The 109,745-nt window shown below is 64.3% G+C and carries 112 protein-coding genes, 3 tRNA genes and 1 other RNA gene; 78 read left to right on the forward strand and 38 right to left on the reverse strand.

Features of this window, described 5'->3' with window-relative positions:
* Positions 1–252: 252 nt before the first annotated feature.
* Both I2488_RS16045 and I2488_RS16050 read left to right on the forward strand, forming a co-directional pair.
* A complete protein-coding gene (locus I2488_RS16045) occupies positions 253–1,020 on the forward strand; it encodes a hypothetical protein (RefSeq protein WP_196276831.1) in 768 nt (255 codons plus the stop codon).
* Positions 1,021–1,584: 564 nt separating this feature from the next.
* The gene (locus I2488_RS16050; protein WP_196276832.1) at positions 1,585–2,472 is read left to right on the forward strand and encodes a hypothetical protein; all 888 of its coding nucleotides are present in this window, start codon (positions 1,585–1,587) and stop codon (positions 2,470–2,472) included.
* On the opposite strand, the gene I2488_RS16055 is transcribed toward I2488_RS16050, so the two are convergent.
* From I2488_RS16055 to I2488_RS16070, 4 genes are all read right to left on the reverse strand, one after another.
* The gene (locus I2488_RS16055) at positions 2,366–4,252 is read right to left on the reverse strand and encodes an ABC-F family ATP-binding cassette domain-containing protein (RefSeq protein WP_196276833.1); all 1,887 of its coding nucleotides are present in this window, start codon (positions 4,250–4,252) and stop codon (positions 2,366–2,368) included. The two genes, I2488_RS16050 and I2488_RS16055, sit on opposite strands and share 107 nt — an antisense overlap.
* A 256-nt stretch (positions 4,253–4,508) precedes the next feature.
* Positions 4,509–4,585, reverse strand: a tRNA-Ile gene (locus I2488_RS16060).
* A 49-nt stretch (positions 4,586–4,634) separates the two neighbouring features.
* Positions 4,635–5,648, reverse strand: coding sequence for a polysaccharide deacetylase family protein (locus I2488_RS16065; protein WP_196276834.1), 1,014 nt, complete (start codon positions 5,646–5,648; stop codon positions 4,635–4,637).
* Positions 5,645–7,423, reverse strand: coding sequence for a sensor histidine kinase (locus tag I2488_RS16070; protein WP_196276835.1), 1,779 nt, complete (start codon positions 7,421–7,423; stop codon positions 5,645–5,647). Before I2488_RS16070 ends, I2488_RS16065 begins: the two co-directional genes overlap by 4 nt.
* Positions 7,424–7,683: 260 nt before the next feature.
* Here I2488_RS16070 and I2488_RS16075 point away from each other — a divergent pair, with 260 nt between their 5' ends.
* Positions 7,684–8,151: an Lrp/AsnC family transcriptional regulator gene (locus tag I2488_RS16075; RefSeq protein WP_144906518.1), complete on the forward strand. Its 468-nt coding sequence runs from the start codon at positions 7,684–7,686 to the stop codon at positions 8,149–8,151.
* Between the two features lie 152 nt (positions 8,152–8,303).
* Here I2488_RS16075 and I2488_RS16080 read toward each other — a convergent pair whose 3' ends face one another.
* Complete coding sequence (locus I2488_RS16080; RefSeq protein WP_196276836.1) at positions 8,304–8,594, reverse strand: chorismate mutase; 291 nt, start codon at positions 8,592–8,594, stop codon at positions 8,304–8,306.
* 101 nt (positions 8,595–8,695) lie between these two features.
* On the opposite strand from I2488_RS16080, the gene I2488_RS16085 reads away from it, so the two are divergent.
* The 3 genes from I2488_RS16085 (at position 8,696) to I2488_RS16095 (ending at position 11,365) form a co-directional block, all read left to right on the forward strand.
* The gene (locus I2488_RS16085; protein WP_196276837.1) at positions 8,696–9,709 is read left to right on the forward strand and encodes a polyprenyl synthetase family protein; all 1,014 of its coding nucleotides are present in this window, start codon (positions 8,696–8,698) and stop codon (positions 9,707–9,709) included.
* Between the two features lie 31 nt (positions 9,710–9,740).
* Positions 9,741–10,757, forward strand: a complete 1,017-nt coding sequence (locus tag I2488_RS16090) for an aldo/keto reductase (protein ID WP_196276838.1) — start codon at positions 9,741–9,743, stop codon at positions 10,755–10,757.
* 65 nt (positions 10,758–10,822) lie between these two features.
* Entirely contained in the window at positions 10,823–11,365 is a 543-nt protein-coding gene (locus tag I2488_RS16095; protein ID WP_196276839.1) for a hypothetical protein, read from the forward strand.
* On the opposite strand, the gene I2488_RS16100 is transcribed toward I2488_RS16095, so the two are convergent.
* Positions 11,366–11,512 carry a hypothetical protein gene (locus I2488_RS16100; RefSeq protein WP_196276840.1) on the reverse strand — a complete coding sequence of 49 codons (147 nt, stop codon included), beginning with the start codon at positions 11,510–11,512 and terminating at the stop codon, positions 11,366–11,368.
* 99 nt (positions 11,513–11,611) lie between these two features.
* Here I2488_RS16100 and hrpB point away from each other — a divergent pair, with 99 nt between their 5' ends.
* The 3 genes from hrpB to ffs all read left to right on the forward strand — a co-directional run bounded on the left by hrpB (position 11,612) and on the right by ffs (position 14,520).
* Entirely contained in the window at positions 11,612–14,062 is a 2,451-nt protein-coding gene (hrpB, locus tag I2488_RS16105) for an ATP-dependent helicase HrpB (RefSeq protein ID WP_196276841.1), read from the forward strand.
* Positions 14,063–14,095: 33 nt separating this feature from the next.
* Positions 14,096–14,374, forward strand: a complete 279-nt coding sequence (locus I2488_RS16110) for an ETC complex I subunit (RefSeq protein ID WP_118074704.1) — start codon at positions 14,096–14,098, stop codon at positions 14,372–14,374.
* A 51-nt stretch (positions 14,375–14,425) separates the two neighbouring features.
* Positions 14,426–14,520, forward strand: an RNA gene (gene ffs, locus I2488_RS16115) — signal recognition particle sRNA small type.
* On the opposite strand, the gene I2488_RS16120 is transcribed toward ffs, so the two are convergent.
* Positions 14,519–15,007: a DUF4188 domain-containing protein gene (locus tag I2488_RS16120; protein WP_196276842.1), complete on the reverse strand. Its 489-nt coding sequence runs from the start codon at positions 15,005–15,007 to the stop codon at positions 14,519–14,521. The genes ffs and I2488_RS16120 overlap by 2 nt on opposite strands.
* Before the next feature lie 97 nt (positions 15,008–15,104).
* On the opposite strand from I2488_RS16120, the gene I2488_RS16125 reads away from it, so the two are divergent.
* The 3 genes from I2488_RS16125 (at position 15,105) to I2488_RS16135 (ending at position 18,391) form a co-directional block, all read left to right on the forward strand.
* Positions 15,105–16,922, forward strand: a complete 1,818-nt coding sequence (locus tag I2488_RS16125; RefSeq protein ID WP_196276843.1) for a DNA polymerase III subunit gamma/tau — start codon at positions 15,105–15,107, stop codon at positions 16,920–16,922.
* Positions 16,919–17,254 (forward strand): YbaB/EbfC family nucleoid-associated protein, encoded by a 336-nt coding sequence (locus tag I2488_RS16130; RefSeq protein WP_039337431.1) that lies wholly within the window; start codon positions 16,919–16,921, stop codon positions 17,252–17,254. The genes I2488_RS16125 and I2488_RS16130 overlap by 4 nt, the downstream gene beginning before the upstream one ends.
* A gap of 117 nt (positions 17,255–17,371) precedes the next feature.
* Positions 17,372–18,391, forward strand: coding sequence for an MlaA family lipoprotein (locus tag I2488_RS16135; RefSeq protein WP_343071100.1), 1,020 nt, complete (start codon positions 17,372–17,374; stop codon positions 18,389–18,391).
* A 33-nt stretch (positions 18,392–18,424) separates the two neighbouring features.
* On the opposite strand, the gene I2488_RS16140 is transcribed toward I2488_RS16135, so the two are convergent.
* Positions 18,425–19,459, reverse strand: a complete 1,035-nt coding sequence (locus tag I2488_RS16140) for an SIR2 family protein (RefSeq protein WP_196276844.1) — start codon at positions 19,457–19,459, stop codon at positions 18,425–18,427.
* A 212-nt stretch (positions 19,460–19,671) separates the two neighbouring features.
* On the opposite strand from I2488_RS16140, the gene lon reads away from it, so the two are divergent.
* Together lon and I2488_RS16150 are read left to right on the forward strand one after the other, a co-directional pair.
* Positions 19,672–22,077 (forward strand): endopeptidase La, encoded by a 2,406-nt coding sequence (gene lon, locus I2488_RS16145; protein WP_196276845.1) that lies wholly within the window; start codon positions 19,672–19,674, stop codon positions 22,075–22,077.
* 211 nt (positions 22,078–22,288) lie between these two features.
* Complete coding sequence (locus I2488_RS16150; protein ID WP_039337436.1) at positions 22,289–22,561, forward strand: HU family DNA-binding protein; 273 nt, start codon at positions 22,289–22,291, stop codon at positions 22,559–22,561.
* Between the two features lie 62 nt (positions 22,562–22,623).
* Here the strand turns inward: I2488_RS16150 and I2488_RS16155 are convergent, their stop codons facing one another.
* Positions 22,624–23,484 (reverse strand): hypothetical protein, encoded by an 861-nt coding sequence (locus I2488_RS16155; protein WP_196276846.1) that lies wholly within the window; start codon positions 23,482–23,484, stop codon positions 22,624–22,626.
* An 18-nt stretch (positions 23,485–23,502) separates the two neighbouring features.
* Positions 23,503–24,318, reverse strand: coding sequence for a 23S rRNA (guanosine(2251)-2'-O)-methyltransferase RlmB (gene rlmB, locus I2488_RS16160; protein WP_196276847.1), 816 nt, complete (start codon positions 24,316–24,318; stop codon positions 23,503–23,505).
* Between the two features lie 176 nt (positions 24,319–24,494).
* On the opposite strand from rlmB, the gene I2488_RS16165 reads away from it, so the two are divergent.
* The 4 genes from I2488_RS16165 (at position 24,495) to I2488_RS16180 (ending at position 27,770) form a co-directional block, all read left to right on the forward strand.
* Positions 24,495–24,580: transfer RNA gene (locus I2488_RS16165), tRNA-Tyr, on the forward strand.
* Positions 24,581–25,278: 698 nt separating this feature from the next.
* Complete coding sequence (locus I2488_RS16170) at positions 25,279–26,142, forward strand: alpha/beta fold hydrolase (protein ID WP_196276848.1); 864 nt, start codon at positions 25,279–25,281, stop codon at positions 26,140–26,142.
* 39 nt (positions 26,143–26,181) lie between these two features.
* On the forward strand, positions 26,182–26,931 hold the full coding sequence (locus I2488_RS16175) for a phosphatidylserine decarboxylase (RefSeq protein WP_196276849.1): 750 nt from the start codon (positions 26,182–26,184) through the stop codon (positions 26,929–26,931).
* A complete protein-coding gene (locus I2488_RS16180; RefSeq protein ID WP_196276850.1) occupies positions 26,928–27,770 on the forward strand; it encodes a CDP-alcohol phosphatidyltransferase family protein in 843 nt (280 codons plus the stop codon). Before I2488_RS16175 ends, I2488_RS16180 begins: the two co-directional genes overlap by 4 nt.
* On the opposite strand, the gene I2488_RS16185 is transcribed toward I2488_RS16180, so the two are convergent.
* Positions 27,718–27,996, reverse strand: a complete 279-nt coding sequence (locus I2488_RS16185) for a hypothetical protein (protein WP_196276851.1) — start codon at positions 27,994–27,996, stop codon at positions 27,718–27,720. The two genes, I2488_RS16180 and I2488_RS16185, sit on opposite strands and share 53 nt — an antisense overlap.
* Before the next feature lie 466 nt (positions 27,997–28,462).
* Here I2488_RS16185 and rpsB point away from each other — a divergent pair, with 466 nt between their 5' ends.
* The 13 genes from rpsB to I2488_RS16250 all read left to right on the forward strand — a co-directional run bounded on the left by rpsB (position 28,463) and on the right by I2488_RS16250 (position 40,360).
* A complete protein-coding gene (rpsB, locus tag I2488_RS16190; RefSeq protein WP_196276852.1) occupies positions 28,463–29,221 on the forward strand; it encodes a 30S ribosomal protein S2 in 759 nt (252 codons plus the stop codon).
* 123 nt (positions 29,222–29,344) lie between these two features.
* Positions 29,345–30,271, forward strand: a complete 927-nt coding sequence (tsf, locus tag I2488_RS16195) for a translation elongation factor Ts (RefSeq protein ID WP_196276853.1) — start codon at positions 29,345–29,347, stop codon at positions 30,269–30,271.
* Between the two features lie 141 nt (positions 30,272–30,412).
* Complete coding sequence (gene pyrH / locus I2488_RS16200) at positions 30,413–31,135, forward strand: UMP kinase (protein ID WP_196276854.1); 723 nt, start codon at positions 30,413–30,415, stop codon at positions 31,133–31,135.
* A 3-nt stretch (positions 31,136–31,138) separates the two neighbouring features.
* Complete coding sequence (frr, locus tag I2488_RS16205; RefSeq protein ID WP_039337446.1) at positions 31,139–31,696, forward strand: ribosome recycling factor; 558 nt, start codon at positions 31,139–31,141, stop codon at positions 31,694–31,696.
* Between the two features lie 62 nt (positions 31,697–31,758).
* Positions 31,759–32,403, forward strand: coding sequence for a polyprenyl diphosphate synthase (gene uppS, locus I2488_RS16210; protein WP_214652426.1), 645 nt, complete (start codon positions 31,759–31,761; stop codon positions 32,401–32,403).
* Positions 32,393–33,139, forward strand: a complete 747-nt coding sequence (locus I2488_RS16215; RefSeq protein WP_343071095.1) for a phosphatidate cytidylyltransferase — start codon at positions 32,393–32,395, stop codon at positions 33,137–33,139. The genes uppS and I2488_RS16215 overlap by 11 nt, the downstream gene beginning before the upstream one ends.
* A 6-nt stretch (positions 33,140–33,145) precedes the next feature.
* Positions 33,146–34,303: a 1-deoxy-D-xylulose-5-phosphate reductoisomerase gene (locus I2488_RS16220; protein WP_196276857.1), complete on the forward strand. Its 1,158-nt coding sequence runs from the start codon at positions 33,146–33,148 to the stop codon at positions 34,301–34,303.
* Positions 34,303–35,424: an RIP metalloprotease RseP gene (rseP, locus tag I2488_RS16225; RefSeq protein ID WP_196276858.1), complete on the forward strand. Its 1,122-nt coding sequence runs from the start codon at positions 34,303–34,305 to the stop codon at positions 35,422–35,424. Before I2488_RS16220 ends, rseP begins: the two co-directional genes overlap by 1 nt.
* Positions 35,425–35,634: 210 nt before the next feature.
* Positions 35,635–38,274, forward strand: coding sequence for an outer membrane protein assembly factor BamA (bamA, locus tag I2488_RS16230; protein WP_196276859.1), 2,640 nt, complete (start codon positions 35,635–35,637; stop codon positions 38,272–38,274).
* The gene (locus I2488_RS16235) at positions 38,274–38,981 is read left to right on the forward strand and encodes an OmpH family outer membrane protein (RefSeq protein WP_196276860.1); all 708 of its coding nucleotides are present in this window, start codon (positions 38,274–38,276) and stop codon (positions 38,979–38,981) included. Before bamA ends, I2488_RS16235 begins: the two co-directional genes overlap by 1 nt.
* Before the next feature lie 26 nt (positions 38,982–39,007).
* Complete coding sequence (fabZ, locus tag I2488_RS16240) at positions 39,008–39,481, forward strand: 3-hydroxyacyl-ACP dehydratase FabZ (protein WP_196276861.1); 474 nt, start codon at positions 39,008–39,010, stop codon at positions 39,479–39,481.
* Positions 39,482–39,580: 99 nt separating this feature from the next.
* Positions 39,581–39,805: a 50S ribosomal protein L31 gene (gene rpmE, locus I2488_RS16245; protein WP_039337458.1), complete on the forward strand. Its 225-nt coding sequence runs from the start codon at positions 39,581–39,583 to the stop codon at positions 39,803–39,805.
* 114 nt (positions 39,806–39,919) lie between these two features.
* Positions 39,920–40,360 (forward strand): MarR family winged helix-turn-helix transcriptional regulator, encoded by a 441-nt coding sequence (locus tag I2488_RS16250; RefSeq protein ID WP_196276862.1) that lies wholly within the window; start codon positions 39,920–39,922, stop codon positions 40,358–40,360.
* A 6-nt stretch (positions 40,361–40,366) separates the two neighbouring features.
* On the opposite strand, the gene I2488_RS16255 is transcribed toward I2488_RS16250, so the two are convergent.
* On the reverse strand, positions 40,367–40,996 hold the full coding sequence (locus I2488_RS16255) for a prolyl hydroxylase family protein (protein WP_196276863.1): 630 nt from the start codon (positions 40,994–40,996) through the stop codon (positions 40,367–40,369).
* A gap of 100 nt (positions 40,997–41,096) precedes the next feature.
* On the opposite strand from I2488_RS16255, the gene I2488_RS16260 reads away from it, so the two are divergent.
* The 15 genes from I2488_RS16260 (at position 41,097) to I2488_RS16330 (ending at position 52,292) form a co-directional block, all read left to right on the forward strand.
* Positions 41,097–41,555: a GspH/FimT family pseudopilin gene (locus I2488_RS16260; RefSeq protein WP_343071096.1), complete on the forward strand. Its 459-nt coding sequence runs from the start codon at positions 41,097–41,099 to the stop codon at positions 41,553–41,555.
* The gene (gspI, locus tag I2488_RS16265; RefSeq protein WP_196276865.1) at positions 41,545–41,919 is read left to right on the forward strand and encodes a type II secretion system minor pseudopilin GspI; all 375 of its coding nucleotides are present in this window, start codon (positions 41,545–41,547) and stop codon (positions 41,917–41,919) included. Before I2488_RS16260 ends, gspI begins: the two co-directional genes overlap by 11 nt.
* Complete coding sequence (gspJ, locus tag I2488_RS16270; RefSeq protein WP_196276866.1) at positions 41,916–42,512, forward strand: type II secretion system minor pseudopilin GspJ; 597 nt, start codon at positions 41,916–41,918, stop codon at positions 42,510–42,512. The genes gspI and gspJ overlap by 4 nt, the downstream gene beginning before the upstream one ends.
* The gene (gene gspK / locus I2488_RS16275) at positions 42,509–43,495 is read left to right on the forward strand and encodes a type II secretion system minor pseudopilin GspK (protein ID WP_196276867.1); all 987 of its coding nucleotides are present in this window, start codon (positions 42,509–42,511) and stop codon (positions 43,493–43,495) included. Before gspJ ends, gspK begins: the two co-directional genes overlap by 4 nt.
* A gap of 89 nt (positions 43,496–43,584) precedes the next feature.
* Positions 43,585–43,661 (forward strand) — tRNA-His (locus I2488_RS16280).
* Between the two features lie 154 nt (positions 43,662–43,815).
* Complete coding sequence (gene ccmC, locus I2488_RS16285; protein ID WP_196276868.1) at positions 43,816–44,544, forward strand: heme ABC transporter permease CcmC; 729 nt, start codon at positions 43,816–43,818, stop codon at positions 44,542–44,544.
* 7 nt (positions 44,545–44,551) lie between these two features.
* Positions 44,552–44,692 carry a hypothetical protein gene (locus I2488_RS16290; RefSeq protein ID WP_196276869.1) on the forward strand — a complete coding sequence of 47 codons (141 nt, stop codon included), beginning with the start codon at positions 44,552–44,554 and terminating at the stop codon, positions 44,690–44,692.
* Positions 44,689–45,156 (forward strand): cytochrome c maturation protein CcmE, encoded by a 468-nt coding sequence (gene ccmE / locus I2488_RS16295; protein WP_343071097.1) that lies wholly within the window; start codon positions 44,689–44,691, stop codon positions 45,154–45,156. Before I2488_RS16290 ends, ccmE begins: the two co-directional genes overlap by 4 nt.
* The gene (locus I2488_RS16300; RefSeq protein ID WP_196276870.1) at positions 45,153–47,108 is read left to right on the forward strand and encodes a heme lyase CcmF/NrfE family subunit; all 1,956 of its coding nucleotides are present in this window, start codon (positions 45,153–45,155) and stop codon (positions 47,106–47,108) included. Before ccmE ends, I2488_RS16300 begins: the two co-directional genes overlap by 4 nt.
* Complete coding sequence (locus I2488_RS16305; protein WP_196276871.1) at positions 47,105–47,656, forward strand: DsbE family thiol:disulfide interchange protein; 552 nt, start codon at positions 47,105–47,107, stop codon at positions 47,654–47,656. The genes I2488_RS16300 and I2488_RS16305 overlap by 4 nt, the downstream gene beginning before the upstream one ends.
* Before the next feature lie 14 nt (positions 47,657–47,670).
* Entirely contained in the window at positions 47,671–48,087 is a 417-nt protein-coding gene (locus I2488_RS16310) for a cytochrome c-type biogenesis protein (RefSeq protein ID WP_196276930.1), read from the forward strand.
* Positions 48,084–48,782: a tetratricopeptide repeat protein gene (locus I2488_RS16315; RefSeq protein WP_196276872.1), complete on the forward strand. Its 699-nt coding sequence runs from the start codon at positions 48,084–48,086 to the stop codon at positions 48,780–48,782. The genes I2488_RS16310 and I2488_RS16315 overlap by 4 nt, the downstream gene beginning before the upstream one ends.
* A 166-nt stretch (positions 48,783–48,948) precedes the next feature.
* Positions 48,949–50,877 (forward strand): potassium transporter Kup, encoded by a 1,929-nt coding sequence (locus I2488_RS16320; protein ID WP_196276873.1) that lies wholly within the window; start codon positions 48,949–48,951, stop codon positions 50,875–50,877.
* A 96-nt stretch (positions 50,878–50,973) separates the two neighbouring features.
* Positions 50,974–51,945 (forward strand): sensor histidine kinase, encoded by a 972-nt coding sequence (locus tag I2488_RS16325; RefSeq protein ID WP_196276874.1) that lies wholly within the window; start codon positions 50,974–50,976, stop codon positions 51,943–51,945.
* Positions 51,942–52,292, forward strand: coding sequence for a response regulator (locus tag I2488_RS16330; RefSeq protein ID WP_196276875.1), 351 nt, complete (start codon positions 51,942–51,944; stop codon positions 52,290–52,292). Before I2488_RS16325 ends, I2488_RS16330 begins: the two co-directional genes overlap by 4 nt.
* 38 nt (positions 52,293–52,330) lie before the next feature.
* On the opposite strand, the gene I2488_RS16335 is transcribed toward I2488_RS16330, so the two are convergent.
* The 7 genes from I2488_RS16335 to I2488_RS16365 all read right to left on the reverse strand — a co-directional run bounded on the left by I2488_RS16335 (position 52,331) and on the right by I2488_RS16365 (position 58,800).
* Positions 52,331–52,636, reverse strand: coding sequence for a hypothetical protein (locus I2488_RS16335; RefSeq protein ID WP_196276876.1), 306 nt, complete (start codon positions 52,634–52,636; stop codon positions 52,331–52,333).
* A 149-nt stretch (positions 52,637–52,785) separates the two neighbouring features.
* Positions 52,786–53,373, reverse strand: a complete 588-nt coding sequence (locus tag I2488_RS16340; RefSeq protein WP_196276877.1) for a urate hydroxylase PuuD — start codon at positions 53,371–53,373, stop codon at positions 52,786–52,788.
* 139 nt (positions 53,374–53,512) lie between these two features.
* Complete coding sequence (locus I2488_RS16345) at positions 53,513–54,157, reverse strand: septation protein IspZ (protein ID WP_196276878.1); 645 nt, start codon at positions 54,155–54,157, stop codon at positions 53,513–53,515.
* Positions 54,154–55,092 (reverse strand): signal recognition particle-docking protein FtsY, encoded by a 939-nt coding sequence (ftsY, locus tag I2488_RS16350; protein ID WP_196276879.1) that lies wholly within the window; start codon positions 55,090–55,092, stop codon positions 54,154–54,156. The genes I2488_RS16345 and ftsY overlap by 4 nt, the downstream gene beginning before the upstream one ends.
* On the reverse strand, positions 55,089–56,261 hold the full coding sequence (locus I2488_RS16355) for a MiaB/RimO family radical SAM methylthiotransferase (RefSeq protein WP_196276880.1): 1,173 nt from the start codon (positions 56,259–56,261) through the stop codon (positions 55,089–55,091). Before I2488_RS16355 ends, ftsY begins: the two co-directional genes overlap by 4 nt.
* Positions 56,258–57,067: a diaminopimelate epimerase gene (gene dapF / locus I2488_RS16360; protein WP_196276881.1), complete on the reverse strand. Its 810-nt coding sequence runs from the start codon at positions 57,065–57,067 to the stop codon at positions 56,258–56,260. Before dapF ends, I2488_RS16355 begins: the two co-directional genes overlap by 4 nt.
* 68 nt (positions 57,068–57,135) lie before the next feature.
* Positions 57,136–58,800, reverse strand: coding sequence for a putative bifunctional diguanylate cyclase/phosphodiesterase (locus I2488_RS16365; protein WP_196276882.1), 1,665 nt, complete (start codon positions 58,798–58,800; stop codon positions 57,136–57,138).
* Between the two features lie 333 nt (positions 58,801–59,133).
* Here I2488_RS16365 and ffh point away from each other — a divergent pair, with 333 nt between their 5' ends.
* The 12 genes from ffh to I2488_RS16425 all read left to right on the forward strand — a co-directional run bounded on the left by ffh (position 59,134) and on the right by I2488_RS16425 (position 68,674).
* Complete coding sequence (ffh, locus tag I2488_RS16370) at positions 59,134–60,621, forward strand: signal recognition particle protein (protein ID WP_196276883.1); 1,488 nt, start codon at positions 59,134–59,136, stop codon at positions 60,619–60,621.
* 45 nt (positions 60,622–60,666) lie between these two features.
* Positions 60,667–61,095, forward strand: a complete 429-nt coding sequence (gene rpsP / locus I2488_RS16375) for a 30S ribosomal protein S16 (protein WP_196276884.1) — start codon at positions 60,667–60,669, stop codon at positions 61,093–61,095.
* 2 nt (positions 61,096–61,097) lie between these two features.
* Positions 61,098–61,583 carry a ribosome maturation factor RimM gene (gene rimM / locus I2488_RS16380; protein ID WP_196276885.1) on the forward strand — a complete coding sequence of 162 codons (486 nt, stop codon included), beginning with the start codon at positions 61,098–61,100 and terminating at the stop codon, positions 61,581–61,583.
* A gap of 30 nt (positions 61,584–61,613) precedes the next feature.
* The gene (locus I2488_RS16385; RefSeq protein WP_196276886.1) at positions 61,614–61,907 is read left to right on the forward strand and encodes an AbrB/MazE/SpoVT family DNA-binding domain-containing protein; all 294 of its coding nucleotides are present in this window, start codon (positions 61,614–61,616) and stop codon (positions 61,905–61,907) included.
* On the forward strand, positions 61,904–62,278 hold the full coding sequence (locus I2488_RS16390) for a type II toxin-antitoxin system VapC family toxin (RefSeq protein ID WP_196276887.1): 375 nt from the start codon (positions 61,904–61,906) through the stop codon (positions 62,276–62,278). The genes I2488_RS16385 and I2488_RS16390 overlap by 4 nt, the downstream gene beginning before the upstream one ends.
* Complete coding sequence (locus I2488_RS16395; protein WP_196276888.1) at positions 62,278–62,556, forward strand: hypothetical protein; 279 nt, start codon at positions 62,278–62,280, stop codon at positions 62,554–62,556. Before I2488_RS16390 ends, I2488_RS16395 begins: the two co-directional genes overlap by 1 nt.
* Complete coding sequence (trmD, locus tag I2488_RS16400; RefSeq protein WP_196276889.1) at positions 62,553–63,407, forward strand: tRNA (guanosine(37)-N1)-methyltransferase TrmD; 855 nt, start codon at positions 62,553–62,555, stop codon at positions 63,405–63,407. The genes I2488_RS16395 and trmD overlap by 4 nt, the downstream gene beginning before the upstream one ends.
* A 2-nt stretch (positions 63,408–63,409) precedes the next feature.
* Positions 63,410–63,778 carry a 50S ribosomal protein L19 gene (gene rplS / locus I2488_RS16405; RefSeq protein WP_011445066.1) on the forward strand — a complete coding sequence of 123 codons (369 nt, stop codon included), beginning with the start codon at positions 63,410–63,412 and terminating at the stop codon, positions 63,776–63,778.
* A 152-nt stretch (positions 63,779–63,930) separates the two neighbouring features.
* The gene (locus tag I2488_RS16410; protein WP_196276890.1) at positions 63,931–66,189 is read left to right on the forward strand and encodes a S9 family peptidase; all 2,259 of its coding nucleotides are present in this window, start codon (positions 63,931–63,933) and stop codon (positions 66,187–66,189) included.
* A gap of 105 nt (positions 66,190–66,294) precedes the next feature.
* A complete protein-coding gene (locus I2488_RS16415) occupies positions 66,295–67,320 on the forward strand; it encodes an aspartate-semialdehyde dehydrogenase (protein WP_196276891.1) in 1,026 nt (341 codons plus the stop codon).
* A 7-nt stretch (positions 67,321–67,327) separates the two neighbouring features.
* Positions 67,328–68,080, forward strand: a complete 753-nt coding sequence (locus I2488_RS16420; RefSeq protein WP_196276892.1) for an alpha/beta fold hydrolase — start codon at positions 67,328–67,330, stop codon at positions 68,078–68,080.
* A gap of 147 nt (positions 68,081–68,227) precedes the next feature.
* The gene (locus tag I2488_RS16425) at positions 68,228–68,674 is read left to right on the forward strand and encodes a YbjN domain-containing protein (RefSeq protein ID WP_343071098.1); all 447 of its coding nucleotides are present in this window, start codon (positions 68,228–68,230) and stop codon (positions 68,672–68,674) included.
* A gap of 252 nt (positions 68,675–68,926) precedes the next feature.
* On the opposite strand, the gene I2488_RS16430 is transcribed toward I2488_RS16425, so the two are convergent.
* The gene (locus I2488_RS16430; protein WP_343071099.1) at positions 68,927–70,585 is read right to left on the reverse strand and encodes an AMP nucleosidase; all 1,659 of its coding nucleotides are present in this window, start codon (positions 70,583–70,585) and stop codon (positions 68,927–68,929) included.
* On the opposite strand from I2488_RS16430, the gene I2488_RS16435 reads away from it, so the two are divergent.
* Positions 70,491–71,474: an amidohydrolase family protein gene (locus I2488_RS16435; protein ID WP_214652425.1), complete on the forward strand. Its 984-nt coding sequence runs from the start codon at positions 70,491–70,493 to the stop codon at positions 71,472–71,474. The genes I2488_RS16430 and I2488_RS16435 overlap by 95 nt on opposite strands.
* A gap of 61 nt (positions 71,475–71,535) precedes the next feature.
* Here the strand turns inward: I2488_RS16435 and rplI are convergent, their stop codons facing one another.
* From rplI to rpsF, 3 genes are read right to left on the reverse strand one after another with little or no spacing between them, the layout of a single operon-like run.
* Positions 71,536–72,135: a 50S ribosomal protein L9 gene (rplI, locus tag I2488_RS16440; RefSeq protein ID WP_196276896.1), complete on the reverse strand. Its 600-nt coding sequence runs from the start codon at positions 72,133–72,135 to the stop codon at positions 71,536–71,538.
* A 12-nt stretch (positions 72,136–72,147) separates the two neighbouring features.
* Entirely contained in the window at positions 72,148–72,372 is a 225-nt protein-coding gene (rpsR, locus tag I2488_RS16445; RefSeq protein WP_011445073.1) for a 30S ribosomal protein S18, read from the reverse strand.
* A 3-nt stretch (positions 72,373–72,375) separates the two neighbouring features.
* A complete protein-coding gene (gene rpsF, locus I2488_RS16450) occupies positions 72,376–72,738 on the reverse strand; it encodes a 30S ribosomal protein S6 (protein WP_084278008.1) in 363 nt (120 codons plus the stop codon).
* Positions 72,739–72,944: 206 nt separating this feature from the next.
* On the opposite strand from rpsF, the gene I2488_RS16455 reads away from it, so the two are divergent.
* On the forward strand, positions 72,945–73,721 hold the full coding sequence (locus tag I2488_RS16455) for an enoyl-CoA hydratase (RefSeq protein ID WP_196276897.1): 777 nt from the start codon (positions 72,945–72,947) through the stop codon (positions 73,719–73,721).
* A gap of 14 nt (positions 73,722–73,735) precedes the next feature.
* On the opposite strand, the gene I2488_RS16460 is transcribed toward I2488_RS16455, so the two are convergent.
* Positions 73,736–74,896 carry an acyltransferase family protein gene (locus I2488_RS16460; protein WP_196276898.1) on the reverse strand — a complete coding sequence of 387 codons (1,161 nt, stop codon included), beginning with the start codon at positions 74,894–74,896 and terminating at the stop codon, positions 73,736–73,738.
* Positions 74,897–75,082: 186 nt separating this feature from the next.
* Here I2488_RS16460 and I2488_RS16465 point away from each other — a divergent pair, with 186 nt between their 5' ends.
* Together I2488_RS16465 and I2488_RS16470 are read left to right on the forward strand one after the other, a co-directional pair.
* Positions 75,083–77,227: an EAL domain-containing protein gene (locus I2488_RS16465; protein ID WP_246465725.1), complete on the forward strand. Its 2,145-nt coding sequence runs from the start codon at positions 75,083–75,085 to the stop codon at positions 77,225–77,227.
* A 100-nt stretch (positions 77,228–77,327) separates the two neighbouring features.
* Positions 77,328–78,269 carry a DUF808 domain-containing protein gene (locus I2488_RS16470; RefSeq protein WP_196276900.1) on the forward strand — a complete coding sequence of 314 codons (942 nt, stop codon included), beginning with the start codon at positions 77,328–77,330 and terminating at the stop codon, positions 78,267–78,269.
* A gap of 4 nt (positions 78,270–78,273) precedes the next feature.
* On the opposite strand, the gene I2488_RS16475 is transcribed toward I2488_RS16470, so the two are convergent.
* Complete coding sequence (locus I2488_RS16475) at positions 78,274–78,636, reverse strand: PilZ domain-containing protein (protein ID WP_246465726.1); 363 nt, start codon at positions 78,634–78,636, stop codon at positions 78,274–78,276.
* A gap of 223 nt (positions 78,637–78,859) precedes the next feature.
* Between I2488_RS16475 and I2488_RS16480 the strand changes: the two genes are divergently transcribed.
* The gene (locus tag I2488_RS16480; RefSeq protein ID WP_196276901.1) at positions 78,860–79,393 is read left to right on the forward strand and encodes a GNAT family N-acetyltransferase; all 534 of its coding nucleotides are present in this window, start codon (positions 78,860–78,862) and stop codon (positions 79,391–79,393) included.
* 68 nt (positions 79,394–79,461) lie between these two features.
* Here the strand turns inward: I2488_RS16480 and I2488_RS16485 are convergent, their stop codons facing one another.
* Positions 79,462–80,892 (reverse strand): glutamate ligase domain-containing protein, encoded by a 1,431-nt coding sequence (locus I2488_RS16485; protein WP_196276902.1) that lies wholly within the window; start codon positions 80,890–80,892, stop codon positions 79,462–79,464.
* A gap of 80 nt (positions 80,893–80,972) precedes the next feature.
* Here I2488_RS16485 and I2488_RS16490 point away from each other — a divergent pair, with 80 nt between their 5' ends.
* From I2488_RS16490 to I2488_RS16510, 5 genes are all read left to right on the forward strand, one after another.
* Positions 80,973–81,800 (forward strand): LD-carboxypeptidase, encoded by an 828-nt coding sequence (locus I2488_RS16490; RefSeq protein ID WP_196276903.1) that lies wholly within the window; start codon positions 80,973–80,975, stop codon positions 81,798–81,800.
* 74 nt (positions 81,801–81,874) lie between these two features.
* Positions 81,875–82,810 (forward strand): ACP S-malonyltransferase, encoded by a 936-nt coding sequence (gene fabD, locus I2488_RS16495; RefSeq protein WP_196276904.1) that lies wholly within the window; start codon positions 81,875–81,877, stop codon positions 82,808–82,810.
* Between the two features lie 4 nt (positions 82,811–82,814).
* Positions 82,815–83,579, forward strand: a complete 765-nt coding sequence (gene fabG, locus I2488_RS16500) for a 3-oxoacyl-[acyl-carrier-protein] reductase (RefSeq protein ID WP_196276905.1) — start codon at positions 82,815–82,817, stop codon at positions 83,577–83,579.
* Between the two features lie 204 nt (positions 83,580–83,783).
* Positions 83,784–84,911, forward strand: coding sequence for a DNA polymerase III subunit beta (gene dnaN, locus I2488_RS16505; protein WP_196276906.1), 1,128 nt, complete (start codon positions 83,784–83,786; stop codon positions 84,909–84,911).
* A gap of 166 nt (positions 84,912–85,077) precedes the next feature.
* Positions 85,078–86,520, forward strand: coding sequence for a globin-coupled sensor protein (locus I2488_RS16510; RefSeq protein WP_196276907.1), 1,443 nt, complete (start codon positions 85,078–85,080; stop codon positions 86,518–86,520).
* A gap of 54 nt (positions 86,521–86,574) precedes the next feature.
* Here the strand turns inward: I2488_RS16510 and I2488_RS16515 are convergent, their stop codons facing one another.
* The 3 genes from I2488_RS16515 to I2488_RS16525 all read right to left on the reverse strand — a co-directional run bounded on the left by I2488_RS16515 (position 86,575) and on the right by I2488_RS16525 (position 90,648).
* The gene (locus tag I2488_RS16515) at positions 86,575–88,323 is read right to left on the reverse strand and encodes an N-acyl-D-amino-acid deacylase family protein (RefSeq protein ID WP_196276908.1); all 1,749 of its coding nucleotides are present in this window, start codon (positions 88,321–88,323) and stop codon (positions 86,575–86,577) included.
* Between the two features lie 101 nt (positions 88,324–88,424).
* Complete coding sequence (locus tag I2488_RS16520) at positions 88,425–89,735, reverse strand: FAD-dependent oxidoreductase (RefSeq protein WP_196276909.1); 1,311 nt, start codon at positions 89,733–89,735, stop codon at positions 88,425–88,427.
* Between the two features lie 82 nt (positions 89,736–89,817).
* Positions 89,818–90,648, reverse strand: a complete 831-nt coding sequence (locus tag I2488_RS16525; protein ID WP_246465727.1) for an alpha/beta fold hydrolase — start codon at positions 90,646–90,648, stop codon at positions 89,818–89,820.
* A gap of 95 nt (positions 90,649–90,743) precedes the next feature.
* Here I2488_RS16525 and I2488_RS16530 point away from each other — a divergent pair, with 95 nt between their 5' ends.
* Positions 90,744–93,422 carry an EAL domain-containing protein gene (locus I2488_RS16530; RefSeq protein ID WP_196276910.1) on the forward strand — a complete coding sequence of 893 codons (2,679 nt, stop codon included), beginning with the start codon at positions 90,744–90,746 and terminating at the stop codon, positions 93,420–93,422.
* 4 nt (positions 93,423–93,426) lie between these two features.
* On the opposite strand, the gene rlmN is transcribed toward I2488_RS16530, so the two are convergent.
* On the reverse strand, positions 93,427–94,719 hold the full coding sequence (gene rlmN, locus I2488_RS16535) for a dual-specificity RNA methyltransferase RlmN (RefSeq protein ID WP_425492417.1): 1,293 nt from the start codon (positions 94,717–94,719) through the stop codon (positions 93,427–93,429).
* A 244-nt stretch (positions 94,720–94,963) separates the two neighbouring features.
* Between rlmN and I2488_RS16540 the strand changes: the two genes are divergently transcribed.
* Positions 94,964–95,635: an outer membrane protein gene (locus tag I2488_RS16540; RefSeq protein WP_196276912.1), complete on the forward strand. Its 672-nt coding sequence runs from the start codon at positions 94,964–94,966 to the stop codon at positions 95,633–95,635.
* Positions 95,636–95,744: 109 nt separating this feature from the next.
* Here the strand turns inward: I2488_RS16540 and I2488_RS16545 are convergent, their stop codons facing one another.
* Genes I2488_RS16545 through greB form a run of 4 tightly spaced genes read right to left on the reverse strand, consistent with a single transcriptional unit; the run spans position 95,745 to position 97,534 of the window.
* Positions 95,745–96,227, reverse strand: a complete 483-nt coding sequence (locus I2488_RS16545; protein WP_196276913.1) for a hypothetical protein — start codon at positions 96,225–96,227, stop codon at positions 95,745–95,747.
* A complete protein-coding gene (locus I2488_RS16550; RefSeq protein ID WP_196276914.1) occupies positions 96,224–96,403 on the reverse strand; it encodes a DUF4169 family protein in 180 nt (59 codons plus the stop codon). The genes I2488_RS16545 and I2488_RS16550 overlap by 4 nt, the downstream gene beginning before the upstream one ends.
* Positions 96,403–97,032 (reverse strand): phosphoglycerate mutase family protein, encoded by a 630-nt coding sequence (locus tag I2488_RS16555; protein ID WP_196276915.1) that lies wholly within the window; start codon positions 97,030–97,032, stop codon positions 96,403–96,405. The genes I2488_RS16550 and I2488_RS16555 overlap by 1 nt, the downstream gene beginning before the upstream one ends.
* Before the next feature lie 16 nt (positions 97,033–97,048).
* Positions 97,049–97,534, reverse strand: a complete 486-nt coding sequence (gene greB, locus I2488_RS16560) for a transcription elongation factor GreB (RefSeq protein ID WP_196276916.1) — start codon at positions 97,532–97,534, stop codon at positions 97,049–97,051.
* Positions 97,535–97,662: 128 nt separating this feature from the next.
* On the opposite strand from greB, the gene I2488_RS16565 reads away from it, so the two are divergent.
* On the forward strand, positions 97,663–98,148 hold the full coding sequence (locus I2488_RS16565; RefSeq protein WP_196276917.1) for a hypothetical protein: 486 nt from the start codon (positions 97,663–97,665) through the stop codon (positions 98,146–98,148).
* A 34-nt stretch (positions 98,149–98,182) separates the two neighbouring features.
* Here the strand turns inward: I2488_RS16565 and I2488_RS16570 are convergent, their stop codons facing one another.
* On the reverse strand, positions 98,183–100,201 hold the full coding sequence (locus I2488_RS16570; RefSeq protein WP_196276918.1) for a lytic transglycosylase domain-containing protein: 2,019 nt from the start codon (positions 100,199–100,201) through the stop codon (positions 98,183–98,185).
* Between the two features lie 100 nt (positions 100,202–100,301).
* Here I2488_RS16570 and dapA point away from each other — a divergent pair, with 100 nt between their 5' ends.
* From dapA to I2488_RS16600, 6 genes are all read left to right on the forward strand, one after another.
* On the forward strand, positions 100,302–101,183 hold the full coding sequence (gene dapA / locus I2488_RS16575) for a 4-hydroxy-tetrahydrodipicolinate synthase (RefSeq protein ID WP_196276919.1): 882 nt from the start codon (positions 100,302–100,304) through the stop codon (positions 101,181–101,183).
* Entirely contained in the window at positions 101,183–101,425 is a 243-nt protein-coding gene (locus I2488_RS16580) for a type II toxin-antitoxin system HicA family toxin (RefSeq protein ID WP_196276920.1), read from the forward strand. The genes dapA and I2488_RS16580 overlap by 1 nt, the downstream gene beginning before the upstream one ends.
* Positions 101,425–101,655, forward strand: coding sequence for a type II toxin-antitoxin system HicB family antitoxin (locus I2488_RS16585; RefSeq protein WP_246465728.1), 231 nt, complete (start codon positions 101,425–101,427; stop codon positions 101,653–101,655). Before I2488_RS16580 ends, I2488_RS16585 begins: the two co-directional genes overlap by 1 nt.
* Positions 101,656–101,703: 48 nt before the next feature.
* On the forward strand, positions 101,704–102,186 hold the full coding sequence (smpB, locus tag I2488_RS16590) for an SsrA-binding protein SmpB (protein WP_196276922.1): 483 nt from the start codon (positions 101,704–101,706) through the stop codon (positions 102,184–102,186).
* Between the two features lie 107 nt (positions 102,187–102,293).
* Positions 102,294–102,854, forward strand: a complete 561-nt coding sequence (locus tag I2488_RS16595; protein WP_196276923.1) for a DUF2062 domain-containing protein — start codon at positions 102,294–102,296, stop codon at positions 102,852–102,854.
* On the forward strand, positions 102,854–105,295 hold the full coding sequence (locus tag I2488_RS16600; RefSeq protein WP_246465729.1) for a hybrid sensor histidine kinase/response regulator: 2,442 nt from the start codon (positions 102,854–102,856) through the stop codon (positions 105,293–105,295). The genes I2488_RS16595 and I2488_RS16600 overlap by 1 nt, the downstream gene beginning before the upstream one ends.
* A 280-nt stretch (positions 105,296–105,575) precedes the next feature.
* Here the strand turns inward: I2488_RS16600 and I2488_RS16605 are convergent, their stop codons facing one another.
* Genes I2488_RS16605 through manD form a run of 3 tightly spaced genes read right to left on the reverse strand, consistent with a single transcriptional unit; the run spans position 105,576 to position 109,230 of the window.
* Positions 105,576–106,475, reverse strand: a complete 900-nt coding sequence (locus I2488_RS16605; protein ID WP_196276924.1) for a sugar kinase — start codon at positions 106,473–106,475, stop codon at positions 105,576–105,578.
* Positions 106,476–107,993 carry a hypothetical protein gene (locus I2488_RS16610; protein WP_196276925.1) on the reverse strand — a complete coding sequence of 506 codons (1,518 nt, stop codon included), beginning with the start codon at positions 107,991–107,993 and terminating at the stop codon, positions 106,476–106,478.
* Between the two features lie 28 nt (positions 107,994–108,021).
* Positions 108,022–109,230 (reverse strand): D-mannonate dehydratase ManD, encoded by a 1,209-nt coding sequence (gene manD, locus I2488_RS16615; RefSeq protein ID WP_196276926.1) that lies wholly within the window; start codon positions 109,228–109,230, stop codon positions 108,022–108,024.
* A gap of 214 nt (positions 109,231–109,444) precedes the next feature.
* Here manD and I2488_RS16620 point away from each other — a divergent pair.
* Positions 109,445–109,745, forward strand: a 301-nt coding sequence (locus tag I2488_RS16620; protein ID WP_196276927.1) for a glucuronate isomerase, incomplete at its 3' end; no start/stop codon positions are given.

The raw sequence follows: 109,745 nt of genomic DNA on the forward strand, positions 1-109,745 counted from the left end.
GCGCAAGCAGAAGCTCGTTCTTCTCAGCTTCGCTCAGCACATGAAGCGGGGGTGGGGCCATCCCAAGGGTGAATCAAACTCCGAGTCACCGCGCAACCATTTTCTGCCAACCTCGTGAGCAGTTACGCGGAGAGGTTATAATTGGGCGGCAACGAAGGGGGAACTGCTAAACTGGCGTCATGGTTATGCCAAGCGGCCTAGCATTGGCCCTGTTTCTTCAGGCCCGTTCCATGAACATGTGGAGAGTTGGTTTTGAAGCAGTCATTCTCGATAGGCTTTAATCAGTACGAGAGGACGGCGCAGGCATATCCTGCGTTGTTATGCACCCTACCGATTTTTGCATTGATTTCAGTGTGGCTGCCAAATGCAATGAACATTGCGACTGCCCTAAGCTCCTTAGGATTTTCCGCAGCGATTACTATGCTGATGATGCAATGGGGACGCAGGCTGGGTCGAAAAATTGAGGCTGAAGGGGAGCTCGGAAGCTCTGTCACAGTTGCAATCTTAAGGCACGATGGCGAAAAACTTTCACCTTTGGTCCGCGCCCGCTACCATGAGTGCTTCCGAGCCCATGGCATAGTTCTGCCGACTAAGGCAGAGCAAGACCATGACCCTCAAGGGTCTGATGCAGCATTCGATGCTGCTATCTCTTGGTTGCGAGAGAAGACGCGTGACGAGAAAAAGTTCTTCCTAATACACTCCGAAAATAGATCTTATGGATTTAGAAGAAATCTACTAGGACTTAAGAAAATTGGAATTGCCGTTCTGATAATTTCAATAATCATAAATGTAACGCTTATGATATACGAAGGTGATGCTAATGGCCTTAATGAGGCTGCTGCGGCATTGTTGCTTTTTCAAATTTTCGGGTGCGCCCTTTGGATATGGTTAGTCAATCCGGCGTTCGTACGAGATGCCAGCCAATGTTACGGGGTACGGCTTCTGGCGGCCTGCGAAGTTTTGGCAACAAAGGAAGGGCGCGTGAGTAAAAGCGCTGCCAAAAGCAATCCTCGCCATTGAAATCTGGCTAGCCGCTACAACCGGCTTCCCTTCTTCCCCGCGTCTCTGCACAAATCTAAAAACCATTTTCCTACACCCCCCATCTTCGCCTAGAAGTTCCCGTTTCGTTCCAAACGGGAGCCGCCCATGTCGCACGCCGCCGATCCGCATCAGCCTTCCTCCTTCGGCAGGGGATGGATTCCCGCGAGCCGGGACATCGGGCTGCCCGATGATGCTCTGCCTGCGTTTGGCGCGAGGGGGCAGGGGCGCGCGGCGTCAGTCCCCCTCCCGCAGGCGGGAGGGGTTAGGGGTGGGCATTCGCCGTCAGGCGAACTGGGGGGCGGTGGGCATTCGCCGTCAGGCGAACTGGGGGGCGGTGGGCATTCGCCGTCAGGCGAACTTGGGTTTTTCACAGAAGATGAAGGAAAGGCCCACCCCCAGCCCCTCCCGCCTGCGGGAGGGGAGGAGAAGGGGAGCGCCCTCCCGCTTGCGTCGGCGGAAGCCGCACTCCTCCACCCCAACCAGTTCACGCCGACGCGCATCGCGAAGTTTCTCGATCACCTCAGCCGCCATGGGCAGGTGCGCATGGCGGCGCGGGTGGCGGGGGTGTCGCAGCAGACGGCCTATGTCCGCCGTCGCCGCGATCCGGCCTTTGCCGCTGGCTGGGACGCGGCGCTGATCCATGCGCGCGAGGCGGCCGAGCAGGTCCTCGCCGCCCGCGCGCTCCATGGCACCACCGAGACGATCTGGTTCCGGGGCGAGGCGGTGGGCGAGCGCCGGCGCTTCGACGCGCGGCTGCTGCTCGCCCATCTGGCCCGGCTCGACGCCCGCGCCGCCGCCGCGCCCAAGGCCGTCCACCACCTCGCCGAGGACTTCGACCACATGCTCCTCGCGCTCGCCGGGGGAGAGGACACCGCCACCGCCACCGGCTTTGCCAACCCGGCCCGCGAACGCTTCCTCGCCGCTTGCGAGCGCCAAGCCGAACAGGACTTCAAGCGCGCCTGCCCCTATCCCACCGACGACGAACCCGACGAGGCCTGGGACGACTGGCAGGACGCCCACAAGCTCTACACCGCCGAGGCCGCACAAGCCGCCCGCCAGACCTGGGCCACCCGCGCCGCCGAAACCGAAACCCGCCTCGCCGCGCTGTTCGGGTACGAGGACGAGGAGGAGCGAGAGGCGCAGGCGGAGGAGGCGGAGAACCAATCCCCCCGTCACCCCGGGCGAGACCCGGGGTCCCGCTTGACTGCGCCCACGCCCGAGCAAACAGCGGAAGCGCCAAGCCCCCCTGAACCGTGTAAACCCCGTAAACCCCTCGGCGTGCTGAAGTGCGGAACTTCGGCCCCGGCGTTACTCTCGGCGAGCTTCAACTGGCCGATTCAAGCGCCTCGCCAGCTTCCAGCCACGCAGCTTCCGCTTCCTCCAGCGCCTGCGCAACCTTGGCTCGCCGCTGCGACAGGTCGCCCATGGTGAGCTTGGCGAATTCCGGCGCGGCGCTTGTCGGTTCGAACATCGCGCGGTCGATCTGCGCCAGCTCGGCCTGCAGCTTGGCGACGCGCTTCTCGGCCTCGTTCTGGGCTTTCTGCAGCGCCTTGTACGTCTCGCGCGCGGTGGCCCGCGCCTTGCGGTCCTGCTGCGCGCCGCCGCTCTTGGCCTGCGTGTCGCTGCTGCCGCTGTCGGTCTTGGGCTGGTTGCGGCCGAGGATGAAGTCGATGTAGTCCTCGATGCTGCCGTCGAACGGCTTGGCGGTGCCGCCGTCGACGAGGACCAGGCGGTCGGCCACCAGTTCGGCCATGTGCCGGTCGTGGCTGATCAGGATCACCGCGCCCTTGTAGGCATTGAGCGCCTGCACCAGCGCCTCGCGCGCGTCGATGTCGAGGTGGTTGGTCGGCTCGTCGAGCACCAGCATGTGCGGCGCGTCGCGAGTGACGAGGGCGAGGGCAAGGCGGGCGCGCTCACCGCCTGACAGCGTGCCGACCGCGCTCGTGGCGCGGTTGCCGGAGAAGCCGAAGCGCCCCAGCTGCGCGCGGACGGCGGCGGGGCTCTTGCCCTCCATCGCCCGCGTCATCAGTTCGAGCGGGGTGCCGCCATCGGCGATCTCCTCGACCTGGTACTGCGTGAAGTACCCGACCTGCATCTTCCCCGTCGCCGTCATCGCCCCGTCCATCGGCGCAAGCTGCGCGGCGAGCAGGCGGGCGAGCGTGGTCTTGCCGTTGCCGTTGCGGCCGAGTAGCGCGATGCGGTCATCCGGATCGATGCGCAGGTTGAGCCGCTGCAGCACCGGCTTGCCGGGAGTGTAGCCGACCGAAGCGAGGTCGAGCGTGATCAGCGGGGGGCGCAGTTCCTCGGGATCGGGGAAGTCGAAGCTGAGCGAGGGATCCTCGACCACTGCCGCGATCGGCTGCATCCTGGCCAGCATCTTGGCGCGCGACTGCGCCTGCTTGGCCGTCGATGCGCGGGCGGAGTTGCGGGCGATGTAGTCGCGGAGCCGGTCGGCCTGCGCTTCCTGCGCCGCACGCGCCGCCGCCTGCTGCGCCAGCCGCTCGTTGCGCTGCCGCTCGAAGCTGTCGTAGCCGCCGGGGTAGAGCGTGAGCTTGCCGGCGTGGAGGTGGACGATGTGGTCGGCCACGTTGTTGAGCAGGTCACGTTCGTGGCTGATCAGCAGCAGCGTGCCGGGATAGGCCTTGAGGAAGTTCTCCAGCCACAGCGTCGCTTCAAGGTCGAGGTGGTTCGAAGGCTCGTCGAGCAGCAGCACGTCGGGCGCGGAGAACAGCAGCGAGGCGAGCGCCACGCGCATGCGCCAGCCGCCGGAGAAGCTGTCGAGCGGGGCAGCCTGCATTTCCTCGTCGAAGCCGAGGCCGATGAGGATGCGCGCGGCGCGTGCGTCGGCGCTGTAGGCATCGATGGCGAGCAGGCGGTCATGGACATCGCCGAGGCGGTTCGGGTCGGTGCAGGTCTCGGCTTCTGCGAGCAGTTGGGTGCGTTCGACATCGGCCGCAAGCACGGTCTCGAACGGCGTGGCGCTGCCGGCTGGCGCTTCTTGCGCGAGGTAGCCGAGGCGGGTGCGGCGCGGCATCTCGATGGCGCCTTCGTCGGGTTCGATCTCGCCGATGATCGCCTTGACCAGCGTGGACTTGCCTGCGCCGTTGCGTCCGACCAGACCGACGCGGGCGCGTGGCGGCACCGCTACCGAGGCGCGGGAAATGATGTCGCGTCCGCCGAGGCGCACGGTGATGCCGTTGATGGTAAGCATGGGAAAAGACTGGCGTCCGCTTCGGGAAAATCAGGGGGAAATCAGGTTGGATCGGGCGCGCGGGGTCCTGTCATGTTTGGCCCATGTAGGCAAGCGGAGTTGAAACCCATCACGGTGCCTGCGCGCGTCACCCCCATCCAACCTTCGCTAGCGGGCAAGCCCGCAAGCTGCGGTATCCTTCCCCCATCAAGGGGGAAGATGAAGGTGAGATGCCGCCACTTTGGCTGCACAACACGGCCAGACTGGGTTGGGGTGATGGTGGGCCCGGCAGGACTTGAACCCGCGACCTAGCCGTTATGAGCGGCCAGCTCTAACCAACTGAGCTACAGGCCCATCGCGACTTCCGCTAGCGGGACGTGGCGCGCTTGGCAAGGTGGCGGGATCAGACTTGCGCTGCGGCGATGATCTCGTGGACGCTGGCCGGGGCGACGCCGCGATGGGCGAGGTAGGCGAAGACGCCGCGCCACCAGTCGTAGAACAGGTCAAGGTCTTCCTCGCTGCGGACGTAGGGCGTGAGGCCGGGGCGCAGCGAGGGGCTGTGGAACGAGAACACCAGCAGCGGCAGGCGATCATCAAGCGCCATGTCGATGCCGGTCAGGGCTTCGTCGAGCGTGACGCCTTCGGGAGTCAGCGGAATGCGATCGAGCAGGCCGAGGTGTGCGAGCGCGCCGCGCAGGCGGGGAACGCGCCACAGCGCCGGATAGAGCGCGGGGCCATGCTGGCGCAGGAGGCCGGCAAACACGGTGGTCAGCGGCATCTCGATCAGGCCACCGCGCCGGTCGATCCACCATGGGCGCAAGGGATGATCGCGGAAGTTGGGTCCGCCGGTCGAGCTGTAATCGAAGCGCGAGCGCACCGAGGTGTCGATCGCGATCGCGCAGTCCGACAGGATCGCGGCGGTGTTGGGGCCGACGCCATAGCGCCCGGCGCGGTAGATCATCGGGCCGACGCCGAACGCCTGTTCGATGGTATCGCGCAGCTTGCGGAACTTCGCGCGCTCGAGTTCGGCGGGGAGATTGCCGGCGAAGCTGTTGTGGACATTGACGTGCTCGTCATGCGGCGGGCTCACCCAAGGGTGGAGTTGCACGCCGATCTCGGCACGGCCCGCCCTGACCGCGTCGCCGAGCACTTCTGCTGCGCGCGGATCGCTCGCCACCGGGAAATCGACGAGGTAGATCGGCTTGACGCCTGCACCTTCGCAGAACTGCTGGAACTTGGCGAGGCGGGGAATGTGGTCAAGGCCGTGGCTGGTGCGATCGAGCGGCTTGGACCAGTCAAACTCTTCCTCGGTATCGACCGTAAGCACGAAGCGCGTGCCGAAGCCGGGCGCGAAGGTGACGAAGTCATCGGGCGCCGGAAACCGCAGGATCTGTGGTGACAGAGGGGCCGTGGTCATGCCGCGTTCTTGCCCGCAGCGCGATCGGCAGGAACTGCTTCGGTGAGCGGCAGCTCGACAACGATGCGGGAGCCTTCGCGATTTAGCGAGCCACCGCCGGCTTCGAACTCCGCCCGGGCGAGGCGCAGGGCGAAGCCATTGCCGAGCATTGCCGATGCGGCCAGCGCGCCGCCACCGACAGGCGCTTCCGGGGCGAACAGCGCTTCGTCATCGAGCCGGTCAAGCGAGGCGGGGAGAGTGATCGACAGCGCAGCACGGCCGGGGTGTTCGTCGAGCGAGATCGTCATGCGCTCGGCGGGAGCGACGCTGGTGGCGACGACCGAGAGCAGGCGCCAGACGCTGCGCTCGATCTCGTCGGCGGCAAAGGCGACAGCGAGCGGCCTTGGCGGCATGGCCACGGCGAGGCGGACATTGCGGGCGGCCAGGATCGGCGAGACCTGTTCGATCAGGCGGGCGACAATGGCGGTGGCATCGGCCTGTCCGCTGTCGATGCCGATGGCGCCGGATTCGAGTTTGACGAGCCGTTCGATCTCTTCGAAGCCGGCCAGCATCTGCGCGGCGTCGGCGGCGATGCTGGCGGCCATGGCGCGGTACTGGTGCGGGGTGGCGCCGAAGACCTGGCTCTGGATCATTTCGGCGAAGCCCTGGATCGCGTTGATCGGGGTGCGCAGTTCGTGGAGCAACTGGCGCAAGCGATCGGCCTCGGCGGCAAGCGAGAGATGCGGCGACGGTGCCGGATCTTCGTGCGCGGCAACGGGGCGGCGCAGGCGCAGCAGGTAGCCGGTGAAGCGCCCGCCATCGGGAGCGAAGAGCGGCGTGCCGTCGGCCTGCCAGCTGCCGGCGACGAATTCTGCGCCCTCGATTTCCAAGGCGCCGGCGGTGATCGGCTGGCGCAGGCGGAAGGCCATGGCCATGCCGGCATTGCAATGCACCGGTGCAGCAGGATCGGCGGTGAACACGCGGCTGCCGACGAGCATCCCCGGCGGGTCAACAGATGCGTGGACGACGCTGCCGAGGGCATCGGTGCGCAAGTCTATGGAGGCAATAGGCTTGCGCGGGACGTGCTGTTCCTCGCCGAACGGCAGCAGCGGGGCAAGACCGTCACCGCGGGAGGCGAGCGCAGGGGTTGCGGCGCGTTCCTCGCGCGTGCGGCGGAAGGCCTCGATCCGGCGCACGATCGCGCCGATGCCGTCCTGCGCCCGCACTTCGGCTGAAACCGGTTCGGGTTCGGGTTCGGGCTGGTGTTGTTCGACCGGCGCGGGATCGGGCTCCGCTTCCTCCAGCGGGATGATCAGATCGAGCGGTTCGGATGGTGCGGCAGGTGCGGCTTCGGCCGCTTCGGGTTGCGGCAGCAGGAAGTCGTTGATGCCCAGGCGCGACAGGAGGTCGCGGACGTCCTGCGACAGATCGGAGCGGTGCCGGACGAAGCCGCGCGTCTGCGTCGGCAGGCGCGGGATCAGGGCGAGCCAGTCCTCGCTGGCGAGACGGGCAGCGGCGACAGCCGCGGCGGCGGTGCGTGGGCCGCACTGGGCGAAGTGGTAGACCAGGATCGGCGAGCGGTGCGGAGCCGACCGCAGCACGGCGGCGCATTCCTCGTCGTCGAGCAGGGCGACCAGCGAATCGATCCGCTGCAGCGCGCCGGCATGCTGGCGATTCCACCCGGCAAGCGGCACCGGGCCGAGCAGGTCGACCAGCTGGCGCAGTTGCGTTCTGGCTGCCGTCTTGCCGGCCACGTTGGTACGCAGCACGGTCTCAAGGCGGTCATCGACGATCATCAAGGCTCCGCGCTCGGGTTCAGCGGGACCGTAGCACGATGCCGCGGTCAATGGGGATAGCCGCAAGGGATTAGCCCCCATAAACCTAACAAATCGTGCCTCTTGCGCAAAGGTGGCTATCCACGGCGTTGCAATGTGGGACGATTGCAATATGAAACAATAAAATTATCTTGGACTGCGGATTTTGTGCGGAAAGTTGCGACTCATGCTTCTTTCCGAATTCCCCGGCCGGGGTTCAGCGAAACGGACGTACAAAAAGAATGGCAACCCTTGATGGTATCGACCGGCGCTTGCTTGCCGAACTGCAGGCAGAGGGCCGCGTCACCAACGTCGAACTGGCACAGCGCGTAGGGCTTACTGCACCGCCGTGCCTGCGGCGTGTCCGGGCGCTGGAGGATGCCGGAGTGATCCGCGGCTATCACGCCGATCTCGATGCCTCGAAGCTGGGCTTTGCCATCACTGTGTTCGCGCTCGTCAGCCTCAAGAGCCAGGCCGAGGAATCGCTCCGCCAGTTCGAGGACCACATGCGCACCCTGCCCGAAGTGCGCGAGTGCCACATGCTCAACGGCGAGATCGACTTCATCCTCAAGATCGTCAGCCGCGACCTGCAGAGCTTCCAGGAATTCCTGACCAGCAAGCTGACGCCTGCACCCAACGTGGCGAGCGTGAAGACTTCGCTGACGATCCGTACGGCCAAGCAGGTGCCCGGGGTGCCGCTGGAGGATTGATATGGTGGCGCTGCATGAAGGCCCACCCCGCTGCGACTAAACTCGCCTTCGGCTCGCTAAGTCTCGCGGCCCTCCCGCCTGCGGGAGGGCTCAAGAGGGACGCTTGTACTCCCCTCCCGCAGGCGGGAGGGGTTGGGGGTGGGCATCGGACGTCAGTCCGACGACCCCGCCGCCTTCTCGTGGTGGCGGATCACTTCCTGAATGATGAAGCGCAGGAACTTCTCGGAGAATTCGGGATCGAGCTTGGCGTCTTCGGCCAGCTTGCGCAGGCGGGCGATCTGGCGTTCCTCGCGGCCCGGATCGGAGGCGGGAAGCTTGTGCGCGGCCTTGTGGGCGCCGACGGCCTGGGTGATGCGGAAGCGTTCGGCGAGGATGTGGATCATCGCCGCATCGATGTTGTCGATGGACTGGCGATAGCCTGCCAGAACCGGATCTTCGCTCATCAATCTACCCCGTCCAAATCTTGCCCAAAGGTCCTGAGCCGCCGCTACAGTGCAAGTTGCGTCTTGCCAAGCGCCGCCCTTGCCGCCAAGCGGTCTATCCGATGACTGCGACCGTCCACACTCTGCCGCGCAAGGCCGAACCTTCGCTGGCGCCGATGATGGCCCTCGTTGCCGAGGGCATGAACAGCGTCAACGCCGTGATCCTCGACCGGATGCAATCGCGCATCCCGCTGATCCCGACGCTGGCCGGGCACCTGATTGCCGGCGGCGGCAAGCGGATGCGGCCGATGCTGACCCTGGCGAGCGCATCGCTGCTCGGCTACGGCGGATCGCGGCACTACAAGCTGGCGGCGGCGGTGGAGTTCATCCACACCGCGACGCTGCTTCACGACGACGTGGTCGACGGTTCGGACATGCGGCGCGGCAAGAAGACCGCGAACATCGTCTATGGCAATCCGGCGACAGTGCTGGTGGGCGACTTCCTGTTCAGCCGCAGCTTCGAACTGATGGTCGAGGACGGCAGCCTCAAGGTGCTGCGCATCCTGTCGAACGCATCGGCGGTGATCTCGGAAGGCGAGGTCGACCAGCTGGTGGCGCAGCGGCAGATCGAGACGACCGAGGAAATGTACCTCGACATCATCGCGGCCAAGACGGCGGCGCTGTTCTCGGCGGCATGCCGGATCGCGGCAGTGGTGGCCGAGCGCGACGAGGCCGACGAACTGGCGCTCGATTCCTATGGTCGCAACCTTGGCATCGCGTTCCAGCTGGCCGACGATGCGATCGATTATGATTCCGAAGTTGCCGAGATGGGCAAGGACCAGGGCGACGACTTCCGCGAGGGCAAGATGACCCTGCCGGTGATCCTCGCCTATGCGCGCGGCGATGCCGAGGAGCGCAAGTTCTGGCAGGAGGCGATTGCCGGCGACCGCTCGTCTGACGCCGACCTTGCCCATGCCATCGAACTGATCCGGCGGCATGACGCGGTCAACGCCACGCGCGAGCGGGCGCGGATGTATGCGCAGCGGGCGATCGACGCGATTGCCGGCTTCCCGGCAAGCGCGGCCAAGGTCGCCATGACGGAAGCCGCGCTCTTCGCCGTCGCGCGGAGATTCTGATCCAGTTTCAAAAGTATAACGGGAGAACCTGATGCAGCATCGTCGCCTCGGCCGGTCGGCCATAGTCGTTTCCGATATCTGCATGGGGACGATGACTTTCGGCAGCCAGGTGGACGAGGCAACGTCGTTGCGCATTCTCGACCGCTGCTATGACGCGGGGATCAACTTCTACGACACCGCCGAAGGCTATCCGGTGCCGCCCGACATCAAGTGGGTAGGACGCACCGAGGAAATCGTCGGCAAGTGGCTCAAGACCAAGCCGCGCGATGCCATCGTGCTGGCCACCAAGGTTTCCGGGCCGAGCCACGTGTGGTTCAAATCGCCCTGCCGCAGCGGCATGACCGCGCTCGACCGGCGCAACATCGAGACCGCGATCGAAGGCAGCCTGCGCAAGTTAGGCACCGACTACATCGATCTCTACCAGACCCACTGGCCCGATCACGACACCGACTATGACGAGACGATGGAAGTGCTGCACGAGCTGGTGCAGGCGGGCAAGGTGCGGATCACCGGCTGTTCGAACGAGACGAGCTGGGGGCTGATGAAGTCGATCGCCAGTGCCGAGAAGCTCGGCACGGTGCGCTACCAGACGATCCAGAACAACTTCAGCCTGAACAATCGCCGTTTCGAGGACGAACTGGCGCAGGTCTGCCGCAAGGAAGGTGTCAGCCTCATCCCCTATTCGCCGATCGCGGGCGGCGTGCTTTCGGGCAAGTACAGTGGCGGAGCGCGGCCCGAGGGTGCGCGCTTCTCGCGGTATCTGGCGATGGAAGGGCGGCAGGCGGCGATGGGCAAGCGCTTCGTCAACGAACGCAGCATTGCCGCGACCGAGCGCTTCATCGGCATTGCTGCCGAAGCGGGGTTGGATCCGGTGACGATGGCCGTGGCATGGTCGAAGCAGCACGATTTTGTCGCCTCGACCATCGTCGGGGTCAGCAAGGACGAGCACGTCGATCCGATCCTGGCGGCGGCGGACCTCGTCCTGCCTGCCGAGGTGATGAAAGCGATCGACCGTGTGAGCCGCGAGATTCCTTATCCAATGGGGTGATGGACGGCTTGACGACTTTCGGGCAGGAGAAGCATTCTTTGCGGGTCTTGCCGGAGTTGACCAAGATGTTGAGCCGTAACGCCAATTCTGCCGTTCTTGACCTTGGCTGGCTGCGTCCGGTGGGCTGGGGGGCGGCAGCATTCCTGCTGTTGCTGCCGATGGTCGGCATGCTGTTCGAAGATCGCCTGCACTGGGGCGTGAACTGGACTGCGGGCGATTTCCTGGCGGCAGCAGTGCTGCTGGGCGGGACGGGCGCAGCACTGGAAGTGGCGGTACGGTTGAGCGGAAACCTCGCCTATCGTGCAGGCGCCTTCCTGGGGATCGGTGCCGCGCTGGTTCTGGTCTGGGCAAATCTGGCCGTCGGTCTGGTCGGCTCGGAGGGTGATGCCGCAAACCTCTGGTTCATGGCCGTGCCGGTCGTCGGCCTGGTGATGGCGGCGGTCGGGCGGTTCTCGCCGCAAGGGCTGGTGCGGGCGATGCTGGCGATGGTTGTCGCGCAGATCGTCGCAGGCGTGGCGGCTGGCGGCACTGTCGAGGCGGTGGCGATCACGCTGGTGTGGAGCGCGGTTTGGCTGGCCTGTGCGTGGCTGTTCCGTCGGGCCTGCTGATTACTTGCGGCGTCCGAAACGCCGCCAAAGCCAATAGCAACTGCCGCCGCAGACTGCGCCGATGCCGAGCACGGTCGCGCCGATCACCGCGCCGCTGAACAGCAGGCCGGTGGTCAGCGCCACGACGAATTCCAGCGTGCTCTTCATCTCTCCCGGCCCTATCGCACCAACAGGCTGATGCAAGCTTGAACGGCCCCGGGCGCAAATCGTTGCGTTCGATGCGCGATGCGCCGTAAAGCGCGCCGGGTGAGCGACCTGCCGATCCATGCCGTCCTGCCCGACCTGCTTGCCGCCCTGCGAGATCGGCAGAGCGCGGTGCTGATCGCGCCGCCGGGGGCGGGCAAGACGACGGCGGTGGCACCGGCTTTGCTGGCCGAGCCGTGGTGCACGGGCCAAGTGATCGTGCTTTCGCCGCGCCGCGTGGCTGCGCGCGCTGCCGCCGAGCGGATGGCCGAGCTGCTGGGCGAGGAGGCCGGGCAGACCATCGGCTATGTCACGCGGCTTGATGCCAAGCGTTCGGCAAAGACGCGGGTGCTGGTGGTGACCGAGGCGATCTTCGTTTCGACTATCCTCAACGATCCGGAGTTGCAGGGCATCTCTGCGGTCCTGTTCGACGAAGCGCACGAGCGGCATCTCGACAGCGATCTTGGGCTGGCGCTGGCGGCGGAAGCGCAAGGTGTGCTGCGCGAGGACCTGCGTATCGTGGTGATGTCGGCCACCATTGATGGTTCGCGCTTTGCCTCGCTGCTGGACGGCGCGCCGGTGGTGGAGAGCGAGGGGAAGGCGCATCCCCTGACGGTGAAGTGGCTCGGCGCGCGGCCTGATGTGAAGATCGAGGCAGCGATGGCCTCGGCGATCCGGACGGCGTGGCGGGAGGAGACGGGGGATATTCTCGCTTTTCTGCCGGGCGTGGCGCAGATCGAGCGGACGGCGGACTTGCTGGCGGAGCGCCTGCAGCAGGCGCTGGTGTTGCCGCTGCATGGGCAGGTGGAACCGGCAGGGCAGCGCGCGGCGATCCGACGCGATCCGCAAGGGCGGCGGCGCGTGGTGCTGGCGACGAGCATTGCCGAGACTTCGCTGACGCTGGACGGCGTTTCGGTGGTGGTCGATGCGGGGCTTTCCCGGCGGGCGGAGTTCGACAAGGCGGCGGGCGTGACCCGGCTGGTGACGACGCGGGCGAGTCAGGCTTCGGCAGCGCAGCGGGCGGGGCGTGCGGCGCGGCAGGGGCCGGGGGTGGCCTATCGCCTGTGGGAAGAGGCGGCGCATGCGGGGCGGCCTGCCTTCGATCCGCCCGAGGTGGTTACGAGCGATCTGGCGCCGTTGGCATTGACCTTGGCGCAGTGGGGAGCGGGCGATCCGACAGCCATGGCTTGGCTCGATCCGCCGCCGGTTGCAGCGATGGCAGCGGCACGAGGAGCCTTGCAGGCCTTGGGTGCGCTGGACGCCGAAGCACGCATCACCGCGCATGGTCGCGCGATGGCGCGGTTGCCGATGGAGCCGGCGCTGGCGCACATGCTGTTGTTTGCTGCAGAGCGCGGGCAGGCCGATGAGGCAGCGCAACTGGCCCTGCTGCTGCAGGAGCGTGGCCTGGGCGGGCGCGGCGAGGACTTGGCGCGACGGCTGGACCGCTGGGCGGGCGAGCGCGGGAGCAGGGCCGAAGGATCGCGCAAGCTGGCGGTGCGGTGGGCGCAAATGGCGCAGAAGCTGGCTACAAGAGGCAAAAGTGCCGAGGTTCCGCTGGGCGTATTGCTGGCCGAAGCGTTTCCGGACCGGATCGCTCGGGCGCGAGGCGCTTCGGGTGAGGAATGGCTGGCGTCCGGCGGGCGCGGTTATCGGCTTGATCCGGCATCGCCGCTGGCGACGGCGAAACGGCTGGTGATCGGGGATGCGCAAGGCGAGGCCAAGGGCGCGCGCATTACCGCTGCGGTGTCGCTGGAGGATGAAGAGGTTACGCGCTTCCTTTCGCACCGGATGGAGGAGCGGCATTCGCTGACCTGGAATGCTGCAGAGGGGCGTGTGGAGGCGCGGCTCGAGCGCAGGCTCGGCGCGATCGTGCTGGCGCGGGTGCCTGATCCCAAGCCGGACGCTGACGCCGTGGTGGCCAAGCTGGTCGAGGTTGTTCGCGAGGGTGGCCTTGCGCTTCTGCCGCTGGGAGAGGCGGCGAAGGCGCTGATCGTGCGGGCGGGGTATGCCGGACTGGAGGCACTGTCGGAGCAGGTCTTGCTTGATGGGCTGGAGGAGTGGCTGGGGCCATTGCTGGCGGGGCGGCGCGATCTGCAGATCGGCGCGGGCAAGCTGCACGAGGCGTTGCTCAATCGGCTCGACTGGAACGAGCGGCAGGCGCTCGACAAGCTGGCACCGGCGGAGTTCCGTTCGCCTGCCGGGACCAGCCATGCCATCGATTATGGGCACGAGGGCGGGCCTTGCGTGGAATTGCGGGTGCAGGCGCTGTTCGGGCTGGAGCGGCATCCCTGCGTGGGGCAACCGCCAAAGCCTTTGCTGCTGAGCCTGACCAGTCCGGGTGACAAGCCGATCCAGACCACGGCCGACCTGCCCGGCTTCTGGCGCGGATCGTGGCGCGACGTGGTCAAGGACATGAAGGGCCGCTACCCAAAGCACCGCTGGCCGGACGAGCCTTGGGCCGAGGACCCGAGCCTCAAGACGAAGAACGCATTTAACGCGCAAAAGCGGACTTGATTTGCGGGTTGATTCGTGTGCAAGCGCGAAGCCATGTCAGCACGCATCTATCAGCGCCCGAAGAACGCCATGCAGTCCGGCAAGGCCCGGACCAGCGACTGGCTGCTCGAATTCGAACCTGCCGAAGCGCGCCGTCCCGACCCGCTGATGGGCTGGGCCGGTTCGGGCGACACGCAGAGCCAGGTGACGCTTGCGTTCAACTCGCAGGAAGAAGCGCAGGCCTATGCAGACCGCTATGGCATCGAAGTACGCGTGATCCCGACTCCGCCGCGCAAGCTGAAGCTGCAGAGCTACGCGGATAATTTTAGGTAAGCTGGATCGGGTGGGGCTGGACAAGCCCCCGCTTCCTCTCCATATGCCGCGCCGGGAGTCGGTCGGACGCTTGCGTCCGCCAACCTGGTCAGGTCCGGAAGGAAGCAGCCACAACGGGTTGCGGCGGGTCGGCCGGCTCCTATTTCACCCCTCGGTTGCCGCTTTCATGCGCGAGCGTGCGTCGTTGCGCTTGCCCGTGGCCGGGACAAGTCCGGCAACCTTGCCGAGGCCGAAGGGCGGCATGTTGCCGTAGATCGTCTCGTAGGCACCGGCTGAGACCGCATATGTTTCGTGGAAGATGCCGACGGTGCCGTCGCCGCCAATCGCCTTGTTGAAGGCGGTCCAGGCTGGCCAGTGCTTCTGGTCCCGGTCGCGGGCGTAGGCTTCGAGGCTGTCGAAATCGCGCCAGTACTGCAGGAGCACGACTGTGCGGAGATCGCGGATCATGGTCTCGGTGCCGAGGAAGCCGCTTTGCGGGTTTCGCGCGAGTTCGGCGATCATCGGCCCCATCGCGCGCGCGACGGGGAGCCACTTGCCCACCTTGCGGAAGTGGTTGATGCGCATGCCGATGACGAAGACCACCAGCGAGCGGTCAAAATCTGCGGTGAGGCGGCCTGGAAGGACTGAGGTCATGAAACGAAGGTTGCATTATGCAACTTATGAGTCAATCCACCGATTCAGGCCTTCGGGGCATTCGACAATCGGGCCGCTAGTGCTTACCTAGGCAGCGATGGCCGATTCCACCGACATGTTTGGCGATCCTCCGCAAGAGGAGGAGAACAAGCCTTCTGCCGCCGAGCTTGAAGCGGCGGGGCAGAGTTCGATGTTCGGTGATCCGGTGCCGGCTGCACCGGTTGAGGTCGTGCGCGAGACGCCCGCTCCCGCGCCGGTCGCGCCGCCCGCTGCACCGACGGCGCAGCCCTATCGCGTGCTGGCGCGCAAGTACCGTTCGCAGACCTTTGCCGAGCTGATCGGGCAGGACGCGATGGTGCAGACGCTGGCCAATGCGATCAAGCGCGACCGGCTGGCCCATGCCTTCCTGATGACCGGCGTGCGCGGGGTGGGCAAGACCTCGACCGCGCGCCTGATTGCCAAGGCGCTCAACTGCATCGGTCCCGACGGGCAGGGCGGGCCGACGATCGATCCTTGCGGGGTGTGCGAGCCATGCCGGGCGATTGCCGAGGGCCGCCACATCGACGTGATCGAGATGGACGCAGCGTCCAATACCGGCGTTGATGACGTGCGCGAGATCATCGAGGCGGTGCGCTATGCGGCGGTCTCGGCGCGCTACAAGATCTACATCGTCGACGAAGTCCACATGCTGTCGCGCAATGCTTTCAACGCCTTGCTGAAGACACTTGAGGAACCGCCGGCGCATGTGAAGTTCCTCTTCGCGACGACCGAGGTGGACAAGCTGCCGGTGACGGTGCTCTCGCGCTGCCAGCGGTTCGACTTGAAGCGCATTCCCGCCCCGCTGCTGGCCAGCCACTTCGGCATGATCTGCGGCAAGGAAGGCGTCGAGGCCGAGGACGAAGCGCTTGCGATGGTCGCCGCCGCCGCCGAAGGTTCCGTGCGCGATGGTCTGTCGATCCTCGACCAGGCAATCAGCCATGCCGATCTGGTTGGCAGCGAGGACGGCAAGACGCGGGTGACGGCGGAGCAGGTCCGGCAGATGCTGGGCCTTGCCGACAAGACCATGCAGCGCCGCCTGCTCGATGCCGTGCTATCCGGCAAGGGTGACGTAGTGCTGGCCGAAGTGGCGCAGCAGTATGCGCTGGGGATCGAGCCGATCGCGATGATGCGCGCGCAGATGGACGTGGTTCACCGCGTCACCGTGACGCAGATCGGCGGCGTCGGCCCGGACGTGCGCTCTACCGAGGAGCGCGAGGCGCTGGAGGGCTGGGCCAAGGCGCTTTCGGCGGGGCAGTTGCACCGGCTGTGGCAGCTCTTGCTGAAGGGCTATGAAGAAGTGAAGGTTGCGCCCGACCCGCTGGTGGCGGCGCAGATGGCGCTTCTGCGGGTAATGCATGCGGCAGACCTGCCCGATCCGGGCGGGCTGGTGAAGAAGCTGGAAGAGATCGCTTCACGGCCCGTGGTCGTGGCGCAGACCGCAGAGGTGGGCGCGGCATCCGCTCCCGTCGCGCAAGCGCCTGTTGCGCCTGCGATGGATTGGGAAGGGCTGGTCGAGCAGGTCGAGCATGTCTCGCCACTGGTCGGATCGACGATGCGGCTGGGCGTGCGGGTGGTTGAGCTGAAGCCCGGATTGCTGCGCTATCAGCTGGCGCCGGGATTGCCGAACGATCCGGCGGCGGATATCCGGCGCGCGTTGAATCACGTGACCGGCGAAGCGTGGATCGTCGAGCGCGGGGAGGGCGATGCCCTGCCGAGCCTCGAGGAAGCCAAGGCCGCGAAGGTGGCGGCGGCGGACGCGGCGATGAAGGAAGATCCCTTGGTCAAGGCGGCGCTGGAAGCCTTTCCGGGCGCGGTGATCATTGATGAGGAAAGCTCGCGAGAGCACGAGAAGAGACCCTGGAGCAAACGCGCATGAAGTCGATGGAAGAGATGATCCAGGCCGCTCAGAAGGCGGCGCAGACCATCCAGAAGCAGATGGAGGACGCGCAGGCGACCTTGGACAACATCGAGGTCGAAGGCGCGGCCGGTGGCGGGCTGGTGAAGATCAAGGCCTCGGCCAAGGGGCGCGTGATCGGCGTGAACATCGACGAAAGCCTGCTGGCACCGTCCGAGAAGGGCATTCTCGAGGATCTCGTTGCGGCAGCGTTCAACGACGCGCGCGGCAAGGCCGATGCTGCAGCAGCGGAAGAGATGCAGAAGGTGCAGATGGCCGCGGGCATTCCGCCGGGCTTCAAGCTGCCGTTCTGACCGGTCGGCCCGGTGCGGGCTGGCGATGAATTGCGTCAACAAGACTTGCGGCGTGGCTGGGGGCAGGCCAAGGCTGTGCGGTAGAATGATGAACCGGACAGGAATTCCTGATTGAGCGTGACCTTGCTTGCCAGTGCTGCCCTGCTTGCCGTCCCCGCCGTGGACGCGCCGGCAGCACCCGAAGTTGCGCTGGTACAGGACGCGCAAGGTTCTGCTGCGGGCGCAGCAACGCCGCTTCCGCAAGACGCTCCGTCCGACCCGCAGCCTTCGACGCCCGTTGCCTTGCCGCAAGCGCCCGCGCCTTCGCTCGACCAGATCGGGCAGGACGATCAGGCCATCGTCGTCTCCGGCGAGAAGGCGCCGAAGCAAGACCCGATGCAGTCGGTCAATCAGGCGAGCTACGACGCGGTGCAGGCGGTGGACGATGCCGTTATCGCGCCGGTGGCCAACGTCTATGAAAAGGGCGTGCCGCGCCCGATCCGCATGGGCCTGCGGAACTTCCTGCGCAACCTGACCGAGCCGATTGTTGCGCTGAATTTCCTGCTGCAGCTGAAGCCGGGCAAGGCTGCCGAGACTGTGGGCCGGTTTGCGATCAATTCGACCATCGGCGTCGGTGGCGTGATCGATGTTGCGAAGAACAAGCCGTTCAACCTGCCGTATCGGCGCAACGGCTTTGCCTACACCTTCGGCTATTACGGCATCGGGCCGGGACCGTACATGTTCCTGCCGCTGGTCGGCCCGACCACCCTGCGCGACGTGATCGGTCTGGGCATCGACCGCTTCCTGATGCCATTCGCGATCGGCGGGCCACTGCGCAATCCCGGCTATGTCTATGGCAGCTTCGTGATTCGCTCGCTTGATGAGCGCGTGGCCAACGATGAGCTGTTCAAGCGCATTCGCGAGGAATCAAATCCCTACGCATCGTATCGCGAGCTTTACCTAAAGTCGCGGCAGGCCGAGATCGATGCGTTGAAGGGCAAGGCCGACTTTCAGAAGGAAGGCTCGGTCAAGCTGCCCGCGCTGACGCCGACCCCGCCGCCGACCTTGCCGCCTGCTCCGCCAGTCAGTGAGCCGGTTCCTGCAGCGCCGCTTGCGCCGGTGTTCGTTTCCGAGCCGGTGGTGCAGCCGCTGCCTTGATGGGAAAAGCTGAGTCACCGCCAGCACGGGGACTCAGCTTTCCAGCAGCAGTGAATAATCTCGCAGGACTTCCCACGCCTTGTTGGGCGAGATCATCAGCTGTTCGGGACTTTCCAGCCCCGCCAGACGCCTGATCATCTGGGCGACGGTCGCGGCGTTGCCGCTGCTCATGCCATAGGTGGAGATCAGCACTTCGGGATTGTGCGACAGCGTGTTCTCGAACAGCAGGTCGACGTTCTGCGGCTGGAAGCCGAAGCCGAGGAAAACGAGGCGTTTTGCGCTGGCAACGGAAAGGCGGATGTCGCGCAGGGCATTGCGGTCTGAACTGCGCTCGTTGAGCGATTTGAGCTGCGCTGCGATGGCGTGGATGTTCCAGGGCTGCTCCACGCCCCATTCGGCCTGCGGCGCTTCACCCTTCTGCCAGGGCAGGCGGCCGATCGAGCCATGCGGGTGCACGATGTCGAGCTTTTCGGCGATGACCTGCTGCGCTTCCTTGAGCTCGATGCCGTAAGCCATGACCAGGGCGTAGGGGAGGAAGTGCTCGAGCGATCGGTCGTAGTTGAAATTGATGATGGTGAGCTGTTCCAGCGTCTGCCCGATCTTGCTGCGCGGCACGCCCGAAGTGATCAGCTGGCCGAGCTGGTAGATCCAGTACTCGGCGATCTTGCCCTGAAGCGGCAGTTCGCCCTCGACACGTGGCACGTCCTTGAGGTTGCTGCGGGATTCGGCCTGCCCCATGAAGAAGGTGATGGCGAGCTTGCCGCAAGCCAGCACGAGCGGATCGTGATCGTACTGTTCGAGCACGGTATCGATCGAGCGACCAAGTCGGCAGGCGTTGCGCAGGCGCTCGGCCGCAGCAGCGACATCGCCGACCTTCTTGTTGAGCCTTTCCGCCAGTTTGTAGATGTTGCGCAGGAGCAACTGGCCATCGCGGGTCGAGGTGTCCGAGGCAGTGCGCTTGAAATCATAGCCTTGGATGATGCGGGCGAGCAGTTCCGCGTTCGACGGAAACTGGAGCTCGGCGCTCGCCCCGGCGCCGATGATCAGCGTTGTCCTCGTTCGCAGCATGCGGGGTGGCGATCCTTCCAGTCCGGCAACCCCAATGCGCAATTATACCTAACATCCGGTTTACGTATTGCGCGCCGGCGAGGTCCACAGTGCGGCAAGGATGCCGTGATCCACAGCGGATATGGCAAAAGCCATTGCGGCAGGGGCACGCGCTCCCCATATCCCGGGAAAGCGTCGGGCGGCGTGCCCGGCAGGACGGAAACGAAGTGCCCATGAATCTCTATCCCCTGCTTCCCCTTCGCGACATTGTCGTGTTCCCCGGTATGGTCGTGCCGCTGTTCGTCGGTCGCGAGAAGTCGGTAGCGGCGCTGGAAGCGGCCATGGCGGGCAACAAGGATATCTTCCTGCTCGCCCAGCTGGATCCTGGCTGCGACGACCCGGATCGCGACGATCTTTACGATACCGGCGTGATCGCCAGCGTCCTCCAGTTGCTCAAGCTCCCCGATGGCACCGTTCGTGTGCTGGTCGAAGGGCGTGAGCGTGCAGTGCTTGAAGGGCTGCGGGAAGAGACCACGGCGCAGGGCGCGATGCTGGTGGCGCAAGTCGAACCGCAGGAAGCCGTGATTGCGGAAAGCACCGAAATCTCGGCGATGATGCGCTCGGTCGTCGACCAGTTCGCCGAATACGCCAAGCTTTCGAAGAAGCTGCCGCAGGATGCGGGCGGTCAGCTGGGCGATATCGAGGACGCTGGCAAGCTGGCGGACTCGGTCGCGGCGAACCTTGCCGCCAAGGTGGCCGACAAGCAGGCGGTGCTGTCCGAATCCGACCCGATGAAGCGGCTGGAAATGGTGCTCTCCTTCATGGAGGGCGAACTGGGCGTGCTGCAGGTGGAGCGCAAGATCCGTGGCCGCGTGAAGCGCCAGATGGAAAAGACCCAGCGCGAATATTACCTGAACGAGCAGCTGAAGGCGATCCAGTCGGAACTGGGTGGCGGTGATGGCGAAGAGGCCAACGAGATTGCCGAGCTTCAGGAAAAGATCGACAAGCTCAAGCTTTCAAAGGAAGCCAAGGCCAAGGCGACGGCGGAGCTGAAGAAGCTCAAGACCATGCAGCCGATGAGCGCCGAGGCGACTGTCATCCGCAATTACCTCGACGTGCTGCTGGGCCTGCCATGGGGCAAGCGCAGCAAGCTCAAGAAGGACATTCCGGCGGCGCAGGCGATCCTCGATGCCGATCACTACGCGCTCGACAAGGTCAAGGACCGCATCGTCGAGTATTTGGCGGTGCAGGCGCGTACCAACAAGCTGAAGGGGCCGATCCTGTGCCTCGTCGGCCCTCCGGGCGTGGGCAAGACCTCGCTCGGCAAGTCGATCGCCAAGGCGACCGGGCGCCAGTTCGTGCGCCAGTCGTTGGGCGGCGTGCGCGATGAGGCCGAGATTCGTGGCCATCGCCGCACCTACATCGGCTCCCTGCCGGGCAAGATCGTGACCAACCTCAAGAAGGCTGGCACGGCCAACCCGCTGTTCCTGCTCGACGAGATCGACAAGCTCGGTCAGGACTTCCGTGGCGATCCGGCCTCGGCGCTGCTGGAAGTGCTCGATCCCGAACAGAACGCGAAGTTCCAGGACCACTACCTGGAACTGGACTTCGACCTTTCGGACGTGATGTTCGTCTGCACGGCGAACAGCCTGAACCTGCCGCAGCCGCTGCTTGACCGCATGGAGATCATCCGGCTCGAGGGCTACACCGAGGACGAGAAGGTCGAGATTGCCGAGCGCCATCTGGTGCGCAAGCAGGTGGAAGCGCACGGGCTGAAGAAGGGTGAGTTCACCCTGACGACCGAAGCGCTGCGCGACCTGATCCGCTACTACACCCGCGAGGCTGGCGTGCGTACGCTGGAGCGCGAGGTGGCGCGTCTGGCGCGCAAGTCGCTGCGCCAGATCCTTGAGGGCAAGGCCAAGTCGGTCACGATCACGCCGGAAAACCTTTCGGACTTCGCCGGCGTGCGCAAGTTCCGCCACGGCGTTTCCGACGAGGAGAACCAGGTCGGCGCGGTGACGGGTCTGGCCTGGACCGAAGTCGGCGGCGAACTGCTGACGATCGAGAGCGTGACGGTGCCTGGCAAGGGCGCGGTCAAGACCACCGGCAAGCTGGGCGAGGTGATGAGCGAGAGCGTCCAGATGGCTTTCAGCTTCGTCAAGGCGCGCAGCCCCGCCTACGGAATCCGGCCGTCGATCTTCAACCGCAAGGACCTGCACATCCACTTGCCCGAGGGTGCCGTTCCCAAGGACGGGCCGAGCGCGGGCATCGGCATGGTCACCGCCATGGTCTCGACGCTGACCGGCATTCCGGTGCGGGCCGACGTGGCGATGACCGGCGAGGTTACCCTGCGTGGCCGCGTGCTGGCGATCGGTGGCTTGAAGGAAAAGCTGCTGGCCGCGCTGCGCGGCGGCATCAAGACGGTGCTGATCCCCGAGGAGAACCGCAAGGACCTTGCCGAGATCCCGGCCAACATCAAGGAAGGCCTGGACATCATCCCGGTGAGCCATGTCGACGAGGTGCTGGCGCGTGCGCTGGCATCGGTGCCGCAGGCGATCGAATGGACCGAGGCAGACGATCTGGCCTCGCAGCCAACGCCGCCTGCAGCCCCGGCCGGGGCAACGCCGACTGCCCACTGAGGCGCTTGCAATTGCAACTTTTACGAGGGGTGCGCGCACGATTGTTGCGCGCACCCTTTTCGTTGTCCGAAAAGCGCGATTTTCCCGCTCCAACAGGCCTGTCGGCGGCGCTTTAGCCTTTGACAGGTGATTGTTTCTGGGCTTGTTTCCCTTCACCCGAAAGGCGACTCATTCCATTCAACCCAAGACATAAGACTTAGGGGGTTCCGTAATGAACAAGAACGATCTGATCGGCGCCGTCGCCGATGTCAGCGGCCTGTCGAAGGGCGATGCGACCAAGGCCGTGGAGGCCGTCTTCGAATCGATCTCCGGTGCGCTGGCGAAGGGCGACGAAGTGCGCCTGGTCGGTTTCGGCACTTTCTCGGTGGCCAAGCGCAAGGCCTCCACCGGCCGCAACCCGCGCACGGGCGAGCCGATGTCGATCAAGGCTTCGGCCCAGCCCAAGTTCAAGGCCGGCAAGGGCCTCAAGGACGCGGTCAACTGATCGCAGCCTGATTGCTGAAGTTACAGGGAGCCGCCGCGGTCGACGGGACTGCGGCGGCTTTTTTATGGCGCGAAACGGACGAGCGCGGTGGGCGCTTCCTTGGTGCGCTCGTTGACTTTCCACTGGAGCATTTTGCCCGATGCGGCGGCTGCGGGACCTTCATCGGTGTTGTTGGCGAGGATCTCGCCATCGGTGGTCAGTGTGAGGACGCCGTCGAGCGTCGGCATGCCCTGACCACCGGCCTTTTCGCTCTTCTCGTCAGCAGCCATCGCGGCCATGCCCATGAACGGTGAGTTTGCTGCACCCGAGGCAAAGGCCGGGGCATCGATCCGAACGCTGCCATCGGCGCGGCGGATCATGGTGACGAAGGGCATGACCATCGGCAGCTTCTCGACCGTGGGGAAGCTGAAATCGTGGGTCAGCTTGCCGGTGATCGCGTATTCGACCTCGAACCTGCCATCGCCCTTGTCGATGACCGATTTCCAGCCCTTCTGCCGACGCAGGCGCTCGGCGAATTCCTGCGCGGCGCGGGGATCGGACGGATCAATGCCGCCGAGCATGGCCTTGGCCATCTGTTCGTCGGACTTCTTCTTTTCGGCCGCAGCGGCTTTGCTGGCGGCGAGATCTTCTTCCCAGACGCGCTTCTGTTCGGCGATTTCATCGGCGGTGCAGGGCCGCTCGTCCCCCTTCTCGTCATCGAAGCAGGTCGACGGCTCGAACGTCGCTGTGTCATTCTTCCGGTTGCGCTCATCTTCGGCCAGCTTCGACAGCGCGAGCACGTGGATCTCGCCCTTGTAGGTGAAGCTGAAGGTACCGTCCTTGCGCAGGTCGATCGCCGAGGTGAACTTGCCGGGGAGGAGCAGGCAGCCTGCGAGCAGGAGTGTGGCGAGCGTTGCTGCCGCCAGAGCCCAAGAACGCCGCATCTGCCCCTCCTGTCGTGATTACCCCTCGCGCGTAGCCACAGCGTACAGGGCGATGGCCGCCGCGTTGGACACGTTAAGGCTTTCGATGGCGGACGCAATCGGCAGGCGCGCGATCGAATCGCAGTGCTGGGCGACGTTGTGGCGCAGCCCTTCGCCCTCGGCACCGAGGACAAGCGCGACCGGGCCTGCGGGGACGGCGGAGGGAAACACCGCTTTGCCATCGCCATCGAGGCCGATGCGCCAGTAGCCTTCCTCGCTCATGCGTTCGAGCGCGCGCGACAGGTTCACAACGCGGACCCATGGCACGATTTCCAGCGCGCCCGAGGCCGATTTGGCCAGCGTACCCGATTCGGGTGGGGCATGGCGGTCCTGCGTGACGAGCGCGGCGACATTGAACGCAGCGCACGAGCGGAGAATCGCACCGACGTTGTGCGGATCGGTCACCGAATCGAGCACGACGATGGTGCGGCCTTCGGATTCTTCGAGAACGTCATCGAGAGCAACGTCGTCGAGCGGCGCGCAATCGAGCACGAGGCCTTGGTGCGGCGCGTCCTTGGCAACGAGACGGGCAAGATCGGCGGCCTGCGCATATTCCACGGGCAGCGAGGCGGGAAGTTCGGCGTCGTGATAGTCGAGCATGGCCTGGATCGCCTCACGCGTGCCCCACAGCTTCTTGGCATCGCGGTTGGGATTGGTCAGGGCCGCCTCGATGGCGTGGCGGCCCCACAGGCGGATCGAGCCTGCGCTGCCCCGGCCGGAGCCGCGTCCGCCCCTGTTGCGGCCGGCGCGACCGCGCAGCGCGCGGCCCTTCGGTTGATCGTCATTGCGGGGCATCGGGAGACCTTCTCTGCAAGCTTGTTGAAAAATTTCGTGCCGCGCATGCCAGCCTGCCCATTGACAGGCAAGTCTCCCTTCGCCAAAGGGGCCGCCTCTCGGCCGGACGGTCTCTTCGGAGGCCATCAAAAATCGGCTCTTTCTTCGGGAAGATCCGGCACCGGCAGCACTGGTGTGGACAGGTGGCCGAGTGGTTAAAGGCAGCAGACTGTAAATCTGCCCGCGCAAGCGTACGCTAGTTCGAATCTAGCCCTGTCCACCACCTGCTTTTTGGATCCAAGTTAACCCGCCACAGGGTAACCCCAATGCGCCTTTGGTTCGGCGCAGGATCCTGACCAGTCGCGTGGCGATATCGAACCCACTGACGACGAACAGCCAAGTCCAGACTGCGCGTGGTGTCTGGCTATGCCGTTGCGGCTATCTTGCCGCAGGAGGGCAGGGCAGCTTTCCTATGCCAAAAATCTATGAAAACATAACCTTAGACATATTGCATGAAGATTTATTCACTATATATTCAATCTTGTCACAAAGGGTTGAATTGACCCTGTGGCTTGTGGTTATTCCCAGAAAGCCCGGTAAAGACAAATGCTCCCGCCAGAATATTATGATCCGTTTTATAAAAAGCCGCCATTCCTTAAAAGAGCTGCCGTCGAAATTGAGTATCGCGGAGGATGGGTATTTATTGCAAAGATGATGTGGGCCATATTTGTCGTGGCAAGTCCGCTGGCCTGCTTCTTTGTTCTTAGATAGGGCCGCGCCACCACTTGAGGTTTTGCCTTCATTGAAGTCGGTGCGCCGTCGGGAGTGACGGCCCGATTTGATGCCTCCCATGGCAACCGCCAGATTGGCACTACCAGACAAACAACCTCCCGGCCTTTTTCTTCCGACGGATAGCCAGAGTCTTAATCGGCCAATTAATTCCGGTTGCGTGGCGCTGGATGTTGGGCAACCCTGCGCGGCATGACGACGATCCGCATTCCCGTTGCTGGTGGTATGGCCATCATGGCCGACGAGCTGGGCGATCCCGATGCGCCCACGGTAATTCTTGGTCATGGCGGCGGTCAGACGCGGCATAGTTGGGACCGCGCCGGACATGAGCTGGCCGAGGCCGGCTATCACGTGATCAACTACGATCTGCTGGGCCACGGCGAGAGCGACTGGGAACCGGAAGGCGACTATTCGATGGAGCGCCGGGCGAGCGATCTGGCGGAGATCGTGAAGTGCGCCCGAGGACCGTTTGCCTTCGTGGGCGCATCGCTTGGCGGTCTCTCGGCGATGGCGGCGGCGTGTCATGGTGTCGTTCCCGCTGCCCTGGTGCTGGTCGATGTCGTCGTCCGGCTTTCCGAAGCGGGCGTGGACCGAATTGTCGGCTTCATGTCGGCCAATCCGCACGGCTTTGCGTCGCTGGAGGAAGCAGCCGATGCCATCTCGGCGTACTATCCGGATCGCAAGCGACCGGGGAGCGCCGAGGGGCTGCGCAAGAACCTGCGCGAGGGGCCCGACGGGCGGTTCTACTGGCATTGGGACCCCCGCTTCCTGACTGGCGGCAGGCCGGGCAGGTCTCTGGAAGACATGATCGCGACCGCGCAATGGCCGCAAACTGTGCCGACATTGCTGGTTCGGGGCATGAAGTCGGACATCGTCACCGACGAGGGTGTCGATCATCTGGCAGAACGCATCGCGCGGCTGGAAGTCGCCGACATCAGCGGAGCGGGGCATATGGTTGCGGGCGATCGCAATGACCTGTTCAACGCGGCGGTCATCGCCTTCCTGGGGCGGGTCATGCCGACGCGACAACCAGAGGTCGTGTGCAAACAGGGATGATTGCTTGTCCCGACGCAAGCCAGCGCCTAGATGGGGCTCATGTCCGGAGAAATTCTCGATAACCGTGGTCGCGGTTCCGCCGGTTGGTCCTGGCCATCCATCCATCCCGAAGGGCGCAAGTTCGGCCTGATTGCTGCAGCGCTGAGCGCCGGTGCCGCTTTCATGGCGTGGGAAACCATCGCCTGGCCGCTCGCCTTCCTGACGCTGGGCGTACTGGCATTCTTCCGCGATCCGGTGCGCGTGACGCCGCGGGACGACAAGTTCGTGATCTCGCCCGCTGATGGCCTGATCACCCTGATCCAGAAGGTACCTCCGCCGCGCGAACTGTGTGCCGACGATGGCTCGGGCGTGCGCGGCATGAGCCCGGAACCGGTGACACGCGTGTCGATCTTCATGTCGGTGTTCGACGTGCACATTAATCGTTCGCCGATTGCTGGCACCATTCGCCGCGTCGTCTACATTCCCGGCAAGTTCCTCAACGCCGATCTCGACAAGGCGAGTGAGGAGAACGAGCGCCAGCACTTCCTCGTCGAGCGCGGGGATGGTGTGCAGATCGGTTTCACCCAGATTGCCGGTCTGGTTGCTCGCCGAATCGTGCCGTTCGTGAAGGGAGGCGACATCGTTGCTGTCGGGCAGCGGGTCGGCCTGATCCGCTTTGGCAGCCGGGTTGACGTTTACCTGCCGGCTGGCACCGAGCCCAAGGTTCTGATGGGACAGAAGTGTGTGGCGGGCGAGACGATCCTGGCCGAGATCGGCGAAGCGCCGATGATCGAGGGTATCGGTCAATGATCGAGGAGGGCAGGGCAGCTCGCCTCCGTCGCGGGCGCCTGCCCGGTGGCCTGACGCTACGGGCGATGACGCCCAACGCGATTACGACCGCCGCGTTGTGTTCGGGCCTTACCGGTATCAGGTTCGCGGTCACGGCAGCTTCAGGCACGGATCCGTTGCAGGTTGCTGAAGACTGGCGTCGTGCTGTGGCGGCGGTGATCATCGCAGGGCTGCTGGACGGGATCGACGGGCGCATAGCGCGCATGCTCAAGGCGCAGTCGCGGTTCGGAGCCGAGCTCGACAGTCTAGCCGATAACGTTTCGTTCGGTGTGGCCCCCGCGCTGATTCTATTCCTATGGTCCCTGCAGGAAGCGCCGAGAGTCGGGTGGTTTGCTGCACTGGCGGTGGCGATTGCCTGCGCACTGCGCCTCGCCCGCTTCAATGCCCGCATCGACATGGAAGAGCAGCCGCACAAGTCCGCCGGTTTCCTGACCGGCGTCCCCGCTCCGGTGGGAGCTGGATTGGCGTTCCTTCCGCTCTATCTGTGGATCGCCACCGACAATCCCGTGTTCCGGATGCCGGTGCTGGTGGGCCCATGGCTGGTGCTGATCGCATTCCTGATGATATCGAACCTGGCGACTTTGAGCTGGTCTTCGCTCCGCCCGCGCCGCAGCGTCCGTCTTGAGCTCATTGCGCTTTTCGGTCTGGTGATTGCAGCCTTGCTGAGCGAGCCGTGGCTGACGTTGTCCGGAATCTGCATCGTCTACTTGTTGCTGATCCCGGTCGGCGTTGTGCGTTACGCCAAGGTCAGGCGGCAGCGCGCAGCGAGTGCGCGGCCCGAAGTGCCTCCGCCCGCTTGAACGCGCGGCGAGGGGTCCGGCGAAGCTGCGGCGCCGCGAAGGCTCGCGGTGCTTCGGCTTCATGGCTCGTGACGTGGACAAGGAATTCGCGATCACGTTCGAGCGAGCGATACTCGGCCAGCAGCGCCGCGACCTGCTCTTTCCGGCCCTGCATCGTCATGAAGATCGCGCCAACGGCGAAGGTGGCTGCTGATGCGAAGACGAGAGTGCAAACAAGAGCGAGCATTGGACCATTCCCTGCTTTCTGCCGGATCCACGTGGTTAAGAACGCTTTACGATTCCGCCTGTGGATAACCTGTGGATTGAGCTATCGTTCCTGACTGTCCGATGACTGATTCGGATATGGAGGTAATGTTCCTGTTTTGTTCCGTTCCGTCAAGCGGGAACGGCGAGCAGGGCCGCAGTTTCGCGCGATTCGCTGGCAAAATGCTGATTTAACGGGAATCTTTATTGCCTCGCGGGCGGATTAATCTCGATCAAACTGGGCGTGCTGTCTGCGAGTGTACCGGTGATTCAACGCTGGATTTTTCCGCCATCATCCTCTAACGGCGGCCCGTTCGCAGGACGCTGTCGGCATGGTGCCGTCAGAACAGCGTGAACAATCCACACGGGACGCACGTTCACCGGTGCCGCCAGCGGGAGCTCCGCAGCGGTTCCAGCGTCCCGGAGGCACAACCGGAAAGGAATTACCCATGGCGGCACCAGTCGTCACGATGCATCAGCTTATCGAAGCCGGGGCCCACTTCGGCCACCAGACCCACCGCTGGAACCCGCGGATGAAGCCGTACATCTTCGGCGCCCGCAACGGCATCCACATCCTCGACCTGTCGCAGACCGTTCCGCTCTTCGCCCGCGCGCTCGAGTTCATCTCGGCGACCGTCCAGGCAGGCGGCAAGGTTCTGTTCGTCGGCACCAAGCGCCAGGCGCAGGAGCCGATTGCCCAGGCCGCGCGCGCTGCTGGCCAGCACTACGTCAACCACCGTTGGCTGGGCGGCATGCTCACCAACTGGAAGACCATCTCGGGCTCGATCAAGCGCTTCAAGGCTCTTGAAGAGCAGCTCGCTGGCGACACCGCCGGTCTGACCAAGAAGGAAGTCCTTCAGCTGACCCGTGAGCGCGACAAGCTCGAGCTGTCGCTGGGCGGCATCCGCGACATGGGCGGCATCCCGGACGTGATGTTCGTGATCGACGCCAACAAGGAAGAGCTGGCGATCAAGGAAGCCAACGTTCTCGGGATCCCGGTCGTCGCCATCCTCGACTCGAACGTTTCGCCCGATGGCATCGCGTTCCCGGTTCCGGCGAACGACGACGCCAGCCGCGCCATCCGCCTGTATTGCGAAGCCGTTGCCGCTGCCGCCACCAAGGGTGGCCGTGACGCTGCGATCGCTTCGGGTGCCGACCTCGGCGCCATGGCCGAGCCGCTGGCTGAAGAAGCTGTGGCAGAAGCCTGATCCGGTTTTTCGCGTGACGGCCCACTCGGAAGGGCAGGCCGTCACCGAACTGACCCGGATGCGATTTACGGGCCGCGGCAGTGCTGCGGCCTTCCTGTGTTTTCAAGATAAAGGATCAACGCAATGGCTTACACCGCCGCTGACGTGAAGAACCTGCGCGAGCGCACCGGCGCCGGCATGATGGACTGCAAGAAGGCTCTCGACGAAGCCGGCGGCGACTTCGAAGCTGCCGTTGACGCGCTTCGCGCCAAGGGTCTCGCTGCTGCTGCCAAGAAGTCGAGCCGTACCGCGGCTGAAGGCCTCGTTGGCGTCGCCGTTTCGGGCACCAAGGGCGTTGCCGTCGAAGTGAACTCGGAAACCGACTTCGTCGCCAAGAACGACCAGTTCCAGGACTTCGTGCGCAAGGCCACCGAAGTTGCTCTGAACACTGGCGCTTCGGACGTCGAGACGCTCAAGGCTGCCGCCTATCCGGACGGCGGTTCGGTTGCCGACAAGCTGACCAACAACGTCGCCACCATCGGCGAGAACCAGCAGCTGCGCCGCATCAAGCACGTCGAAGTCGCCAATGGCGTGGTCGTGCCCTACATGCACAACGCAGCCGCGACGAACCTCGGCAAGATCGGCGTGCTCGTGGCGCTCGAATCGGAAGCTGCGGCTGACAAGCTCGAAGCCCTTGGCAAGCAGATCGCGATGCACATCGCCGCTGCCTTCCCGCAGGCTCTCACTGCCGACCAGCTCGACGCCGAACTGATCGCGCGCGAGCGCAAGATCGCGGCCGAAAAGGCTGCCGAGAGCGGCAAGCCTGCCGAAGTCCAGGCCAAGATGGTTGACGGTGCCGTCGCCAAGTACGCCAAGGAAAACGCGCTGCTCAGCCAAATCTTCGTGATGGACAACAAGTCCACCATCCAGCAGGTCGTCGATGCCGCCGGCAAGGAAGCTGGCACGAAGATCGTGCTGAAGGACTACGTCCGCTTCCAGCTCGGCGAAGGCATCGAGAAGGAAGAGACCGACTTCGCTGCCGAAGTGGCTGCTGCCGCCGGCATCAAGTAAGTCTGACTTTAACATCCCCGCATGGGCGGGCCGGTTTTCCGGCCTGTCGGTGCGGGGATTGTTATGCCTGCGCCCTTGGCAGACCCCTTCACAGGGCTATAAGGGCGGCCACTTCCCTTTGGTTACGAGTGCACCGACCTTATGAGCGTCCCTTCATACAAGCGCATCCTCCTGAAACTTTCGGGCGAAGTGCTGATGGGGGAACAGCAGTTCGGGATCGACACCGACTATGTCGCCCGTGTGGCGCAGGAAGTTAAAGACGCGCGTGACAGCGGCCTCGAGATCTGCCTGGTCATCGGCGGCGGCAATATCTTCCGCGGCATGGCTGGTGCTGCCAAGGGCATGGACCGGGCGCAGGCCGATTACATGGGCATGCTGGCGACCGTGATGAATGCGCTGGCGATGCAGTCGGCGCTCGAACAGCTTGGGGTGCCGACCCGCGTGCAGTCGGCGATCGAGATGGACAAGGTGTGCGAGCCGGTGATCCGTCGCCGCGCTGAACGTCACCTTGAAAAGGGCCGCATCGTGATTTTTGCGGCGGGCGTCGGCGCTCCCTATTTCACCACCGATTCCGGTGCAGCGCTGCGGGCGGCCGAGATGAAGTGCGATGCGCTGCTCAAGGGCACCAGTGTGGACGGCGTCTACGATGCCGATCCAAAGAAGGATGCCACGGCAAAGCGTTATGATACCGTCGATTACGACACGGTGCTGGCAGACAACCTGAAGGTCATGGATGCAAGCGCGGTGGCGCTGTGCCGTGACAACAACATTCCGATCGTTGTCTTCTCGATCCGCGAGCGCGGCAATCTCGCCCGCGTGCTTGCGGGTGAGGGGACGCAGACGATCGTCAAGCAAGGAGCCTGAGCCATGGCGAAGTACGATAAGGCCGATCTCGAACGCCGCATGAAGGGCGCGGTGGAATCGCTCAAGGGCGATCTTTCCGGCCTGCGCACGGGCCGCGCCAACACCGCGCTGCTCGATCCGATCATGGTCGAAGTCTACGGCAGCCACATGCCGCTTTCGCAGGTCGCCAGCGTCTCGGCGCCAGAGCCGCGCATGCTTTCGGTGCAGGTGTGGGACAAGTCGAACGTGACGCCGGTGGAAAAGGCGATTCGTTCGGCTGGGCTTGGACTCAATCCGATCAGCGATGGCCAGACGCTGCGCCTGCCGATCCCTGACCTGACCGAGGAACGCCGCAAGGAACTGGCCAAGCTGGCCAGCAAGTATGCCGAAAACGCCCGCATCGCGATCCGCAACGTGCGCCGCGATGGCATGGACGCGCTCAAGGCTGACGAGAACAAGAAGGAAATCTCGGAAGACGAGCGCAAGCGCGCCGAGACCGACCTGCAGAAGCTGACCGACGATATCATCAAGCAGGCCGACGAAGCGGCCGTCGCCAAGGAAAAGGAAATCCTCGGCAAGTGACGGCGGTCCCCGCCTCGACGGGCGGCGCCGCGCCTTATGGCGCGCGTCACGTCGCGATCATCATGGACGGCAATGGCCGCTGGGCGAAGAAGCGGTTCATGCCGCGCGCTTTCGGCCACAAGCGTGGCGTCGATACGGTGCGGGATATTGCCCGCGCCGCGCGCGACATGGGGCTCGAGGCGCTGACCCTCTATGCGTTCTCTTCGGAGAACTGGAAGCGGCCAGCGGACGAGATTGCTGACCTGATGGGACTGCTGCGGGCGTTCATCCGCAACGATCTTGCAGAACTCGTCAGCAACAACACCCGACTGAAGATCATCGGCGATTATCAGGTGCTTGCGCCCGATATCGTGGATCTGATCGAAGATGCCATGGCGCGCACCGCCGGGAATACCGGCACGACTCTCGCAATCGCCCTGAACTACGGATCGCAGCAGGAGATCGCCCGGGCGGCGGCGAAGGCCGCGGCCAAGGGCGAGATCACGCCTGAAGCCATCGAGGCGGAGCTTGACACCGCGTGTCTGCCGCCGCTTGACCTGCTGATCCGGACGTCCGGCGAAATTCGCCTGTCGAACTTCCTGCTCTGGCAGGCGGCCTATGCCGAAATGTGGTTCACTGAGGTGCTGTGGCCGGACTTTACCGCCGCGCATCTGCGCGAGGCGCTGGAGCAGTTCGGCGCGCGCGAAAGGCGCTTCGGTGGACGCTGATCCGCAGGTGACGCCTGGAGCAGCCGAGGCTCCGAAGAAATCGGACCTTGGCGTGCGCGTGGTTTCGGCGGTGGTCATGCTGGCCGTTGCCGGGGCAGCGTTGTGGGCGGGCGGTCTGTGGCTGGACCTGTTCGTGGCGGTCGTCGCATTCGGTGTGTTCGTCGAGTACGTCCGGCTGGTCGGCAAGATCGCCGGCAACCCGGCCCGGCTTTCGTCGATGGTCATTTTCGGGGCCATTTATATCGGTTGGGGCGGACTTGCCCTTGCCGTCATGCCCGAACCCCTGATGCTGGCCGTTCTGGGCCTTGTGATCTGCACCGATACCGGCGCGTACTTCACGGGCCGCTCGCTCGGCGGACCGAAGATCGCGCCGAAGATCAGCCCTTCCAAGACCTGGTCCGGCCTGTTCGGCGGCATGGCCGCGGCAGGAATCTGGGCGGCACTGGTGGTGCTTTCAGCCAGCTATCTCGTCTCGGCGATCGGCCCGACGGGACCGAGCGTGGCGGCAGCGCTCGAGGTTGCCAATCTCGGCATGGCAGCGATTGCCGGCGCGGTGCTGGCTGTGTTCGCCCAAGTTGGCGACTTCTATGAATCGTGGCTCAAACGCCGGGCTGGCGTGAAGGACTCCTCGCGCCTCATTCCGGGGCATGGCGGTTTGTTCGACAGGGTTGACGGATTGCTTCCGGTGGCCATCATCGTCGGCACGGCTTGGGCCGCAACGCAGGCAGGACTTTAGAGGCAGATGGCGCGCTCCATTTCCGTTCTGGGCGCTACCGGCTCCATCGGGGCCTCGACGCTCGACCTAATCCGCCGCAATCGCAGTGACTGGCGCGTTGTGGCGCTGACAGCCAATGGCGATGCGGAAGGGCTGGCCAAGCTGGCGCGCGAGTTCGGGGCCGAAGTGGCGGTGGTGGCTGATGATGCCGCGCTGCCTGCGCTGCGCGAGGCGCTTGCCGGGACCAATATCCACGCTGCGGCCGGACCTCAGGCACTGGTCGAGGCGGCATCGCGGGGGGCAGACATTACCGTCGCCGCGATCGTCGGTTGTGCCGGTCTTGCCCCGACCATGGCAGCGATCGAACGCGGTGGCGTGATCGCGCTGGCGAACAAGGAAGCGCTGGTTTCGGCAGGCGACGTGATGACGGCTGCCGTTGCCCGCCATGGGGCAACGCTGCTTCCGGTCGATTCCGAGCATAACGCCATATTCCAGTGCCTGGCTGGAAACAGACTCGACCACGTCCACTCGATCACGCTGACGGCAAGTGGCGGCCCTTTCCGCGACTGGACGCTGGAGCAACTGCACCGCGCCACGCCGGCCGAAGCGGTCAAGCACCCCAACTGGTCGATGGGTGCGAAGATCAGCGTCGATTCCGCCACGATGATGAACAAGGGCCTCGAATTCATCGAGGCGTTCCATCTGTTCCCGGTCGGTGTCGAGCGCCTGCGGATCATCGTCCACCCGCAGTCGATCGTCCATTCGATGGTCGAGTATCGCGACGGGTCGACGCTGGCGCAGCTTGGTCCTTCTGACATGCGTGTGCCGATTGCCTCGGCGCTGGCTTGGCCGGAGCGGATGGATACGCCTTGCGCACCGCTCGATCTCGCAGCGATCGGACAGCTGACGTTCCGCGCGCCCGACGAGGACCGCTTTCCGGCGACACGGCTTGCCCGCAATGCAGTGATCGAGGGCGGAGCTGCACCCGCTACGATGAACGCTGCCAACGAGATCGCTGTTGCCGCGTTTCTCGGCGGTCAGATTGCGTTCACCCGGATCGTGCAATCGGTCGAGGATGTGCTTTCGCGCAGTGCCATGCCAGCCCCGGCCTGCCTTGACGATGTCATCGCCATCGATGCCGAGGCGCGGGCGCGGGCGCGTGAACTGATGGAACCCGTACGCTGATGGCGCCGATGCAAAGCCCTGGCATCCTGATTACCCTGCTTGGCTTCCTGCTGCTGTTGGGTCCTCTGGTCTTCATTCACGAGCTTGGCCACTACCTTGTCGGGCGCTGGTTCGGGGTGAAGGCTGACGTCTTCTCGATCGGGTTCGGCAAGGAAATCGCGGGTTGGACGGACAAGCGCGGGACGCGCTGGAAGCTTTCGGCTCTGCCGCTCGGCGGATATGTGCAGTTTGCCGGAGATATGAACCCGGCCAGCCAGCCCAGTCCGGAGTGGCTGTCCCTGCCGGCCGAGGAGCGGAACCGGACGTTTCAGGCCAAGCACTTGTGGCAGCGTTCGCTGATTGTCCTGGCCGGGCCCATCACCAATCTGCTGTTTGCGGTGCTGATCCTTGCGGGTTTCACGCTGGGCTACGGCAAGATCATCGTTCCGCCGGTTGTGGGGGAAGTCCAGGCAGGCTCCGCTGCTGATCGAGCCGGGATCAAGGTGGGCGACCGGATCGTCTCGATGCGGGGGCACCCGGTGGATTCGTTCCTAGATGTACGCCTCGAGGTCGGGCAGAATCCCGGTGAGCCGATGGACGTCGTGGTCCTGCGCGATGACCGGCGCATCAATGTGGCGGTAAACGCTGCGGTGAAGATCGAGAGCGACCAGTTCGGCAATACGCAGAAGATCGGTTTCCTGGGCGTCGGCCCCCGCAGCTACGAAATCGTCCGTGTCGGTCCCGTCGATGCCGTGGTCGACGGGGTGAAGCAGACTGGCAGCATCATTTCCATGATGGTCAACGGCATAGGCCAGATCATCACGGGCAACCGCGAGATCAAGGAACTCGGCGGGCCGATCAAGATCGCCAAGTTCTCGGGCGAGCAACTGGTCTCGGGCTGGCAATCGTTCGTCAGCTTTGCAGCGCTCATCTCGATTAACTTGGGGTTCATTAACCTGCTGCCAATTCCGGTGCTCGACGGGGGCCACCTTGCCTTCTACGCGGCGGAAGCCGTGCGGAAGAAGCCGGTGGGCCAGCGTGGGCAGGAGTGGGCATTCCGCACCGGTCTCGCGTTCGTCATGGCCTTGATGCTGTTCGTCACGATCAACGATGTGGCGTCGCTCAAGCTGTTTGGAGGGTGAGGCGATTTCAGCACGTCCGGTGCGGCGGACGGTGCGACCGGCCGGTCAGGGGTGACGGGCGGATTTCCACATAATGTCTTTCCACAGAAATGCGGGGCAATGTTTGCTTGATTGGCCTTGTGGCATCGGGCAGAGGGCTACATTGCTTGCCGCGGCCGGACTTCCTCGCGGGCGTCCTGCGGCCACTTTATTACGGGATGGCGCTTGGTGATGATTGGACGTAACGCGGGCCGGGCAAGAATTCGGAACGCCAAGGCTTCCCCGCTGTGCGTGAGCCTTCTGGCCACGAGCGCTCTGGTTGCGGTTCCGGGCGCGGCATCGGCGCAGGCGGTGGCTCCGGTCGCCCAACCTGCTGCACCCGCAGCGCCTGCACCGGTTCTGGCGCCGGCACCGGCTGGCGACGTGATCCGCACGGTTACCGTGCAGGGTTCGCAGCGCCTCGAACCCGATACGATCCTTTCGTACATTCGCCTGCGCCCCGGCCAGACCTATACCCAGGCGCTGGGCGACCAGGCGCTGAAGGACCTTTACGCGACCGAACTGTTCGCCGACGTCTCGATCCGCAACAACGCGGGCGATGTTGTGGTGCAGGTCAAGGAAAACCCGGTCATCAACCGCATCATCCTAGAGGGCAACAAGCGCCTCAAGGAAGACAAGATCCTGCCCGAGATCAAGCTCGCGGCGCGCCAGATCTTCACGCGTTCCAAGGTCCGCGCCGACGTTGCCCGCATCATCGAACTGTACAAGCGCCAGGGCCGCTTTGCCGCGACGGTCGAGCCGAAGATGGTCATGCTTGACCAGAACCGCGTCGACATCGTGTTCGAGATCAGCGAGGGGCCGAAGTCCAAGGTCCGCCAGATCAACATCATCGGCAACGAGAAGTTCTCCGATGGCAAGCTGCGCGGCGAGATGGTGACCAAGCAGGCGCGCTTCTTCCGCCTGTTCTCGTCCGGCACCAGCTATGACCCTGACCGCCTTGCTTTTGACCAGCAGAAGCTCCGCCAGTTCTATCTGACAGAAGGCTATGCTGACTTCCGCGTGGTCTCTGCCGTTGCCGAACTGACGCCCGACAAGCGCGACTTCATCATCACTTACGTGGTGGAAGAGGGCGATCGTTACAAGTTCGGTGACGTCAAGGTCGACAGCCAGCTGCGCGACTTCGACAGCGACGCCATGTCCAAGCGCCTGCCGATCAAGCAGGGTGACTGGTACAACGCCAAGATGGTCGAAGACCAGGTCGACGCGCTGACCGAGACGGCGGGCGCATTCGGCTATGCCTTTGCCGACGTTCGCCCGGACTTCTCGCGCAACAAGGATGACCTGACGATGTCGGTCACCTTCCGCATCGCCGAAGCGCCGCGCGTCTATGTCGAGCGCGTTGACGTCAACGGCAACACGCTGACGCAGGACAAGGTCGTCCGCCGCGAATTCCGTCTGGCCGAGGGTGATGCGTTCAACACCTTCCAGGTCAAGCGCTCGACCAACCGCATCAAGTCGCTCGGCTACTTCCAGGAGAAGTTCGAGGTCGAGCAGAAGCCGGGCAGCGCGCCTGATCGCATCGTTCTTGAAGCCAACGTGGAAGAAAGGCCTACTGGCGAACTCCAGCTTTCAGCTGGCTTCTCGAGCCTTGAGAGCTTCATCTTCCAGGGCTCGATCCGTCAGAACAACTTCCGCGGTCGCGGACAGACCATCGGCCTCTCTGTCGACTATTCGCGCTTCACCCGCGCCGTGCAGGTGAGCTTCACCGAGCCTTACGTGTTCGACAAGAACATCTCGCTTGGCGTTGACGTCTATCGCCGCGATCTCAACAGCTTCAACCAGTTCAATTCGAACCGCAACACGACCTACAAGCAGGCGACGACCGGCTTCTCGGCGCGTGTCGGTGTGCCGCTGACCGAGTACATGTCGCTGATCGGGCGCTACACGTTCAATCTCGACGACGTGACGCTCGACCAGGGCACGTTCTACGTCAACGGACAGTGCAGCATTCTGCTCGCCGGTCGCTACCTCTGCGACGCCATCGGCAAGCGTACCAGTTCAATCCTCGGCGCCTCGCTGGTCTACGACACCTTGGACAACCGCCTGCGCCCGAGCCGTGGTACGCAGCTCGTGCTCAGCGGCGATGTTGCCGGCCTCGGTGGTTCGGTGAAGTACGCGCGCCTGACTGCAAACGCCTCGAAGTTCTGGCCAGTTGGCGGTGGCTTCATCTTCTCGCTACGCGGCGAAGGCGGGATCATCAAGGCGCTGGCAAGCCGCTCGAACGATCCGACGATCGACGACGTCCGCCTGACCGACCGCTTCTTCTTGGGCGAGCCGCAGATCCGCGGTTTCGACATTCGCGGCGTCGGCCCGCGCGTGCTGCGCAAGTTCCTGACCATCGACAGCAACAACGATGGCACGCCCGATACGGCGTCCACAGACCGCAACCAGTGGGTGGATGACGCTCTCGGCGGCAAGTACTACTACCTGACCCGCGCGGAACTCGAAATCCCGCTGGGTTCGGGCGCGCGCGAACTGGGACTGCGCCCATCGATCTACGTCGACGCCGGTGCTGTCTGGGGCATTTCGAACCCTCTGACGCAGAACCCGAACAACGTCGTCTATTATACCGACAAGCTCACCGGCAAGATTACCGACAGTCCGACGGCATCGGATGGCACTGCCAACACTGCCACCCGCTATATCGAAGAATACGTCGGCGATACGCTTTCGCCCCGCGTCTCGGTCGGTATCGGCGTCAACTGGAACTCGCCGTTCGGACCGTTCCGCCTAGACTTTGCCAAGGTCCTCAAGAAGGCCAACGGCGACGACCCCAAGACTTTCACTTTCAACGTGGGAACCCAGTTCTGATGAAGACCCGTTACGCTTCTGCGCTTCTCGCCGGCATCGCGATTGCTGCCGCCACTCCCGCTTTCGCTGCCAAGGACGACAAGGCAGCGCCTGCTCCCGTCTCCTCCGGCGTTGTTTCGGGCATCGCCATTGCCAATCCGCCCGCAATCGTTGCCGCCTCGGCTGCTTACCAGACCTCGCAGCAGCAGCGTCCGGTGACCTACAAGCCGCAGATCGATCAGGCCAATGCTCGCAAGGCGCAGATCGAAGCCCAGCTCAAGCCGCTGGTCGACAAGCTGCAGAACGATTCGAAGGCTGCCAATCCGAACCGCGCCGCGCTTCAGGCCCAGTACGAGCAGATCCAGCAGATCGAACAGGCTGGCCAGGCCGAGATCCAGAAGATCCTCGAGCCGCTGAACCTTTCGCAGCAGTACGTGCTCGAACAGATCGGCGACAGGCTGGACGCCGCCACCCAGGCCGCGATGGACAAGAAGAAGATCACGCTGGTGATCGATTCGCAGTCGGTGATCAAGGCTGGTCAGGTCTACAACCTGAACCAGGATATCCTGAACGAGCTGAATGCGATGATCCCGTCGGCTCAGCTGATCCCGCCCGCTGGCTGGATGCCGCGTGCGCAGCGTGAACAGCAGGCCCAGGCGCAGGCTGCTCAGCAGCCGGCCGCTCCGGCTGCCGCTCAGCCCGCGAAGAAGGCGCCTGAAGGCCGCTAAGGCCTTCACGTCGGGGGCCGGGTAGAATGTCCGAGGAACAGACCGCGCCTCAGGGCGTGATCACCGATTACGACGTGCGCAAGGTGATGGCGGCGCTGCCGCATCGCTATCCCCTGTTGCTGGTCGATCGCGTCGCTTCGCTTACGCTCAATGAGCGCATCCATGCGGTGAAGGCCGTGTCGATGAACGAGCAGTTCTTCCAGGGGCATTTCCCCGGCCGTCCGATCATGCCGGGCGTGCTCCAGATCGAGGCGCTGGCGCAGGCTGCCGGCGTGCTTGCAGTGGAGTCGCTCGGGCTCGCCGGCTCGGGCAAGCTCGTCTACTTCATGGCGATCGAGGAAGCGAAGTTCCGCAATCCGGTGGAACCCGGCGTGCTGCTCGACCTGCACGTGGAGTTCACCCAGAAGCGCTCGCGCGTCTGCAAGTTCGCGGGCAGGGCCATGGTGGGTGACAAGGTGACCTGCGAGGTCAGCTTCACCGCGATGATCGCCGACAGCTGAACCCGCTGGTGCTGGACATCCTTGCGGCTTTCCGCTAGGCGCGCGCCCTTACAGATTCTAGCGGCCGGTCGGAACCGGCTGCGCACCGGAGCAAGACCCATGAAGACTGGCATTCACCCCGACTACCACATGATCAAGGTGCAGATGACCGACGGCACCGTTTTCGAGACCCGCTCCACCTGGGGCAAGGAAGGCGACACGCTCGCTCTCGAAATCGACCCGACCTCGCACCCGGCATGGACCGGCGGTACGCGCCAGCTCGACCAGGGCGGCCGCGTTGCGCAGTTCAACAAGCGCTTCGGCGGTCTCTCGCTCAAGCGCTAAGCGCGGGCGTCAGATGGTTGACGGAAAGGGCGGCTTCGGGCCGCCCTTTTCTTTTGCGGCTCGGTCCGAGCGTGGCATATTGCTATCGGCGATAGCTGTCCTAAAGAACATGGCATGACGCTCACCAATTCTCTCGAAGGCCGCCTCGGCTATCAACTGCGCCGTGCATCCGCAGTGATGATGGCCGATCTCGGACGTGAGTTGGCCGATCTGGACCTTCGTCCCGCAGAAGTGACGACGCTGCTGGTGATCGCCGAAAATCCCGATTGTTCGCAGACCGAGGTCGGGCAAGTGCTGGCGATCAAGCGAGCGAACATGGTGCCGATCATCTCCCGCCTGATGGACCGAGGGCTGGTAGAGCGCCGACGGATCGACGGACGCAGTCATGCGCTGACGCTGACCGATGCAGGCAGGACCATTGCGGACGAGGCGCTGGCGCGGATCGAACGGCACGAGACCCGCTTCACCGAACTGCTTGGCGCGCCCGATACCGAGGTGCTGTTCCGTTGCCTTCCGGTCATCCGTTCTGTTCGCAGTGGCGACGAAGAAGGCTGAGCCCGATCAGACCCAGGGTCGTTCGCGATACCATTTGGTAATCACGTACTTCAGGCCCTTGCGCACCTTCATGGCGTGATGCAGCGTTGCCGGGTTCACCGAACCATCGGGCCGCCGGTTGTTCCAGCAGACCAGCTTGCCACGTTCCGGCTGGATCATCTTGTCGATCACCTTGAACCGCGTCGCACCACCCGCCTCGACATCGTTCAGATAGGCCATGAAGGTCCAGGTGCGCTGTCCCGCGACATTGCAGTAGCGTCGGAAATCGGCGCCGTGCGGATCGAAGTAGTCCGTATGGGCCTTGAACTCCTGTCCGGGCTCGTAGCGCTGGCCCTGGATCGGCTCGCCGAACTGACGGTCTATGCCCGACAGCTGCGAAAGCCTCTCGTCCAGAGCGACCACATCGGGCTCCTGCATCGGCAGATCGCAGGTTTCGCTGGTGCGGAAGTAGTTGTCCCCATTGCCATCGGCGATCGTCGAGGGACGGCGATCACGGTCGATCCTGGCGATGAGCGACGCGCACTCTTCGTCCGACAGAAAATTGCGCAGCACGAACATCTCGAGTCGCGGCGTCGGCACGCGCATGATCCCCGGTACCGAGAGGAGGCGTTCGGAGGAGGTTTCACTGCTGGCCATGGTCGTGGCTTGTCTAACCCACCGGAACAGGCCCCTGCAACTTGAAGCCGGTGGCATCTTGGCGATAAGCCGGTCATGATCCATGCACATGCGACCCAACGTGATCAGCCTTCCCGCCTCGAACCCGGTTCGCAATGGCTTCTCGCTTGTCGAGATGATGGTCGTTGTCTTCATCATTGGACTGTTGGCAACCGCGGCCGTCCTCACGCTCCCCGGCAACGAACGCAAACTGCGCGACGAGGCCGAGCGTTTCGCCGCGCGGACGCTGGCGGCGCGCGACGAAGCTATTGTCGGCGCCCGACCGGTTGCACTGGTGGTGAGCGAGCGGGGCTACTATTTCGAACGTCGCGTCGAAGGGAACTGGCAGCCACTTCCAGGGAGGGGATTCGATCTGACAGGCTGGAACGACAGCACCCGCGCTGATCTGGGCAGGCAGCGCATCGTCTTCGATTCGCTTGGCCTTGCCAGTACCGATGCGGTGGTACGCCTGAGGCGCGACGGGGCGACGCTGTCGATCCACCTGCGCCGCGACGGAAAGGTGTCGGTCGATGGCACCTGAACGCAACGGCTTTACCTTGCTCGAAATGCTGGTGGCGCTCGCCGTCTTCGCGATTGCCGCGCTGGCCCTCCTGCAGATGGAAGGGGCGAGCATTGCGCGCACTGCCGATCTTGACCAGCGGCTGCTGCGCGAGATCGTGGCGCAGAACATGGCGGCGGAGATCATGACCGATCCCGCACCTCCGCCGGTCGGAACAGCGAGCGGGACGATCGAGAACGCTGGGCGGCGCTTCCAGTGGACCCGCGTCGTGGCGCGACAGGCAGATTATGGCGTCCTTGGCATCACGCTGTCGGTTCGCGAGACCACGCCGGGCGCGCAGAGCCAAGCCTTTACGCTCGATTTCACCCGGTTGCCCGGCGCATGAGCGCTCAGCCTTCGCGCAACGGCTTTACTCTGGTCGAGATGCTGGTCGCGCTCGCGCTTTTTGCCGTGATCGCGACAGGTGCGCTGGGGCTCCTCCGTTTCTCGGTCGATGCCGAACTTGCGAGCCGGGACAAGACCGAGAGCATTGCCAACGAGCGGCGGTTCCTGTCGGTCTGGACGGCGGACATGGCGCAAGCGGTGCCTCGCCCATCGCGCGACCAGTCCGGCACGCCAAGGCCGGCGTTCGAGGCCAACAGCGAAGGCGTGCTGATCCGCTTCACCCGCAGCGGCTGGGACAATGTCGACGGTGCCCCGCGTCCGGGCTTGCAGAAGGTGGAATACCGCATCACCGCCAAGGCGTTGGTCCGCGCGGGCTATCCCTATCCTGATGGCGCGGCGCCGGAAGCAGGGGCGGACGTGCTGCCGTTGAGTTCGCCCCCCGTCGTGCGCTTCCGGACAAAGGATGGAAACTGGCGCGATCGCTGGGACCCGCAACTGTCTACCGAACTTCCCGTGGCGATCGAACTGCTGGTGCCGCAAAGGGGCTTGCCCCCCTTGCGCGTGGTCTCGCTGGTCGGGGTCAATTACCAATGAGGTCCGGCGATCCACGCGAGCGCGGTGCGGCGCTGCTGTCGGTGCTGTTGCTCGTTGCGGTCATGGCGGTGATCGCGGCGATTATGCTCGAACGTCTCAACCTTGCCACCCGGCTTGCCGCCAACGGCCAGGCGATGACGCAGGCCCGCCTCTATGCCACCAGCGCCGAAACGCTGGCCATGGCGCGGATCAAGGCCTTGGTCGATACCTCGCCGGAGCGGACGGTCGATCGCACCGGACTGCTCGGACGTGATTTTCCGCTGCCTCTGCCGCGCGGGACGGTGATGGCGCGGGTGGACGATGCTGGAAACTGTTTCAACCTCAATTCGCTGGTCGAAGCCGATGTGCAGGGGACGCTGCGTTTGAGGTTGGTGGGCCTCAACCAGATGCGCGCACTGATGAAGGCGCTTGCGATCCCCGAAGCGGAATCTGCGATCATCACCGATTCGATCACCGACTGGATCGACAGCGACAATCTCCCCGCGCCCAATGGCGCCGAGGACGACAGCTATCAGGGACAGGCCGTGCCCTATCGCACGGCGGGGCGCCTGATCGGCGATGTCAGCGAGATCCGCGCCGTCCGGGGCATGACGCCGCAGTTCTACGAGCGGATGCGGCCTTGGCTCTGTGCGTTGCCAGGGGCTGACCTTTCGCCGATCAACGTCAATACCCTGCGGCCCGATCAGGCGCTGTTGCTGACGATGATCGCTCCCGCTGCAATTCCGGCAGAGCGGGCGCGAGCCTTGCTGGCGGCGCGTCCGGCTCTCGGTTGGGCAAACGCTGAAGATGCCTTGCGCGGGCTTGGTGGCAACGGTGCCGCTGGCGTGCCGCTGAACCAGTTGCAGGTGCGCAGCCGCTGGTTTCTCCTCACCCAGACGGTCACGGTCGATTCGGTTAGCGTCGAGGAACAGGCACTGATCGATGTTGGCGTGAACCCGCCGCGCGTCGCCTTTCGGAGCTGGGGCGACAGGTTCAGCCGCTAATTCTCCCACGGGGCAAATTTCCGCTTCCCTTTGTCGCGCCTTTCTGCAAAGGGGCCAGCCCGCGCAGGGGAAACCTGCGCAGCAATGTGGCGACCGTAGCTCAGTTGGTTAGAGCGCCGGTTTGTGGTACCGGAGGTCGTGGGTTCGAACCCCATCGGTCGCCCCATTCTCTCCTGACATCAAAGACATTTTCTCCGGCCCGGCCTCGCCTTTTGGTATGGCTCGATGCCATTGCGCTTGCCCAGTGCCGCGGCAAGTGGCAGAGCGTTGACAGACCGGCGGCGGGGGTCGCCGGGAGAAGGATCAGATTCCCCGCGCCCATGCACGGATTTGCCAATCCCGCCCGTTTCCTGCGCCTAGCCCGCTGGATGATGCCGCTGCTTCTGGTGACCGGCCTGCTCCTGGCAATGGGGGCGGTGCTCTATGGCGTGATCGTCGTGCCGCCCGATCGCCTGATGGGCGATACGGTCCGCATTCTGTTCATTCACGTCCCCGCAGCTTGGCTGGGCATGGCCGGATGGTCGACGATTGCCATCGCCAGTCTCGTCGAGCTTGTCTGGCGTCATCCGCTGGCCGCCATCGCCGGACGTGCGGCGGCAGTTCCAGGCGCAACTTTCACCGCGATCTGCCTCGCCACCGGCTCGATCTGGGCGCGGCCGACCTGGGGCACGTGGTGGGTGTGGGATGGCCGGTTGACCAGCTTCCTCATCCTGCTGTTCCTCTATTTCGGCTATATCGCCCTGTCCGGCGCAGCGCAGCGCGACATGGCGGGCGGAGGCGGTGGAAGCCGCATTACCGCGATCTTCGGCCTCGTCGGCGCGATCAATATTCCGATCATCAACCGGTCGGTGGTGTGGTGGAACAGCCTACATCAGCCACCTTCGATCACCATGGGCAAGTCCTCGATCGACGGCACGTTCCTCTGGCCGCTGCTGATCGCCGCGCTGGGCTTCAGCCTGGTGTTCGGCGGGGTGGTCCTCGCGCGGATGCGCACTCTTCTGGCCGATATTCAGGCCGAGGCGCGTCTGCGCCGGAAAGCGATGGCGTAAGCTTACGATGCGCGAAGGTCTTCAGCAGTGGGATTATGTGGCAGCAGCCTTGGCGATCGGCGTGATCGGCACCTTGGTGCTGGTCGGCTGGACGCTTTTGGCGATGGTCCGGGCGGAGCGCCGTCGTGACAAGGTGAGAGGCAAGTGAGCACCAATTCAACCGGCGGCATCAAGCCCAAGCATCAGCGGCTCGTCCTGCTGGTCATCGCGCTCGTGGCGCTTGTCGGGGCAGGGCTGCTTGCGGCCTATGCCCTGTCCAACCAAGCCAGCTACTTCTACGTGCCGAGCGATCTGGTGAAGGACAAGCCGGAGCAGGGCCGGGCCATTCGCCTCGGTGGCATGGTCGAGAAGGGTTCGCTCAAGACACGCGCTGATGGCGTTACGATCGATTTCATCGTCGGCGATGGCAAGGCGCGGGTGCCTGTTCGCTATACCGGCATCACGCCGGATCTTTTCGTAGAAGGCTCCGGCGTCGTCGCCGAAGGGCGCATGGAGGGCGAAACCTTCGTCGCCGACAACCTCCTCGCCAAGCATGACGAGAAGTACGTTCCCCGCCAGATGGGCGACATGACCGCCGCACAGGCCAAGGAAGTGGTGGCCGAAACCAAATGATAGCCGAACTGGGTCTTGCCGTATTGTGGATGGCGGCGGCACTTGCCGTGCTGCAGCTTTTCGCCGGGTTTTCGGCCCTGCGCCCCAGTGGCAAGGCGCTCGCAGGCGTCGTTCGGCCACTGGCGGTGATGCAGGGTGCGCTGGTCGCGGTTTCGTTCTTCTGCCTGATCGATCTGTTTCTCGAGACCGACCTTTCGGTGAAGCTGGTGGCCGAGAACAGCCACTCGATGAAGCCGTTCATCTTCAAACTGGCGGGCACCTGGGGCAACCACGAAGGCTCGATGCTGCTGTGGGTGACGATCATGGCCGTCTCGGGCGGCGTTGTCGCGCTGGTCGAGAAGCGGCTGCGGGAGGATACCCTGCTGGCGACGCTCGCGGGACAGGCCTTCGTCAGCCTTGGCTTTTACGCCTTCCTCCTGCTGTCGTCGAACCCGTTCGAACGCCTTCCTGAACCAGCGCCCGAAGGGGCAGGGCTGAACCCGCTGCTGCAGGACATCGGCCTCGCCTTCCACCCGCCGACGCTTTACGTCGGCTATGTCGGCCTCTCGGTTGCCTTCAGCTTTGCCATCGGCGCGCTGATCACGCGTGACGTCGGCCCCGCCTTTGCCCGCGCGATGCGTCCGTGGGTGCTGGGCGCATGGATTTTCCTGACAGTGGGTATCACCGCCGGGTCCTACTGGGCGTACTATACGCTCGGCTGGGGCGGCTGGTGGTTCTGGGACCCGGTCGAGAACGCCTCGCTGATGCCGTGGCTCGCGGCGACCGCGCTGCTGCACTCCGCTTCGGTGCTGGCAAGCCGCAACGCCCTGCGCGCGTGGACCGTGATGCTCGGCGTGATTGCCTTCTCGATGTCGATGGTCGGCACGTTCCTCGTGCGTTCGGGCATCCTCACCTCGGTACACGCTTTTGCAGTCGATCCCGAACGCGGCTCGTTCATTCTTGCCCTGCTGGCGATCTACATCGGCGGCGCGCTGGCGCTGTTCGGCATCCGCGCTTCGACTGTTACCGAGGGTGAGCGCTTCAGCGTGTTCAGCCGTGAATCCAGCCTCGTGTTCAACAACGTGATGCTCTGCGGCATTCTCGGCATCGTGCTGCTCGGCACCCTCTATCCTTTGCTTACCGAAGCTTTTGGAGCCAAGGTGTCGGTCGGGCCGCCGTACTTCAACCCGGTCTCGGCGATCTTCGCGATCCCGATGATGATGGTGATGACGGTCGGCCCGCTGCTGCGCTGGCGCAAGGACAAGCCGGGGCGGATCACCGCTACCGTCGCCGTGCCCGCTCTGCTCGCGGCGCTGGTCCTGCTCGCCGTGGCAATCATGGCCCCGGGTATCCGCGTTTTGCCGATGCTGGGCATTGCCGTGGGGATAGGGCTTGCCGTCGCAAGCTGGTTCCCGCTGCGCGGTCGCAACCTGCGCCGCACACCGCTTTCGGTCTACGGCATGGTCTTCGGTCACTTCGGCATTGCGGTGGCACTGCTCGGCGCCGCTGCCGAAAGTGCGTTCTCGACCGAGCGCCTTGCCGCAATGAATGTCGGCGATACCCAGGCCGTCGGACCGATCTCGCTCAAGCTGGAAAACATCGAGCCGGTTGCTGGCCCTAACTGGACAGCCCTCGAAGCCACCGTCAGCGCATCGTACAAGGGCGGAACGCCGGTGACGCTGCACCCGCAAGCCCGCACTTTCACCTCACCTCCGGGCGAGCGCACCGAATCCGCGTTGCACACCCGGTGGAACGGCCAGCTCTATGCCGTGCTCGGCAACGAGGGTGAGGATGGACGCTGGCAGATGCGCTTCTGGTGGAAGCCGTTCGTGCCGCTCCTTTGGCTCGGCGGACTGCTGGTGGCGTTCGGTGGCCTGCTCGCGCTGATTGGCCGCGTCGTGCACGACATCAAACGCCTCCGCGCCGAGGACAAGATCGCATACCGCAAGTCGCAGCAGGAGCAGCTCAAGTGATCGAGCCTGCACCAAAACGCTCCGGCCTTGCCATCTGGCTGCCGCTGATCCTGTTTGGCGGCTTCTTCGCTCTGGTGATCTGGGGGCTTGTCCGCCCCGCTGACCGCGAAGTGGCGAGCGCGTTCATCGGCAAGCCTCTGCCACAGTTCAATCTGGAAGCGGCTACCGAAGACCGCCCCGGCCTTGCCACGAACGACTTCAAGGTGGGCAAGCCCAAGCTGCTCAATGTCTTTGCCAGCTGGTGCGTGCCTTGCGCGATCGAAAGCCCGCAACTGGCTGCGCTGGCCCGGCAGGGGGTCGAGATCGATGGCGTCGCCATCCGTGACCGCCGCGAGGATCTCGCTCGTTTTCTGGCCACCAACGGCAATCCTTTCGCCCGTATTGGCAAGGACGATCTCTCACAGGTCCAGTTGGCAATCGGCTCGTCCGGTGTGCCCGAGACGTTCGTGATCGATGGCAAAGGCGTGATCCGTTACCAGCACATCGGCGAGATCCGGGAAGAGGACATGCCGCTTATCCTCGCGAAGCTGAAGGAGGCAGGGCAGTGAAGCATCTCTTCACCATGCTCGCCTTTGCGGTGCTGGCACTCCTTGCCCCGCCGCTGGCGGCACAGGACCTGCTGCCTCCCGCCCCCTATGCCTACAAGCAGCTTGAGGATCCGGCGGAGGAGGCCAAGGCTCAGGCGCTGATGGAAACGCTGCGCTGCCTCAAGTGCCAGAGCCAGGCGATCTCGGACTCCGATGCGCCGATGGCTGGCGACATGCGACATCAGGTGCGCACCCGTATCAAGGCAGGAGAGGACCCCGAAGCGATCCGGGCATGGCTGATCGAGCGCTATGGCGATTACGTCAGCTATGCGCCGCAGAACAAGCCGATCATGTGGCCGCTGTTTGCGGCACCGCTGGTCATCCTGCTGCTCGCGGCGATCCTGCTGCGCGGCCGTTTCCGCAAGAGCGCCAAGCCGGAGGGCGGCGAATGACCTGGTTCCTGATCCTGCTGCTTGCCGCCGCCGTGTTCGGCCTGCTCGCCTTCGTGCTCAAGATGCCGCGCGCTGGTTGGGAACTGTCGGGTGCGGCGCTTCTCGTCGGCATCGCCGGCTATGCGCTGCAAGGCCACCCCGGCGAGCCGGGTTCGCCAAAGGCCCCGATCGAGAACAAGCGCGCCGCCGATGAAGCCCTCGTCAAGCAGCGCCAGCAGATGGGCGACCAATTCGCTCAAGGCCAGAGCTGGATGATCCTCGCCGATGGCCTCGCCCGGCAGGGACAATACGGCGCCGCCGCGGAGGTTCTGCGCAAGGGCACGCAGCAGTTCCCCAAGGACGCCGACCTGTGGGTCTCGCTCGGCAATGCGCTGGTCGGGCACAGCGATGGCATCATCACCCCCGCAGCGCAGTTCGCCTTCCAGAAGGCGGCAACGATTGCGCCCGATCATCCCGGCCCGCCGTTCTTCATGGGACTTGCCCTGGCGCAGTCCGGCAGGCTCGCGGATGCGCGCGCGATGTGGGCGGAATTGCTCCGGCGATCGCCGGACGATGCTCCCTATCGTGCCGACCTTGCCGAGCGAATCCAGCGGATCGACTCGATGCTGGCGGCGAGCGCCGGAGCGCCAACGGCAGGCGCCCCGGTTCCGGCACCTGCGCCTGAGGTTCAAGAGTCCGGCCAAGCATCTGAATAAAATCAGGAAAATCCTGCCAAGGAACGGTGCGACATGCCGTTCGTTATGCTCGCGCGCGTCCGTTCTCCAGCCCATTGCGAGGGCATTGGGGCGGTGCTAAAGCGCCGCGCCGCTCCGCCCTTTCGGTGGTTGCGATCAAGGCTATGAGGCCGGGGGCACTGTTGCCATGAGTAATGCCGTCAGCGACGCCGAACCTGCCAGCGGAGCTGCGCACTCTGCAGGTCACGGCCATGCGGGCCATTCGCATGGCTCGCTGATGAAGCTTGCGGTCGGCGCCATCGGCGTCGTCTTCGGTGACATCGGTACCAGCCCGCTCTACGCCCTGCGCGATACCTTCGCCGGCCATCACAAGCTTCCGCTCGATCTGCTCCACATCTACGGCATCATCAGCCTGATGTTCTGGTCGATGATGATCATCGTGACCTTCAAGTACGTTTCGATCATCATGCGGGCCGACAACAAGGGCGAGGGCGGCAGCCTTGCCTTGCTGGCGCTGATCAACCAGCACACCGATGGCAAGCGCTGGGGCAGGGGGATCATCCTGCTCGGAGTCTTCGCCACGGCCCTGTTCTACGGCGATTCCATGATCACGCCGGCCGTCTCGGTCATGGGTGCGATCGAAGGCGTCGCGGTCTATCGGCCGGACATGCACCCCCTGATCGTCCCGCTGGTGGTAGGCATCCTGATCGGCCTGTTCTTCATCCAGAGCCGCGGAACGGAGAAGGTCGCCACCTTCTTCGGCCCGATCATGCTGCTCTACTTCGGCACGATCGCCGTCCTCGGTGCCTTCAGCATTGCCGAATACCCGCAGGTGGTGTCGGCCCTCAGCCCGCACCACGCCATAACGATGTTCATTGCCGATCCGTGGCGCGGCTTCCTCGCCATGGGTGCTGCCGTGCTGGCGGTGACCGGTGCCGAGGCGCTCTATGCCGACATGGGCCATTTCGGTCGCAGCCCGATCCGCATGTCGTGGCTGGTCTTCGTCCTGTCGGCGCTGGTGCTCAACTACCTGGGCCAGGCCTCGCTGCTGATCCGCAATCCGGCAGCGCTGGAAAGCCCGTTCTACTACCTCGCGCCCGAGTGGTTCCAGTGGCCGCTGCTGTTCATCGCCTCGTGCGCCGCCGTCATCGCCTCGCAGGCGGTAATCTCGGGCGCCTTCTCGGTGACGCAACAGGCGATCCAGCTTGGCTTCATCCCGCGCATGACGATCAAGCACACCTCGACTGCGGCGGGCCAGATCTACATCCCGGTGATCAACTGGGCGCTGATGATTGCGGTGATCCTGCTGGTGCTGGTGTTCCAGCGCTCGTCCAACCTCACTGCCGCCTATGGTATTGCCGTGACTGGGGCGATGCTGATCGACAACTTCCTGCTGGCGGTGGTGCTGTTCAAGCTGTGGCAGTGGAAGGCGCCGGTGGCCATCGCCATGCTCGCGTTGTTCTTTGCAATCGACGGGGCGTACCTTGGTGCAAACATGACCAAGATCCCCGACGGTGGCTGGGTGCCGCTGGTCATGGGCGTTGCCATCTTCACCTTGTTGACTACCTGGTCGCGCGGTCGCGCCCTGATGCGCGAGAACATGGCCGAGGGCACGATCCCGCTCGAGGTCTTCACCAAGTCTGCCCATTCGAGCGCGGCCCGCGTTTCCGGCACGGCCATCTTCATGGCCTCGACCGCAGCGGGCGTGCCCTCGGCGCTGCTCCACAACATCAAGCACAACAAGGTCCTGCACGAGCGCGTGGTCATCCTCACCGTCTCGATCGAGGACGTGCCCTATGTGGACGAGGGCGAGCGCTACTCGGTCAAGGATTTCGGCAACGGCTTCTACCGCCTGACCCTGCGCTTCGGCTTCCTCGAGGAAACCGACGTCCCCGGCGCGCTCAAGGGCGTCAGCATGTGTGGGGAGCCGTTCAACATGATGAAGACCAGCTTCTTTCTCTCGCGCCAGACCCTGATCCCGTCGGACAAGCCGGGCATGGCGCTTTGGCGGGAAAAGCTGTTCGCTTGGATGCTGCGCAATGCCGCCAGCGCCATGGAGTTCTTCCGCCTGCCAACCAACCGCGTGGTGGAACTCGGCAGCCAGCTCAAGATTTGAGGCGGCGCTCCGTTCGTCCCGTTTTGCCGTCGCGCTATTGGAATCCTGCGCAATTCCGTTAGTTTTCCTTAACTCGCGGCAAACAGGGGCGCCCGCATGTCTGACACCGCGCTGCTGCGCGAGATTCTGGATGCTCAGCTTGAAACCGTCTGCCGCTTCCGCGCCGACGGCACGATCCTGTTCGTCAACCGCGCCTATGCGGCAACGCTCGGTCATGAACCGCATGAATTGACCGGCCGCAGCCTGTGGGATTTCGTGACAGGCGAGGACCAGGACCATGTCCGCGCGATGCTCCGCCATCTCAGCCCGGCGCAGCCTGAACTGACCATCGAGAACCGGTTCGAGACGGCCGGTGGCACGCGCTGGATGTTGTGGCGCAACCATGCCCTCGCGTTTGACGATAGCGGTGCCTGGTCCGTGGCGCAGTCCACCGGCATCGACATTACCGAACGCAAGCAGCTGGAAGAACAGCTCGAACTGCTGGTCAACGAGCTGAATCATCGGGTCAAGAACACGCTGATGGTGGTGCAGGCGATGGCGCACCAGACATTTCGCGGGGTCGCAGTCGCCGATGGCAGGGTTGGCATCTTCAATGACCGTCTGGCCGCACTGTCCGGCGCGCACGATGCGCTGAGTCGCACCAACTGGTCCGGCGCACTGCTGAGGGACATTGTCCGGCAGGGGCTGCTGATTTGTGGCGCTGACGACATGCGGCTGGAGATCGACGGCCCCGATGTGGTCATGCCCGCCAGCGCAACGGTGTCGCTCGTGATGGTTCTGCACGAACTGGCGACGAACGCCATCAAGTATGGCGCGCTCTCGGGGCTTGCCGGCAAGGTCACGGTCCGGTGGAAACTGCTGGACGGCGGGATGGTGGCCATCGAATGGATCGAACGTGGCGGCCCGGTGGTCGAACAGCCGCGTCGCAAAGGGTTCGGATCGCGCCTGCTGACCGAGGCCGTGCCGCGGCAGCTTGGTGGCCAGGTCCAAGTGGATTACGACAAGGAGGGCCTGCGCTGCCTTATGACAGTGCCGCAGGACCGAGCAAATGACGGGACGACGCAATGATCGAAGGCAAGCGCATACTCGTCGTCGAGGACGAGTTCATCGTTGCGGCCATGCTGTGCGATACGCTCGAGGACCACGGCGCTCAGCCCTTGGGGCCAGTGGGCCGGGCCAGCGATGGTCTAGAGATGATTGCAGCTGGCGGCATAGACGCTGCCGTGCTCGACTGGAACCTCGCGGGCGAGTCAGGCGCTCCGCTTGCCGAGGCGCTCTCGGCCCAAGGTATCCCCTTTGTCATTGCAACCGGGTACGGATCGGTGGAACCGCCGTTTGAAGATCGCCCGATCCTCGGCAAACCTTATGTCTCTGCCCACCTGATCGAGAAGCTGACTGGCCTCTTCCCGGTCTGATGGGCCGGAGCGGCAGCGAACCGCTCCGGCAACATGCCTCAGTCCTTCTTCGCTTCGGCAACCGATTCGTTGTGAAGGCTGGCTTCGGCTTCGGCTGCTTCCTGCTTGGTCTTTGCAGCTGCCTTGTCGGCCATCTCGTCGGTCTTGGCTGCAGCATCGTCGACCGCCGCCGCAGCCTTGTCGCCCAGTTCGTCGGTGGCGGCGGCAGCCTTGTCTGCTGCGTTGGCAACATCGTTGCCGGCGGATTCAGCAGTCGTTTCCGCAGCGTCCTGGGTCTTTTCCGAGCAGGCGGAAAGGGTCAGGGCGGTGGCTGCGGCGGCAGCGAGGATGGTGAACTTGCGCATGTGGTGGAATACTCCCCTTGATGTGTCGCACCCGCAAAGCGGGTTGAAGGGGCAACGCCCGAGTACGCTTTAGTATCCCGTCGCAGAAAAAGGGCGCAGCAACCGAAGTTGCCGCGCCCCCTTTGCAAAGCACCTTGAAGGTGATCGGGTCAGCCGGTGACGTTGGCCGAAACCATGCAGTACAGCATCGGCAGCGACAGCAGCAGGTTGGTGCGGCTGGCGGCAAGGGCGCGCGGCGCGGCGGCAGCCTTTTCCTCAGCCGAAGCCTCGACGATGCCGAGGATCTTCTTCTGCGCCGGCCAGATGATGAACCAGACGTTGAAGGCCATGATCAGCGCCATCCACATGCCGAGGCCGATCAGCGAGACCTTGCCGGGTACGGAGAAGGTCATCGCTTCGTGGGCGTAACCGTCAACCGTTGCGATCACCAGACCGGTGACAACCGTCAGCAGGGCGGCATAGCGGAAGAAGAAGAACACCTTCGGCGCGATGTGCCCGGTGATTGCGCCCTTCTGCTCGGCCGGGATCTTCGGCATGGTCGGCACCTGCACGAAGTTCAGATAGTAGAGCAGGCCGATCCACAGCACGCCGAAGAAGACATGCAGCCAGCGGAAAACGGCGCTGGTCGTGACTTCGAGGCCGTAGTCCGGGTTGGCGCCATAGCCCACCATCACCGCAATGGCAGCGACGAGACCGACAACGAGAACAAGATGAAGATTGCCAAAGAACTTGGCCATGAGATTTCCCCCTATGTGCAACCGTCATATGGCAGGGGCACGACCATGCCCCCACGGTTGCGGCGCATATTAGGCAGCGTGACGCAAAAGTCACATGAAAATAGGGGTGGGCTCGGGACGCGCCGAGCGGCCGCTGGCGTCAATCGTGCGGCGGGTTCTGTTCGACCTCGGTCTGCTCCTCCACGGCCAGCCCGTGCTTCATCAGCATCGGAATCTGCGCGAAGGTGAACAGGAACGACAGCGTCGTCACGCCCCAGAGCTTTGCCTGAAGCCAGCCATCGAAGGTCAGGACGTGGCGCAGCACCTCGTTCAGCCCGGCCAGAAACAGGAAGAAGAACGCCCAGTTGCGCGACAGCTTGAGCCACCCTTGGTCGTTGAGCCCATCAAAGGCAGCCTCGAGCAGGTAGCGCAGCATCGGCTTGCCTTTGGCGAGGCCTGCGAACAGGACAAGGGCGAAGAGCAGGTAGATCGCGGTCGGCTTGACCTGGATCCAGAAAGGATCGCCCAGCAGCACCGTCAATGTCCCGAAGCCGACAATCAGCACCGTGGAGAGCCAGAGCATCGGAGAGATGCGCCCCAGGCGCAACTTCGACACGATCAGCGCGACGACGGTCGCGATCATGAAGGCGATCGTGCCCTTGGTGACGGCGACGACCGATCCGAATGCGGCGTCCGCATCCTGCGGGGTGTAGTGGCGATAGGCGAGGAAGAACACCAGCAGCGGGCCATAGTCGACCGCAAGGTTGACCCACGAGGACTTCTGCTTCTTCTGCGGCTCGCTCACCGGAACACTCCTGCGATGACCTTGGCGACCAGATCCGGGTCGAAGGGGCGCAGATCATCGATCTTTTCGCCAACGCCGATGGCATGGATCGGCAGGCCGTACTGTTCGGCGGCTGCCACCAGCACGCCGCCGCGCGCGGTGCCGTCCAGCTTGGTCATGATGAGGCCGGTCACGCCTGCCACTTCCTTGAAGATCTCGATCTGCTGCAGCGCATTCTGCCCGTTGGTGGCATCGAGCACCAGCACCACGTCATGCGGGGCTTCGGGATTGAGGCGACCGAGCACGCGGCGGACCTTGGCCAGCTCGTCCATCAGCTCGCGCTTGTTCTGCAGGCGTCCGGCGGTGTCGACAATCAGCGTGTCGATGCCGGTATCCGTCGCCGCCTTGACCGCGTCAAACACGATCGAGGCCGGATCGCCGCCCTCGGGGCCGGTGACGATCGGCACGCCGAGGCGATCGGCCCAGACCTTGAGTTGGCCGATTGCGGCGGCGCGGAAGGTATCGCCCGCAGCCAGCATCACCCCGTAGTCCTGCTCCTGGAACAGGTGTGCCAGCTTGGCGATGGTCGTGGTCTTGCCCGAGCCGTTGACGCCGATCACGAGAATGACCTGAGGGCGCGGAAAGGCCACGATTTCGAGTGGCTTGGCCACCGGGCGCAGGATCGCGGCAATCTCTTCGGCCACTGCTTCCTTGAGGCCCTGCTCGTCGACGCCGTTTTCGAAGCGGGCACCCTTCAGCCTCTCGCGGATGCGGGCGGCGGCACGCGGGCCGAGGTCCGACAGGATCAGCGCATCTTCGATATCATCGAGCTGTGCGTCGCTCAGACGGCTGCTGCCGACGATACCGCCGAGGTTCTCGGCAAGGCGCTCGGACGTCTTGCGGAATCCGCCGAGGATGCGGTCGGACCAGCTGGAGCTGGCGGCTTCGGCACTCATTCCAGTATTCCTTCAACAATCTTGGTCGGCGTTACCGTGACAAGGCTTCCGACGGGAGTGCCTTCCGGAACGCGGTAGGTCGCAAAGTGTCCCGCATGGCCGGTTCCGTCGCGCTCGGCAAGGACTTGCGCAGGGGTGCCGAGCAGTGATTGCAGCCAAATGCTCCGCTGCGTGGCCACTTCGGTCCGCACTTCCGCCGCGCGTTCCTTGACGAGCATCGGATCGACTTGGGGCATCCTCGCCGCGGGTGTGCCGGGGCGGGGGGAGTAAGGGAAGACGTGGCCGTGGACGACCGCACATTCGCGCACGATCGAGACGTTGTCGGCGTGCATCTCGGGCGTCTCAGTCGGGAAACCGGCGATCAGATCGGCACCGATGGCGATGTCGGGCCGCGCGGTCTTCATCCGGTTCACCAGCTCGACAGCGTCCCGCCGCGAGTGCCGCCGCTTCATCCGCTTGAGCACCATGTCGTTGCCCGACTGCAGCGAGAGATGGACATGCGGCATTACCCGCGGCTCCTGCGTGATCAGTTCGAACAACAGCGGGTCGATCTCCACGCCATCGAGCGAGGACAGGCGCAGGCGGGGCAGGGCGGGGAAGGCGCGGAGGATCGCGGCGACGAGATCTCCGAGGCTTGGCGCGCCCGGCAGGTCTGCTCCCCATGAAGTTACGTCGACGCCCGTCAGCACGACTTCGTTGACGCTTTCATGCCGCGCGATGGTTTCGATCACGTCTGCGGTTTCAAGCGAAACGCTGGTTCCCCGGCCTTGCGGGATGATGCAGAAAGTGCACGCGTGATCGCAGCCGTTCTGCACCGGCACGAAGGCGCGGGTGTGCTTGCCTTTCAACGCTCGCGCCGGGGGGACGGGGGTTTTTGTCCAGACCTCGGGCTTCAGCTTTTCCGCATTCGGCACCACCGCATCCACCTCGGCCATTGCGGCAAAGGCGTTCTGCTCGATTGTTGCCGCACAGCCCGTAACCACAAGCCGCGCCTCGGGATTTTCCCGGCGCAGCCTGCGCACGGCGCGTCGTGATTGGCGCACGGCTTCAGCCGTAACGGCGCAGGAATTGACCACAACGGTCGGCGGGCCATCGGCGAGAAACCCGCTGATCGCCTCGCTTTCGGCAATGTTGAGGCGGCAGCCGAGGGAGACGACCTGTCCGCTCATGCGGGGAAATCGGCGTCCTCGAACGAGCCTTCGAAGCTAAGCGCGGCAGGGCCGGTCATCTTGATCGAGCCGCCTTCGGGCCAGGCGATGGTAAGGGGGCCGCCGGGCAGGTCGACGCGGACGTTGCGACCGGTCAGCTTGCGGCGCATCGCGGCGACGGCGGTAGCACAGGCGCCGGTGCCGCAAGCGCGGGTCAGACCGGCGCCGCGCTCCCACACGCGCAGCTTGAGGTGGTCAGGGCCGACCACGCTGGCCACATTGACGTTCACGCGCTCGGGAAAAACTGCATCGTTTTCAATGATCGGACCCAGTCTTTCGAGCTCTACCGCATCGGCATCGGGCACGAAAAACACCGCGTGGGGATTGCCGACATTGACGCCGAGGGGATTTTCCAACTCTTCCCAGCCAAGCGGCAACTCCAGGGTATCCATGGCATAACTCAGGGGTATCTCCTGCCAGCCAAAGCGGGGCAGGCCCATGTCCACGGTGACGCCATCCTGGCCGGCCTCGGAGCGGATCAGGCCACCCAGCGTCTCGATCGAATTCGTCCCGCCGAGGAGAAGTCCAACAGCCCGGCTGGCGTTGCCGCAAGCCTCGACCTCGCCGCCATCGTTGTTGAAGATGCGCATCCGCACGTCGGCGACAGCCGAGGGTTCGAGCACGATCAACTGGTCGCACCCCACCCCGGTGCGGCGGTCCGCCAGCGCGGCGGCGCGGCGCGTGGTCATGGCGACCGGCGTCTCGCGCGCGTCGATCACCACGAAATCGTTGCCGAGGCCATGCATCTTGCGGAAGGGAATGCGCATGGCGCGCGACTTAGGGATTGCCGCGCGCTCTGGCAATCTTTTCGGGCGTTTCGGGCGTTTCGGGCGCTTCAGGCCGTGGCTGAGCGGGGCAATTCGACCGGCTCAGCGGCCGGAGCAACCGGAGCCCTGGGCAGCAGGTTGCTGTTGGCCAACATGGCACGCACCGACTCCGCGTCTTCGGGCTGGCCGTAGAGATAGCCCTGGCCCTTGAACGAGCCGTACTTGCCTAATTCGTCGAGCACTTCGGGGCTTTCGATGCCCTCGGCGGTGATCGGCAGGTCCATGCCCTTGCCGAGCGAGGAAATCGCCTCGATGATCGTGCCGCTGTCCTTGCTCTTGCCGAGCGTCGAGACAAAGAAGCGGTCGATCTTGATCTGGTCGAACGGCAGTGTGCGCAGCTGGGCGAGCGACGAATAGCCGGTGCCGAAATCGTCGAGGCTGATGCGGATGCCCTGGTTCTTCAGGCTGGTGATAAGGGTGCGGACCACGCCGATGTTCTCGTGCAGGCAGGTCTCGGTGATCTCGATGTCGAGACGGTGCGGCGGGAAGTTCGCTTCCACCAGCAGCTTCAGAAGCTTTTGGGCAAACCACGGATCGCGCAGCTGCAGCGGCGAGATATTGACCGAGAGTGTCAGGCGCGGATCCCAGTCGCGGGCATCGCGAAGGGCTTGTCTGATCAGGCTTTCCGAAAGTTCGGAGATCAGGCCGATTTCCTCGGCGATGGGAATGAACAGTTCGGGGCTGAGCAGGCCGTGCCGGGGGCTTTTCCAGCGGGCGAGCATTTCAAACCCGGTCAGCTTGCCGGTGTCGAGATCGACCTGCTTTTCGTAGTACGGCACGAATTCGCCGCGCGGAATGCCTTCGCGAATGCCGCGTTCGAGTTCGCTCCGAAAGCGCAGTTCGCTTTCCATGTTCTGCTCGAACCAGAAGTAGCGATTCCGCCCCGCTTTCTTGGCCTGGTACATGGCAAGGTCGGCACGGTGCAGCAGCAGTTCTGCCAGAGCGGCGGCGTCACCCGTATCGCTCGGCACGGTGTTGGCGAGACCGATCGAGGCGGTGACTTCAAGGACCAGCCCGTCGATTTCCAGCGGACGCGCGACCGAATCATTGAGGCGCATCATCAGGCGGTCGATCGCTTCGACATGATCGGGATCGTAGATCGCGGCAAAGGCGAACTCGTCGCCGCCAAGACGCGCCATGATCGACCGATCGGGCAGAAGCGCGCGAATGCGCTGGGCCGTCTGCAGCAGAACGGCATCCCCGGCCTGATGGCCGTGGGCATCGTTCGAGCGCTTGAAGTTGTCGAGATCCATCATCATGGCGACGACTTCGTGGCCGGTGGCGCGTGCGGTGCAGATCATCTCCTGCAGGGCAGGGCCGATGCTGCGCCGGTTGAGGCAGCCGGTCAGCGGGTCGGTATGGGCAAGCTTGTGCGCCATTTCCTCGGCCACGCGGCGCTGCCCGACCTCGCGGGTGAGATCGACATATCGGCGCCATCCAAACAGGAGCAGGGCAATGTTGAGGATCAGCGCAGTTCCGAGCATCGGATCCTGCGGGCGGACGCCGGTCATCAGCGAACGCACGAAATCGTGAAGGACGGACGAGCCGTTTGCCACGAACAGGAGGACAGCGGCGATGATGATGCCGAGGCCGACAACGTCGTGCTCGCCGCGCCGTCCCGCCTCAGGAACGGCTTCCTCGGGTGCTTCGAAACTGATCGGCGTTGTCGCCATACCCCCGCCTTCGCCCCTGCTTTTGCCCTTGCGATCCCGCATGCAGCCAAGTGCCCGGATCAGGAGGTAAGGTAACGTCCTGAAGTTTTGGTTAAGATTGCGGTATTCGCCGGGATGACCCGCGGTCCGAAGCGATAGCCCCGGCCCAAGTTGCTTGCCTTGGCGGCAAAGCGGGGCTAAGGGGCGGGCCTGCAAGCGCCATGGCGTCTTGCGGATTCGACAACGGCCCCTGTTCAGGATGCCACACGCTGGTCGGCGAGGTTTCGCCCACCGGCGTTTTTCGCGTTACGCGAAAGTGGTTCCCGATCAAGGGCATGATGATGGGAATTGCGCGTGTTCGACAGTCTTTCAGACCGGCTTGGAGGCGTCTTCGATCGCCTGCGCGGCCGCGGCGCGCTGCGTGAGGAAGACGTCCTTGCCGCCATGCGCGAAGTGCGCATCGCGCTGCTCGAGGCTGACGTTGCGCTTCCTGTCGTCCGCCGCTTTGTCGATCAGGTTTCGGAGCAGGCCGTCGGCCAGTCGGTCCTGAAGTCGGTCACGCCCGGCCAGCAAGTCGTCAAGATCGTCAACGATGCGCTGGTCGAAATGCTTGGCGGCGGCACCGCCGAACTCGATCTGAACGCCGCACCGCCGGTCGTGATCATGATGGTCGGCCTGCAGGGCTCGGGCAAGACCACCAGCACTGCCAAGATCGGCAAGCTGCTGAAGGAAAAGCAGGGCAAGAAGGTCCTGATGGCCTCGCTGGACGTCAACCGTCCGGCGGCGCAGGAACAGCTTCGCGTTCTGGGCGAGCAGGCGGGCGTTGCCACGCTGCCGATTATTCAGGGCCAGCAGCCGGTCGACATCGCCACCCGCGCGGTGAATGCGGCCAAGCTGCAGGCGGTGGACGTGCTGCTGCTCGACACCGCGGGCCGTCTCCACGTCGATCAGGCGCTGATGGACGAGATGAAGGCGGTTGCCGCCGTCTCGGTGCCAAAGGAAACGCTGCTCGTCGTCGACTCGCTGACCGGTCAGGACGCAGTCAACGTCGCGCAGTCGTTCTCGGGCGAGGTCGACCTTACCGGCGTGATCCTCACCCGCATGGACGGCGATGCGCGCGGTGGTGCGGCGCTTTCGATGCGTGCGGTTACCGGCAAGCCGATCAAGTTTGCCGCAACCGGCGAAAAGCTCGATGCGATCGAGCCGTTCCACCCGGAGCGCGTTGCTGGCCGCATCCTCGGCATGGGCGACATCGTCTCCATCGTCGAGAAGGCGGCGGCGACGATCCAGGCGGAAGACGCCGAAAAGCTCGCCCAGCGCATGGCCAAGGGTCAGTTCGACATGAACGACCTGCGCACCCAGCTGCGGCAGATGCAGAACATGGGTGGCCTTGGCGTGCTGGCGGGCATGATGCCGGGCATGAAGAAGGCCAAGGCAGCGATGGCGCAGTCTGGCATGGACGACAAGGTGCTGCTGCGCATGGACGCGATCATCGGTTCGATGACGCCGAAGGAGCGCGAGAAGCCCGAACTGCTCAACGCCAAGCGCAAGATCCGTGTGGCCAAGGGTTCCGGCACGCAGGTGCAGGACGTCAACAAGCTTCTGAAGATGCACCAGGAAATGGCCAAGGCCATGAAACAGATCAAGAAGATGGGCGGCATCAAGGGCCTGGGCGCGCTGTTCGGCAAGGGTGGCCTTGGCGCCGCGATGCCGGGGCTGGACCAGCAGATGGGGGCCGGTGGGCTTGGTGGTCTTGGGGGCGGTCTGGGCGGCGGCGGCCTGCCCGGTCTTGGTTCGGGCGGCTTGCCGGGCAATCTCGGCGACCTGCTCAAGAAGAAGTGATTTCGCGTTTTTCCGTTTTTCCAGTTTGATTGAAAGGTAATCCAGATGTCCGTTTCTATGCGTCTCTCGCGCGGTGGTTCGAAGAAGCGCCCGTACTACAAGATCGTCGTTTCCAACAGCCGCGCCCCGCGTGACGGCAAGTACCTCGAGCAGGTTGGCACCTACAACCCGCTGCTCGCCAAAGACGACGAGAACCGCGTGCGTCTGGTCGAAGACCGCGTGCGTTACTGGATCGGCGTTGGCGCCCAGCCGACCGACCGCGTTGCCCGCATGCTCGACAAGGCCGGGATCAAGGAGCGCAAGCCCACCAACAACCCGCAGGCTGGCGTGCCCGGCAAGAAGGCGCAGGAGCGCGCCGAGGAAAAGGCCGAGAAGGCCCGTGAAGCTGCTGAAGCCGCTGCTGCCGCATCGGCTGCTCCGGCCGAGGAAGCTCCGGCTGCCGAAGCTGCTGCTGAAGAGCAGACGGAAGCCTGATCTTGCGCGACCAGCCCGTCACGCTCGCCGCCATCACCGGCGCGCATGGAGTGGCGGGCGAGGTCCGCTTGAAGCTGTTCGGTGAAGGCGTGGTGGCGCTGAAGCGCTACCGCGCCTTCAACGATTCTGCGTTGACCGTGGTGAAGATCAAGGACGACGGCAAGGGCGGGGCAATTGCCCGCTTTGCCGAAGTGCCCGATCGCACGGCGGCGGAGAAGTTGCGGGGCACGGCACTGACCGTGCGGCGCTCCGAGATGCCCGTCCTGCCCGAGGGCGAGTACTACCATGCCGACCTGATCGGCCTGCCTGCGGTTTCGACCGAGGGCGAGGCGCTGGGCGAATGCATTGCGGTCGAGAACTTCGGTGCCGGCGACGTGATCGAGATCCGCAAGCCCGACGGCAAGAAGTTCATGGTGCCGATGAAGGCGCAAGCCGTTCCGGAATGGACTGACGAGCGGATTGTGATTGAGGCTGGTTGGGCCGAGTAGTATATACATCGCGTATATACGGAGGCCGTGATGGGCGTCGAGCATACTGCAAAGAGCTTCAAGTCCGGAAACTCGGTTGCGATCCGCATTCCGGCGGCATTGGGTGTGGAGCCTGATCGCGAGTGGATCGTCGAGGAAAAGGACGGCGATCTTGTGCTTCGGCCAAAGCCGAAGGCCAAGCGCAAGTTCAATATCGAGAAGGTGCGTGGCTGTGCCATTGGCTCGGGGTTGAAGCGCATCGAACCGGAAGACCGGGTGTTCGAGTATCGTCCGCTGCCTTGGGAAAATCCAGAATGGCGGGCCAAGCACATGCCTGACGAATGAAGTACCTTCTTGATAGCAATGCCCTGATCGCAATTGGCCTGGATGCTGACGAGCGGATCATCTCGCGCGCCGGGCAGTGCGACGAGGGCGACATCGTGACGTCCGCAATCGTCTTTGCAGAAGTGCTCCACGGGTCTGAGCGCGGCAAGCCTCCCCCGCTTGCCGTTCTGGCCTTGCTGGCTGAAGAAATTCCGGTGCTTCCGTTTGATGACAAGGCCGCCAAAGTCTATGCCAAGGTGCCGTTCAAGCTGGCTAGCTATGACCGCCTGATCGCCGCGCATGCACTGTCGCACGGGTTGATCGTGGTGACGGACAACGAGGCGGACTTCCGGGATGTGCCGGGGTTGGTGGTTGAGAACTGGACGGTTTGATGATTTCCGTTTTCTCGATTGCCTTCATTGGGCTGATGTTTCTTGCAGCAGTAGCGACGCGATTCTTTTTAAGTAGGCGCAGGCCCATGCTCGTTCGAACCGTCTGGGTGCTGCTGGCGGTCTTACCGCTACCTGGATTTGCCTGGTGGATGACTTTCAACAGTCCGGGGTCAGGCTGGGGATTTGCCTTGATCGCCATGTTCCTCACTATTGCGCTTGGATTGGGGATAATTGGCGGCCTGATTTGGTATGCTGTCTCTGCTAGGGCACCGCGATGACCTTCGCCGCCACAGTCCTCACCCTTTACCCTGAGATGTTCCCCGGCCCACTGGGCGTCAGCCTTGCAGGGCGTGCGTTGCGCGAAGGGACGTGGGCGATGGATGCGGTGCAGATCCGGGACTTTGCCATCGACAAGCACAAGACCGTGGACGACACGCCGGCCGGTGGCGGGGCGGGGATGGTGTTGCGGGTGGATGTGTTGGCCAAGGCGATTGATCATGCGCGTAGTAAGGACCTCCCCGGAACGGGGAGGGGGACCGCTGCCGAAGGCAGTGGTGGAGGGGTCGGTGATGACGCGATACCCCTCCACCATCCTGCGGATGGTCCCCCTCCCCGTTGTTCCGGGGAGGTTTTACGGCCGGTGATTGCAATGACGCCTCGGGGCAAGCCGCTGACGCAAGCCCGCGTGCGGGAACTGGCGGCAGGCCCCGGCGTGATCCTCGTCTGCGGACGTTTCGAGGGATTTGACGAGCGGATTTTCGAGGGCCGCAACGTCGAGGAAGTCTCGGTCGGCGACATCGTTCTGTCGGGCGGGGAATGCGCCGCGCTGATGCTGCTCGACGCTTGCATTCGGCTGCTTCCCGGCGTAATGGGCGCGGCTTCTAGCGGGCATGAGGAGTCGTTCGAGAACGGCCTCCTTGAATACCCGCACTACACCCGACCTGCTGAGTGGGAAGGGCGCACGATCCCTGAAGTGCTGCGATCGGGGGATCATGCGAAGATCGCGGCTTGGCGCAAGTCACAGTCCGAGATCGATACACGGTTACGCAGGCCGGACCTTTGGGAGCGCCACATCGGCGTTCGGGTCCAGTCTGCCTCTGGCGCGCAGCGTGAAGTGCAGGACGATTGAAAATGAACCTGATTCAGCAGCTTGAAGCTGAAGCCATCGCCGAATTCAAGGCGAAGAAGGAAATTCCGGACTTCCGCGCTGGCGACACCGTCCGCGTCGGCGTGCGCGTCGTCGAAGGCGAGCGTACCCGCGTCCAGGCCTACGAAGGCGTGTGCATCGCGCGCTCGAACCGTGGCCTCGGCTCGAACTTCACCGTTCGCAAGATTTCGTTCGGCGAAGGCGTGGAGCGCGTGTTCCCGCTCTACTCGCCCAACATCGATTCGATTACCGTGGTGCGCCGTGGTGTCGTGCGTCGTGCGAAGCTCTACTACCTTCGCGGCCGCACCGGCAAATCGGCGCGTATTGCCGAGCGTAAGGTCACCAAGGCCTGAGCAACGCCGTAGCACGGTTAACGTGTTGAGAAAGGCGTCCTGGCTCAAGGCCAGGGCGCCTTTTCTGCTTTCAAGCGCAACCATTTCGGGCCACTTAGGCGCATCGCAAACATGCCCCGGCGGCAAGCCGGGCCAGAGGATACCGAAAACCCATGCGTCATTTCCGCCTGCTCGCCGCCTGCGCGCTTTCCGCCTTTGTCGCCGCGCCTGCGCTTGCCCAACAGGGATCACCGATGACTGCCACAGCGCCTGCCGAAGCCAAGAGCCTGACGTTCGAGCGCGTTTTCGCCAGCCCGAGCCTCAATGGCCCGGCGCCGCGCGCAGTGAAGCTGTCGCCCGATGGCCGCTACCTGACGCTGCTGCGCAACCGCGCCGACGACCGTGAGCGCTACGACCTGTGGGGCTTCGACCGCCAGACCGGCGAATGGAAGATGCTGTTGGATTCGCTCAAGCTCTCCTCCGGTCGCCAGTTGAGCGAGGCCGAGAAGATGCAGCGCGAGCGCCAGCGCATCGGCGATCTCAAGGGCATCGTTTCCTACGAGTGGAGCGCGGACAGCAAGTCGGTGCTGGTGCCGGTGGACGGTGATCTGCTGCTGGCCGGTCTCGATGGTTCGGTGCGCAAGGTTGAGGGCACCAAGGGCGGCGAACTGACGCCCAAGCTGGGGCCCAAGGGCGAGCACATCGCCTTCGTGCGTGACCGCCGCCTGTGGGCAGGGCCGGTGACCGGCGCTGCGGCGCAAGCGATCACGCCGGAGGAGACTAACGCCGAGGTCCACTGGGGTGAGGCCGAGTTCGTCGCGCAGGAGGAAATGAACCGCTTCAACGGCTTCTGGTGGTCGCCAGACGAGAGCCGTATCGCGGTCGAGCGGTTTGACGAGAGCATGGTCGGCGTGGTGACGCGTGCGGCGATCGGTGCGGAAGGCACCAAGACCTTCGACCAGCGCTATCCTGCGGCGGGGACGCCGAATGCCGAAGTCTCGCTCTACGTGATGGGGCCGGACGGTTCGAACCGCGTGCAGGTGGATCTTGGCGCGAACAAGGATATCTACCTCGCCCGCGTCGACTGGGCGCCCGATGGCAAGACGCTTTACGTCCAGCGCATGAACCGCGAGCAGACCGTGCTCGACATGCTCAAGGTCGATCCGATGACCGGCAAGTCGAGCGTGCTGTTCAGCGAGAAGGCAGCGGACAAGCACTGGATCGATCTGTCGGACAGCTATCGCTTCCTTTCGGACGGCAGCTTGGTGTGGTGGTCACAGCGCGACGGGTTCGGGCATCTCTACCGCTTCAGCAAGGGCAAGTGGAGCCAGCTTACCAAGGGTGAGTGGGTCGTCACCGGCCTTGTCGGCGTCGACGAGAAGGGTGGCAAGCTCTACCTCACCGGCACCAAGGACGACGTGCTGGCGCAACAGGTCTACGCGATGGACCTCAAGGCACCGGGCAAGCTGACGCGGCTGACCGAGCTGGGCTGGGTCAACGGTGCGGGAATGGACAAGAGCGGGCAGACGCTGATGATCACGCGTTCGTCCGATGCGCAGCCAGCGCAATCCTATATCGCCGACACCACCGGCAAGCGGCTGGCGTGGATCGAGGAGAACAAGGTTGCGGGGGCGCACCCCTATGCGCCTTACCTTGCCAGCCATCGCCCGGCGCAGTTCGGGACGATCCCGGCCGCCGATGGCACGCCGCTGCATTACATGATGATCACCCCGCCGCTGGAGCCTGGTAAGAAGTACCCGGTGTTCACCTACCACTATGGCGGGCCGACCGCGCAGGTGGTGAGCAAGGGCTTCCAGGGCGCGCTGGCGCAGGCCATCGTTGACAAGGGCTACATCTACTTCGCGATCGACAATCGCGGGTCGGAGAACCGCGGCGTGAAATTCGCCTCTGCGCTGCATCATGCGATGGGTTCGGTCGAGGTCGAGGACCAGCTGGCAGGCGCCAATTGGCTCAAGAAGCAGAGCTTTGTCGATGCCGACAAGATCAGCACCTTCGGCTGGTCCTATGGCGGCTATATGTCGATCAAGATGCTCGAAGCCAATCCGGGCGCGTACGCAGCAGGCATCGCCGTGGCGCCGGTGACCAAGTGGCAGATGTACGACACGACCTATACCGAGCGTTACCTCGGCGATCCGGGCAAGCTGCCTGAGGTCTACGAGAAGTCGAACGCGCTGGCCGATACCAAGAAGATCAGCGATCCGCTGCTGATCATCCATGGCATGGCCGACGACAACGTGGTGTTCGAGAATGCTTCGGCCATCATCGCCAAGATGCAGGCCGAGGCGGTGCCGTTCGAGATGATGCTCTACCCCGGCTACACCCACCGCATCAGCGGGCCGAAGGTGAGCCAGCACTTGTACGAGACGATTTTCCGCTTCCTTGACCGTAATGGCGCGGGGAGTGGCAAGTAGCCTCACTTCATGGGCCTAAAGCCCAAAACACTTGGCTGGTCGGAACCAGCCGCTAGGGACAGGCCCGTCCGCTGTTGAAGGGCGGGCCGCAGGAAGGGAATGGAAATGGGTTACCGGGTTGTAGTGGTCGGTGCGACGGGGAATGTGGGCCGCGAGATGCTCAACATTCTGGCCGAGCGCGAGTTTCCCTGCGACGAGATCGCGGCACTGGCATCGTCGCGCTCGCAGGGCACCGAGATCGAGTTCGGCGAGACCGGCAAGATGCTCAAAGTCCAGAACGTCGACAACTTCGATTTCACCGGCTGGGACATTGCCCTGTTTGCAGCGGGTTCGGGCCCGACCCAGATCCATGCGCCGCGCGCCGCATCGCAGGGTTGCGTGGTGATCGACAACTCGTCGCTCTATCGCATGGACCCGGACGTGCCGCTGATCGTGCCCGAAGTGAACCCGGACGCCATCGACGGCTACACCGCGAAGAACATCATCGCCAACCCGAACTGCTCGACCGCGCAGATGGTCGTGGCCCTGAAGCCCCTCCATGACGCGGCCAAGATCAAGCGTGTCGTCGTCTCGACCTACCAGTCGGTTTCGGGCGCAGGCAAGGAAGGCATGGACGAGTTGTTCGAGCAGAGCCGCGCGATCTTCGTCGGCGATCCGGTCGAGCCCAAGAAGTTCACCAAGCAGATCGCCTTCAACGTGATCCCGCACATCGACGTCTTCCTTGACGATGGTTCGACCAAGGAAGAGTGGAAGATGGTCGCCGAGACCAAGAAGATCCTCGATCCCAAGGTCAAGGTCACGGCCACCTGCGTGCGCGTGCCGGTGTTCATCGGTCACTCGGAATCGCTCAACATCGAGTTCGAAAACGAGATCTCGGCCGAAAAAGCCCAGAACATCCTGCGCGAGGCGCCAGGCGTGATGCTGATCGACAAGCGCGAGAACGGCGGATACGTGACGCCCGTCGAATGCGTCGGCGATTTCGCCACCTTCGTATCGCGCGTCCGCGAGGATTCGACCATCGACAACGGCCTGAACATCTGGTGCGTTTCGGACAACCTGCGCAAGGGCGCGGCACTGAACGCGGTGCAGATCGCCGAGCTGCTCGGCCGTCGCCACCTCAAGAAGGGCTGATCGCCCGATGACGGCAGTCACCACCGAGTTCTTCCCAGGCTTTGGCGGAGCGCAACTCGCGCTGCACCGCTTGGGGCAGGGGAGTCCGGTGGTGCTGCTGCATGGCCTGTTTTCCTCGGCCGAGGTCAACTGGATCAAGTTCGGCACGGCGGCGAAGCTGGCCGAGGCTGGCTTCGAATGCCTGATGCCGGACTTGCGCGTACACGGGCAGAGCGCTGCGCCACATGATCCTGCGGCGTACCCGCAGGACGTGCTGGTGCGCGATCTGGAGGCACTGGTCGCGCATCTTGGGCTTGGCGACTTCGATCTGGTCGGCTTCTCGCTCGGTTCGCGGACGGCAGCACGCGGGGTGATTGCCGGGCTGCGTCCGCGCAAGCTGGTGCTTTCGGGCATGGGTCTTGAAGGACTTGCCGGCTGGGCGCGGCGGCAGGACTTCTTTCTCGACGTGATCGATCGCTTCGGCACGATCAGGCGCGATGATCCGGCGTATTTCTCGCAGCAGTTCCTCAAGACCATGGGCGTCGATCGCGTGGCGGCGCGGCTGCTGCTCGGTACCATGGCCGATACCGATCCGGCGCAGCTATCGGCTGTTTCGATGCCGTGCCAGGTGCTCTGCGGCGATCAGGACAACGACAACGGATCGGCCGAGCGACTGGCCGAAGTCCTGCCCGATGCAACGCTGACTTTCATTCCGGGCACGCACATGAGTTGCGTCACGCGGCCTGAAATGGGCGAGCGGCTGGCCGAGTTCCTCGGCTGAAACAGCCAGAAAAAAGGTTGGCCGAGGCCTCTTGCCGAGGCCGGTCAATAATGGCAGCTTCCTTCTCATAAACGAACGGGCCGGCAAGAGCCCTTTTCGGGATTGAGGATTGGGATGATCTGGAAGAGCCTGCTCGCGGCCGCTGCCGTGAGCGTTCTTGCCCCTTCGGCGGCACAGGCAGCCACCAGCACGGTAAGCGCAGTCAGGCCGGAAGGCGTGGCAGAGGCGCTCAAGAACCTCGGATATACCGCCGAATTGGCCAAGGACGGCAATGGCGATCCGCTGATCAACACCGAGATCGGTGGCTGGCAGGCGGCGCTGCTGTTCTACGAATGCAACGAGAAGACCCACGACGGGTGCCAGTCGTTGCAGTTCGTCGCCAACTTCACGCCGGAGAAGAAGTTCACCGCTGAAGATGCGGTGCGCTTCAACCGCAACACGCGCTTTGCCTCGGTATCGCTGGGCAAGGACGATGCGGTCATGATGACCTGGGACATGGTGACCGGCAAGGGCATCGACTTCGAGGTCTTCTCCAACTCGGTCGACATGTTCCGCAGCGCGATGGACAACCTCGGGGCGGAAGTCTTCAAGTAATCAGGACCCTGCTCCGGCCACCCCGGAGCGAAGGGACGCAACCTCGGCAATCCGCGAGCAAGGCTAGTTGCTCCGGATTGCCTTTTCTTTTGCGGCTTATGTGCTTCGCAAACGCTGTCCCAAAATCTTCGTCATTGCGAGCGGAGCGAAGCAATCCAGAGCGCCTTTGCACCAACTCTGGATTGCTTCGTCGACTGCGTCTCCTCGCAATGACGAAAGTGTGTTTGTAACGGCTAACAGCCTGTCCTGACCCTAGCGGAACGGCGGCTCGTTGAACGCGCGCAGCTTGCGGCTGTGGAGGCGGGGGCCTTCCTTGCGCAGCAGGTCGCAGGCGGTGGTGCCGATGGCGAGGTGGGCGGCGATGGCTTCCTCGTAGAAGCGGTTGGCCTGGCCGGGCAGCTTGATCTCGCCGTGCAGGGGCTTGTCGGAGACGCAGAGCAGCGTTCCGTAGGGAACACGGAAGCGATAGCCCTGTGCGGCGATCGTCGCGCTTTCCATGTCGATGCCGACCGCGCGGCTGAGCGAGAGGCGGCGGGCCGAATGGGTGTAGCGCAGTTCCCAGTTGCGATCGTCGGTGGTCACGATCGTGCCGGTGCGCATGCGCTTCTTGAGATCGGTGCCGCCTTCGCCGGAGACAAGCTCGGCGGCCTTCTGCAGCGCGACCTGGACCTCGGCAATGGCCGGGACCGGTATCTCGGGCGGCAGGACGGGGTCGAGCACGTGATCGTCGCGCAGGTAGGCATGGGCGAGGACGTAGTCGCCGATCTTCTGGGTGGGCCTGAGGCCGCCGCAGTGGCCGATCATCAGCCATGCTTCGGGGCGCAGCACGGCGAGGTGATCGCAGATCGTCTTGGCGTTGGATGGGCCCACGCCGATGTTGACAAGCGTGATGCCCGATTTGTCCGGCGCGACGAGGTGGTAGGCCGGCATCTGGTGACGGCGCCACGCTGTGTCGGAAAGGCGCGTGCGGGCATTGTCTGTCCGGGCATCGAGACTGAGGCCACCGGCGCCGGTAAGGGCAACGTAATTCTCGCGATCGATCTGCTGCGCGGCCCAGTCGACGAATTCGTCGACATAGCGGTGATAGTTGGTGAACAGGATGTAGCGCTGGAAATCGTCAATCTGCGTGCCGGTGTAGTGGGCGAGGCGGGCAAGGCTGAAGTCTGTGCGCAGGCCATCGAACAGCGATAGCGGCAGCGGCCCGTCACCCACCGCGTAGTCGGCGTCGGCGATTTCGTCGCCGATGTGGGCGAGGTCGGTTGCGGGGAAGTGCTGGGCCAGTTCCTGAGGGCTGATGCGACCGATCTGCGCGCCGTAGGCTCCGTCGAGCACGTAAGGGAACGGGATCTCCTGGCGCGAGGGCCTGACCGAGACTTCGACCGCAAAGCCCTCGCGGATCAGGTCGATCTGCTCCTTCAGGTATTCGTCGAACAGGGCGGGGCGCGTGACCGTGCAGGAGTAGTCGCCCCGCTGGGTCAGGCGTCCGAACGCCCGGCCGGTCGATTCATGGCTCGGCTCGGCATCGAGGCGGACGTGCAGTTCGGGATAGCAGTAGCTGCCGTCGGTCCGTCGTTCGGGCGGGGGCAGCGTGCCATGGTTGGCATAGGCGGCAATGTCGGCGCGGAGGGTGGCGACTGCCCGATCATAGTATTGCGAGAGCCGGGCGAGGATAGTTTCCGTTGTTTCCATCGCCCGACGTCTAGCGCGGGTGCGTGTCGCTGCAAAGACATCGCTGTTAGACGGAGACTTGCAACGACCGGCCAATCGACTGATAACGCTGTCATAACAGTGGGAGAGCATCCTTATGCGCATCGGTATGACTTCGCTTGCAGTTCTGGCGCTGATGGCGGGGGGAGAGGCGTTTGCCCAGAACACCACCGCTGCGGTGGCTCCGGTGATCGACGTGCACATGCATGCGATGGCGGATGCGCCCTGGGCGACGCCGGTCTGCCCCAACCAGGCGAGATTCGAGGCATCCGATCCGAAGAACGGGCCGGAAGCGCCGTTCGGGTGGTCGAAGGAGGAATGCTCGCCCAAGCTCTATCCGGCACCCAAGGGCGAATACATGAAGGCGGTGCTGGCCGAGATGGAGCGGCTCAATGTGCGCGGCGTGGTGTTCGGCGATGTCGATGCAGTGAAGAAGTGGCAGGCGGCGGCGCCGTCACGCGTCATTCCCGGGACGTCCTTCGGTCGCGTGGAGGGTAGCGATCCGGCCAGGCAATTGAAGATGCTCGAGGTCGCGTTCACGCAGGACGGGTTCAAGGTGATGGGCGAGATCGGCCTGCAGTACGAGGGCATCTCGCCCTCGGACATGCGGGTGGATCAGTACTTCGCGCTGGCCGAGAAACTCGACATTCCCGTTGCAATTCATATGGGCACCGGCGGATCGGGCCGCGCAAACATCGGCATGCCGGCTTATCGCGGTTCGATGGGCAACCCGCTGCTGCTTGAGGACCTGCTCGCGCGCCATCCCAAGCTGCGGGTGCAGGTGATGCATGCCGGCTATCCGATGATCGACAACATGCTGACCCTGCTGCAGGCCAACAGCCATGTCTATGTGGACATTGCCGGACTGATCTGGAGCTATCCGCGCAAGGAAGTGAACCGCTACATCGAGCGGCTGGTTGATGCGGGCTTTGGCGACCGGGTCATGTACGGGACGGACCAGCTCGCGTGGCCGGGGCTCATGGCCTATTCGATCGGGCTGATCCAGAACGCCGACTACCTGAGCCCGGAGCAGAAGCGCGACATTCTCTACAACAACGCCGCGCGTTTCCTGCGGCTGGAACCGGCGAAGTAGGCAAAGAAAAAGGGGCGCCCCGAAGGACGCCCCCAATTCTTTTGCCGAAAAGCGATGAAGCTCAGGCTTCGGTCGCTTCCTCGCCGCCTTCCAGCAGCTCGGCCGGGATTTCGCCCGGTTCTGCGTTCGGATCGTAGGCTTCGGTGAAGCCGCCGGTCTCGTTGTCGAACATCGCGTCGATGACGTTGACGCCCTTCGACTGCAGTTCGGCTTCATCGGGCGAACGCGCGACGTTGACCTTGACGTTCACCGAGACTTCCGGGTGCAGCGAGACCTTGACGTCGTAGACGCCGAGGGTCTTGATCGGGCGTTCGAGCACGATCATCGACTTGCTGACCTTGGCGCCCTGTTCGACCAGAGCGTCGGCGATGTCGCGAACCGAGACCGAGCCGTAGAGCTGGCCAGCGTTCGAAGCAGCGCGGATGAGCACGACTTCCTTGCCTTCGACGTTGCCCGATTCCTTCTGGGCGTCGTCGCGGCGGGCGGCGTTTTCGGCTTCGATGCGGGCGCGATTGGCTTCGAAGACCTTGCGGTTGGCTTCGTTGGCGCGCAGGGCCTTCTTGTTGGGAAGAAGGAAGTTGCGGGCGTAGCCGTCCTTCACGGTGACTTCGTCACCGATCGAACCCAGCTTCTCGATGCGCTCGAGCAGGATGATCTGCATGGGTAGCGCTCCTTACTTCACGATGTAGGGCAGGAGGCCGATGTGCCGGGCGCGCTTGATCGCCTGGCTCAGCTCACGCTGCTTCTTCGCCGAAACGGCGGTGATGCGCGACGGGACGATCTTGCCACGCTCGGACATGAAGCCCTGAAGCAGGCGCACGTCCTTGTAGTCGATCTTCGGCGCGTTCTTGCCCGAGAACGGGCAGCTCTTGCGGCGACGGAAAAACGGACGAGCCATGTCTTATTCCCCTTCGCGTTCGCGGCGACGGCTGCGCTCGCGATCGTTCTTGCGCATCATGACCGACGGGCCGGCTTCATGCTCGTCAACGCGGACGGTCATGTAGCGGATCACGTCTTCGTTGATCTGCGTCTGACGCTCGAGCTCGGCGATCACGTCGCCCGAAGCTTCGATGTTCAGCAGCACGAAGTGCGCCTTGCGGTTCTTCTGGATCTTGTAGGCCAGCGAACGGAGGCCCCAGGTCTCGGTCTTGGTGACCTTGCCGTTGTTGCTCTCGACGATTTCGGTGGCGGTGGCTGCGAGCGTATCGACCTGAGCCTGGCTCAGATCCTGGCGCGCGAGAAAGACATGCTCGTAAAGCGGCATGCTTCGTGCTTCCTTATCTAACTAACCGATCGCTGGCTTGTCCGCGGGATTGCGGGGCCCCTCCGGCTTTCTTCGGTTTCACGGGACATCCCGCGAAGGGGCGGCGCATAGCGATTCTGGCGGGGAAAGCAAGCCGGAACTTCGGCGCCGGTGGCTTGCCAAGCGCTGATGACTTGCCTTTAATCGGACCCTTAAGGGAGATGCGGATGCTGGTCAAAGTCGAACGTCACGATGCTGTGGCAGTGGTTACACTCAATCGTCCGGAGGCGATGAATGCCTTGTCCTCGGCGCTGCGCATCGAACTGGCGGAGGTTATGCGTGACGTTGACGCGGACAATAGCGTGCGGGCTGTCGTGTTGACCGGCGCTGGAGAGCGGGCCTTTACGGCCGGACTCGATCTCAAGGAGCTTGGCGCGGATGCTTCGAAGCTGGGCGATGCCAACGCCGGGGAGGCGGAGCGCAATCCGGTGAAAGCCGTGGAGCAGTGCCGCAAGCCAGTGATCGGGGCGATCAACGGGGTGGCGATCACCGGCGGGTTCGAACTGGCGCTGGCGTGTGACGTGCTGATCGCCAGCGAGAACGCCCGCTTCGCCGATACCCATGCCCGCGTCGGGATCATGCCTGGCTGGGGCCTTTCGCAGAAGCTTTCGCGCATGATCGGCATTTCGCGGGCCAAGGAACTGTCCCTGACAGGCAACTTCATCGGGGCCGAGCAGGCCTGCATGTGGGGGCTGGTCAACCGCGTGGTTCCGGCGGCAGACCTCCTGCCCACCTGCATCGCGCTGGCGCAGGACATGGCGAGCATCGAGCCGCGCATGGCAACGGCATACAAGAAGCTGATCGATGACGGCTATGGCTTGCCTTTCGGCGAGGCGCTGGCGCTTGAGGGGCAGGTTTCGCGAGCCATGAACGGCAAGGTCGAGGCGGGCGAAGTCGAGGCGCGCCGTCGGGCGGTGATGGAGCGCGGCCGCTCGCAGGGGTGATTGCGCCGAAAAGCTTATGCTGAACGCGTAGAGCCGATCTGCGTGCTCGTGCTGGCGGCTTGCTTCCTTGGCGCACCGCAGAACAGGATCGAGGTTAAATTGTTGGTGCGGACGGCAAGGTAGCTGAGCACCGCCAGCAACAGGACTGCGCCCGCGCTCAGCAGCCACTGCGCTTCGGGCGGAATAGACAATTCCCGCGCTTGCGGCAGGACGATCATCGCCCAGACGAGGTGGAAGAGGTAGATCGCCAGCGCCCCGTCGACAAAGAAGGTCACGACCTTGCTGGGACCGCGCACGGCCCATGCCAGCAGCCGGAACAATGCTAGCGACATGAGATAGGCCAGCGGCAGTTCGAGCGCGCGCAGCGTCAGCGTCCCGGCAAGGTCAGGGTAGATGTCCTTGCCCAGTGCCGGGCGGATCAAGGGATCCAGCGGAATGTAAGGCACGAGCAGGAGGATCATGCCGGGGACGATCCAGCGGTTGCGCAGCGCGAAGATGCGTTCGCCCAACTGGCCATGCCACGCCAGCACGCCGAGGGCGAACCCTGCGGCGTGGAAGACGAACTGCTGCCACAGCAAGGTCTCGCTCGGCGCGTTCGGGATGGGCGGGACCTGCTCGGCAAGGTATCGGATCAGGCCCCACAGGGCGAGCAACGCGAGCAGCACCAGACTCCCCCGGCCCTCCAGCAGCATCGCCTGCTGAAGGGCGGGACCGGGGCGCAGGCGCTGCACCGGTATGGCAGCATAGGTCATGCAGAAGCCGAGCAGGACAACCAGAAACCACAGGTGATCGAGCGCCAGCGGCAGGCCGAGAAATGTCGGCGATGCCTTGTGCAGAAGCAGGTCCTGCAATGCAAACTGCAGCGCCCCCAGCGTGGCGAGGCTTGCGATGAACGGCAGGCCCAGGCGCCTGAGGCGTTCGGTCAGCCAGGCCTGCGTGCCTTTGCGTTCGCGGATCATTCCCGCAAAGTACCCGGCCAGCATGAAGAAGGCGAACATGCGGAAGACATGGGTCAGCGAGGCCCATCCGCCGATCAGCAGCGATTGCTGGAAGTCGGTTGCAGCAGGCTCGCTTTCGAAGATCGCCTTGGTTGCCACGTGGAACGGCAGGCCAAGCAGCAGCAGCAGGGCGCGGGCCGCGTCGAGATGGTGCAGGCGTTTGGCGGGCGAGGGCATCGCCGAGCTCTAGCGGCAATGAAGCGATCAGGCGAGATGCGCTTTTTCCCTTGATCCGAAACGTCGGGTGACGCGGTGTTAGGGCGAAAGTAACCACCGAGGTTTAGGTCTGGCACATTGAAACAGTTGCAGCCCTTGTCTGGCTGAACGGGAACAATGGCGGTCAAGGGAATCTTCAGGGGGCTGATGAGGCAGGGGAGCGCTCCCCAAGGGGATAGCGCTTCCGTTGCTGCGCCCTATGCCGCCCCTCACGAAGCAAGCGTTGATCCCGGCTTGCGCCTGTCGCTTCTCGAAAGCTTCGAGCAGACCGGGCTGGGCTGGTTCTGGTCTACCGACAGCGAGGGGCGGCTGAGCTACATCAGCCAGACGGTGCTTGAAGATGCCGCCAGTTTTCTCGGGCGCCCGTTCGTTACAGTAGTCGAGACCGATGGTAGTGCAGAAGTCGGGCAATCGGCGCGCTCGCTCGGCTTCCAGCTTTCCGCCCGCAGCCGGATTGCCGACGTGGTTGTGCGCTTCGCTGTTCGCAGGGACGACCCCCGCTGGTGGTCGCTTTCCGGCCAGCCCCGCCATACTCCGGAAGGCGTTTTCGAAGGCTACACCGGCTTTGCCCGCGACGTGACGCGCGAATACACGCGCCAGCGCGAGGACGAACGCGCCGCTGAGTTCGATTCCCTGACCGGCCTTTACAACCGCCATCGCATGACCCGGCGGCTGGATTCGGTGCTTTCGGCATACCGCGCCTCTGGCCGGTGCTGCAGCTTGCTGATGCTCGATCTCGACAGGTTCAAGCACGTCAACGACACCATGGGCCATCCCGCCGGGGACGAACTGCTGCGGCAGGTGGCCGAGCGGCTTCGCAAGGTTGTCGGCGATCGCGGTGACATCGGTCGACTTGGAGGTGACGAGTTTCAGGTCATCCTGCCGGATGTCGAGGATCGTGGCAAGCTGGGCGAGCTGACGTCCCGGTTGATCCAGATGATCTCGCAACCCTATGCAATAGAAGGCAAGCGTGCGGTGATCGGCACTTCGGTCGGCATAGCGGTGGCGCCGCACGATGGCGAGGATCGTGACGCGCTGGTCGCCTCGGCGGACCTTGCTCTCTATGCCGCAAAAAATGGCGGGCGCGGCCAGTTCCGGTTCTTTTCGGCCGAATTGAAGGACGAGGCGCAGGAGCGCACGATCCTGACCGGCGACTTGCGCGAGGCGCTGGGGCGCGGGGAGCTGGAACTCCATTACCAGCCTGTGGTTCGCATCGCCGACAACTATGTCGTCGGTTTCGAAGCACTCATGCGCTGGAACCATCCGGAGCGGGGTGCCATCGCGCCATCGGTGTTCATCCCGATTGCCGAGGAGAGCAACCTGATCGTCCCGCTGGGCGATTGGGCCTTGAAGCAGGCCTGCTCCGACGCAGCGAACTGGCCGGACAACGTGCGGCTATCGGTCAACGTCTCGGCGGTGCAGTTCGGCGTGGCCGGGTTCGTCAACTCGGTTGCCTCGGCGCTGGCGACGAGCGGGATCGATCCGGAACGCCTCGAACTCGAACTGACCGAGACCGTGTTCATGCGCGACAGCGAGGCGGTCGACGAGACCTTCGGCTCGCTCAAGGGCCTTGGCGTGCGCCTGGCGCTCGACGATTTCGGTACGGGCTATTCCTCGCTCAGCTATCTGCGCTCGGCCCCGTTCGACAAGCTCAAGATCGACCGCAGCTTCGTCGAGACTTGCGCGGCCAAGGACAACAACAGCGCCAAGATCATCTCCGCGGTGATCGGCCTTGCCGACGCGCTGGGGATGGAGACCACCGTCGAGGGTGTCGAGGCGTTCGACCAGCTCGAAGTCGTGAAGAAGCGCGGGGCGAAGCTGGTGCAGGGGCACCTCTTCGCCCGGGCCATGCCGCTTGCCGAAGTCGAGACGCGGCTGGCGAGCGGCGATCTCAAGCTCGAGCCCAATGGGCCGAAGCGGCACCGGCCGGAACGACGCTCGGTGTTCCGGCGCGTAACCGTGATCCACGAGGACCACCGCTACGAGGCGGTGATGCGCGATCTCTCACGCACGGGCGCGCGGATCGACGGGCTGCTTGGCGTTCCTGTAGGCACCAGCCTTGTCGTCGATCTCGGCGGGGGACAACTTGTCGTCTCGATGGTGGTCCGGTCGGAAGAGGCGGTGATCGGGGTGGAATTCGAACAGCCGCTCACCAGCGATGGTGCAGGTGGCCTGTGCACGCGCCATCGCGTGCCGCCTTCGACGCTTGCTGCGGCGGCTGCGGCGGCGGAGCCGAAGGGCAAGCCGCGCTTCATTCAGGTCGCCGTGCCGGGTTCGCGCGACCGGGCCTGAGCGGCACTTTCCCGTTTATGCGCTGTTTGGGACCCTTGCGCTCGTCCCGTCGTTACCGCACATCAGCGTGCCACTGCACCTTTGAAGGATCCCCGCCAGAATGCCTACCGGCCTAGTCGCCCTGCTCGACGACGTGTCCGTCATCGCTCGCGCTGCCGCCGCCTCGCTCGACGATGTCAGCGCCGCGGCTGCCAAGGCCGGGACCAAGGCGGCCGGCGTGGTGATCGACGATGCGGCGGTGACGCCGTCCTATGTCACCGAGTTCACACCCGATCGCGAACTGCCGGTGATTGCCCGGATTGCCAAGGGCAGCCTGTTCAACAAGCTGGTGATCCTGCTGCCGGCAGCGCTGCTGCTGAGCGCGTTCCTGCCGCAGGCAATCACCCCGCTGCTGATGGCAGGCGGTCTGTTCCTGTGCTTCGAGGGCGCGGAGAAGCTGCTCGAGAAGCTGGGCGGGGAAAAGCACGGGCAAACGCTGGAGGACAAGCCGGTCGATGCGGCTTTGTTCGAGAACGAGCGCGTTTCAGGGGCAGTGCGGACCGATCTCATTCTCTCGGCCGAGATCATGGCCATTGCCCTCGCTGAAGTCGCCGATCAGGGTATCGTGCAACAGGCACTCATCCTCGCGGTCGTGGGCGTGGCGATCACTGTCGCCGTCTATGGCGCGGTCGGCTTCATCGTGAAGATGGACGACATTGGCCTGCATCTGGTCAAGAAGAGCTCCGCCACTGCCAAGGCCATCGGATCGTTCCTGCTGCGCGCGATGCCGGTGCTGCTTGCGTTGCTCGCCACGGTCGGCACGGCTGCGATGCTGTGGGTCGGCGGCGGGATCATCCTGCACGGGTTGGAAGTGCTGGGCCTAGCGGGGCCAGCCCATCTTGCGCATGGCGTACAGCACTGGGTCGAACATGCCACCGGACCGTTGGGAGGCGTGCTTGGCTGGCTTACCTATGCTGTCCTCTCGGCAGTGGTTGGCGTCGTGCTTGGCGCAATCGTCGCCTTCATCGTCCACGCGATCGGCAAGGTGCGCGGCAAGCACTGAGCCTTCAGGCAGCGTGGCGCACTGGAGCAAGCTTCGGTGCGTGGCCTTCGCGATAATGGCGGATGGCAAACTCGCTGACGAGCCGTTCGAACACGTCGTCGTGCAGGCGATGCTCGAACTCGAGGCCTGAAACGCGCTCGCGGCTCCACACGACAAACGCCAGCTTGGGCTGCAGGCCGGGGAGCATGAGGTAGATCGGCTCGTCGATCCGCAGCTTTTCCAGGCCCTCGATCCGGGCGCCGTACTGGTTGAGGTCCTTAAGCATGACCGTTGACCGTGTTGCCCCGTGCTTGCAGCGCACCGGAAGCTCGATCCCGACGCGCGATGCGCGGCGCTTGGCGTCCAACTCTTCGGAACTCGTGTCCATCCACATGGCAAGTCCTCCTCTTGCATTAACCACATGCATAAGGACGGTCGGGGCCGTCCGGATTTCAGGGAGATAGGTGTTTGCCGCAGTAGTGGTGCATGGACTGCAATCGGGGCGGCATGATTTGCAAGCCCGATGGGCAACCGGCTTGCGCTGGATCAAGGTCGTGAGTGTTGCCGGGCGTAATCACGCATCAGCTTTACCGCCTCCCAAGGAGATCCTGATGACCGCCACAACTCTTGCCGAACTCGCTCCGGTTCGGGAATTCGCAACGCGCGACGGCACGCGCCTTGAAGTCCGCGCCGCCTTTGCCGAGGACGAAGCGCTGCTGGAAGCGTTCTTCGAAAACGTCAGCGCCGAAGACCGCCGCTTCCGTTTCCTCGCCGCCAGCCGTCACGTCGGGCACGACCAGCTCTATCCGCTGACCCATTGCGATCACTGGCGGACGGAGAGCTTTCTGGCGTTCGATCAGCAAAGCGGCGTGCTGGTTGCTTCGGCCATCCTCGCCTGCGACGCCAGGATGGAGACCGGCGAGATCGCGGTCTCGATCCGTAGCGACTGTCGCGGGCGCGGCATTGGCTGGGCGATGCTCGATCTGCTTGGCGAAGAAGCGCGCAAGCGTGGCCTGCAACGCGTGATCTCGATCGAGGATCGCGACAACCACGCGGCCATCGAACTGGAGCGGGAGCGCGGCTTCGTGCCCCACGGAATCGAGGGCGATCCGCATCTGGTGCTGCTGGAAAAGCGCTTCGACTGAAGGATTTCCTCGGGTCGCATCGAGGGGGGCAGCCGGGGCGGGGGAAGGCCTGCCTTGGCTGTCGTCGGTCAGGTCAGTCGGGCGAGGATGTCGCGCGCGAAGAGCGAAAGCGTATCGTCGCGTGCGCCCATCACCACGATGCGGTCGCCCGGTCGGGCCATGGCCACGATGCGGTCGGCGCAATCGGTGCGCGAGGGAAGATGCTCCGCCTGCCCGCCATGTTCGCGGATCATCGAGACGATGCGTTCCGAGCCGACCGAGCGATCGACAGTGCCTCCGAAGTAGACCGGATCACACAGGATCGTGACGTCATCAGGCCCAAGGCGCGTGGCGAGCACTTCTGCCAGTTCATGCCCCATCTGGCGCAGCGGGCCATAGCCGTGGGGCTGGAAGAAGGCGATCACGCGGCCCGGATGGGCCTTTAGCGTGGCGAGCGTAGCGGCGACCTTTTCGGGATTGTGCCCGAAATCGTCGATGACCGTTGTGCCGCTGGCGCTGGTGCCGACGATGTCGAACCGGCGTGCCAAACCGGAGAAGCCTGCGAGGTGCTGGACGCCCTCGGCCAGCGGCACCCCTGCAGCCTGCGCCGCCGCAAGTGCGGCAAGTGCATTGGCAAGGTTGTGGCGGCCCGGCACCTTGAGCGTCAGCGGATAAGCAGTGGCGTCGGTTTGGTCGACAATTGTTGCGGCAATCGAGGTTGGGCCTTCAACAATCGTTCCGGGCTCAACCGAAATGCGCGCGCCTTCGCCAAAGCCGAAGGTCACCAGATCACGGGCTCTGCCGACCAGCGCAAGGCTTTCGGGATCATCCGCATTGACCACGCCGGTCTGCGCGCGCGCAAGAAAATCTCCAAACAGTTCGCGCAGTTCTTCCAGACTCTTGTGATCCAAGCTGACGTTGTTGAGCACCGCGATTGTCGGGTTGTAGAGTGCGATGGAACCGTCGCTCTCGTCGACTTCGGAAACGAACACGCTACCGGAGCCGACCCGCGCCGACGCGAACGGCGCATCTGCCGCCACGAAGTTCTTCATCACCGCGCCGTTCATGATCGTGGGATCGCGCCCCGCAGCGGTGAGGATCCATCCGATCATGCCGGTGACGGTGGATTTGCCGCTGGTGCCGCCCACGGCGATGCTCTGCGGTGCGGCGTTGAACAGCCGGGACAGCAGTTGCGCGCGGCTCATACGTTCGCAGCCGAGCGCCTTGGCCTGCACCACTTCAGGCACGGTATCCTCGACCGCCGCCGAGGCAACGAGCACCTGTTTTGCGGAGATGATGCCTGAACCATCCTGCGCAAACAGCTGGAAATCGAGGCTTTCAAGCCAGGCGAACTTTTCCGGTGTGCGCCCTTGGTCGCGGCTGCGGTCCGAGCCTGCGACCCGTGCGCCCATGCCCCGCAGGATCAGCGCAAGAGGCAACATGCCCGATCCGCCGATCCCGCAGAAAAACCAGTCGCGCGTGGTGAGATCGGAAGCGGCAGCAAAGTCGGTCGTCGTCATGCCCTTGCGGTATGCGCCCGCGCGGCTGGTGACAACCTTCCGATTGCCGCTTTTACCGCAGCGGAGAAACCGGCTAGGTAATGTGCGTGACCAGACGCATTGCCATCTGCGCGCCCTCTACCCCCTTCACACGGGAAGATGCCGCGCGCGTCACAGCACTGGCCGGGGCGGAGTTCCCGGAACTGGAACTGGTCTTCAACGAACAGTGCTTTGCCAGCGAGGGCCACTTTGCCGGGCCCGATGCTTTGCGGCGGGCGGCGTTCGTCGAGTGCGCCAACGATCCGGCGTTCGAAGCCGTATGGTTCGTTCGCGGCGGCTATGGCGCCAACCGTATTGCGCTGGACGCCTTGCCCGAACTCGGCGCGTCGGCATACGACAAGCAGTACCTTGGCTATTCTGACGGTGGAACCTTGCTCGGCCTGCTATACTGCGCGGGCATCGGTCGGCAGGTCCATGCGCCGATGCCGGTCGATCTGCGTCGTCCGGGCGGCGAGGCAGCCGTCCTTCGCACGCTGGGCTGGCTCAGTGGCAGCCAGGCAGGTCTTGAACCATCGCTTGCGGATGGCAAACCTGCAGTGGCTTTCAACCTCATGACGCTCGCCATGTTGTGCGGGACGCCGCTCATGCCGGACCTCTCCGGACACGTCGTGATGGTCGAGGAAGTGGCCGAGTACCACTACGCTGTGGACCGGCTGCTGTTTCATGTCACCAACTGCCTGACGTCGCAGGGTGTTGCGGGCTTGCGCCTTGGCCGCGTCAGCGACGTTCCCGAGAACGACCGCCCGTTCGGCCTTGAGGTCGAGGATATGGCGCGGCACTGGTGTGCGCGAACCGGGATCGCCTATCTCGGGCCGGCGGACATCGGCCACGATATCGACAACAAGATCGTCCCCTTCGGGCTTGCCTGATGGGAACGGCGGCAATAGGGCGCGCGCCACAGTATTGATGGCAACCAATTCGGGCGCGATTGAGGAGAGTTGCAATGCGAGCTTTCGTTTTTCCGGGGCAGGGCAGCCAGAAGGTCGGCATGGGCCTTGAACTGGCCGAAGCCAGCGCGGTGGCGCGCGAGGTGTTCGAGGAAGTTGACGACGCGCTCGGCCAGAAGCTCTTCCAGATCATGAAGGAAGGCCCGGAAGACGTTCTGACGCTTACCGAAAACGCCCAGCCCGCGATCATGGCCAATGCCATCGCCGTGCTGCGCGTGCTCGAGAAGGAAGGCGGCATCACGCTTGCCGAAAAGGCCGATTTTGTCGCCGGGCACAGCCTTGGCGAATACACGGCGCTTTGTGCCGCTGGCGCGTTCAGCCTTGCCGACACTGCCCGCCTGCTCAAGCTGCGCGGCCAGTCGATGCAGGCAGCGGTGCCGGTCGGGCAGGGTGCGATGTGCGCACTGCTGGGCGCCGATATCGAGAAGGCCACGGCGCTGGCCGAAGCTGCGGCTGAAGGCGAAGTCTGCACCGTCGCCAACGACAACGACCCGACCCAGGTCGTGCTTTCCGGTCACAGGGCCGCGATCGAGCGCGCGGTGGCGATGGTCAAGGACCATGGCATCAAGCGCGGCGTGCTTCTGCCGGTGTCCGCACCGTTCCACTGCCCGCTGATGCAGCCCGCCGCCGATGCCATGGCCGAAGCGTTCGAAAAGACGCCGCCTTCGGCCTTGCGCATTGCGCTGTTCGCCAACGTCACCGCCGCAGTCGTGACCGATCCCGCCGAAGTGAAGCGCCTGCTGGTCGAACAGGTCACCGGCCGCGTCCGCTGGCGTGAAAGCGCGATCGCGATGAAGGACGCGGGCGTCGAGCAGTTCATCGAACTTGGCGGCAAGGTCCTCGGCCCGATGATCAACCGCTCGGTCGCGGACGTCTCCGTCACCAGCGTCATCGGCATGGCCGACATCGAAGCTATCCTCAAGGAGCTCTGAGCCCATGGAAAACCGTCTTTTCGACCTCAGCGGCATGACCGCGCTTGTCACCGGTGCTGCCGGTGGCATTGGCTCCTCGATCTGCCACGCGCTGGCAAAGCAAGGTGCGCGCATAGCGCTGTCGGGCACCAACCCGGCCAAACTCCGCGCCTTCCGCGAGGAATTGAACGACACCTACGGTCACGATCACGTCGAGATCACCTGTGACCTTTCGAACACCGAGCAGGTCGAGCATCTCGTGCCGGCCGCCATGGACACGCTGGGCAAGCTCGACATCCTCGTGAACAACGCCGGCATCACGCGGGACAACCTCGCCATGCGGATGAAGGACGAGGAATGGGATGCGGTGATCCGCGTCAACCTCGAGGCCGCATTCCGCCTGATGCGCGCGGCGACCAAGCCGATGATGAAGGCGCGCTTTGGCCGCATCGTCACCATCACCAGCGTTGTCGGCGCGACCGGCAATCCGGGGCAGGTCAACTATGCAGCGGCCAAGGCCGGCCTTGTCGGCATGTCGAAGTCGCTCGGCCAGGAACTGGCGAGCCGCGGCGTCACCGTGAACTGCGTCGCCCCCGGCTTCATCCGCACCGCAATGACCGATGTCCTGCCCGATGGCCAGAAGGACACCCTCAACGCGCGCATCCCGATGGGCCGCATGGGCGAGGGATCGGACATCGGCGCAGCGGTCGCCTACCTCGCCTCGAAGGAAGCAGGCTACGTCACCGGCCAGACGTTGCACGTCAACGGCGGCATGGCGATGATGTCCTGAGGGATGTCCGTATCGGCCTTCACAGGCTGAAACAGGCGGTTTTATCCCCAACTTAGGGGCCAAGGGCGGGGCCGGTGCTTGCCGAGCCTCGCCTCTGCGTTAAGACAGGTAGTCCGAACCAAACGCCGGGGAGCGTGATTCCCCGGTTCAGCCATATTCACGGGGCAGGGCCGTCCGGCCGCTCCCGGGGGGATCGAGACGAGAATGAAGGCGACGATCGAACGCGCGACGCTCCTGCGCTGCCTGTCCCACGTCCAGTCGGTGGTCGAACGCCGGAACACGATTCCGATCCTGTCGAACGTGCTGATCGAGGCCGCGCCCGACAGCACGGTCCGCGTCATGGCGACCGACCTCGATCTGCAGATCGTCGAGACCATGGCTGCCGTCTCGGTCGAAGGGCCGGGTGCGATCACCGTTTCGGCGCACCTGCTGTTCGACATCGCGCGCAAGCTGCCCGATGGCTCGCAGGTCAGCCTCGAAACGTCCGACAACCGCATGATCGTCAAGGCGGGTCGCAGCCGCTTCCAGTTGCCGACGCTGCCGCGCGACGATTTCCCGGTGATCGTCGAGGGCGATTTGCCCACCAGCTTCGAAATTCCGGCGCGCACGCTGGCCGAACTGATCGACCGCACGCGCTTTGCGATCTCGACCGAAGAGACCCGCTACTACCTCAACGGCATCTTCCTGCACGTGTCCGACGATGCCCAGCCGGTACTCAAGGCTGCGGCGACCGACGGCCACCGCCTGGCCCGCTTTACCATCGGACGGCCTGAAGGCGCCGAAGGGATGCCGGACGTGATCGTGCCGCGCAAATGCGTGGGCGAGTTGCGCAAGCTTCTGGAAGAGGTGCTGGATTCGGCGGTCCTGATCGACCTTTCGGCAAGCAAGGTGCGCTTCACGCTCGGCGGCGAGAACGGTGTCGTGCTGACCAGCAAGCTGATCGACGGCACGTTCCCCGATTACAGCCGCGTGATTCCGACCGGCAACGACAAGCTGCTCAAGCTTGACCCACGCTCGTTCTTCGAGGGCGTCGATCGCGTGGCAACGATTGCCACTGAAAAGACCCGTGCGGTCAAGATGGCGCTCGACAACGATCGGGTGACGCTGTCGGTCACCAGTCCCGACAACGGCACTGCGGCGGAAGAACTGCCCGCAAGCTATGCCGCCAGCGGCTTCGAGATCGGCTTCAACGCCAACTACCTCAAGGACATCCTCAGCCAGATCGACGGCGATACGGTCGAACTGCATCTTGCCGATGCGGGAGCGCCGACGCTGATCCGCCGGGACGAAAAGTCGCCTGCGCTCTACGTGCTGATGCCGATGCGGGTCTGACGGCCGACTGCCTGAGGGGAAATCTGGCGGGCGTTCTCGCGCAGAGGCTGCCACATCGGTGTGGTTAACGCCCGCTTCCTTGCCCTCTCCGTAGTGCCACTCCAGCCCAAGTTACCGTATTTGAAGCGGAAAATGAGAATCTCGACTCCAGACAGGAGTACCGAGAATGGCCAGTGCATATGATCCGCAGGCGGTTGCCAAGAAGTTGGCGTTCTTCAACATCCGTGCGGAGGACCTGGCGCGCTTTCCGGAAATAGCCGCGGCCCTGCGCAAGTACGCGCCGCCGGCACTGGACAAGCTCTACGACCAGATTTCCGGTACCCCGGAAACGGCGCGCTTCTTCAGTTCGCGCGCCGGCATGAACCATGCCCGCGACAAGCAGATCGAACACTGGGCCGGCATGTTCGGCGGCTCCGTCGACAAGACCTATTTCGACAGTGCGGAGCGCATCGGTAACGTCCATGCCCGCATCGGCCTCGAGCCCGGCTGGTACATCGGCGCCTATGCCTCGGTGCTGGAGAACATCGTCAACAAGATGTTCTCCGGTCTCACCGCCATGTTCCGGCGGCGCCACTTGGCCCGCTCTGTCGGTTCGATGATCAAGATGGCGCTGCTCGACATGGAAGTGGCGCTGTCGACCTACTTCAAGGCTGAAGAAGCAGCGCGCATCGCCGTGATCGACGAGGTCAGCGCCACGCTGCGCGCCATGGCCGAAGGCGATTTCGCCACGCCGGTGCCGGACCTGCCCACCGCCTTTGCCGAATTGCAGAAGCACCTTGATGGCATGCGGGTGCAGGTTTCAGGTGTGCTGCGCAATGTCGCCGATACTTCGAGTTCGGTCGATGTCGGCGCCAAGCAGATCCGCCAGGCCTCGGACGATCTGGCGCGGCGGACCGAGCAGCAGGCGGCCAGCCTCGAGGAAGCATCGGCGGCGGTTACCGCGCTTGCCTCGACAGTCAATACGACTGCGGGCGATGCCGCGCACATGCATGACTCGGTCCAGCAGGCGCATGGTGAGGCCATGCGCGGCGGCGAAGTGGTCGGCGAAGCGGTTCAGGCGATGAACGACATCCACAACTCCGCGCAGGAAATCGGCAAGATCATCTCGGTGATCGATGGCATCGCCTTCCAGACGAACCTGCTGGCGCTCAATGCCGGTGTCGAGGCCGCGCGAGCGGGCGATGCCGGACGCGGCTTTGCCGTGGTGGCGACGGAAGTCCGCGCGCTGGCACAACGCACGGCTGATGCCGCCCGCGACATCAAGCACCTGATCACCGCCAGTTCCACTCAGGTGGAACGCGGGGTCAATCTCGTTGGCCAGACCGGGGACACCTTTGCCCTGATCGTCGAGCAGGTCGGCCATGTTGCCGAGCTTGCCAGCAGCATTGCCAAGATGGCGCAGGATCAGGCGGGCAGCATCGGCCAGGTTCGCGAGACCGTGCGCGAGATGGACACGATGACCCAGCAGAACGCCGCGATGGTCGAAGAAGCTACCGCAGCGGCACGCAGCCTTGCAGGCGAAGCCAACCGGCTTTCGTCACTGGTCTCACAGTTCAAGCTTGAGTCCGGGAACTTTGCTTCCAACGCCAGCTTGCGCCAAGCCGCCTGACAATTCCCACTTTAAGCAAGGCCCGCTCTCCATCGGGGAGCGAGCCTTGTCTTGTCATTCGGCGGCTTCGAGCAGGTCTGCGCGCTGCGGGCCACGGATCAGGCCGCCAGGCGTGGCGCCGGTCCATTCGCCCTTGCGGAAGGTCACCTTGCCGCCCTTGATCGTGTAGTCATAGCCTTCTGCCTTCTGCAGCAGGCGCTTGCCGCCCGCCGGCAGGTCGAACGCCAGCCACGGCTTGAGCAGCTTCACGTTCTCGAAATCGATCACGTTGATGTCTGCCAGATAACCCGGCGCCAGAATGCCGCGATCGTCGAGGCCATAGAGGCGGGCGGTGTCATGGCACTGACGCTTTACGGCATGCTCAAGACTGATCCGTCCGCCACGCTTGCGATCACGCACCCAATGCTGGAGCATGAAGGTCGGGCTGGCCGCGTCACAGATCGTGCCGCAATGCGCACCACCATCCGACAGCGAATTCACGGTGTCGTCCGAAGCCTGCAGCGCTTCGAGGAAATCGAGATTGCCATCGGCATAGTTGAGGATCGGCAGGTAGACGAAGCCGGTGCCGTCGTTCTCCATCAGCTTGTCATAGGCATAGGCGTCCGGCGCCACGCCTGCGGCCTTGGCCCGGGCAAGCACGCTCGCCTCTGCTTGAGGCTCGTAATCGAAGCCCTCGTCCATGATGAACTGGTTGTGCCAGCCTTCGGCGATCATCATGAACAGGCCGATGATGTCGCTTTCAGGATAGGCATTGGCTTCCGACAGGACCTTCTCGCGGAAGGCCGGGTCCTTGAGGTGCGCCAGTTGTTCATCCCACGGCAGGTCGGCGATCGCCACATAGCTCGGACGGAAGCGGAAGGGGTGGATCGTGCCCTGCCACGCCATGATCACGCCGTTGCCGCGAAGGGCGATCTGCGCAACGATGTTCGCGCCCTGCGCATTCTGGCGGCGCATTTCGGCGATCTGTTCTTCCAGCGGCAGTTCCTTGGCGATGGATTGCAGCGCCGCGTAAGTCACCGGAAGCCCCGTTTCGCGGCTGAGTGCGCCCATCCAGCCAAATTCGTCCCATTCGCGCTTCATGTCCGATGCCATCTCGAACACGCCATGGCCAACACGGCCCATGGCGCGACCGATCTCGATCAGTTCCTCGGCCGTGGCCGTGGTGCCCGGCACCACTTCGCCATCGACCGACTTGTGGATCACCGTACGGCTGGTCGAGAAGCCGAGGGCCCCGGCGCGCACGCCTTCCTCGACGATCTCGGCCATCTTGCGGATGTCCTCGTCGGTCGGGATCGCGCCGGGCTTTTCCCGCTCGCCCAGCACATAGGCGCGCACGGCGCCGTGGGGCACGTGGGTGCCGATATCCACCGTGCGCGGCATCTTCTCAAGGGAATCGAGGTATTCGGGGAAGGTCTCCCAATCCCAGGTCATGCCTTCGGCCAGAGCCGTGCCCGGAATGTCCTCGACGCCTTCCATCAGGCCGATCAGCCAGTCATGCCGATCCGGCGCTGCCGGCGCAAAGCCCACGCCGCAGTTGCCCATGACCACCGTGGTCACGCCGTGCCATGATGATGGCGCCATCTCGGCATCCCAGGTCGCCTGACCATCGTAGTGCGTGTGTACGTCCACCCAGCCCGGAGCGACGACGCGGCCCGTGGCATCGATTTCCTCGGCGGCATCGCCACGCACCGTGCCGACGGCAGCGACAAGCCCGTTCTTCACGGCCACGTCGCCGACGAAGCGCGGCGCTCCGGTCCCGTCGACTATCGTGCCATTGCGGATGATGAGGTCGTAGGCAGGCATGGGCTCGCTCCTTCTCCCCGCGCAGGCCGACTCGCAGCGGCGGCCTGTCGCGTTAACCGGGCGATTAAGTCAGAGCTTCAAGACAAGGTCAACGCATTGCGTCAATCGTGACCGCTCGCCCGGATCATCTCGTCGACATCGACGAACTTTTCGCGCGGGGCATCGTCGCGCGCGCGGGAGGTCTCGGCTTCCTCGATCTTCTTCCATTCGTCGAAGCTGACGACATCGAGCTTGCGCGCAGCCGCCAGGGCGTCGAAGCCCTCGCGTCCGCTCTTGCGCTGGTTTTGCGGGAAGTCCTCGGCGATCATTTCCACGACGCCAAAGCCATCGGGACGGTTGGTGCCGATCGTGCCCGAAGGCCCGCGCCGCGCCCAGCCGACGCAATAGAGGCCAGGCAGGATGCGCCCTTCGTCATTGGCAAAGCGTCCGGCGCGATCGTCGAACGGCACGCCCTCGATCGGCGAGGTCTGATAGCCGATGCACGAGATCACGAGGTTGGCCGGGATTTCGTAGAACTCGCCCGTTCCCACCGCGCGCCCCGCCTCGATGCGCGTCCGTTCGACCGAGATCGCCCGCACCTTGCCTTCGCCGATGAGGCCACGGGGCGAGGCGAAGAAATCGAACTCCACCTCGAGCGGCAGGTCGGCACGGTGGCTTTCCGGGATGGCCGCGAACGAGCGCAGATGTGTCACGGACTTGCGGATGCCGGGTTCCAGCAGCGCGTCCTCCACTTCCTCGGGCAGGTCTCTCGGATCGACCCATGGCGCGGTGCGGGATAGGTGGCCCAGTTCGCCCAGTTCCTTGGGCGTCATCATGATCTGGTGCGGCCCGCGCCGCCCGAGGATGACGATGCGCTTGATCTTCGATGCCATCAGGCCTTCGAGCGCATGGGCAACGATATCGCTCCCGGCGAATTCCTCACGCGTCTTGGAAAGGATGCGCGTCACGTCGAGCGCGACGTTGCCCATACCGATGACGACAGCCGTATGCCCTGACAGGTCAGGATCGAGGGCGGCGAACTCGGGGTGGCCGTTGTACCAGCCGACGAAGGCCGCACTGCCGAAGACGTTCTTCAGGTGATCGCCGGGGATGCCGATGTCCTTGTCACGCGGCGCACCCGTCGCGAGCACCACCGCGTCGTACAGATCCTGCAGCTCGGCAATCGAAACGTCCTCGCCAACCTTCACATTGCCGACGAAGCGAACGTTTTCGGCCAGCGCGGTCTGTTCATAGCGGCGGGTCACGCCCTTGATCGACTGGTGATCGGGCGCCACGCCGAAGCGGATCAGGCCGTAGGGCACCGGCAACATGTCGAAGATGTCGATGAGGACGTCCTCGCCCCACTGCTTCTGCGCGGCTTCCGCGGTGTAGTACCCGGCCGGTCCCGAACCGACGATCGCGATATGCCGCATGCCCTCTCCTCAGGCTGATCGAGTCTTTCCGCGATGCTATCGCTTCGGACCCAAAAGAAAAGCGAGGAGAGGCAGGTCGATATCAGTCGCGGTGGATATCCTCGTCGAGGAACGGGCGGACTTTCTCGATGAAACGGTCGCGTTGCGAGAGCATGAACAGGTGGCCACCGCCGTGGAACATCTCGATCCGGCTGCCGGGAATGGCATTGTGCAGCAAGTGCGCGTTCGATGGCGGCACCAGCTGGTCCTCCTCGTCCGCCATGATCATCACCGGCATGTCGAGCAGCGACAGGAACTGCAGACTGCTCCATCCGGCAAAGGCCATCATCTGGTACGAGAACCCCAGCGGCGAGGGCGCCTTGGCTGCATTGAGCGAAACCTTGCCGCTGCCGCCGCCGTTGTAGATCGAAGCGAGGTTCCGCCGCAGCGTGCGCTCGACCGTGTATTCGCGCGGGTCGGACAGGTGGGCCAGCATGGCCGGATTGCCCGGCACCATGGTCGCCCCGGCGGCCGTCGCGGCAAGAACGATCCTGCCGGTGCGCGCGCGATGCTGGAACGCGAACTGCTGGGCCAAGGCGCCACCCCAGCTGATGCCGAGAATGTCGACTGCTTCGACGCCGAGCCTGTCCAGCAACGTTGCCACGGTCAGCGCCATGCTCGGCATGGTATAGGGCAGGATCGGATCGGGTGATGCGCCGATGCCAGGCATGTCGATGCCGATCACTTCGCGTTCCGGCAGGCTCCTTGCCAGAGGGGCAAGCAGTTCGATGTTCATGCCGATGCCGTTGAGCAGCAGCAGCGGACGATGCCGCTCTGCCCCCGCTCCTTGGTGCCACCGGACGACGTGGAATCGCCGCCCGCCTGCTCCGATCATCGCTGTCTGCGGCATCTCTTGCACTTTAACCCCTGCCATGGCCACGGGGCGTAGCACCTTCGCACTCGCAGCAAAAGTATCTGATGGGGTCGGGCTTAACGCTTTCTCAAAGCCCATGCGTGCAAAAGCCGGACATGTCCGCAGATGTTGCATCCGAAACGACGAAGGGGCCTGCAACCCGCGATTTTGCCAGGACCCGCCGCCGCGAGCGCCTCGTCGCGCCCGCGCCCGTCGAAGCCGGTGCAAGCTTCCTGTTCGGAAGTGATTCGACCAATCGGCTGATCGCTCCGGAATGGCCACAGATGGCCTATGCCCTGCTGCTCTTCCCTCTGGCGATCAGTGCCTACCATCTCGTGATACCCTACGCGCCCGCCGCGTTTCTCGCGGTACTCGCCTCGATTGCGGCGCACTTGTCGAGATTGGCCGTCCGCTACGAGGCACAGAACCGGCTGGAAACAGGACAGCGCATGGCGCTGATGGGGGTTGCTGTCGCGCTGCCGATGTTCCTGTTCGGCTCGGCGATGGGAGCCTGGGGCAGTTCGGGACAGATCGACTGGTTCTTCTGCCTGGTAGCAGTGGCAACCGTGTCCCTGCTGGCTACCGTGGTCCAGTCAGGGCGCCTCGTCGGCGTTCTTGCCGCGCAGGTCTCGATCTGGTCCGGCATCACTTGCGTGGTCAGCTCGTTCGGCGGCTACTTCTCTCTCGTCATCGGCGTGGGCATCGCCATTGCCGCCTATCTCCGCCAGCGGAAGATCGATCTTCTCCTGCGTGAGAAGCAGGAAAGCGATCAGCGCGCATCGACGCGCGCGCAGGAAATCCTCTCGGATTATGAAGAGACCGGCCAAGGCTGGTTCTGGGAGACCGATCGGCGTGGACAGCTTACCTATCTCTCCTCGCCGGTTGCCGATATTCTCGGGCGCAAGGTCGACGACCTGATCGGTCGCCCGTTTTCCGAGCTTTTCAACTTGTCGGAACAATCGGGCGAGGGCGAACGCACGCTTGCCTTCCACCTTTCGGCCCGCTCAGGCTTCAGCGAGCTTGCCGTGCGCGCGGCGACAACGGACGAGGAGCGCTGGTGGTCGATCACTGGCCGCCCGACTTACGATACCTTCAACAACTTCACCGGCTTTCGCGGCTCGGGCACCGATCTCACCGAGAAGCGCCGGTCGCAGGAGCATGCCTCGCGCCTTGCGCATTTCGATTCGCTGACCGGCCTGTCCAACCGCTTCCGCATGTCGCAGACGCTGGAGAAGATCCTGCTGGCGCCGCAACTGCACCACCGCGCCTGCACCGTGTTCCTGCTGGATCTCGATCGCTTCAAGCAGGTCAACGATACGCTCGGCCATCCCGCTGGCGATGCCTTGCTCAAGCAGGTGGCGCAGCGGCTGGAACGCGTGGTCGGCAAGATGGGCCGGGTCGGACGGCTCGGCGGCGACGAATTCCAGGTCATCCTGCCCGGCAAGATCGAGCGCGAGCAACTTGGCCATCTGGCCCATCGCATCATCGAGAGCCTGTCGCAGCCCTATTCGATCGAAGGCAGCCGCGTGATGATCGGCGCTTCGGTCGGCATCGCCCTCGCGCCCGACGATGGGGTTACCAGCGAAGCCCTGATCCGCAACGCCGACCTCGCCCTCTATGCGGCCAAGGATGGCGGACGCGGCCGCTTCCACTTCTACGCGCCTGACCTCCACAGCGATGCGGAAGAGCGCCGCCAGATGGAGGAAGACCTGCGCGATGCGGTCTCCAACGGCGGCCTCGAACTTTACTACCAACCCGTCGTGCAGACCGCGACCGAGAAGATTACGGGCTTCGAGGCGCTGCTGCGCTGGAACCATCCGGAACATGGCTGGATCAGCCCGAGCCGTTTCATTCCCATCGCCGAGGACACGGGCCTCATTGCCCCGATCGGCGAATGGGCCTTGCGCACCGCGTGCCAGGATCTGTCACGCTGGCCGGAGAACGTGCGCGTAGCCGTCAACGTCTCGCCGCTCCAGTTTGCCAATCCCTCGCTCCCGGTGATCGTCACCAATGCACTGGCAAGTTCGCAAGTGGCCGCTGAACGGCTCGAACTGGAGATTACCGAAAGCGTGTTCCTCAACGATGACGAGGGCACCGACCAGATGTTCAAGTCGCTGAAGGCCATCGGCGTGCGGCTCGCACTCGACGACTTCGGCACCGGCTATTCTTCGCTCGGCTATCTTCGCTCGGCCCCGTTCGACAAGATCAAGATCGACCAGAGCTTCGTGCGTGGCGCAACCCAGCCCGGCAGCCGCAACGGCGCGATCATCGCATCGATCGTCAGCCTCGCCGAAGCGCTCGGGATGGAAACGACGGCGGAAGGCGTGGAAACCCTCGACGAACTCGATCTCGTTCGCATGCTCGGCTGCAGCCACGTGCAGGGCTACATCTATGAGCGGCCGCTCTCGTCGATGAATGCTGCGGCCCGTCTCTCGACTGGCCTCATGGCCATCGCGCAGGGGCCCCGGTCAGCTCGCGCCGCGCGCCAGTCGATGCTGCGCAAGGTCGTGCTCGATCATGGCGGCCACCGCTACAATGCGATGGTCCGCAACATCAGCCAGACCGGCGCGCTCATTGAAGGGCTGTGGAACGTGCCGCCCGGCACGATCTTCCGCGTCCTGCTGGCCGACAATCACGCGGTCACGGCAACCTGCCGCTGGTCCAACGACGACCGCATGGGCGTGGAATTCTCGATGCCGCTTCGCCTCGACGAGGCAGGCCGCATTGCGGCGGTATCAGGCATCGCTTCGCCAGCAAGCGAGCCCGAGGCAGTCATCCAGCGCAAGGTCGGCTGAGCGGTCAGTCCAGCGCGGCCATCTTCTCCTCGGCCAACCGGTCCAATTCGGCGCGGCTCTTCTTCTCGGCCGCAGTCTTCAGCTGGCCACAAGCCGCATCGATGTCGCGCCCGCGCGGGGTGCGCACAGGCGCGCTGATGCCCGCCTCGAACACGATGTTGGCGAAGCTCTTGATGCGCTCGGGGCTGGAGCATTCGTAAGGCGCGCCCGGCCAAGGGTTGAACGGGATCAGGTTGACCTTGGCCGGCAGCTTGTACTGGCGGATCAGACGGACAAGCTCGCGCGCATCCTCGTCACTGTCGTTCTTGTCCTTGAGCATCACGTACTCGAAGGTGATGCGGCGGGCGTTCGAAGCGCCGGGATAGTCGGCGCAGGCCTGCAGCAGTTCATCGATGCCGTACTTGCGATTGATCGGCACGATCTCGTCGCGCACGTCCTTGGTCACCGCGTGGAGCGAGACCGCCAGGTTCACCCCGATCTCTTCGCCGCAACGTTCCATCATCGGCACCACGCCGCTGGTCGAAAGCGTGATGCGGCGCTTCGACAGCGCGAGTCCATCGCCGTCCATGACCAGCTTGAGCGCGTCGCGCACGTTGTCGAAGTTGTAGAGCGGTTCGCCCATGCCCATCATCACGATGTTGGTGAGCAGGCGTCCGTCCGAGGAATAGGCGCTCTCGTCCTCCTCGTCATCAAGACCGGCCATCGTGGCGAGGCGCGTGTCACTGGCGCTCTTCGGCCACTCGCCCAGCGCGTCGCGCGCAAGCATGACCTGGCCGACGATCTCGCCCGGCGTCAGGTTGCGCACCAGGCGCATCGTTCCGGTATGGCAGAACCGGCAATTGAGCGTGCAGCCCACCTGGCTCGAAACGCACAGCGTGCCGCGGTCGGCGTCGGGGATGAACACCATCTCGAAGTCGTGCTTGTCCGCCGTGCGCAGCAGCCACTTGCGGGTGCCGTCGGTCGAGACTTGCGCCTCGACGATCTCCGGCCGTCCGATCACGAACCGTTCGGCCAGCCACGGACGCATGGTCTTGGCAATGTCGGTCATCGCTTCGAACTCGGTCACGCCGCGATGGTAGAGCCAGTGGAACACCTGCTTGGCGCGCAGCTTGGCCGCCTTTGCATCAAGGCCTGCTGTTTCGAACAGGGAAGCAATCTGCTTTTTGGGCAAGCCGATAAGGTCGACGCGACCATCCTCGCGCGGCGTCACTTCGCGCGGCACTGGCACGGGATCGACATGCCCGGCGATGGGCATGTTGACGGGAAGCGAGGGGCTGGGATCGATCTGGCTCTGCATCGCGCGCATATAGTGATTCGTGGTGTCACAAGCAAACCGGGCCGCGCGAACGCATTGCGCTCGCCGTGGTTCCCGCTGTCCATCCCGCATCAAGCTCCAACTGTCGCAAATTATGTGGCTGAAATGTCACGGTTTCCTGTTGTGTGAGGTTCAGGAAACCGGATGCAGTTCCGCTCATTCCACCGGTCACTGTCGGGTCGCAATCGACAACAGAACCGGCAGGAAGTTTCGAATGGAGTGAGACATGAAGAAGATCTGCGCAATCCTCGCCGCCGGCACCGCCATCGCCGCCGCCCCTGCGTACGCGCAGGACGCCACCCCTGCCGAGGCGTTCAGCGGTTTCCACGCCGAAGCTCTCGTCGGCTATGACCATAACCGCTCGGGCAGCACCGAGGACGTCGACAACACCCGCAATCTCAAGCAGTCGATCGACGGCGTCGAGTACGGTGGCGCGATCGGTTACGACATCCCGCTCGGCACCAACCTCGTTGCCGGTGCCGAAGCCGAAATCACCGACAGCAGCGCCAGCTGGGACAACAACAATGACCAGCCCAACGTGTTCAACCTCGGCCGCGTCGATGCCGGTCGCCAGTACTACTTCGGTGCCCGCCTCGGCTACGCGATGAGCCCGAGCACGATGGTCTACCTCAAGGGTGGCTACAGCAATGCCCGCTACAACCTGCAGGGCACTGACGGCACCACCAACCTGCGCCAGCGCCTCGACACCGACGGCTACCGCGTCGGCGCGGGTGTTGAGCAGAAGATCGGCAGCAACGCCTTCGTGAAGCTCGAATACAAGTACGCCAACTACAGCAAGGGCGAATTCGACTTCAACGGCGACACGCCGGACTCGAGCCGCTTCAACATCGACACCGACCGTCACTCGGTGACGGCTGGCGTCGGCGTCCGCTTCTAAGCGTCGCGCTGACAAGCAAAGGGAAGGGCGGGCCGCAAGGCTCGCCCTTTTCGCTTGTCTCCCCTCCCGCAAGCGGGAGGGGCCGGGGGTGGGCAGGGGAGCCGCTGCCCTAACTCGCACACCCTAGCGCCGCCGCATCCATCGCCGAGGCTGCGCCGGAGAGCGCATAGACATCGCGGAACCTCCGCCCATCCGCCCCCTGCGCCGTCACCACCACCCGGGGCGCACTGCGCATCGCGGCGATGATCCCGGCATTGGCCCGCTGGTCCATCGGCCAGGCATCGGCCTGCCCCGCCTGCAGGGTGAAGTTCGCTTCGGGGAACGATACGTTGACCGACGAACCCGGCGCCAACCGCCGCGCCAGCCGTACGTGGACGGCCCCGCGAATGCCCCGCTTGGGCCAGTAGCCAACCGTGAAGTAGGGCTGGAACGTCTGCTCTCGCCCGTTAACTTTCTCGGCCATCGCAATGGCATAGCAGCGCGGCACGCCCGGATCGCGGAACGCCCCCCAGGTGCCGAACACGCCAAGGCTGTCGCGCGCCACCGCCGTCCCACCCAGCACCAGCGCTGCCAGAACCAGCAGCCGCCTCACGGCTCCTCCCGTTTCGCACCGTCGAGTGTCTTGCCTAGGCGTTCGGCTTCCTGAGCCTCGCGCAGCTTCTCACCCTTGGTCCGCCCGAACTTCGCCCGGTTGGCCTGCGCCTCCACCTCGCGCGAGACCCGCGCCTTGGCCTTGCGCACGCTCCGCAGGTTGACGACATCGCCCATCAGGCGTGCTCGATCCCGCGCTCGGAGCCATGGAACACGCGCTCCTCGCCATTCTCCACCAAGGCGATCGAGCCTTGCACCAGCGAGGGCGCAATCGGCGCGCCGTGGGCGGGATGGACCGGATAGCCCGCCATGATCCCACGCAACACCCGGCTGGAAATGCCATGCATGACGACGATGTGATCGCCGCTCTCGTCCGCCAGCCCATCGAGCCAGCGGTTGAGGCGCGCCGCGATCATCGGATAGTCCTCGCCATCGGGCGCCGGGCGCAGCAGGTGGTCCTCGATCACGATCGGGCCGACCTCGTCCTCGACATCACTGTACGACCGGCCGCACCACGATCCCATGTCGATCTCCTTGAGATCCATGGTCCGCCGTCCCGCAAACCAGTCGAGCCCCAGTTCCTCGGCAATCAGCGCCGCCGTCTGCAAGGCGCGTCCGGTGTCGGAGATGTGCAGCGTCACTTGCGGCCGCTCGCCCAGTTCCCGCCGCAGCGCGCAGCCCATCGCCACCGCCTGCTCGAAGCCCTGCCGCGTCAGTGGCGTATGGATATGGTTCGCCTGCAGCCGACGCGTCGCATTATAGACCGTCTCGCCGTGGCGCATGATGTAGAAGCGACCCCGTTTCATGGGAACGCTCATAGCGTCAGGCGTCGGGATAGGAAACGCTCATGATTTCCCACTCCTTCTCGCCCGAAGGCAGCCGTACCACGCGCAAATCCCCGACCCGCGCTCCGCGCAAGGCCTTGGCGATAGGCGCGCTCCACCCGATCAGCCCCCTCGAGGCATCCTGCTCGTCATCGCCGACCAGCGTCAGCACCTTGCGGTTGTCGTCCTCGTCGGCAATCTCGACACAGGCCCCGAACAGCACCCGCGTCCGATCCTCTTGGGCGCGAGGATCGACCACCCGCGCCGCCTTCATCCGCCGCGCGAGGAACGCCAGCTCCCGATCAATCTCCCGCATCCGCTTGCGCCCATAGAGATAATCGCCGTTCTCCGACCGATCGCCATTCCCGGCCGCCCAGCTGACGATCTCGACAATCGCAGGCCGCTCGGTGCCCAGCAGATGGTCATAGCGCGCACGCAAGGCGGCAAATCCGGCGGGGGTTATGGGGTGGCCGTCAGGCTTCATGGGGTGCTCATTCCGTTGTCGTTCAATTTGCCTAAGAGTAGTCGCTTTGATCAATTTGTGCGCTTGGAAATGTCCCGATGTGGTGTTACCTCTACCCAAGATATAGGATAGCAAATAAGGTACAATCCATGTCATTGCAGTCGAATATTGAAGAAAAGTACAAAATTAAAAATTTATCCGAGGCAACGTACGCAGATCGCGAAAAATTGATGAAAGCTGCTTCAGCCGGAGATCTGAGTAAAGAGGAGTTCATTGAAGTTTTAAAAATTGTGCCTGATGTTGTGAAAATTATCCCTGATTTTTTGCGAGCAGTTAGCGATTCAATGAAGTCAGCTGGTGAGTCTCAGAAGGCTGTTCTCGAGGTAGTGAACTCGTTAATTGAAAATCTGAAAATTCTATCGGAGAAGGCGCAAACGGAAGAACTTATCAAAGAGATATCCGATAAAACGATGGAGGCATTGAAAATAATGAGGGATATCAATAAGGATAATAATGAGAATTCTCGGTCTATGCTTACGATAGGCCTGTTGGCAATAGTTGGAGTTGTTGGAGTACTCACTGGAAAGTTATCCCCAGGGCAAGCTGCCAAAATTACGTCTGGTAAACTAGTCTAGAAAAACTTAACCGACTAACCCGGAAGTTTCTCCCTCACCCCGGCTCCCGCTTCCCAATAAAGTAGCTCATCGGATTGCTCCCCCGATAGCTCGCATACTGCGGGTTCATCGCCTCATAGACCACTGCGTTTTCCAGCACACGCTGGACGTAGTTGCGAGTTTCGGAGAGGGGGATTTTCTCGATCCATTCCACCCAGTCGATCCCGCCGTTGCGCGGGTCGCCGTTGGCGCGCAGGAACTTGTTCACGTTGCCCGGGCCAGCGTTATAGGCCGCCACGGCCAGCGGCCACGAACCGTTGTAGTAATCGAGCATCCGCTGGAAATAGGCTGAGCCGAGCTGGATATTATACCCGGCATCCTGCGTCAGTGACGAGGCGTTGTACGACAGGCCGAGCTTGCCCGCCTGTTCGTTCGCGGTCCCCGGCATCAGCTGCATCAGCCCGCGCGCCCCGGCGTGGCTGACCGCGTTCTGCGCGAACTGGCTTTCCTGGCGGCTGATCGCGTGGATGCCGGTCCACTTGCTCTCGTAGCCCGGAGGCACCGGGATTAGCGGGAAGGCGATGTGCTGGAAATCGAGGTAGCCGCGCGCCGCCGCCGCTTGGCCCACGATAACGCCGAGATCGCGCCGCCCCAGCTCGCGCGCGAGGTTCGCCACCATCATGTGCTGCGCTTCGCTCTGCTGCTGCTCGGCCACTTCCTTGAAGAAGCGCACGGTCGTCTTCCAGTCGCCATTGCGGGCAACTTCGCGCACGGCCTGCGTCAGCGGCTGGCTGTAGAATCGGCTGCGCTCGTCCGCCGGGACCTGCACGTCCGAATCCTTGGCATATTGCGGCACCGGTCGGCCCAGCCGCTCCAGCGCAAGCAAGCCATAGAACTGGTCGCCATACTGCGCCGCCATCTCGAAATAGCGCCGCGCCTCGGCCTGTTGCCCCGCGCGCGCCGCCGCCTTTCCGGCCCAGTAGAAGCCTTTCGAGCGCGTCCCCGGCGTACGTGCCGCCGCGCCATAGCGCCAAAACAGCGGCGCCGCCCCGGCAAAGTCGCCAGTGTTGAAGTATCCCTGCGTGCCGCCCAGCCACATCAGCGAGGTGTAATCGTCACGCAGGCCATAGTTGAGCTGGCTGACGTCCTCGCCCGGCGCAAAGGCATCGTCGATCCCCGCGGCAATCCGCATCGCCGAGCGCGCATCGCCCGATGTCGCGGCACCACGCGCGTTGACGAGCAGTTCCTCGACCCACTTGTCGCGGTCCAGCGGTTGCCGCGCCAGCAGCGGGCGGTTGGCCAGCAGATCGCGCGCCGCCGCGCCTTGGCCGGACTTGCGCAACTGCCGCACGCGCTGGAAGATGAAGCCCGGATCGGCATTGAACTGCTGCGCGGGCACACCCGACAGCGCCGGGTAGGGATCGCCACCCTGCATCGCCGCCAGCCGCGCCGCGTCGATCGCCTTGCGTGCCGGGCTGACCCACACGATCTGCCGCGCCGCCTGATCGGTAGCGCCGGACCACAGCAGCGCGTCCATCCGCGCGTCGTGATCGTCGGGCGTGAAGCTGGTGCCCCATGCCGAGAGCAGCGCCGTCTCTGCCGCATCGGTCATCGCCCCGCCGCGCCATGCCGCTCGCGCAGCTTCCCGGGCCTCGGGCCGCCCGAGTTGCGTCAAAGCCAGCGCATATTGCGCGCGGCCAAGGTTGGTCAGCGGCGGCTTCTGGCTGAAATAGGCGACCAGCCGCGAAGGCTCGGCAAAGTCCCGCTCGAGCGAAAGTTCGGCATAGCGCCGCAGCTTCTCCTCGTCGGGAAAGCCGGGATAGGACAGGACGAAGCTGGAATAGTCCGAGAAGCCGAAGCGGTTGGAACTGGACAGCAGCTTCCATCGTTCCACCGCCGCCATCATCGGGCCACCCTGGCTGGCGGTCAGGTTGGCGCGGGCGCGGTCCCAGTCGGAACCATCGGCACCGTCAGCGCCACTCGCGTGCACGGCGCTCGAGGCGACTACCGTCTGGAGCAGAACCCCGGCAAACCCCCAGCGCAACATCAAGGCTTTCACGTCCATGCCGGACATACTATGGAGCGGCTCCTTATCACGCGCTGAACAGCGCCCCCATGGGTTCGGATCACGATGAACCGAACCGCATCATGGGGTAAACCGAGGGGTATTGTCCATGTTTTCCGGCTCGATTCCGGCCCTAGTGACTCCATTTCGCGATGGAGCGTTTGACGAGAAAGCGTTTCGTCGCCTCGTCGACTGGCAGATCGAGAACGGATCGTCGGGCCTCGTCCCCTGCGGCACCACCGGCGAGGCCTCGACCCTGTCGAATGCCGAGCACCACCGCGTCATCGAAGTCTGCGTCGAACAGGCTGCGGGCCGCGTTCCGGTGATCGCCGGCTGCGGCAGCAACGATACGATGAACGCCCTGCTGCACATGAACTTCTCGAAGAAGTGCGGTGCCCAGGCCGCGCTCTGCGTCGCGCCTTACTACAACCGGCCGAGCCAGGCGGGCATCATTGCCCACTTCAGCTACCTTGCCGAGCACAACGAGCTGCCGATCGTGCTCTACAACGTGCCCGGCCGCACGGTGACCGACATCCTGCCGGAAACCGTCTGCGAACTGGCCAAGCGCTATCCTGAAAAGATCATCGGCATCAAGGACGCCAGCGGCGACCTCAGCCGCGTTACCGACCACCGCATGGGCATCGGCAAGCACTTCTGCCAGCTTTCCGGTGACGATGAACTGGCGCTTCCTGCCAATGCTGCAGGTTCGGTCGGCTGCATCTCGGTCACCGCAAACGTCGCACCAAAGCTCTGCGCCGAATTCCAGGCCGCCTGCGCCGCCAACGACCTTGAAAAGGCGCGCGAGCTCAACGACAAGCTCTATCCGCTGCACTACGCGATGTTCTCCGACGCATCGCCTGCGCCGGTAAAGTATGCGCTTTCCCGCGTGTTCGAGGGCATCGGCGACGAGCTGCGCCTGCCGCTCGTCCCCGCCAGCGCCGAGGCGCGTGCCAAGGTCGACGCAGCGCTGGAGCATGCCGGCCTTATCTGATGGTCGCGGCGGACAAGCTTCTCGATGCCATGCGCAACAATCCCCGGGACTGGAGTCTCGGGGATGTCGAGAAAGTTTGCCGGATGTGGGGCATCGCCTGCTCGGCCCCGAAGCGAGGTTCGCACTACAAGCTCTATCATCCCGCGATAGCGGGCATCTTGACCATTCCCGCGCGAAGACCGATTAAGGCTATCTACATTCGTCTGCTGCTACAGATGGTTGACGAACTGGAACGCAAATGATGCCTCAGGTCTCAGATTATAGAGTGTATGTCGAACCGCTGGCCGCAAGCCTTGGTGGCGGCTTCGTGTCTTATGCTCCGGAACTGGAGGGCTGTCTGGCCGATGGTGACACACCGGATCAGGCTTTGACAGCGATCTATGATGCGATCGGATGCTGGATAGAGGCTGCGGTAGAGGCGGGGCGTCCGATCCCGGCGCCAGCAAATCCGCCACGTCGCATTTACGCCTGAACCAATCCCTTTCACATTTCGGCTGCACACACTACATGCAGCCGCATCATGGCTCGTCCCGTTCATCCAGAATTCGACAAGAAGAAGATCGTCGCCGAGAACCGGCGCGCCCGCTTCGAGTATTTCATCGAGGAGAAGTACGAGGCGGGCATCTGCCTGACCGGAACCGAGGTTAAGTCGCTGCGCTTCGGCGAGGGCTCGATCGCGGAAAGCTATGCCGAGGTGAAGGGCGGCGAAGTCTGGCTGGTCAATTCCAACGTGCCCGAATTCAGCCACGGCAACCGCTTCAACCACGTGCCCAAGCGCCCGCGCAAGCTGCTCCTGAAGGAGCGCCAGATCGCCAAGTTTACGGGCGCGGTGGAGCGCAAGGGCATGACGCTGGTGCCGCTGTCGATCTATTTCAACAGCCGGGGCCGCGCGAAAGTCGAGCTCGCGCTGTGCAAGGGCAAGAACGTTGCCGACAAGCGCGCCACGATCAAGGATCGCGACTGGAAGCGGGACAAGGCGCGGATCATGAAGGACCACGGATAAGTCACTGCAGCGGTGATCCACTTCACCGACCGGCAAGGAAATCCGGTCTAGTGCGCACAAATGGGCCCGTGGCGGGGCGGACGGGAAACGGGTACAACAGGCGCGTAATGTTCGAGCGGATCGTCAACTGGGCGCGGGCCAACATGCCGACGCGCGAGCAGATGGAGCAGAACCGCTTCGCGCGTCCGCTCGCCGCACGCCATGAACTGTGGCGCTTCACCCGCCGTTCGGTGCCGCGCGGGGTTGCGGCTGGCCTGTTCATCGGCATCTTCGCGCTGATCCCCGGCGTGCAGATCGTCGGCGCGGCCTTGATGTGCGTGCCGTGCCGCGGCAACATCCCGCTCGCCGTGCTGATGACCTTCATCTCGATCCCGCCGACGACGCTTTTCGTGTTCCTGCCGGGCGCAATCGCGGTCGGCAACAGCTTCGGCTTCCACGCCGATTTTTCCACGGTCCACGCGCTCGTCACCAAGGGGGCGGGGATTGGTGAGTGGTTGGCCTGGCTGGGGTCCGATGCCGCGCCCTCGCTCGTCATCGGCCTGTTCCTGATCTCGGTCGTTTCGGCCGGTGTTGGCTACGTCATCTCTGCCTTCGGCTGGCGCTGGTGGACAGCGCACAAGCGCAAGGTGCGCAAGGCTCGTGCCGCCGCGCGGGACTTCCCCGACTGATGCCGGTTGCGAGCGGCGATGCGGGGGACGTGGGCACTCAGGCCATCCCCCTGCGCGACTGGCTCATGCTTGGCGGTGCGGTGGCGGCCAGCTCTGCGGCGCTGTGGGGCATCTCCGGCCAGCCATTGCTCGCCGCCGGTTTCGTCGGCGGCGTCGCCGCAATCGGTCTGGCCCTGCGTCTGGCGATCCGTCCGGGCCAGCGCGAGGCCGAGCAGGACTTCGCCATCCCCGACTGGACCGTCACCAGCGCAGCCATCGCGCGCGACGATGTCGGCATTGCGATCACCGACCGTGCCGGGCGGCTGGTCTGTGCCAACGGGTTGATGAGCCAGTGGTTCGGCGTGTCCGCTGCACCGCCGCGCTTGCCGCTGGAGCGCGGCTCGGTCGAACTGCTTGAGGCCGCCACTCGCGCGGCGTGGCGCGATGGAGCCGCAAGCGCGGATGGCCTCGCTTCCACCGAAGGCACCTGGCGCGCGGAGATTTCGCGCGTCGGGCGCGGGGACGACTATCTCGTCTGGCGCTTCGCTCCGGTCGTGACGCAAGACCTCGTCGCCGACATGGCCGGACACATCGCCGGCAAGGTCGGGCGTGCGCTGGCACGCGAAGGACTCCAGGCAGCGGTCGTCTCGCCCGAGGGCGTTATCCTCGCCGCCAATTCCGCCTTCGCCCAGCGAGCGACCGGCTCGGTCAGCGCGCAGATGGCGGGCGCCGATTTCGTCTCGTTCCTTGCCAGCGACGAAAGCGACCGCATCTACTATGCCCGCGAGGGTCGCAAGGGCACGCCGGTCAAGCTCGTCCACGTGCCGGTGGCCGACCCTGATGGCGTCGCCAACACCGACCCTGCGCGCACCACATCGCTGTTCCTGCTGATCGACAACGGCGGTTTCGGGCAAGGCATCGGCGACGTCACGGCGGGCCTGCCCCAGATCGAGGCGCTGCTGGCCCGCCTGCCGCTCGGCCTTGCCATGACCGACCGCGACGGGCGCTTCCTCTTTGCCAACGCCGCGTTCCTGCGCGCTGCCGGACACGACGACACCATCCCGCCGCCATACCCGTCGGACCTTGTGATCAAGGAGGACAAGGGCGCGCTGGTCGATGCCGTGCGCCGCTATGCGCAGGGGCAGGCGACCGCGGGCGATGTTGCCGTGCGCCTGCGCGCCGCGCCCGACGAGCCGGTCTCGCTCAGCCTTGCCGGCGTGCGCGGGCTGGGCGAGGGGGCGGTGCTGCTCAGCCTCAAGGACTCGTCCGAGGAGACCCGGCTCAAGCGCGAGATTGCGCAGGCCACCAAGATGCAGGCGGTGGGGCAGCTGGCGGGCGGCGTTGCGCACGATTTCAACAACGTGCTCACCGCGATCATCGGCTATTGCGACCTCATGCTGATGCGCCACACGCCGGGCGACAGCGACTACGACGACATCCAGCAAGTCAAGGCCAACTCGAACCGCGCGGCCTCGCTCACCCGCCAGCTCCTCGCCTTCTCGCGGCAGCAGACGCTGCGCCCGCAGGTGCTGCAGCTGCCCGATGTGGTCGCTGAGGTTTCCGCGTTGCTGAAGCGGCTGATCGGCGAGAAGATCACGCTCGAAGTCACCCACGACCGCGATCTCGGCTTTGTCCGCGCCGACCCGACGCAGCTCGAGCAGGTCCTGCTCAACCTCGCCGTCAACGCCCGCGACGCGATCAGCGACAAGCTTGCCGCGTCGGGCGCCAAGGGTGGCGGCGTAGTCAAGCTGATGACCCGCCGCGTCACCGCCGCCGACGTGCGGGCAATGAAGAGCGAGATCCTCCCGGTGGGCGACTACACGGCGCTGGTGGTCGAGGACAACGGCCACGGCATCAAGCCGGGGCAGATCGGCAAGATCTTCGAGCCGTTCTTCACCACCAAGGAAAAGGGCAAGGGCACCGGTCTTGGCCTCTCCACCGTCTACGGCATCGTCAAGCAATCGGGCGGGTTCATCTTTGCCGAGAGCGAGGTGGGCAAGTTCACGCGGTTCAGCATCTACCTGCCGGTCCACGTGCCCGATGCCGCCGAGACGCTGGCGCGTCCTGCCGCAAAGGCCGAGCCGAAGCGCGAGTGGGCGGGCGGCGGGCGCATCCTGCTGGTCGAGGACGAGGACACCGTCCGCGCCGTGGCCGAACGCGCGCTGGTGCGGCAGGGGTATGAAGTGACCACCGCCGCCGACGGCGAGGAAGGGCTGGAGGCGATCGGCAAGGGCAGCTTCGACCTGGTGGTGTCGGACGTGGTCATGCCGACGATGGACGGCCCGGCGATGGCCCGCGAGATCCGCGCCCTGCGCCCGCAGATGCCGTTCCTGTTCATGTCGGGCTATGCCGAGGAGCAGCTGCGGCGCGAGATCGACATCCCCAACATGCACTTCCTGGCCAAGCCCTTCTCGGTCCAGCAGATCTGCGACGCAGTGGAAAACGTGCTGCGTTCGCGCTAATCCGTTCGCATATGTGAACGGGGGTTTACGGGGTTTACACTGTCCAGAGAAATTCCGTCATCCCGCGCGATGCGGATGGCAGATGCGCGCAACCCTCCGGTTTCAAACGGAAAGGGGAAAGGCGGTGGCGGCGCTTGGACTGTTCTGCCGACAACGGCGGCGGGAGAAGCGGCAGGACAGGGCGAGCGTGCCGGAGATCGACTTTTCAAGGAGCCGAACGAACCTGCACAAGCCCGCCGGTGTAGGAAAGCCGCGATAGTTCCATTCTGGCGGCAGTGGCTCAGTCCTCGCGCGGCGGGATCGCGCCGCGGCGCATGATCGTCCAGCCCGCCAGCGCATGACCTTCCCTTGCCGCCAGTGCGGGAGCCTGCCCGCGCAGGCGGGCGCCAAGGTACCCGGCGTTGAAGGCATCTCCGGCCCCGCTCGTGTCGACCGGGGCCAGCACGCGTTCGGGCGCAACGGTTTCGCCACCGGGCAGGAGACAACCCTGCGCGCCGAGCTTCACCACTGTTTCCGCACAGCCAAGGCCTTGCCAGTGGGCGGCGACCGCAGCAGCGTCGGTCTTGCCCGAGAGCATCGTTTCGTCCTCCAGCGTCGGCAGGCCGATGTGCGCGACGGCGATGGCCGCATCGCGCATGGCCCGCGCCACCGCCGGGTTCGGCCAGAGGCGGGGACGGTAGTTGCCGTCGAACGCGACCAGTCCGCCCCGCGCGCGGACCGTGCCCGCCAGCGCCAGCAGGGCTTCGCGGCCGCGTTGGGGCAGGACGGCGAGCGAGATCAGCGAGAAGGCCAGGAGATCGGCGTCTGCCGCAGTTTCCAGTGCGGCACCGATGCCCGCACAGTCGAACAGATGGCGGGCGGCGCTTTCGCCACGCCAGTAGGTGAAGCTGCGCTCACCCACGTCATCGGTAGTGATGGCATAGAGACCGGGGTTGCGCTGCGGGTCGGCAAGGACGAGGCCGGTGTCGAGCCCTTCTGCGGCCCATTGCGCGCGGAGATCGGCACTGAACGGGTCCGTGCCGAGCGCGGTCAGGTAGGCCGTATCGATGCCGCCGCGCGCCAGATGGATCGCGGTGTTCAGCGTATCGCCGCCATACCCGAGCCGCCAGCCGGAAGGCCCCTGGCCCGAGCCGTCACGCGACAGCTCGAGCATGGCTTCGCCGACAAGGACCGCCCGCATTCAGCGACAGGCCGGATTGGCCGCGCCCGGCACGGCATAGAACGCGACTGCGTGGCCGGGGACGGTGACGCCGGAGGGCACTGCTGTACCGTCCAGCCCGGTCAGCTTGAAGTCGGCTGTCAGGGCCGGAGCCTTGCCGTTGACCAGCACGGCGCGGGTGTCGAGCGGCTGACCGGTCATCGTCCAGCCGAGGCCCTTGCCGCCGAGGTTGATCTTCTGCGCGGCCTCGCCGGTGTTGAGCGCCATGACCGCAACGCCGCCGGGCTTGCCGGCAAGGCAATGGGCATAGAGGCGCAGTGCAGGCGAGGGCGACTTCGGCGAGGCAAGCACAGTGCTGCCCATCGTGCGCTTCCACAGCACCGCTGCCCAGTAATTGGGCCGCGGAGTCAGGGTGTCACGGTCAATCAGCGCGTAGTCGCTGGCTGCCAGCGTATTGTGCATGACCACCTGCAGCCCCTGCTGGGCTAGCGCGGCGTTCTGGTTGAGGTAGCGGAAGGTATCGAGGAAGGTCGACGCCCAAGGGGAGCCACCGCAAGCGGCCTGTGCGGTCTCGGTGTTCCACACGGGCTTGCCGGGTTCGAACCTGTCGCGCAGGGCCGCGTAGTAGCGGTAATCACGCACGGTCAGGTCGAGCCACTTGGCCGTCAACGCGTCCTGCTTCTGGGCCGTGCCGATGCCAAGGCCAAGGCAGCGCTGCGAGACGCTGCCATAGAAGTGGTACGACACCGCATCGACGCTGTCCGGATTGGCCTGCATCATGTCTTCGCTGCTGACATGGCTGCCCATTTCGGCGGGCACCGGCACGTCCTTGAGCAGGCCCGCTTCGCCGACGCCGCCGACGCCGAGGATCTTCATCTCCGGCACGGCCTTGCGCGCCCAATCGCGGAACAGGCGGAATTCGGCGCCGTAGTTGGCCGCCGTGTAGCCCTTGGGCATCTGCGGCGCAGCGCTGGGCATGTTGGCTTCGTTGAAGAACTCGGCGGCGTAGAGGGTGCCGCCGGCCTCGCGGGTGAGGTCGACAAGGCGCTGGGCCTGCGCAGGCGTCCATACGCCATTGGCATCGCGCGTGCCGTTGCTGACGGCGAAGCTGGTAACGATGGGCGCGTCGACCGCCTTCGAGAAGGCGACGACGTTCTTCCACTGATCGCGCGTCAGCACCTGCACGAAGCCTGCGGGCGGAGAGCTGAGATGCTCGCCCTCCGCTTCGAGATAGGTGTTGTTGGCCCAGGTGCCGCTGACGCGGACAAGGCTGGGGCCGAGCGCCCTGGCGAGGGCGACCAGCTTCGGATCGGTCAGGTCGATCGGCGGGCGCTGGCGGTAGCGCTCGTCTGCCGGACCGCCATAGGGCGCCCAGAAACGGCCACCAGTCACCTCGACCATCTCGATATTGTAGGCCTGGTAGCGATCGCTGACCGTGCCCAGCTTGGCCAGCGTGCCAAGCTGGAGCGAAGGGGTCGGCGACGCGGCCGCGCCGGTGAGGGCGACCAGTGCGGTCGCCGCAAGAAATGCCTTTTTCATCCTGTCCTCGCCAGTTCTCGTTATTGTCTCACCAGTTCCACATCGTGCCGTCTTCCAGTCGGGCGACGGGCAAGTAGGCGGGCTTGTAGGGGTACTTGGCGGCCAGCTTCTCGTCGATATCGACGCCGTGGCCGGGGGTTTCGCCGACGAAGAGCTCGCCCTTTTCGAACCAGTAGTCGTGCGGGAAGACGGCGTCGGTCTCTTCGGTGTGGCGCATGTATTCCTGGATGCCGAAGTTGGGGACCCAGGTGTCAAAGTGCAGCGCGCAGCCCATCGTTACCGGCGAGAGATCGGTCGCGCCGTGGCAGCCGGTGCGGATCTGATACATGCTTGCAAGATCGGCGATGCGGCGCAGGTGGGTAAGGCCGCCGGCGCCGACGACGGTGGCGCGGATGTAGTCGATCAGCTGGTTCTGGATCAGGTCCTTGGCATCCCAGATGGTGTTGAAGATCTCGCCCACGGCCAGCGGGGTGACGGTGTGCTGGCGGACGAGCCGGAAGGCTTCCTGGTTCTCGGCAGGGGTGCAGTCCTCCAGCCAGAACAGCTGGTAGGGCTCGAGCATCTTGCCGAGGTTGGCGGCTTCCTGCGGGGTGTAGCGGTGGTGGCCGTCGTGCAGCAGGTGATGGTCGAAGCCGTAGGTCTTGCGCAGCTCCTCGAACATCTTGGGTACATAGTTCAGCGCCTTGCGCGTGTCCCAACCGGTGACCGAGGGCAGCGAGGCATCGGCGGGTTCGTAGTAGAGCTTGCCGCGGCCCACGCCATAGGCATCCTTGATGCCGGGCACGCCGGTCTGGGCGCGGATCGCCTTGTAGCCCATGTCGATATAGTGGCCGACGGCCTCGACCGTCTCGGCGATGTCCGAACCGTTGGCGTGGCCATAGACCATGATCCCGTCACGGCTGCGCCCGCCGAGCAACTGGTAAAGCGGCATGCCGGCCATCTTGGCCTTGATGTCCCACAGCGCCATGTCGACCGCCGCAATGGCGCGCATGGTGACAGGGCCGCGCCGCCAGTAGGCGCCGCGATAGAGATACTGCCAGATGTCCTCGATCCGGCGCGGGTCCATGCCGATCAGGCAGGGCACGACATGCTCCTGCAGATAGGCGACGACCGAAAGTTCGCGGCCGTTGAGGGTCGCATCGCCGATGCCGTAGACGCCCTGATCGGTCTCGATCTTGAGCGTGACGAAATTGCGACCCGGGCAGGTGACGATGACGCGGGCGGCGGTGATCTTCATGGGCATAACTCGCTTTTGACGCCGGTAATGTGGTAATACCGATTGACTGACCAATTCCGGTCTGTCAAGTTCGGAAAAATTGGTAATACCGAAAAGTTCATGCGGCAGGCCGCTCGCCATGCCGGCTTTGCAAGGCGGTTTGCGCCGTGCGAAGATCCGGCCATGACGGACTGCGGGCCAACGCGTGATCGACCGGACAATCGAGAGACTGGAAATGCCCCGCAATCTTGAGCTTCACCCTGACCGTCTGTTTCCGGCCGAGCCATCGGTGCGCGCGATGGCGCGAGAGTTGTATGCGAGCGTGGCTGGGCTGCCGATTGTCAGTCCGCACGGGCACACCGATCCGCGCTGGTTTGCGGGTAACGAGACCTTCGGCAATGCGACCGAGCTGTTGCTGGTGCCCGATCACTACGTCTTCCGCATGCTCTATTCGCAAGGGGTGGCGCTCGAGGATCTGGGCGTGCGCAATCGTGGTGTCGATCCGCGTGCGGCTTGGCGGTTGTTTGCGCAAGCGT

The organism is Novosphingobium jiangmenense (genome assembly GCF_015694345.1).
In the GTDB taxonomy this organism is placed as follows: Bacteria; Pseudomonadota; Alphaproteobacteria; order Sphingomonadales; family Sphingomonadaceae; genus Novosphingobium; species Novosphingobium jiangmenense.

Bases quoted from the DNA above. Each gene is read 5' to 3' on its own strand.
- I2488_RS16055 (WP_196276833.1), bottom strand. From the start codon at position 4,252: ATGCTTACCATCAACGGCATCACCGTGCGCCTCGGCGGACGCGACATC.
- rplI (WP_196276896.1), bottom strand. From the start codon at position 72,135: ATGCAGATCATCCTGCTCGAGCGCATCGAGAAGCTGGGTTCGATCGGT.
- I2488_RS16520 (WP_196276909.1), bottom strand. From the start codon at position 89,735: ATGCGGCATATCGCGATCGTCGGTTCGGGACCGGCCGGGTACTACACC.
- I2488_RS16300 (WP_196276870.1), top strand. From the start codon at position 45,153: ATGATAGCCGAACTGGGTCTTGCCGTATTGTGGATGGCGGCGGCACTT.
- rlmN (WP_425492417.1), bottom strand. From the start codon at position 94,719: ATGCAGAGCCAGATCGATCCCAGCCCCTCGCTTCCCGTCAACATGCCC.
- rpsF (WP_084278008.1), bottom strand. From the start codon at position 72,738: ATGCCGCTTTACGAGCATGTCTTTCTCGCGCGCCAGGATCTGAGCCAG.
- I2488_RS16515 (WP_196276908.1), bottom strand. From the start codon at position 88,323: ATGCCTGCCTACGACCTCATCATCCGCAATGGCACGATAGTCGACGGG.
- I2488_RS16555 (WP_196276915.1), bottom strand. From the start codon at position 97,032: ATGAAACGGGGTCGCTTCTACATCATGCGCCACGGCGAGACGGTCTAT.
- fabD (WP_196276904.1), top strand. From the start codon at position 81,875: ATGCGAGCTTTCGTTTTTCCGGGGCAGGGCAGCCAGAAGGTCGGCATG.
- I2488_RS16185 (WP_196276851.1), bottom strand. From the start codon at position 27,996: ATGCTCGCTCTTGTTTGCACTCTCGTCTTCGCATCAGCAGCCACCTTC.
- I2488_RS16550 (WP_196276914.1), bottom strand. From the start codon at position 96,403: ATGGGCGATGTCGTCAACCTGCGGAGCGTGCGCAAGGCCAAGGCGCGG.
- I2488_RS16085 (WP_196276837.1), top strand. From the start codon at position 8,696: ATGACTGCGACCGTCCACACTCTGCCGCGCAAGGCCGAACCTTCGCTG.
- fabG (WP_196276905.1), top strand. From the start codon at position 82,815: ATGGAAAACCGTCTTTTCGACCTCAGCGGCATGACCGCGCTTGTCACC.
- dnaN (WP_196276906.1), top strand. From the start codon at position 83,784: ATGAAGGCGACGATCGAACGCGCGACGCTCCTGCGCTGCCTGTCCCAC.
- smpB (WP_196276922.1), top strand. From the start codon at position 101,704: ATGGCTCGTCCCGTTCATCCAGAATTCGACAAGAAGAAGATCGTCGCC.
- I2488_RS16110 (WP_118074704.1), top strand. From the start codon at position 14,096: ATGTCAGCACGCATCTATCAGCGCCCGAAGAACGCCATGCAGTCCGGC.
- dapA (WP_196276919.1), top strand. From the start codon at position 100,302: ATGTTTTCCGGCTCGATTCCGGCCCTAGTGACTCCATTTCGCGATGGA.
- uppS (WP_214652426.1), top strand. From the start codon at position 31,759: ATGGACGGCAATGGCCGCTGGGCGAAGAAGCGGTTCATGCCGCGCGCT.
- I2488_RS16490 (WP_196276903.1), top strand. From the start codon at position 80,973: ATGTGCGTGACCAGACGCATTGCCATCTGCGCGCCCTCTACCCCCTTC.
- rpmE (WP_039337458.1), top strand. From the start codon at position 39,581: ATGAAGACTGGCATTCACCCCGACTACCACATGATCAAGGTGCAGATG.
- I2488_RS16365 (WP_196276882.1), bottom strand. From the start codon at position 58,800: ATGGCGACAACGCCGATCAGTTTCGAAGCACCCGAGGAAGCCGTTCCT.
- I2488_RS16310 (WP_196276930.1), top strand. From the start codon at position 47,671: ATGCTCGCCTTTGCGGTGCTGGCACTCCTTGCCCCGCCGCTGGCGGCA.
- I2488_RS16355 (WP_196276880.1), bottom strand. From the start codon at position 56,261: ATGAGCGGACAGGTCGTCTCCCTCGGCTGCCGCCTCAACATTGCCGAA.
- I2488_RS16530 (WP_196276910.1), top strand. From the start codon at position 90,744: ATGTCCGCAGATGTTGCATCCGAAACGACGAAGGGGCCTGCAACCCGC.
- I2488_RS16175 (WP_196276849.1), top strand. From the start codon at position 26,182: ATGTCCGGAGAAATTCTCGATAACCGTGGTCGCGGTTCCGCCGGTTGG.
- I2488_RS16100 (WP_196276840.1), bottom strand. From the start codon at position 11,512: ATGAAGAGCACGCTGGAATTCGTCGTGGCGCTGACCACCGGCCTGCTG.
- I2488_RS16585 (WP_246465728.1), top strand. From the start codon at position 101,425: ATGCCTCAGGTCTCAGATTATAGAGTGTATGTCGAACCGCTGGCCGCA.
- I2488_RS16255 (WP_196276863.1), bottom strand. From the start codon at position 40,996: ATGGCCAGCAGTGAAACCTCCTCCGAACGCCTCCTCTCGGTACCGGGG.
- gspK (WP_196276867.1), top strand. From the start codon at position 42,509: ATGAGGTCCGGCGATCCACGCGAGCGCGGTGCGGCGCTGCTGTCGGTG.
- I2488_RS16315 (WP_196276872.1), top strand. From the start codon at position 48,084: ATGACCTGGTTCCTGATCCTGCTGCTTGCCGCCGCCGTGTTCGGCCTG.
- I2488_RS16125 (WP_196276843.1), top strand. From the start codon at position 15,105: ATGGCCGATTCCACCGACATGTTTGGCGATCCTCCGCAAGAGGAGGAG.
- I2488_RS16250 (WP_196276862.1), top strand. From the start codon at position 39,920: ATGACGCTCACCAATTCTCTCGAAGGCCGCCTCGGCTATCAACTGCGC.
- I2488_RS16525 (WP_246465727.1), bottom strand. From the start codon at position 90,648: ATGGCAGGGGTTAAAGTGCAAGAGATGCCGCAGACAGCGATGATCGGA.
- rpsP (WP_196276884.1), top strand. From the start codon at position 60,667: ATGTCCGTTTCTATGCGTCTCTCGCGCGGTGGTTCGAAGAAGCGCCCG.
- I2488_RS16120 (WP_196276842.1), bottom strand. From the start codon at position 15,007: ATGACCTCAGTCCTTCCAGGCCGCCTCACCGCAGATTTTGACCGCTCG.
- I2488_RS16320 (WP_196276873.1), top strand. From the start codon at position 48,949: ATGAGTAATGCCGTCAGCGACGCCGAACCTGCCAGCGGAGCTGCGCAC.
- dapF (WP_196276881.1), bottom strand. From the start codon at position 57,067: ATGCGCATTCCCTTCCGCAAGATGCATGGCCTCGGCAACGATTTCGTG.
- I2488_RS16340 (WP_196276877.1), bottom strand. From the start codon at position 53,373: ATGGCCAAGTTCTTTGGCAATCTTCATCTTGTTCTCGTTGTCGGTCTC.
- I2488_RS16130 (WP_039337431.1), top strand. From the start codon at position 16,919: ATGAAGTCGATGGAAGAGATGATCCAGGCCGCTCAGAAGGCGGCGCAG.
- I2488_RS16485 (WP_196276902.1), bottom strand. From the start codon at position 80,892: ATGACGACGACCGACTTTGCTGCCGCTTCCGATCTCACCACGCGCGAC.
- I2488_RS16170 (WP_196276848.1), top strand. From the start codon at position 25,279: ATGACGACGATCCGCATTCCCGTTGCTGGTGGTATGGCCATCATGGCC.
- I2488_RS16395 (WP_196276888.1), top strand. From the start codon at position 62,278: ATGATTTCCGTTTTCTCGATTGCCTTCATTGGGCTGATGTTTCTTGCA.
- I2488_RS16095 (WP_196276839.1), top strand. From the start codon at position 10,823: ATGTTGAGCCGTAACGCCAATTCTGCCGTTCTTGACCTTGGCTGGCTG.
- I2488_RS16435 (WP_214652425.1), top strand. From the start codon at position 70,491: ATGACTTCGCTTGCAGTTCTGGCGCTGATGGCGGGGGGAGAGGCGTTT.
- gspI (WP_196276865.1), top strand. From the start codon at position 41,545: ATGGCACCTGAACGCAACGGCTTTACCTTGCTCGAAATGCTGGTGGCG.
- I2488_RS16390 (WP_196276887.1), top strand. From the start codon at position 61,904: ATGAAGTACCTTCTTGATAGCAATGCCCTGATCGCAATTGGCCTGGAT.
- I2488_RS16335 (WP_196276876.1), bottom strand. From the start codon at position 52,636: ATGCGCAAGTTCACCATCCTCGCTGCCGCCGCAGCCACCGCCCTGACC.
- I2488_RS16220 (WP_196276857.1), top strand. From the start codon at position 33,146: ATGGCGCGCTCCATTTCCGTTCTGGGCGCTACCGGCTCCATCGGGGCC.
- I2488_RS16480 (WP_196276901.1), top strand. From the start codon at position 78,860: ATGACCGCCACAACTCTTGCCGAACTCGCTCCGGTTCGGGAATTCGCA.
- I2488_RS16455 (WP_196276897.1), top strand. From the start codon at position 72,945: ATGCTGGTCAAAGTCGAACGTCACGATGCTGTGGCAGTGGTTACACTC.
- I2488_RS16155 (WP_196276846.1), bottom strand. From the start codon at position 23,484: ATGCGGCGTTCTTGGGCTCTGGCGGCAGCAACGCTCGCCACACTCCTG.
- I2488_RS16180 (WP_196276850.1), top strand. From the start codon at position 26,928: ATGATCGAGGAGGGCAGGGCAGCTCGCCTCCGTCGCGGGCGCCTGCCC.
- I2488_RS16415 (WP_196276891.1), top strand. From the start codon at position 66,295: ATGGGTTACCGGGTTGTAGTGGTCGGTGCGACGGGGAATGTGGGCCGC.
- I2488_RS16540 (WP_196276912.1), top strand. From the start codon at position 94,964: ATGAAGAAGATCTGCGCAATCCTCGCCGCCGGCACCGCCATCGCCGCC.
- I2488_RS16460 (WP_196276898.1), bottom strand. From the start codon at position 74,896: ATGCCCTCGCCCGCCAAACGCCTGCACCATCTCGACGCGGCCCGCGCC.
- gspJ (WP_196276866.1), top strand. From the start codon at position 41,916: ATGAGCGCTCAGCCTTCGCGCAACGGCTTTACTCTGGTCGAGATGCTG.
- I2488_RS16610 (WP_196276925.1), bottom strand. From the start codon at position 107,993: ATGAAAAAGGCATTTCTTGCGGCGACCGCACTGGTCGCCCTCACCGGC.
- I2488_RS16385 (WP_196276886.1), top strand. From the start codon at position 61,614: ATGGGCGTCGAGCATACTGCAAAGAGCTTCAAGTCCGGAAACTCGGTT.
- I2488_RS16570 (WP_196276918.1), bottom strand. From the start codon at position 100,201: ATGTCCGGCATGGACGTGAAAGCCTTGATGTTGCGCTGGGGGTTTGCC.
- I2488_RS16235 (WP_196276860.1), top strand. From the start codon at position 38,274: ATGAAGACCCGTTACGCTTCTGCGCTTCTCGCCGGCATCGCGATTGCT.
- I2488_RS16595 (WP_196276923.1), top strand. From the start codon at position 102,294: ATGTTCGAGCGGATCGTCAACTGGGCGCGGGCCAACATGCCGACGCGC.
- I2488_RS16330 (WP_196276875.1), top strand. From the start codon at position 51,942: ATGATCGAAGGCAAGCGCATACTCGTCGTCGAGGACGAGTTCATCGTT.
- rseP (WP_196276858.1), top strand. From the start codon at position 34,303: ATGGCGCCGATGCAAAGCCCTGGCATCCTGATTACCCTGCTTGGCTTC.
- fabZ (WP_196276861.1), top strand. From the start codon at position 39,008: ATGTCCGAGGAACAGACCGCGCCTCAGGGCGTGATCACCGATTACGAC.
- I2488_RS16465 (WP_246465725.1), top strand. From the start codon at position 75,083: ATGAGGCAGGGGAGCGCTCCCCAAGGGGATAGCGCTTCCGTTGCTGCG.
- I2488_RS16410 (WP_196276890.1), top strand. From the start codon at position 63,931: ATGCGTCATTTCCGCCTGCTCGCCGCCTGCGCGCTTTCCGCCTTTGTC.
- frr (WP_039337446.1), top strand. From the start codon at position 31,139: ATGGCGAAGTACGATAAGGCCGATCTCGAACGCCGCATGAAGGGCGCG.
- I2488_RS16510 (WP_196276907.1), top strand. From the start codon at position 85,078: ATGGCCAGTGCATATGATCCGCAGGCGGTTGCCAAGAAGTTGGCGTTC.
- I2488_RS16470 (WP_196276900.1), top strand. From the start codon at position 77,328: ATGCCTACCGGCCTAGTCGCCCTGCTCGACGACGTGTCCGTCATCGCT.
- manD (WP_196276926.1), bottom strand. From the start codon at position 109,230: ATGAAGATCACCGCCGCCCGCGTCATCGTCACCTGCCCGGGTCGCAAT.
- I2488_RS16475 (WP_246465726.1), bottom strand. From the start codon at position 78,636: ATGGACACGAGTTCCGAAGAGTTGGACGCCAAGCGCCGCGCATCGCGC.
- I2488_RS16600 (WP_246465729.1), top strand. From the start codon at position 102,854: ATGCCGGTTGCGAGCGGCGATGCGGGGGACGTGGGCACTCAGGCCATC.
- I2488_RS16565 (WP_196276917.1), top strand. From the start codon at position 97,663: ATGTCATTGCAGTCGAATATTGAAGAAAAGTACAAAATTAAAAATTTA.
- I2488_RS16080 (WP_196276836.1), bottom strand. From the start codon at position 8,594: ATGAGCGAAGATCCGGTTCTGGCAGGCTATCGCCAGTCCATCGACAAC.
- I2488_RS16420 (WP_196276892.1), top strand. From the start codon at position 67,328: ATGACGGCAGTCACCACCGAGTTCTTCCCAGGCTTTGGCGGAGCGCAA.
- I2488_RS16430 (WP_343071099.1), bottom strand. From the start codon at position 70,585: ATGTGCACGTCGATCACCGGAGCCACCGCAGCGGTGGTGTTCTGGGCA.
- rpsB (WP_196276852.1), top strand. From the start codon at position 28,463: ATGGCGGCACCAGTCGTCACGATGCATCAGCTTATCGAAGCCGGGGCC.
- I2488_RS16050 (WP_196276832.1), top strand. From the start codon at position 1,585: ATGGCGGCGCGGGTGGCGGGGGTGTCGCAGCAGACGGCCTATGTCCGC.
- I2488_RS16070 (WP_196276835.1), bottom strand. From the start codon at position 7,423: ATGATCGTCGATGACCGCCTTGAGACCGTGCTGCGTACCAACGTGGCC.
- trmD (WP_196276889.1), top strand. From the start codon at position 62,553: ATGACCTTCGCCGCCACAGTCCTCACCCTTTACCCTGAGATGTTCCCC.
- I2488_RS16325 (WP_196276874.1), top strand. From the start codon at position 50,974: ATGTCTGACACCGCGCTGCTGCGCGAGATTCTGGATGCTCAGCTTGAA.
- tsf (WP_196276853.1), top strand. From the start codon at position 29,345: ATGGCTTACACCGCCGCTGACGTGAAGAACCTGCGCGAGCGCACCGGC.
- pyrH (WP_196276854.1), top strand. From the start codon at position 30,413: ATGAGCGTCCCTTCATACAAGCGCATCCTCCTGAAACTTTCGGGCGAA.
- ccmC (WP_196276868.1), top strand. From the start codon at position 43,816: ATGCACGGATTTGCCAATCCCGCCCGTTTCCTGCGCCTAGCCCGCTGG.
- rlmB (WP_196276847.1), bottom strand. From the start codon at position 24,318: ATGCCCCGCAATGACGATCAACCGAAGGGCCGCGCGCTGCGCGGTCGC.
- I2488_RS16090 (WP_196276838.1), top strand. From the start codon at position 9,741: ATGCAGCATCGTCGCCTCGGCCGGTCGGCCATAGTCGTTTCCGATATC.
- rplS (WP_011445066.1), top strand. From the start codon at position 63,410: ATGAACCTGATTCAGCAGCTTGAAGCTGAAGCCATCGCCGAATTCAAG.
- I2488_RS16075 (WP_144906518.1), top strand. From the start codon at position 7,684: ATGGCAACCCTTGATGGTATCGACCGGCGCTTGCTTGCCGAACTGCAG.
- I2488_RS16605 (WP_196276924.1), bottom strand. From the start codon at position 106,475: ATGCGGGCGGTCCTTGTCGGCGAAGCCATGCTCGAGCTGTCGCGTGAC.
- bamA (WP_196276859.1), top strand. From the start codon at position 35,635: ATGATTGGACGTAACGCGGGCCGGGCAAGAATTCGGAACGCCAAGGCT.
- lon (WP_196276845.1), top strand. From the start codon at position 19,672: ATGAATCTCTATCCCCTGCTTCCCCTTCGCGACATTGTCGTGTTCCCC.
- greB (WP_196276916.1), bottom strand. From the start codon at position 97,534: ATGAAGCCTGACGGCCACCCCATAACCCCCGCCGGATTTGCCGCCTTG.
- I2488_RS16140 (WP_196276844.1), bottom strand. From the start codon at position 19,459: ATGCTGCGAACGAGGACAACGCTGATCATCGGCGCCGGGGCGAGCGCC.
- I2488_RS16150 (WP_039337436.1), top strand. From the start codon at position 22,289: ATGAACAAGAACGATCTGATCGGCGCCGTCGCCGATGTCAGCGGCCTG.
- I2488_RS16065 (WP_196276834.1), bottom strand. From the start codon at position 5,648: ATGACCACGGCCCCTCTGTCACCACAGATCCTGCGGTTTCCGGCGCCC.
- I2488_RS16580 (WP_196276920.1), top strand. From the start codon at position 101,183: ATGGTCGCGGCGGACAAGCTTCTCGATGCCATGCGCAACAATCCCCGG.
- I2488_RS16290 (WP_196276869.1), top strand. From the start codon at position 44,552: ATGCGCGAAGGTCTTCAGCAGTGGGATTATGTGGCAGCAGCCTTGGCG.
- rpsR (WP_011445073.1), bottom strand. From the start codon at position 72,372: ATGGCTCGTCCGTTTTTCCGTCGCCGCAAGAGCTGCCCGTTCTCGGGC.
- ftsY (WP_196276879.1), bottom strand. From the start codon at position 55,092: ATGAGTGCCGAAGCCGCCAGCTCCAGCTGGTCCGACCGCATCCTCGGC.